96 protein-coding genes (1 of these 96 running past the window's edge) are annotated in these 114,625 nt (G+C 72.7%); 55 read left to right on the forward strand and 41 right to left on the reverse strand.

Annotated features, from left to right (window positions below; genetic code table 11):
• The 4 genes in view from ABZU32_RS19280 to ABZU32_RS19295 are tightly spaced (at most 26 nt apart) and all read right to left on the reverse strand, a layout consistent with a single transcriptional unit that may run on beyond the window.
• Window positions 1–741, reverse strand: the 5' portion of a protein-coding gene (locus tag ABZU32_RS19280; RefSeq protein ID WP_354836390.1) for an SDR family oxidoreductase. Its footprint begins 33 nt before the window's first position; the window shows 741 of its 774 coding nt (coding positions 1–741); the start codon lies at window positions 739–741; the stop codon falls past the left edge of the window.
• Complete coding sequence (locus ABZU32_RS19285) at window positions 734–1,693, reverse strand: aromatase/cyclase (RefSeq protein ID WP_354923890.1); 960 nt, start codon at window positions 1,691–1,693, stop codon at window positions 734–736. Before ABZU32_RS19285 ends, ABZU32_RS19280 begins: the two co-directional genes overlap by 8 nt.
• A gap of 22 nt (window positions 1,694–1,715) precedes the next feature.
• Window positions 1,716–2,501: a 3-oxoacyl-ACP reductase FabG gene (fabG, locus tag ABZU32_RS19290; RefSeq protein ID WP_354836386.1), complete on the reverse strand. Its 786-nt coding sequence runs from the start codon at window positions 2,499–2,501 to the stop codon at window positions 1,716–1,718.
• A gap of 26 nt (window positions 2,502–2,527) precedes the next feature.
• On the reverse strand, window positions 2,528–3,319 hold the full coding sequence (locus tag ABZU32_RS19295) for an NAD-dependent epimerase/dehydratase family protein (protein WP_354923892.1): 792 nt from the start codon (window positions 3,317–3,319) through the stop codon (window positions 2,528–2,530).
• Window positions 3,320–3,510: 191 nt separating this feature from the next.
• Between ABZU32_RS19295 and ABZU32_RS19300 the strand changes: the two genes are divergently transcribed.
• Complete coding sequence (locus ABZU32_RS19300) at window positions 3,511–4,554, forward strand: methyltransferase (RefSeq protein WP_354836382.1); 1,044 nt, start codon at window positions 3,511–3,513, stop codon at window positions 4,552–4,554.
• A 73-nt stretch (window positions 4,555–4,627) separates the two neighbouring features.
• Here the strand turns inward: ABZU32_RS19300 and ABZU32_RS19305 are convergent, their stop codons facing one another.
• The gene (locus ABZU32_RS19305) at window positions 4,628–5,383 is read right to left on the reverse strand and encodes a TetR/AcrR family transcriptional regulator (RefSeq protein WP_354923894.1); all 756 of its coding nucleotides are present in this window, start codon (window positions 5,381–5,383) and stop codon (window positions 4,628–4,630) included.
• Window positions 5,384–5,535: 152 nt separating this feature from the next.
• Here ABZU32_RS19305 and ABZU32_RS19310 point away from each other — a divergent pair, with 152 nt between their 5' ends.
• The 5 genes from ABZU32_RS19310 (at window position 5,536) to ABZU32_RS19330 (ending at window position 9,372) form a co-directional block, all read left to right on the forward strand.
• Entirely contained in the window at window positions 5,536–6,543 is a 1,008-nt protein-coding gene (locus ABZU32_RS19310; protein WP_354836378.1) for an ATP-binding cassette domain-containing protein, read from the forward strand.
• The gene (locus ABZU32_RS19315; RefSeq protein ID WP_354836376.1) at window positions 6,540–7,394 is read left to right on the forward strand and encodes an ABC transporter permease; all 855 of its coding nucleotides are present in this window, start codon (window positions 6,540–6,542) and stop codon (window positions 7,392–7,394) included. The genes ABZU32_RS19310 and ABZU32_RS19315 overlap by 4 nt, the downstream gene beginning before the upstream one ends.
• A gap of 101 nt (window positions 7,395–7,495) precedes the next feature.
• Window positions 7,496–8,257 (forward strand): SDR family NAD(P)-dependent oxidoreductase, encoded by a 762-nt coding sequence (locus ABZU32_RS19320; protein WP_354836374.1) that lies wholly within the window; start codon window positions 7,496–7,498, stop codon window positions 8,255–8,257.
• A gap of 36 nt (window positions 8,258–8,293) precedes the next feature.
• Window positions 8,294–8,641, forward strand: a complete 348-nt coding sequence (locus ABZU32_RS19325; RefSeq protein ID WP_354923896.1) for a hypothetical protein — start codon at window positions 8,294–8,296, stop codon at window positions 8,639–8,641.
• Between the two features lie 68 nt (window positions 8,642–8,709).
• Window positions 8,710–9,372 carry a cyclase family protein gene (locus ABZU32_RS19330; RefSeq protein ID WP_354923897.1) on the forward strand — a complete coding sequence of 221 codons (663 nt, stop codon included), beginning with the start codon at window positions 8,710–8,712 and terminating at the stop codon, window positions 9,370–9,372.
• Between the two features lie 290 nt (window positions 9,373–9,662).
• Here the strand turns inward: ABZU32_RS19330 and ABZU32_RS19335 are convergent, their stop codons facing one another.
• Complete coding sequence (locus ABZU32_RS19335; protein WP_354923899.1) at window positions 9,663–10,640, reverse strand: aldo/keto reductase; 978 nt, start codon at window positions 10,638–10,640, stop codon at window positions 9,663–9,665.
• 42 nt (window positions 10,641–10,682) lie between these two features.
• Window positions 10,683–11,456: a cyclase family protein gene (locus tag ABZU32_RS19340; protein WP_354923901.1), complete on the reverse strand. Its 774-nt coding sequence runs from the start codon at window positions 11,454–11,456 to the stop codon at window positions 10,683–10,685.
• A 155-nt stretch (window positions 11,457–11,611) separates the two neighbouring features.
• Between ABZU32_RS19340 and ABZU32_RS19345 the strand changes: the two genes are divergently transcribed.
• Complete coding sequence (locus ABZU32_RS19345) at window positions 11,612–12,061, forward strand: nuclear transport factor 2 family protein (protein WP_354923902.1); 450 nt, start codon at window positions 11,612–11,614, stop codon at window positions 12,059–12,061.
• A gap of 271 nt (window positions 12,062–12,332) precedes the next feature.
• Entirely contained in the window at window positions 12,333–13,526 is a 1,194-nt protein-coding gene (locus ABZU32_RS19350) for a YncE family protein (protein ID WP_354923904.1), read from the forward strand.
• Window positions 13,527–13,544: 18 nt separating this feature from the next.
• On the opposite strand, the gene ABZU32_RS19355 is transcribed toward ABZU32_RS19350, so the two are convergent.
• The 5 genes from ABZU32_RS19355 to ABZU32_RS19375 all read right to left on the reverse strand — a co-directional run bounded on the left by ABZU32_RS19355 (window position 13,545) and on the right by ABZU32_RS19375 (window position 18,671).
• Window positions 13,545–14,813 carry an ABC transporter substrate-binding protein gene (locus ABZU32_RS19355; RefSeq protein WP_354923906.1) on the reverse strand — a complete coding sequence of 423 codons (1,269 nt, stop codon included), beginning with the start codon at window positions 14,811–14,813 and terminating at the stop codon, window positions 13,545–13,547.
• A gap of 1 nt (window position 14,814) precedes the next feature.
• Window positions 14,815–15,966 (reverse strand): branched-chain amino acid ABC transporter permease, encoded by a 1,152-nt coding sequence (locus tag ABZU32_RS19360; RefSeq protein WP_354923908.1) that lies wholly within the window; start codon window positions 15,964–15,966, stop codon window positions 14,815–14,817.
• On the reverse strand, window positions 15,959–16,849 hold the full coding sequence (locus ABZU32_RS19365) for a branched-chain amino acid ABC transporter permease (RefSeq protein WP_354836356.1): 891 nt from the start codon (window positions 16,847–16,849) through the stop codon (window positions 15,959–15,961). Before ABZU32_RS19365 ends, ABZU32_RS19360 begins: the two co-directional genes overlap by 8 nt.
• The gene (locus tag ABZU32_RS19370) at window positions 16,846–17,655 is read right to left on the reverse strand and encodes an ABC transporter ATP-binding protein (protein WP_354923910.1); all 810 of its coding nucleotides are present in this window, start codon (window positions 17,653–17,655) and stop codon (window positions 16,846–16,848) included. Before ABZU32_RS19370 ends, ABZU32_RS19365 begins: the two co-directional genes overlap by 4 nt.
• A 203-nt stretch (window positions 17,656–17,858) precedes the next feature.
• Entirely contained in the window at window positions 17,859–18,671 is an 813-nt protein-coding gene (locus tag ABZU32_RS19375) for an ABC transporter ATP-binding protein (protein ID WP_354923912.1), read from the reverse strand.
• Between the two features lie 185 nt (window positions 18,672–18,856).
• On the opposite strand from ABZU32_RS19375, the gene ABZU32_RS19380 reads away from it, so the two are divergent.
• Together ABZU32_RS19380 and ABZU32_RS19385 are read left to right on the forward strand one after the other, a co-directional pair.
• Entirely contained in the window at window positions 18,857–20,059 is a 1,203-nt protein-coding gene (locus ABZU32_RS19380) for a helix-turn-helix domain-containing protein (protein ID WP_354836350.1), read from the forward strand.
• Window positions 20,060–20,345: 286 nt separating this feature from the next.
• Window positions 20,346–21,023, forward strand: coding sequence for a phosphatase PAP2 family protein (locus ABZU32_RS19385; RefSeq protein WP_354836348.1), 678 nt, complete (start codon window positions 20,346–20,348; stop codon window positions 21,021–21,023).
• A 110-nt stretch (window positions 21,024–21,133) separates the two neighbouring features.
• Here the strand turns inward: ABZU32_RS19385 and ABZU32_RS19390 are convergent, their stop codons facing one another.
• The gene (locus ABZU32_RS19390; protein ID WP_354923914.1) at window positions 21,134–21,517 is read right to left on the reverse strand and encodes an STAS domain-containing protein; all 384 of its coding nucleotides are present in this window, start codon (window positions 21,515–21,517) and stop codon (window positions 21,134–21,136) included.
• Window positions 21,518–21,712: 195 nt separating this feature from the next.
• Between ABZU32_RS19390 and ppk2 the strand changes: the two genes are divergently transcribed.
• Window positions 21,713–22,693, forward strand: a complete 981-nt coding sequence (ppk2, locus tag ABZU32_RS19395; RefSeq protein WP_354923917.1) for a polyphosphate kinase 2 — start codon at window positions 21,713–21,715, stop codon at window positions 22,691–22,693.
• Between the two features lie 181 nt (window positions 22,694–22,874).
• The gene (locus tag ABZU32_RS19400; RefSeq protein WP_354923919.1) at window positions 22,875–23,339 is read left to right on the forward strand and encodes an ATP-binding protein; all 465 of its coding nucleotides are present in this window, start codon (window positions 22,875–22,877) and stop codon (window positions 23,337–23,339) included.
• 36 nt (window positions 23,340–23,375) lie between these two features.
• Here the strand turns inward: ABZU32_RS19400 and ABZU32_RS19405 are convergent, their stop codons facing one another.
• Window positions 23,376–24,350, reverse strand: a complete 975-nt coding sequence (locus tag ABZU32_RS19405) for a LuxR C-terminal-related transcriptional regulator (RefSeq protein WP_354836340.1) — start codon at window positions 24,348–24,350, stop codon at window positions 23,376–23,378.
• Window positions 24,351–24,479: 129 nt separating this feature from the next.
• On the opposite strand from ABZU32_RS19405, the gene ABZU32_RS19410 reads away from it, so the two are divergent.
• The 8 genes from ABZU32_RS19410 to ABZU32_RS19445 all read left to right on the forward strand — a co-directional run bounded on the left by ABZU32_RS19410 (window position 24,480) and on the right by ABZU32_RS19445 (window position 35,268).
• The gene (locus ABZU32_RS19410; RefSeq protein WP_354836338.1) at window positions 24,480–26,084 is read left to right on the forward strand and encodes an ABC transporter substrate-binding protein; all 1,605 of its coding nucleotides are present in this window, start codon (window positions 24,480–24,482) and stop codon (window positions 26,082–26,084) included.
• Window positions 26,085–26,229: 145 nt separating this feature from the next.
• Window positions 26,230–27,156: an ABC transporter permease gene (locus ABZU32_RS19415; protein WP_354836336.1), complete on the forward strand. Its 927-nt coding sequence runs from the start codon at window positions 26,230–26,232 to the stop codon at window positions 27,154–27,156.
• A complete protein-coding gene (locus ABZU32_RS19420) occupies window positions 27,149–28,057 on the forward strand; it encodes an ABC transporter permease (RefSeq protein WP_354836334.1) in 909 nt (302 codons plus the stop codon). Before ABZU32_RS19415 ends, ABZU32_RS19420 begins: the two co-directional genes overlap by 8 nt.
• A gap of 199 nt (window positions 28,058–28,256) precedes the next feature.
• Complete coding sequence (locus tag ABZU32_RS19425; protein WP_354923921.1) at window positions 28,257–32,078, forward strand: S8 family serine peptidase; 3,822 nt, start codon at window positions 28,257–28,259, stop codon at window positions 32,076–32,078.
• A gap of 133 nt (window positions 32,079–32,211) precedes the next feature.
• Window positions 32,212–32,856, forward strand: a complete 645-nt coding sequence (locus ABZU32_RS19430; RefSeq protein WP_354923923.1) for a DUF4166 domain-containing protein — start codon at window positions 32,212–32,214, stop codon at window positions 32,854–32,856.
• 11 nt (window positions 32,857–32,867) lie between these two features.
• Window positions 32,868–33,602: an alanyl-tRNA editing protein gene (locus ABZU32_RS19435; RefSeq protein WP_354836328.1), complete on the forward strand. Its 735-nt coding sequence runs from the start codon at window positions 32,868–32,870 to the stop codon at window positions 33,600–33,602.
• Window position 33,603: 1 nt separating this feature from the next.
• Window positions 33,604–34,533 carry an aminoglycoside phosphotransferase family protein gene (locus ABZU32_RS19440; protein WP_354923925.1) on the forward strand — a complete coding sequence of 310 codons (930 nt, stop codon included), beginning with the start codon at window positions 33,604–33,606 and terminating at the stop codon, window positions 34,531–34,533.
• Window positions 34,534–34,953: 420 nt separating this feature from the next.
• Entirely contained in the window at window positions 34,954–35,268 is a 315-nt protein-coding gene (locus tag ABZU32_RS19445; protein WP_354923926.1) for a hypothetical protein, read from the forward strand.
• Between the two features lie 129 nt (window positions 35,269–35,397).
• Here the strand turns inward: ABZU32_RS19445 and ABZU32_RS19450 are convergent, their stop codons facing one another.
• Entirely contained in the window at window positions 35,398–36,777 is a 1,380-nt protein-coding gene (locus ABZU32_RS19450) for an acyltransferase (RefSeq protein WP_354923928.1), read from the reverse strand.
• A 123-nt stretch (window positions 36,778–36,900) separates the two neighbouring features.
• Entirely contained in the window at window positions 36,901–37,395 is a 495-nt protein-coding gene (locus ABZU32_RS19455; protein ID WP_354923930.1) for a hypothetical protein, read from the reverse strand.
• An 839-nt stretch (window positions 37,396–38,234) separates the two neighbouring features.
• On the opposite strand from ABZU32_RS19455, the gene ABZU32_RS19460 reads away from it, so the two are divergent.
• Window positions 38,235–38,984 (forward strand): fasciclin domain-containing protein, encoded by a 750-nt coding sequence (locus ABZU32_RS19460; RefSeq protein ID WP_354923931.1) that lies wholly within the window; start codon window positions 38,235–38,237, stop codon window positions 38,982–38,984.
• 162 nt (window positions 38,985–39,146) lie between these two features.
• Here ABZU32_RS19460 and ABZU32_RS19465 read toward each other — a convergent pair whose 3' ends face one another.
• The 6 genes from ABZU32_RS19465 to ABZU32_RS19490 all read right to left on the reverse strand — a co-directional run bounded on the left by ABZU32_RS19465 (window position 39,147) and on the right by ABZU32_RS19490 (window position 46,993).
• Window positions 39,147–39,713: a hypothetical protein gene (locus ABZU32_RS19465; protein WP_354923933.1), complete on the reverse strand. Its 567-nt coding sequence runs from the start codon at window positions 39,711–39,713 to the stop codon at window positions 39,147–39,149.
• A gap of 62 nt (window positions 39,714–39,775) precedes the next feature.
• A complete protein-coding gene (locus tag ABZU32_RS19470) occupies window positions 39,776–41,482 on the reverse strand; it encodes a hypothetical protein (protein WP_354923935.1) in 1,707 nt (568 codons plus the stop codon).
• Between the two features lie 213 nt (window positions 41,483–41,695).
• Entirely contained in the window at window positions 41,696–42,316 is a 621-nt protein-coding gene (locus tag ABZU32_RS19475) for an SgcJ/EcaC family oxidoreductase (protein ID WP_354923937.1), read from the reverse strand.
• A gap of 332 nt (window positions 42,317–42,648) precedes the next feature.
• Window positions 42,649–44,013 (reverse strand): M20/M25/M40 family metallo-hydrolase, encoded by a 1,365-nt coding sequence (locus ABZU32_RS19480; RefSeq protein WP_354923939.1) that lies wholly within the window; start codon window positions 44,011–44,013, stop codon window positions 42,649–42,651.
• Window positions 44,010–45,842 carry a prolyl oligopeptidase family serine peptidase gene (locus tag ABZU32_RS19485; protein ID WP_354923940.1) on the reverse strand — a complete coding sequence of 611 codons (1,833 nt, stop codon included), beginning with the start codon at window positions 45,840–45,842 and terminating at the stop codon, window positions 44,010–44,012. The genes ABZU32_RS19480 and ABZU32_RS19485 overlap by 4 nt, the downstream gene beginning before the upstream one ends.
• Before the next feature lie 35 nt (window positions 45,843–45,877).
• A complete protein-coding gene (locus tag ABZU32_RS19490) occupies window positions 45,878–46,993 on the reverse strand; it encodes a C39 family peptidase (RefSeq protein ID WP_354923942.1) in 1,116 nt (371 codons plus the stop codon).
• 425 nt (window positions 46,994–47,418) lie between these two features.
• Between ABZU32_RS19490 and ABZU32_RS19495 the strand changes: the two genes are divergently transcribed.
• Both ABZU32_RS19495 and merB read left to right on the forward strand, forming a co-directional pair.
• Window positions 47,419–49,146, forward strand: a complete 1,728-nt coding sequence (locus tag ABZU32_RS19495) for a hypothetical protein (protein WP_354923944.1) — start codon at window positions 47,419–47,421, stop codon at window positions 49,144–49,146.
• A gap of 47 nt (window positions 49,147–49,193) precedes the next feature.
• On the forward strand, window positions 49,194–49,856 hold the full coding sequence (gene merB / locus ABZU32_RS19500) for an organomercurial lyase (protein ID WP_354923946.1): 663 nt from the start codon (window positions 49,194–49,196) through the stop codon (window positions 49,854–49,856).
• Window positions 49,857–49,874: 18 nt separating this feature from the next.
• Here merB and ABZU32_RS19505 read toward each other — a convergent pair whose 3' ends face one another.
• Window positions 49,875–50,978: a DUF5925 domain-containing protein gene (locus ABZU32_RS19505; RefSeq protein ID WP_354923948.1), complete on the reverse strand. Its 1,104-nt coding sequence runs from the start codon at window positions 50,976–50,978 to the stop codon at window positions 49,875–49,877.
• Between the two features lie 236 nt (window positions 50,979–51,214).
• Between ABZU32_RS19505 and ABZU32_RS19510 the strand changes: the two genes are divergently transcribed.
• The 6 genes from ABZU32_RS19510 to ABZU32_RS19535 all read left to right on the forward strand — a co-directional run bounded on the left by ABZU32_RS19510 (window position 51,215) and on the right by ABZU32_RS19535 (window position 59,368).
• Window positions 51,215–51,997 carry an N-acetylmuramoyl-L-alanine amidase gene (locus ABZU32_RS19510; RefSeq protein WP_354923950.1) on the forward strand — a complete coding sequence of 261 codons (783 nt, stop codon included), beginning with the start codon at window positions 51,215–51,217 and terminating at the stop codon, window positions 51,995–51,997.
• A gap of 89 nt (window positions 51,998–52,086) precedes the next feature.
• Window positions 52,087–53,904, forward strand: coding sequence for a methylmalonyl-CoA mutase family protein (locus ABZU32_RS19515; RefSeq protein ID WP_354923952.1), 1,818 nt, complete (start codon window positions 52,087–52,089; stop codon window positions 53,902–53,904).
• 98 nt (window positions 53,905–54,002) lie between these two features.
• Complete coding sequence (gene scpA, locus ABZU32_RS19520; RefSeq protein ID WP_354924039.1) at window positions 54,003–56,105, forward strand: methylmalonyl-CoA mutase; 2,103 nt, start codon at window positions 54,003–54,005, stop codon at window positions 56,103–56,105.
• Window positions 56,095–57,099, forward strand: coding sequence for a methylmalonyl Co-A mutase-associated GTPase MeaB (gene meaB, locus ABZU32_RS19525; RefSeq protein ID WP_354923954.1), 1,005 nt, complete (start codon window positions 56,095–56,097; stop codon window positions 57,097–57,099). Before scpA ends, meaB begins: the two co-directional genes overlap by 11 nt.
• Window positions 57,100–57,317: 218 nt before the next feature.
• On the forward strand, window positions 57,318–57,638 hold the full coding sequence (locus ABZU32_RS19530) for a hypothetical protein (protein ID WP_354923956.1): 321 nt from the start codon (window positions 57,318–57,320) through the stop codon (window positions 57,636–57,638).
• Window positions 57,639–57,868: 230 nt separating this feature from the next.
• On the forward strand, window positions 57,869–59,368 hold the full coding sequence (locus tag ABZU32_RS19535; protein ID WP_354923958.1) for a phosphatase PAP2 family protein: 1,500 nt from the start codon (window positions 57,869–57,871) through the stop codon (window positions 59,366–59,368).
• 261 nt (window positions 59,369–59,629) lie between these two features.
• On the opposite strand, the gene ABZU32_RS19540 is transcribed toward ABZU32_RS19535, so the two are convergent.
• Both ABZU32_RS19540 and ABZU32_RS19545 read right to left on the reverse strand, forming a co-directional pair.
• A complete protein-coding gene (locus tag ABZU32_RS19540) occupies window positions 59,630–59,887 on the reverse strand; it encodes a zf-TFIIB domain-containing protein (protein ID WP_354836285.1) in 258 nt (85 codons plus the stop codon).
• Window positions 59,888–59,923: 36 nt separating this feature from the next.
• The gene (locus ABZU32_RS19545; protein WP_354923960.1) at window positions 59,924–61,258 is read right to left on the reverse strand and encodes a hypothetical protein; all 1,335 of its coding nucleotides are present in this window, start codon (window positions 61,256–61,258) and stop codon (window positions 59,924–59,926) included.
• A gap of 37 nt (window positions 61,259–61,295) precedes the next feature.
• Here ABZU32_RS19545 and ABZU32_RS19550 point away from each other — a divergent pair, with 37 nt between their 5' ends.
• The 3 genes from ABZU32_RS19550 to ABZU32_RS19560 all read left to right on the forward strand — a co-directional run bounded on the left by ABZU32_RS19550 (window position 61,296) and on the right by ABZU32_RS19560 (window position 63,880).
• Window positions 61,296–62,198, forward strand: a complete 903-nt coding sequence (locus ABZU32_RS19550) for a TIGR03619 family F420-dependent LLM class oxidoreductase (RefSeq protein WP_354923962.1) — start codon at window positions 61,296–61,298, stop codon at window positions 62,196–62,198.
• Window positions 62,199–62,358: 160 nt separating this feature from the next.
• A complete protein-coding gene (locus ABZU32_RS19555; protein WP_354836279.1) occupies window positions 62,359–63,141 on the forward strand; it encodes an HAD-IIA family hydrolase in 783 nt (260 codons plus the stop codon).
• Window positions 63,142–63,241: 100 nt separating this feature from the next.
• A complete protein-coding gene (locus ABZU32_RS19560; protein WP_354923964.1) occupies window positions 63,242–63,880 on the forward strand; it encodes a hypothetical protein in 639 nt (212 codons plus the stop codon).
• 35 nt (window positions 63,881–63,915) lie between these two features.
• On the opposite strand, the gene arfB is transcribed toward ABZU32_RS19560, so the two are convergent.
• Window positions 63,916–64,341, reverse strand: a complete 426-nt coding sequence (gene arfB / locus ABZU32_RS19565) for an alternative ribosome rescue aminoacyl-tRNA hydrolase ArfB (RefSeq protein WP_354836275.1) — start codon at window positions 64,339–64,341, stop codon at window positions 63,916–63,918.
• A 220-nt stretch (window positions 64,342–64,561) separates the two neighbouring features.
• On the opposite strand from arfB, the gene ABZU32_RS19570 reads away from it, so the two are divergent.
• From ABZU32_RS19570 to ABZU32_RS19585, 4 genes are all read left to right on the forward strand, one after another.
• Entirely contained in the window at window positions 64,562–65,413 is an 852-nt protein-coding gene (locus ABZU32_RS19570; protein WP_354923966.1) for a hypothetical protein, read from the forward strand.
• A gap of 19 nt (window positions 65,414–65,432) precedes the next feature.
• Window positions 65,433–66,029: an HAD family phosphatase gene (locus ABZU32_RS19575; protein WP_354923968.1), complete on the forward strand. Its 597-nt coding sequence runs from the start codon at window positions 65,433–65,435 to the stop codon at window positions 66,027–66,029.
• Window positions 66,030–66,135: 106 nt separating this feature from the next.
• On the forward strand, window positions 66,136–66,408 hold the full coding sequence (locus tag ABZU32_RS19580) for a GlsB/YeaQ/YmgE family stress response membrane protein (protein ID WP_354923970.1): 273 nt from the start codon (window positions 66,136–66,138) through the stop codon (window positions 66,406–66,408).
• Window positions 66,409–66,600: 192 nt separating this feature from the next.
• Complete coding sequence (locus ABZU32_RS19585; RefSeq protein ID WP_354923972.1) at window positions 66,601–68,166, forward strand: alkaline phosphatase D family protein; 1,566 nt, start codon at window positions 66,601–66,603, stop codon at window positions 68,164–68,166.
• Window positions 68,167–68,181: 15 nt separating this feature from the next.
• Here ABZU32_RS19585 and ABZU32_RS19590 read toward each other — a convergent pair whose 3' ends face one another.
• From ABZU32_RS19590 to ABZU32_RS19600, 3 genes are all read right to left on the reverse strand, one after another.
• Window positions 68,182–73,185: a hypothetical protein gene (locus ABZU32_RS19590; protein ID WP_354923974.1), complete on the reverse strand. Its 5,004-nt coding sequence runs from the start codon at window positions 73,183–73,185 to the stop codon at window positions 68,182–68,184.
• 18 nt (window positions 73,186–73,203) lie between these two features.
• On the reverse strand, window positions 73,204–73,533 hold the full coding sequence (locus ABZU32_RS19595; protein ID WP_354923976.1) for a trypco2 family protein: 330 nt from the start codon (window positions 73,531–73,533) through the stop codon (window positions 73,204–73,206).
• 204 nt (window positions 73,534–73,737) lie between these two features.
• The gene (locus ABZU32_RS19600) at window positions 73,738–75,174 is read right to left on the reverse strand and encodes an FG-GAP repeat protein (RefSeq protein ID WP_354923978.1); all 1,437 of its coding nucleotides are present in this window, start codon (window positions 75,172–75,174) and stop codon (window positions 73,738–73,740) included.
• A 235-nt stretch (window positions 75,175–75,409) separates the two neighbouring features.
• Here ABZU32_RS19600 and ABZU32_RS19605 point away from each other — a divergent pair, with 235 nt between their 5' ends.
• Window positions 75,410–78,802 (forward strand): phosphodiester glycosidase family protein, encoded by a 3,393-nt coding sequence (locus ABZU32_RS19605; protein WP_354923981.1) that lies wholly within the window; start codon window positions 75,410–75,412, stop codon window positions 78,800–78,802.
• On the opposite strand, the gene ABZU32_RS19610 is transcribed toward ABZU32_RS19605, so the two are convergent.
• The gene (locus tag ABZU32_RS19610; protein ID WP_354923983.1) at window positions 78,771–79,487 is read right to left on the reverse strand and encodes an ATP-binding protein; all 717 of its coding nucleotides are present in this window, start codon (window positions 79,485–79,487) and stop codon (window positions 78,771–78,773) included. The two genes, ABZU32_RS19605 and ABZU32_RS19610, sit on opposite strands and share 32 nt — an antisense overlap.
• A gap of 251 nt (window positions 79,488–79,738) precedes the next feature.
• Between ABZU32_RS19610 and ABZU32_RS19615 the strand changes: the two genes are divergently transcribed.
• Genes ABZU32_RS19615 through ABZU32_RS19625 form a run of 3 tightly spaced genes read left to right on the forward strand, consistent with a single transcriptional unit; the run spans window position 79,739 to window position 83,318 of the window.
• Entirely contained in the window at window positions 79,739–81,106 is a 1,368-nt protein-coding gene (locus tag ABZU32_RS19615) for a helix-turn-helix transcriptional regulator (protein WP_354923985.1), read from the forward strand.
• Window positions 81,103–82,014 (forward strand): aminoglycoside phosphotransferase family protein, encoded by a 912-nt coding sequence (locus ABZU32_RS19620; protein ID WP_354923987.1) that lies wholly within the window; start codon window positions 81,103–81,105, stop codon window positions 82,012–82,014. The genes ABZU32_RS19615 and ABZU32_RS19620 overlap by 4 nt, the downstream gene beginning before the upstream one ends.
• A gap of 56 nt (window positions 82,015–82,070) precedes the next feature.
• Window positions 82,071–83,318, forward strand: coding sequence for a cytochrome P450 (locus tag ABZU32_RS19625; RefSeq protein ID WP_354923989.1), 1,248 nt, complete (start codon window positions 82,071–82,073; stop codon window positions 83,316–83,318).
• 69 nt (window positions 83,319–83,387) lie between these two features.
• On the opposite strand, the gene ABZU32_RS19630 is transcribed toward ABZU32_RS19625, so the two are convergent.
• Window positions 83,388–84,716: a hypothetical protein gene (locus ABZU32_RS19630; RefSeq protein ID WP_354923991.1), complete on the reverse strand. Its 1,329-nt coding sequence runs from the start codon at window positions 84,714–84,716 to the stop codon at window positions 83,388–83,390.
• 588 nt (window positions 84,717–85,304) lie between these two features.
• Here ABZU32_RS19630 and ABZU32_RS19635 point away from each other — a divergent pair.
• Entirely contained in the window at window positions 85,305–86,441 is a 1,137-nt protein-coding gene (locus ABZU32_RS19635) for an aminotransferase class V-fold PLP-dependent enzyme (RefSeq protein ID WP_354923993.1), read from the forward strand.
• A gap of 37 nt (window positions 86,442–86,478) precedes the next feature.
• Window positions 86,479–87,228: a toll/interleukin-1 receptor domain-containing protein gene (locus ABZU32_RS19640; RefSeq protein WP_354923995.1), complete on the forward strand. Its 750-nt coding sequence runs from the start codon at window positions 86,479–86,481 to the stop codon at window positions 87,226–87,228.
• Window positions 87,229–87,295: 67 nt separating this feature from the next.
• Here ABZU32_RS19640 and ABZU32_RS19645 read toward each other — a convergent pair whose 3' ends face one another.
• The 4 genes from ABZU32_RS19645 to ABZU32_RS19660 all read right to left on the reverse strand — a co-directional run bounded on the left by ABZU32_RS19645 (window position 87,296) and on the right by ABZU32_RS19660 (window position 93,467).
• The gene (locus ABZU32_RS19645) at window positions 87,296–88,171 is read right to left on the reverse strand and encodes a toll/interleukin-1 receptor domain-containing protein (protein WP_354923997.1); all 876 of its coding nucleotides are present in this window, start codon (window positions 88,169–88,171) and stop codon (window positions 87,296–87,298) included.
• Window positions 88,172–88,323: 152 nt separating this feature from the next.
• Entirely contained in the window at window positions 88,324–90,309 is a 1,986-nt protein-coding gene (locus tag ABZU32_RS19650) for a glycoside hydrolase family 44 protein (protein WP_354923999.1), read from the reverse strand.
• Between the two features lie 166 nt (window positions 90,310–90,475).
• Complete coding sequence (locus tag ABZU32_RS19655; RefSeq protein WP_354924001.1) at window positions 90,476–90,850, reverse strand: hypothetical protein; 375 nt, start codon at window positions 90,848–90,850, stop codon at window positions 90,476–90,478.
• A gap of 748 nt (window positions 90,851–91,598) precedes the next feature.
• On the reverse strand, window positions 91,599–93,467 hold the full coding sequence (locus ABZU32_RS19660; RefSeq protein WP_354924003.1) for a hypothetical protein: 1,869 nt from the start codon (window positions 93,465–93,467) through the stop codon (window positions 91,599–91,601).
• A gap of 139 nt (window positions 93,468–93,606) precedes the next feature.
• On the opposite strand from ABZU32_RS19660, the gene ABZU32_RS19665 reads away from it, so the two are divergent.
• Both ABZU32_RS19665 and ABZU32_RS19670 read left to right on the forward strand, forming a co-directional pair.
• Complete coding sequence (locus tag ABZU32_RS19665; protein WP_354924005.1) at window positions 93,607–94,269, forward strand: response regulator transcription factor; 663 nt, start codon at window positions 93,607–93,609, stop codon at window positions 94,267–94,269.
• Window positions 94,266–95,378 carry a HAMP domain-containing sensor histidine kinase gene (locus tag ABZU32_RS19670; protein WP_354924007.1) on the forward strand — a complete coding sequence of 371 codons (1,113 nt, stop codon included), beginning with the start codon at window positions 94,266–94,268 and terminating at the stop codon, window positions 95,376–95,378. Before ABZU32_RS19665 ends, ABZU32_RS19670 begins: the two co-directional genes overlap by 4 nt.
• Before the next feature lie 390 nt (window positions 95,379–95,768).
• Here the strand turns inward: ABZU32_RS19670 and ABZU32_RS19675 are convergent, their stop codons facing one another.
• Window positions 95,769–96,188, reverse strand: coding sequence for an ATP-binding protein (locus ABZU32_RS19675; protein WP_354924009.1), 420 nt, complete (start codon window positions 96,186–96,188; stop codon window positions 95,769–95,771).
• A gap of 245 nt (window positions 96,189–96,433) precedes the next feature.
• Between ABZU32_RS19675 and ABZU32_RS19680 the strand changes: the two genes are divergently transcribed.
• Window positions 96,434–97,282 carry a helix-turn-helix transcriptional regulator gene (locus ABZU32_RS19680; RefSeq protein WP_354924011.1) on the forward strand — a complete coding sequence of 283 codons (849 nt, stop codon included), beginning with the start codon at window positions 96,434–96,436 and terminating at the stop codon, window positions 97,280–97,282.
• The gene (locus ABZU32_RS19685; RefSeq protein WP_354924013.1) at window positions 97,279–97,476 is read left to right on the forward strand and encodes a DUF397 domain-containing protein; all 198 of its coding nucleotides are present in this window, start codon (window positions 97,279–97,281) and stop codon (window positions 97,474–97,476) included. Before ABZU32_RS19680 ends, ABZU32_RS19685 begins: the two co-directional genes overlap by 4 nt.
• Window positions 97,477–97,597: 121 nt before the next feature.
• Here the strand turns inward: ABZU32_RS19685 and ABZU32_RS19690 are convergent, their stop codons facing one another.
• Both ABZU32_RS19690 and ABZU32_RS19695 read right to left on the reverse strand, forming a co-directional pair.
• A complete protein-coding gene (locus ABZU32_RS19690; protein WP_354924015.1) occupies window positions 97,598–98,800 on the reverse strand; it encodes a cysteine desulfurase-like protein in 1,203 nt (400 codons plus the stop codon).
• Window positions 98,801–98,990: 190 nt separating this feature from the next.
• The gene (locus ABZU32_RS19695) at window positions 98,991–99,809 is read right to left on the reverse strand and encodes a hypothetical protein (protein ID WP_354924017.1); all 819 of its coding nucleotides are present in this window, start codon (window positions 99,807–99,809) and stop codon (window positions 98,991–98,993) included.
• A 256-nt stretch (window positions 99,810–100,065) separates the two neighbouring features.
• On the opposite strand from ABZU32_RS19695, the gene ABZU32_RS19700 reads away from it, so the two are divergent.
• The 3 genes from ABZU32_RS19700 (at window position 100,066) to ABZU32_RS19710 (ending at window position 102,565) form a co-directional block, all read left to right on the forward strand.
• Entirely contained in the window at window positions 100,066–100,443 is a 378-nt protein-coding gene (locus ABZU32_RS19700; RefSeq protein ID WP_354836226.1) for a hypothetical protein, read from the forward strand.
• A gap of 42 nt (window positions 100,444–100,485) precedes the next feature.
• Window positions 100,486–101,670, forward strand: a complete 1,185-nt coding sequence (locus tag ABZU32_RS19705) for a serine hydrolase domain-containing protein (RefSeq protein WP_354924019.1) — start codon at window positions 100,486–100,488, stop codon at window positions 101,668–101,670.
• A gap of 265 nt (window positions 101,671–101,935) precedes the next feature.
• On the forward strand, window positions 101,936–102,565 hold the full coding sequence (locus ABZU32_RS19710) for a Uma2 family endonuclease (protein ID WP_354924021.1): 630 nt from the start codon (window positions 101,936–101,938) through the stop codon (window positions 102,563–102,565).
• Between the two features lie 197 nt (window positions 102,566–102,762).
• Here the strand turns inward: ABZU32_RS19710 and ABZU32_RS19715 are convergent, their stop codons facing one another.
• Window positions 102,763–103,782 carry a LacI family DNA-binding transcriptional regulator gene (locus tag ABZU32_RS19715; protein ID WP_354836222.1) on the reverse strand — a complete coding sequence of 340 codons (1,020 nt, stop codon included), beginning with the start codon at window positions 103,780–103,782 and terminating at the stop codon, window positions 102,763–102,765.
• A gap of 251 nt (window positions 103,783–104,033) precedes the next feature.
• Between ABZU32_RS19715 and ABZU32_RS19720 the strand changes: the two genes are divergently transcribed.
• From ABZU32_RS19720 to ABZU32_RS19745, 6 genes are all read left to right on the forward strand, one after another.
• Complete coding sequence (locus ABZU32_RS19720; protein ID WP_354924041.1) at window positions 104,034–105,467, forward strand: alpha-N-arabinofuranosidase; 1,434 nt, start codon at window positions 104,034–104,036, stop codon at window positions 105,465–105,467.
• On the forward strand, window positions 105,464–106,804 hold the full coding sequence (locus ABZU32_RS19725) for an extracellular solute-binding protein (protein WP_354924023.1): 1,341 nt from the start codon (window positions 105,464–105,466) through the stop codon (window positions 106,802–106,804). The genes ABZU32_RS19720 and ABZU32_RS19725 overlap by 4 nt, the downstream gene beginning before the upstream one ends.
• Window positions 106,801–107,733 carry a sugar ABC transporter permease gene (locus ABZU32_RS19730; protein WP_354924025.1) on the forward strand — a complete coding sequence of 311 codons (933 nt, stop codon included), beginning with the start codon at window positions 106,801–106,803 and terminating at the stop codon, window positions 107,731–107,733. Before ABZU32_RS19725 ends, ABZU32_RS19730 begins: the two co-directional genes overlap by 4 nt.
• Window positions 107,730–108,569, forward strand: a complete 840-nt coding sequence (locus ABZU32_RS19735; RefSeq protein ID WP_354924027.1) for a carbohydrate ABC transporter permease — start codon at window positions 107,730–107,732, stop codon at window positions 108,567–108,569. Before ABZU32_RS19730 ends, ABZU32_RS19735 begins: the two co-directional genes overlap by 4 nt.
• 184 nt (window positions 108,570–108,753) lie before the next feature.
• Window positions 108,754–109,158, forward strand: coding sequence for a hypothetical protein (locus ABZU32_RS19740; protein ID WP_354924029.1), 405 nt, complete (start codon window positions 108,754–108,756; stop codon window positions 109,156–109,158).
• Window positions 109,159–109,162: 4 nt separating this feature from the next.
• Window positions 109,163–112,162 carry a caspase family protein gene (locus tag ABZU32_RS19745; RefSeq protein ID WP_354924031.1) on the forward strand — a complete coding sequence of 1,000 codons (3,000 nt, stop codon included), beginning with the start codon at window positions 109,163–109,165 and terminating at the stop codon, window positions 112,160–112,162.
• Here the strand turns inward: ABZU32_RS19745 and ABZU32_RS19750 are convergent.
• Window positions 112,159–113,673 (reverse strand): MFS transporter, encoded by a 1,515-nt coding sequence (locus tag ABZU32_RS19750; RefSeq protein ID WP_354924033.1) that lies wholly within the window; start codon window positions 113,671–113,673, stop codon window positions 112,159–112,161. The two genes, ABZU32_RS19745 and ABZU32_RS19750, sit on opposite strands and share 4 nt — an antisense overlap.
• A 67-nt stretch (window positions 113,674–113,740) precedes the next feature.
• The coding region (locus ABZU32_RS19755; protein ID WP_354924035.1) for an acyltransferase family protein at window positions 113,741–114,625 on the reverse strand (885 nt) is incomplete at its 5' end.

Consider the following 114,625-nt stretch of genomic DNA (forward strand, 5'->3'; position numbering starts at 1 on the left):
GATCACCTGGCCGTTGATCCAGGCGGCCTCGCCCGTGCTGAGCAGGGCGACGACCGCGGCGACGTCCTCCGGCGTGGTCAGCCGCCCGGCGGGCGTGCGCCGCGCCAGGAAGCGGATCGCCTCGGGGTTCGGCGTGTCGGGCCCCTTGTCCAGCTTGGTGGTGGAGACGCCGTTCACGGTGACGCCGTGCGGGCCGAGCTCCACCGCCAGATAGCGCACCAGGCTCTCCAGCGCGGCCTTGGCCACACCGAGGCTGACGTACATGGGGATCACGCTGTGCGCGCCGACGCTGGACACGGCGATGACCCGCCCGTCGTCGCCCATCAGCCCCTCGAAGGCCGGTGCCGCGAACAGCAGCGGATTCAGGGCGGCGGCGACGTCCCCGTGCAGCGCCGCGACGTCGGGCCGGATGGCCGGCATGGGACGCCAGGACGCCGCGTTGTGCACGAACACGTCCAGCCGGCCGAAGCGGCGGCGGATCGCGCCGAGCAGGCGGGCCACCGCGTCGCGGGCCGTCATGTCGGCCCGCATGGTCAGCGCGGTGCCGCGCAGCCCGGCCAGGCCGCGCAGCGCCTCGTCGGCGTCCTTGTCGGAGTGGGCGTAGTTGAGGATCACATCGCAGCCGGAGGCGCAGAGCTTGCGCGCGATGGCCAGCCCGAGGCCGCGGGTGGCCCCGGTGACGAGCGCGACCCTCCCGTCGAGCCGCACGGAGGGGTCGGGCGCGGTGAGCGGGTCACTCACCGCGCGCCCCCGCGCCCGTCCGGGACTCGACGAAGGACTTCGCGTGCCGCAGCGTCGTGGTGCTGTTCGCGCTCAGCGCCTGCCGCACCCGCGTGCGGGCCTCGGCGAGGGTGGCGTCCGGGCCGAGGAGCTCCTTGACCGCCTCGGGGCGGATCACCACCGTGTGGGAGGAGGTCACCTCGACGCCCTCGCCGCTCTCGCGGAACGACCAGCACCCGGTGTGCGCCGTCATGATCGCGGGCACGACGACCTGCTTGTAGACGATGCGCGAGCAGGGCGTGCACACCCGCACCGACGAGGTGGTGTGCGTCGACCCGTCGGGGGACCTGGTGTCCATCTCCATGACCTGCAGGCCCGGCACCTGTTCGGTCAGCTCGACGCGCGCCACGTGCGGCAGCCGGTCCGGCCAGTCCTGGCACCGGTAGATGTAGTCGTAGGCGTCCTTCGCCGGGCCGTCGATGAGCACGGTGTCGTCGAACGACAGCATCAGCTCGCCGAAGGCCAGGCTGCGTTCGGCCGACTCCTTCAACCCGGCCAGCTCCTTGTCGCTGTTGCGGTCGACCGCGCGCCGGATCCACTCGACCTTCTCGGGGTCGTCGCCGACGGCCGCGAAGTCGTGCTTGAGCACGACCTCGGTCCGCCCGCCGGGCAGGGGGCGGATCACCCACTCGCCGCCCATGGACGCGGCCGGCGGGCGCGGGTCACGCTGGCGGAAGGCCACCCGGCGCTCCTCGCGGCGCAGGGACCGGGCGGAGGTCCAGCTCCGCACCTCTCCGTTGGCGGTCGCCCAGATCCTGATCAGCTCCTCGGTGTCGTCGCCCTCGGCCCGCTCGGCGTGGATCGTCGGCCCGAAGTGCAGGGGCCAGGCGCCGACGTCGGCGATCAGCCCGTAGACGGCGTCCGCGGGCGCCGCGATCGTGACGGTGTGTTCGGTGACGTACGTGGTCTCCACAGCTGCTCGCCCTTTCCGCGCCTCAGTAGTTGCCGAGCCCGCCACAGATGTTGATCGCCTGGGCCGTGACCGGGGCCGCCGCGTCGCTGACCAGGTAGGACACCATCGCCGCCACCTCCTCGGGGGTCGTGTAGCGGCCCAGCGGGATCTTGGCCTCGAAGCGGCGCAGCACCTCTTCCTCGGAGATCCCCCAGTGGGCGGCGTACCCCTGCCGGACCCGCTCGGCCATCGGCGTCTCGACGTACCCGGGGCACACCGCGTTGACGGTGACGCCGGTCGGGGCCAGCTCCAGGCCCAGGGCCTTGCTGAAGCCGACGACGCCGTGCTTGGAGGCCGAGTACGGCGCGCCGAGCACGACGCCCTGCTTGCCGCCGGTGGAGGCGATGTTGACGATGCGCCCGAAGGACCGGCCGGCCAGGCCGCCGGCGGACAGGACCTCCCGGGTGACCAGGAAGACCCCGGTGAGGTTGGTGTCGATGACGCTGTGCCACAGCTCGTCGGGGATCTCCGCGGTGACCCCGCCGCCGCTGCGCCCGGCCGCGTTGACCAGGATGTCGACCGGCCCGTACCGGTCGGTCGCGGCGGCGACCAGGGCCCGCACCTCCTGCGCGGACCGCACGTCGCAGCTCGTGCCGTCCACCTCCAGGCCCTCCTCCGCCAGGTCCTTGACGGTGGCGGCCACGTCGGCGGCGGTGCGGGCGCAGATGTACACCCGGATGCCCGAGCGCGCGAGCGCCCGCGCCACGCACAGCCCGATCCCGCTGGTGGCTCCGGTCACCAGTGCGGTCCTCGGCGCTTGGTCTGTCATGGGGGCTCCCTCCGCGTAAGGTCGGCTCACCGGGCCCCGGCCCGGGCGTCCGCCGTGCCGCGCCGTGCCTCGGCGACATAGCCCGGCAGGTACTTCTCGAACACCCCGGCGTAGTAGCCGGGGCCGAATCCGCACAGCTTCACCTCGGGCACCAGCTCGGTGAGCTTGGCGATGGAGATGTCGTGCCTTCCCTCGTCGCGCACCTCGACCAGACGCTTGTCGGCGACCACGCCGAGCCGTTCCTCCAGGTGGGCGACGACGGTCTGCACGGGGATCGCCACGCCCGAGCCGACGTTGACGACCTCCCGCCGCACGCCGAGGGCGAGCAGCCGGTCCAGGCACATCACCACGTCGGCGATGTCGATGAGGTCCCGGCACACTCCGCGGTGGATGTACACGGTGCCGGACAGGATCTGCCGCACGAGCGCCGGCGGGAACTGGTGCGGCCTCTGGTGCGGGCCGACCAGGTGCGTCAGCCGCAGGACCAGGTGGTCCAGCCCCGAGTCGCGCAGTACGGCCTCCATCGCCAGCTTGTGCCGCGCGTACGGCGTGCTGGGGAAGACCGGGCCCCGCTCACGGCCCGGCGGGCCGTGGGTGCCGTACATGCCCTTGGACGCCGTCGACAGGTAGACCAGCCGGCGCCCGCGGGCGCGGCAGCGCTCGACGACCTCGTACAGCATGGTCGCCTCGCGCGCGAAGTCCTCCATCGAGGCGTTCGATCCGCTGGACACCCCCGCCGCGAACACCACGGTCCCGGGGTGCGAGCCGGCGATCGGCTCCAGATTTCGCGCGACGAACCCGCGCCCGACGATCTCCACCGGCTCACTCCTCGCGCTCAACGGTCTCGGTCGAGCATCCGGAGGTCCGTTCGGGCGGGGTTCGACTCCCGCTCGAGCCCGCGCTCCCGTCCGGTCCTCGGCTCTACCTCCAGGAGGGCTCGAGAGCGGCGCCGCACCATGCGGCAGCAGAGACCGAAGGCGAATCCATGGCCCTTCAAGGAGGACGCGGCATGACCGCAGACCAGGCGACAGCCGAGAAGCTCATCGACATGATCATGAACTACTCCCGGGCGCAGCTCGTGCGCAGCGCCGTGGAGCTGAACATCGCCGACCGGCTCGCCGGGGGCCCGCGCACCGCGGGTGAGCTCAACGAGGAGATCGGCGGCCATCTCGACGCGCTGAGCCGCTTCCTCAAGGCGTGCACCGCGATCGGCCTGCTGGAGGAGCCCGAGCCCGAGCGGTTCGCGCTCGCGCCGCTCGGGGAGTTCCTGCGGACCGACACCCACGCCGGCTCGGCGATCTCCAAGGTGGCGCTCGGCGCGGCCGGCCCGGGCATGTACCGGATGGGCGAGTACTTCACCGAGGTGGTGATGACCGGGCAGCCGGTCGCCAAGTCGGCCTTCGGCCTGGACTTCTACGACTACTACGCCGCCAACGCGGTCGAGGGCGCCCGGTTCGGCGAGATGATGGCGCTGATGACCCACGGCTGCGCCGAGGCGCTGGCCACCACCTTCGACTTCGGCCCCTACCGGAAGATCATCGACATCGGCGGCGGCCACGGCATGCTGCTCAGCCGCATCTTGGAGGCCGCGCCGCACACCACGGGGGTGGTGTTCGACATGCCCGAGACGGTGGCCGGGGCACGCAAGTACATGGAGGAGCAGGGCCTGGCCGACCGCGCCGAGTTCGTGGCGGGCGACTTCCACTCCGAGCTGCCCTCCGGCGGCGACCTCTACACGATCAAGACGGTGCTGTGCGACTGGGACGACGAGCACGTCGCGCGCATCCTGGCCAACCTGCACCGGGCGACCACGCCGGGCACCGAGGTGCTGCTCATCGACTGGATCATGCCGGCGGACGCCTACGGCAACAAGGACTTCCTCATCGGCCTGTACCTGGGCAGCTTCAACATGCTCGCCCAGTCGGGCGGCAAGATCCGCACGCTGGCGGAGTGGACGGCGCTGATCGAGGGCGCCGGCTTCCAGATCAGCGACACCCTCACCCTGCCCGACCCGCCCACCCACTGGGACGTGCTCCGGCTCACCCGCCGTTAGACGCGGACCAGGGCCCGCGTCCCCGCAGAGGGCGGCGCGGGCCCTTCGCCGTCCCCGGGCGCCGGCGAGGTGGTCAGGAAGGGCGGGCGGCGGCGCCGTTCAGCCGGGGCAGGAAGCCGTCGAGCAGGCAGTCGAGCCCGTAGGCGAAGTCGAGGTCGGGATCGCTCTCCTCGCCCTCCTGCTCGATGAGGCGGCTGAAGGTGGGGTAGCCGCCGCCGGCCACCACCTCCTCGATGTAGGGCTGCACGGTGGCCGCCCACTGCTCCTCGGTCATCCCGTTGCGCCGTTTGGCCTCCTCGCCGGCCAGTTCCTGCAGGACGAAGCCGGTGACGTAGCTGGTCGTGGCGCCGACCATGCGCGCCATCTCGGGCAGGCGCAGCCCGTGCCCGTCCAGGGCGGCCAGGGTGTACTCCAGGTGGCGCAGCGCGTTCGGGCCGAGCGGCGCCCGCGAGGAGGCGGCCGCGACGAACCACGGGTGGCTGCGCAGCACCGCGCGGGTCTGGGTGGCGATGAGCACCAGCGCCGCGCGCCAGTCTCCCGCCGACCTCTCGGGCAGCTCGATCATGCCGTAGACCTCGTCGACCATCAGGTCGAGCAGGTCGTCCTTGTCGGGGATGTGCCGGTAGAGCGACATGGTGCCCGCGCCGAGCCGCACGGCGATGGCGCGCATCGACAGCGCGCCCAGCCCCTCGGCGTCCGCGATCTCGATCGCCGCGGCCACGATCTGCTCCCTGGTCAGCGCCGGGCGGCGGGCCGAGCCGGAACGCCCGAGGCGCGACCACACCAGCCCCGCGCGCGGCGCGGGCCCCCCGCCTTGTCGCTCGCCCATGCGCATCTCCCTTCACGTGCCCGGACGCCCTGCGGCTCCGGCGAGTTCCCCCACCGTCCATTATCCGGGTTGCGTACACCGCACCCTGGGGCGTACGCTCGTATCATAAAGCGTACTAAGTACGCATGACAATGGCGGAGAGGAGGCAGGCGATGGCGGACACAGAGGCTCCCGTGATCGAGGCGGAGGGCCTGCGCAAGCGATACAAGAAGACCATCGCGCTCGACGGCGTCGATCTGGCCATAAAGCCCGGCACCATCTGCGGCCTGCTCGGGCCGAACGGCGCGGGCAAGACGACCGTGATCCGCATCCTCACCACCCTGCTCCGCCCCGACGGGGGCACCGCGCGGGTGGCGGGCTACGACACCGTCAAGCAGGCCGAGCTCGTGCGCTACCGCGTCGGGCTCGCCGGCCAGTACGCCGCGGTGGACGAGCTGCTCACCGGCCGGGCCAACCTGGAGATGATCGGCCGCCTGTGCCACCTGCCCCGCAAGGAGGCCCAGCGGCGCGCCGACGAGCTGCTGCACCGCTTCGCCCTCACCGACGCGGCCGAGCGGCTGGCCAAGACCTACTCCGGAGGCATGCGCCGCCGCCTGGACCTGGCGGCCAGCCTCACCGTCGAGCCGCCCATCCTGTTCCTGGACGAGCCCACCACCGGCCTCGACCCGCGCAGCCGCGCGGGCATGTGGACGCTGATCGCCGAGCTGGTCGAGGCCGGCACGACGGTCCTGCTCACCACCCAGTACCTGGAGGAGGCCGACCGCCTGGCCGACCAGATCGTCGTCATCGACGCGGGCAAGGTGCTGGCCACCGGCTCGCCGGCCGAGCTGAAGGCCGCCACCGGAGGCGAGCACGTGGACGTCGTCGTCCGCCGCGACGACGAGGTCGAGACCGCCCGCGCCGCCCTGGCCCGCCTGGCCTCGGCGCGCCCCCGGGTCGAGCGCCACCTGCGGCGCATCACCGTCCCGGTGACCGGCGGGCCCGCGGCCCTGGTCGAGGCGGTCCGCGAGCTGGACGCCCGCTCGGTCGGCATCGACGACATCTCCCTGCGGCGCCCCACCCTCGACGACGTCTTCCTGCGCCTGACCGGGCGGCTCGCCGACCGGTCGGGCGACACCCCCACCACCGACGAACTGACCTCGCAGGGAGCGGCACGATGAGCATCCCCGGCACTCTGGTCCTGCCGCTGCCCCCGCGCGGCTGGCGCTCGCGCCTGCGCTGGACGGTGGCCGACTCGCTGACCATCACCCGGCGCAACCTCAGCCACATCAGGCAGGTGCCCGAGCAACTGATCGACGTCACCCTGCAGCCCATCATGCTGGTGCTGCTGTTCGCCTACGTCTTCGCGGGCGCCATCCACATCAGCGGGGGCGACTACCGCGAGTACCTGGTGCCCGGCATCTTCGTGCAGTCCATCTTCTTCACCGCCGGCGGCACGGCGGTGAACGTCTCGCTGGACATGACCCGCGGCATCAACGACCGGTTCCTGTCGCTGCCGATGGCGCGGTCGGCGGTGCTGCTCGGCCGCACGGTGTCCGACCTGTTCGAAAGCGCCATCAGCCTGGTCATCATGGCGCTGTGCGGGCTCATCGTCGGCTGGCGGGTGCACACCGACCTCGGCTCGGCCGCCGCCGGGTTCGCCATGCTGCTCGTGCTGGCCTACGCGGTGAGCTGGGTGGCGACCTACGTCGGCCTGGTCACCCGCGGGCCCGAGGCCGCGACCGGCGTGACCATGGCCGTGCTGCTGCCGCTGACCTTCGTCGCCAACACCTTCGTGCCGACCGAGGGCATGCCCGCGCTCGTGCGCCCCATCGCCGAGTGGAACCCGATCAGCGCCGCCGCGGCCGGCGCGCGCACGCTGTTCGGCAACCCGAGCGTGATGCCGCAGGGCGGCGCCCCCGCCTGGCCGCTGCAACACCCCGTCCTTGCCACCTTCGCCTGGTCGGCGGTGCTGCTGGCGGTGTTCGCCTCGCTGGCGATCCACCGCTTCCGCAACGCCATGGCCCGCTGACCCCGCCCGCCGGCCCCGCCCGCTGACTCCGTCCGCGGGCCTCCGGCGAGGCTCGACCGGCGACCGGCATCGTGACAGGACCCACGACGACAGGAGCGGACATGGATCTGAATCTGCGGGGCCGGTCGGTGCTGGTCACCGGGGCGAGCGGCGGCATCGGGCAGGCCATCGCGCGCGTCTACGCCGCCGAGGGCGCCAAGGTGGCCCTGACCTACCACACCGGTGCGGAACGGGCCGAGAAGCTCGCCGAGGAGCTGACCCGGAGCGGCGCGGCCGACGTCATGACCGTGCGCTACTCGCTGGAGGACCCGGCGACGGTGGCCGCCGCCGTCGCCGCCCTCGAACGCTGGGACGGCCCGGACGTGCTCGTCGCCAACGCGGTCCGCTGGGGCACCCGGCGCGCCCTCGGGCAGCGGCTCTGGGAGGTGCCCGAACACGACTGGGAACCGGTGATCGGCCACAACGTCGCGCCGACCCTGCGCACCGTCCAGCTCGCGGTCCGCGGCATGGCCGCCCGGCGCTTCGGCCGCGTCGTGCTCATCTCCTCCCACGTCGCGCTCAACGGCCACCCCGGCCAGGAGTTCTACGGGGCGGCCAAGGCGGCGCTGCACGGCTTCTGCCGCAGCCTCGCCTGGGAGGCCGGCGGGGAAGGCGTGCTGGCCAACGTCGTGTGCCCGGGTCTGACCCTCACCGAGCGCGCCCGCACCGGCCTGCCCGACCACGTCAGGGAGGCCGAGGCGGCGCGCACACCGACCGGCCGGCTGAGCTCACCCGAAGACGTGGCGCGGACGGTGGCCTTCCTCGGCTCCCCGGCCAACGGCAACATCACCGGTCAGCTCCTCACGGTCGCCGGAGGCCGCTAGCGCCTCCGGCAAGGAAGGACGATCACCATGCGCATCATGCGGTTGCGTACGACGACCCCCATGGCGGCGGGCCTGCTGTTCGTGCTCCTCGCCGCCCCGGGCGGCTGCGGCGCCGGGGCGGCCATCACCGCCGACTCGGTCGCCCGCATCGGCGCCGACGCCTTCGCGGACGCCGGCCACCCCCTGGCCCACGGGCTCGACTGCACGGCCAAGTCCAAGGGCGCGGTCAAGTACGACGTCGACTGCACCGGCCGCACCAAGGACGGCAAGAAGGCCACCCTGACCGCCAAGAACGTGGCCGAGGACTCCCACGACGACGACGGCGTCTTCGTCGGCAAGGTGGACGGCAAGACCATCTTCAGCCGTAAGTGCCTCGCCTGCTGATCCTCGACCGGCTTTCGAGAGGCCGCTGTGAGCATGTGGTTCCCACCGGAACGGCCGAAGGGAAAGCCGTGGAACGCCGAATCGTCGACCTCGCGCACGTGGTGGCCGAGGACATGGTCGTGAGCCCGTTCATGCCCAGGCCCGTCATCGGCGCGATGCTCGACCGCGCCCAGTCGGCCCGCTTCCTCGCCGAGGGGGTGTCGTGCCTGATGTCGAAGATCGAGGTGGTCGGGAACACCGGCACCTACCTCAACGCCCCGTACATGTTCCACCAGGACGGGCCCGACCTGGCCGCCCTCGACCTGGCGCGCCTGGTCGACCTGCCCGTGCGGGTCGTCCGGGTGCCCGAGGGCGTCGTCGCGATCGACCCCGAGGCGCTGGGCGAGCTCGGCGACCTCTCCGGCGCGGCGCTGCTGATCAACACCGGCCACGACCGCCACTACGGCGGCGAGGCCTTCTTCGCCGCCTCGCCCTTCCTGACCGCCGACGCGGTCAAGCACGTGATCGCGGCCGACCCGGTGCTCGTCGGCATCGACTCCCACAACATCGACGACGGGACCGACAACCACAAGCCCGCGCAGAACCTCCTGCTCGGCGCGGGCATGTGCGTCGTGCAGCAGCTCACCCGGCTCGGCGAGCTCCCCGAGCACGGCGCCCGGCTGACCGTGCTCCCCATGCCCGTCAAGGGCATGGCCAACATCCCCGTCCGCCCGATCGCACTGACCGCCTGACCCCGCACCCGCCCGCCGCCGGACCGCCGCCGGGCCGGCACGGCGCGGGCCGGCACCTGAGCCGGGGTTGGGCCGGTACTGACGCGGTGATCACCTACGTTCACCGGGCGCGGCTCTTCACTCCGGTCTCGTGCTGTGGATGATCGGCGCCGGGTCGGCGGGGCGTGGTGCGGCGATGCCGGCGCCGGTTACGCGCCTGAGCCGGTGAACGTTCCTGGACAGCGCGCTGACCGGGTGCGGGGCCGGCCCTGTGGCGGTGCCGGACAGGGCCGGGCCGGGGCCGCGCCCGGTCAGCCCTGGTCGACCATGCGCATCATCGGCGGGGCGTAACGCTCGCCGGCGGCGCAGCCGGGCGGGAACAGCTCCTCGACCCGGCGCAGCTCGGCGGCGGTCACCGGCATCGCGGCCGCCGCCGCGTCGCGCCCAAGGTGGCCCGGGTCCAGCGTCCCGGGAATGACCGCGACGTCGCCGCCCCTGGACAGCAGCCAGGCCAGCGCCAGCTCGGCCGCGCCGTGCCCCAGCTCCGCGGCCAGGGCGGCGAACCGCGCGGCGAGGTCCAGGTTGCGGGCCAGCGCCTCGCCCTGGTGGCGCGGGTCGCGGTGACGCCAGTCGTAGGGCGGCAGCGCGTCCATGTCGGGCCGCTCCCCGGTGAGCATGCCCAGGCCGAGCGGTCGGTAGGCGACGAACCCGATGCCGAGCCGCCGGCACGCGGGCAGGATCTCCCGCTCCACGTGGCGCTCCCACAGGGAGTACTCGGTCTGCACGGCGGTGAGCGGCTGGACGGCGTGCGCCCGCTCGATCGTCGCCGCGGCGGCCTCGCACAGCCCGACGTGGCGCACCTTGCCCTCCGCCACCAGCTCCGACATCGCCCCCATGGAGTCCTCCACGGGCACCGCGGGGTCGACGCGCGCCAGGTAGTACAGGTCGATGACGTCGGTGCCCAGCCGTTTGAGCGACGCCTCGCAGGATCGCCGGACCGCCTCAGGGCGCCCGTCCAGGCCGGGCGGGCCCGCGTCGCGGTGCACGACGCCGGTCTTGGTGGCGACGACGGCCTGCTCGCGCCGGCTGCCGAGCAGCCGTCCGAGGGTCTCCTCGCCCGCGCCCCCGCCGTAGTAGCCGGCGGTGTCGAACATCCGCACTCCGAGGTCCAGGGCGCGTGCCACGGTGGCCGCCGCCCGCTCCCCGCGCCCGGCCGGCGTGGCCAGGCCCATGCAGCCCAGGCCCACCGCCGGCACCGTCAGTCCCTGTCCCAGGGTCGCCTCGCGCATCGCCGTGCCTCCTCGGTCGTCCAGCCCTCGGTCGTTCAGCGCTCAGTCGTTCAGCACGGCGACGGCCCGCGCCCAGCCGGCGCCCGCGCCCGCGATCTTGACGGGGAAGCAGACGACCTGGAAGCCGAACGGCTCGGGTAGCGCGTCCAGGTTCGCCAGCCGCTCGATCTGGCAGTACTCGCGCTGCCTGCCCAGGAAGTGCGCGGGCCACAGCACGCTCGTGTCGCCGGTCTCGTGGTAGGTCCTGATGATGTGCGGGAACGGCGCGTCCAGGCTGAAGGCGTCGGTGCCGATCACTTTCACGCCCATGTCGAGCAGCAGCCGCGTCGCCGGCCCGTCCAGCCCGGTGAAGTCGGTGAAGTAGGCCGGTGTGCCCACCCGGGCCGCCGCACCGGTGTTCAGCAGCACGATGTCGCCCGGGCTCAGGGTGTACCCGATCCTGGCCAGCTCCTTCTCGATCACCGTCGGCCCGGCGGCGCCCGTCCCGAACGAGGTGAGGTCCAGGACCACCCCGGGCGCGAAGAACCACTCCAGCGGCATCGCCTCGATCGTCCTCGGCGTGCCGTAGGAGGCGGCCGAGCCGTAGTGGGCGGGCGCGTCCACGTGGGTGCCAGTGTGCACCGTCAGCGAGAGGGTGTCGTTGTTGAGGAACTCCCCGCCGGGCAGGGCGTCCACGTCGAACTCGATGCCCATGTGGGCGCGCAGCTCCTCGCTCATGTGGCGCGCCCCCTCGGCCGGGGACATGGCCGTGTGGATGACCGGGTCGGGTTCCCAGAAGCGCGCGTCGATGGGCGAGGACAGGTCGATCAGCCGCATTCCAACTCCCGCGTCACAGGTCGGCGGCCGGCTCGGGCGAGCCGGGGCTCACAGCCGTCACCGTCCACCGCGCTGCTCGAAAGGCGCTCGAGGCGGTCTCCAGCCGGCGCGGTCACGCTGGGCGGGTCACGCCACCACCGCGGAAGGGACGGCCCATGGTGTTGCCATCGGTCATCGGCACCCTGTCGATCGACGAGCTGCACGTGCGCGTGCAGCGCTTCTACGCCGAGCAGATGCGCCTCCTCGACACCGGAGCCACCGGCGAGTGGGCCGAGACGTTCACCGAGGACGGCACCTTCAGCGTGCCGACGTTCGCCGAGCCGGTCCGCGGCCGGGCCGCCATCGCCGCGGGGGCGCGGGAGGCGGCCAGGGCCCGGACGGCGGCCGGCGTCGTCCACCGCCACTGGATGGGCATGCTCACCGTCGAGCCGGGCGAGGACGGCACCGTCCGCGCCCGCTCGTACGCCCTGGTCATCGAGACCCCGCTGGGGAAGGCGTCCAGCGTCCACCGCAGCACCGTGTGCGAGGACCTCCTGACCCCCTGCGCCGACACCTGGCAGGTCCGCGAACGCGTCGTCACCCGGGACGACCTGCCTGCCCGCTGACCCCCTCGGCCGCCCCGCCCGGCGGTCCCGCCCGCTACCGGCCCTCGCCCGCCGTTGCGTCCGGTGCGCGGCGGGACGCGGGCGGCGCCGGCCGTGCGGGCGGGCGGCCGGTGAACGCCGACCGTCCGATGACCCGGCGTTGATCGTCGGCTGACCTTCCTCCCCCTAGCGTTTCGATTCGATGGCCGGCCGTAAGCCGGGTGCTCGGAGCGCGAAGGGGAGTCATGCAGCGGCGCACGTTGCCGGTTCGGTCGCCCGGGGGTCGTAGCTGATGCGGGAGGCCCGATGCGGGGCCGCCCGGCCGCTCCTGGCCGCCTGCGCCCTGACCCTGACGACGACCATGTCGGCCTGCGCCGGTGAGGGGCCGCGTCCTGCGGCCCCGCCGTCCGCCCCGGCGCCCACGGCCGCCGCCGCCGCGCCCGTGCCGCACGGCGGCGCGAAGAAGGCGCCGGCCCGGGACGTCTACGCCGGGGATCGGGCCGGGATGCTCAGTCCGGTCGTCGCCTCCTTCCCGTCGCTGGTGTACGTGCCGAACAGCGAGAGCGGCACGGTCAGCGTCATCGATCCAAGGACCTACAAGGTCGTGCGCCATTTCCACGTCGGCCGCCGGCCCCAGCACGTGGTCCCCTCCTGGGACCTGAAGACGCTGTGGGTCAACAACAACGACGGCAACACGCTGACGCCGATCGACCCGGCGACCGGCGAGCCGGGCAAGCCGATCCGGGTCGAGGACCCCTACAACCTGTACTTCACCCCGGACGGCGCATCGGCGCTGGTCATGGCCGAGCGGCTCAACCGGCTGGACTTCCGCGACCCGCACACCTTCGCGTTGCGCGGCTCGCTGCCGATGCCGTGCCGGGGGATCAACCACGCCGACTTCACCGCCGACGGCGAGACGATGCTGGCCAGCTGCGAGTTCTCCGGGCATCTGGTGGCGATCGACCTGGCCCGGCGCAAGGTGCGCGAGGTGGTGGGCCTGCCGCACCGCGGCATGGCCCACCACCCGAACATGCCGCAGGACGTCAAGCTGTCCCCGGACGGCACGACCTTCTACGTCGCCGACATGGCCGCGGGCGGGGTGTGGCTCGTGGACGCCCGGGACTTCAAGGTGGAGGACTTCGTCAGGACCGGCGCCGGCGCCCACGGGCTCTACGTCAGCCGCGACTCGCGGAACCTGTACGTCTCCAACCGGGGCGCGGGCTCGGTGTCGGTGGTGTCCTTCGCCCGCCGCCGCCCGGTGGACACCTGGCGCATCCCCGGCGGGGGCTCGCCGGACATGGGCGGGGTGTCGGCCGACGGACGGAGGCTGTGGCTGGCCGGCCGCTACCACGGCGTCGTCTACGTCTTCGACACCGAGAAGGGCCGGCTGATCCACACCATCCGCGTCGACGCGGGACCCCACGGCCTGGCCGTCTACCCCCAGCCGGGCGCCCACTCCCTCGGCCACACGGGCGTCTTCCGGTAAGGCCCCGCGCCGCGGCGCTCAGCCCACCGGGACCTGGTAGTCCCTGGCGAGGTCGGAGACGGCGGCCTCCTTGAGGATGACCGTGCCGCCGACCGCCGTCTTGTCCGGGACGACGACGTAGGAGGCGCGGGAGGCCGGCTGGTCGACGTGGGAGAAGTCCATCGGCCGGCCGAATCCGCCGTCCCAGGACGGCTGCGACCGGTGCGCCCTGACGATGCCGTCACGGCTGAGGTCCTTGTTCGCGCACGCCTGCTTCAGCGCGTCACCCACGATCATCGCCGCGCCGTAGCCCGCGCCGACGCCGCTGTCGACGGGCTGCCCGGGGTACTTGGCCCGGTAGTCGGCCACCAGCTTCTGGACGGCCGGGATGGGCGCGCTCATGGGCGCCGCGGCGGTCATGACGTAGAAGCTCTTCAGCAGCGCGGGCGCGGCCGGGGTGCCGAGCAGCTGCGGGCTGTAGGCCGAGTTGCTGCCGACGAACGGGATGTCCATGCCCTTGGCGACGGCCACGCCGACCAGGGACGCCGCCTGCCTCGGGCCCACCGACACCATGATCGCCTTGACGCCGGCGTCCTTGAACGCCGACACCTGGGCGCTCATGTCCTGGTCGGTGGCCTTGATCTTCTGCTCGACGACGGTGAGCCCCAGCTTGCCGGCGGCGTACTTGGACCCGTTGAGCGCGCTCGCGCCGTAGTCGCCCTCGAAGTACAGGTGACCGATCTTGTCGCCGGACCTGATGCCCTTGTCCTTGGCGAGGAAGTCCACCCCGTTGATCATGTCGATGTCGTAGGTGGTGCCGGTGACCTGGACGGCCTGCCCGCCGAGCAGGCTGGTGGCCCAGGCCATGGGCAGCGTCAGCATCTTGTCGTCCTCGATGCGCCGCTTGAGCGCCGTGACCATCGGCGAGCCGATGAACTGGGGGACGGCCGCGGACTTCGGCGCGATCTCGGTGTAGGCGGCCACCGCCTTCTGCACGTCGTAGCCGTGGTCGCGGACGATGCCCGCGAGCTTGCGCCCGCACACCCCGCCCGCCGCGTTGGCCTGCTCGAAGTACAGCTGCTGCGCCTGGGTGAGGCTCTTGCCGAAGGAGGCGTAGGGGCCGGTCAGGTCGGTGAGGATGCCGAGGGTGATGGCGTCGGCGCTCACGCCGGGGCCGGTCTTCACCCCGTCTCCGCCGGTGGCGGGCTCGCCGCCCGTGGCCTTGCCGCTCGCGCACGCGCCGGCCGTCAGCGCGAGCGCGAGCGCGGCCAGTGGGACGCCTGCCGTACGCATGCCGGATCTGCCCATGTCAGCTCCTGGTGTCGGGGGAGGGAGAGGGAGTGGGGGAGTGGGGGGCGGGCGCCCGCGGGGCGCGGGCGAGGAGGGTCGCCCGGGCGCCGGCCGCCGCGCGCAGCCGGGCGAGCAGCCCGGCCAGGCCGCCGGGCAGGAAGAGCACCACGGCGACCACGGCGGCGCCGTACAGGATGCGGGCCGCCTCGGCGGGGGAGAGGCCGCCGGAGCCCGGCTCGGCGATGAGCGGCAGGTCGTCGCTGTAGCGGGTGAGGAGCTGGGGCAGCACCGAGACGAACACCGCGCCGAGGACCGCACCGCCGACCGACCCCAGGCCGCCGATGACGATCATGGCGAGGTAGTCCAGGGACAGCAGCACGCCGAAGTAGTCCGGCACGGTCCGCTGGAACACCAGGGCGAGCATCACCCCGGCCAGCCCGCCGTACATGGACGACAGCACGAACACCCCGGCCCGATAGCGGGCGACCGGGACGCCCATGACCCCGGCGGCGATCTCGTGGTCGCGGATGGTGTTCATCGCCCGGCCGGGCCGCCCCCGCAGCACTCCCCGGGCGAACGCCGCGGCGCCGAGCACGAGCAGCAGTCCGAGGAACCACAGCCGCTCCAGCGAGCCGAACGGCACGCCGAACAGCACCAGGGACGGGGTGTCGGCGAAGACCAGCCCGAACAGCTCCATCGGCGGGACGGCCCGCCCGTTGTACCCGCCGGTGAGCGGTTCGGCGTTGAACAGCACGTGCTGGCCGAGGAAGATCAGCGCCAGCGTGGCGATGCCCAGGTAGGCGCCCTTCAGCCGCCCGGCGATAGGGCTGAACAGCCCGCCGGCCACCCCGGCCGTCAGCACCGCGAGCGCCGCGGCGAGCGGGGTGGGCAGCCCGAGACCCGCCGCCGCGTGCGAGGCGCCCGCGGCCGGGGCGTCGGCGAAGTAGACGTAGGAGTAGGCGCCGACGGCGAGGAAGAAGGCGTGGCCCATCGACAGCTGCCCGGTCGAGCCGGTCAGCAGGGCGATGCCGATGGCGCCGACCGCCGCCGACATCGCGAACAGCCCGGTCTGCAGCCAGAACCCCTCCAGGTAGAAGGGGATCGCGATCGCGGCCGCCGCCCCGGCGGCCCACACCAGTGCCCGGCGCGCCCGGGAGCGGCCGTCAGACACGGACGGTCTCCCTGGTGCCGAACAGGCCGGCCGGGCGCAGCAGCAGGATGACGACCATGACCAGGAACGGCGCGACGTCGCCGATGCCGCGCCCGAGGAAGGCGAGCTGGTTCTGGTAGCCGCTCATCAGCGCCTCGGTGACCCCGACGATCAGACCCCCGGCCAGCGCGCCGGTGGTGGAGTCCAGCCCGCCGAGGATGGCCGCGGGGAACGCCTTGATCGCGGCCAGGGAGGTGCCGCGGTCCAGCCCGGGCGTGGGGAACACGCACAGGAACAGCGCGGCCACCGCCGCGAGGGCCCCGGCGACCGCCCACGCGCTCAGCGAGACCCGGCCGAGGCGGATGCCCATCAGGGCGGCGGTCTCGGCGTCCTCGGCGGTCGCGCGCATCGCGATGCCCCAGCCGGTGTACTTGAACGCCAGCAGGAACAGCGTGATCAGCGTCGCGGCCGTGCCGAGCGCGACCAGCCGCGTCTCGGCGACGGTCACCTGGCCGAGGTGGACGACCGCGTCGCCCCAGGGGTCGCCGAGCGCGAGGATCTCGGTGCCGATCTGGCGGGTCAGCTCGGTGGTCAGGACGATGTCGACGCCGATCGTCACGATGGCCAGCACGTTGTGGGACCCGGCGCCGGCCCGCCGGATGATGAGGAACTCGATCAGCGCCCCGACCGCCGCCGCGGCGGCGACGCCCACCAGCAGCGCGGCCCAGAAGCCGGTGACCGGCTGGAGCCGGGCCACCAGGTAGCCGCCGGCCAGCAGCAGCGAGGCGTGGGCGAAGTTCACCACCTCGGTGGCCTTGAAGATGACGACGAAGCCGAGGGCGATGAGCGCGTAGACGGCCCCGATGGAGATCCCGTTGAGCAGGAGCTCCAGGAATGTGATCACTTGTCCTCCTGGTCGGCGCTCGGGCCGAGGTAGGCCCGGATGACCTCGGGGTCGTCCTGTACCTGTCCGGGCGTGCCGTCGGCGATGCGGCGCCCGAAGTCGAGCACGGTGATCCGGTCGGCCAGGCGCATGACCATGCCCATGTCGTGCTCGACCAGCAGGACCGAGATGCCGAGGCCGCGGCGGACCTCGGCGATCAGCCCGGCCATCTCGGCCCGCTCGCCGGCGTTCATCCCGGCCACCGGCTCGTCCAGCAGCAGCAGCCGCGGCTCCATGCACAGGGCGCGGGCCAGTTCCACGCGCTTGCGCACCCCGTAGGGCAGCAGCCCGACCGGCGTGCCGAGCAGGCCGCCGAGGCCCGCGAACTCGGCGATCTCGGCCGCCCGCTCCCGGTGCCGCGCCCATTCGCGGCGGGCGGCGGGCAGTCGCAGGCCGGAGGAGACGAACCCGGCCCGGGTCAGCCGGTGCCGTCCGAGCATCAGGTTGTCGATCACCGGCTGGTGACCGGACAGGGCGATGTTCTGGAACGTCCGCGCGACCCCGAGCGCGGCGATGCGGTGTGGCGCCAGCGCCGTGAGCTCCGCGCCGGCGAAGCGGACGCTGCCCGAGGCCGCCCGGTACACCCCCGACAGCACGTTGAAGCAGGTGGACTTGCCCGCCCCGTTCGGCCCGATGACCGCGTGGACGCTGCCCGGCGCCACGGTGAAGCTCACCTCCGACAGCGCGGTCAGCCCCGCGAACCGCACCGTCACCTCCCGGACCTCCAGCAGCGCCGGGTCACTCGTCCTGTCCCGCGGCCCAGGCATACCGTCCGGTTGGTATGACCCGGTCACGCCGCTTCGGTCAGTGGTGCCGTCCGGTCGGGGCGACGAACTCATGCCGCTTCGGTCGGTCACGTCGTCGGGCAGGGGCGAGGAAGTCATGCCGCTTCGGTCCGTCACGTCGTCCGGTAGGGACGAGGGGGTCATGCCGCTTCGGTCCGGGATACCGTCCGGTTGGTATGACGGGGTCATCCCTGCCACCTCCCGATCGCCCGCCGCCCGGCGGGGCCGTCCAGGGGCCGGCCGTCCGCCGGGTCGCCCATGCCGAGGTAGCGCCGCCGCACCTCGTCGCCCGCGGCCAGTTCGGCGGCCGGGCCCTCCAGGGCCACCTCGCCGACCTCCAGCACATAGGCGTAGGAGGCCAGCGACAGCGCCGGCGCCACGTTCTGCTCGATCAGCAGCACCGAGGTGCCGCGCGCGTTGATCTCCCTGACCGTCTCGGCGATGCGGGCGGCCATCATCGGCGCCAGGCCCAGCGTCGGCTCGTCCAGCAGCAGCATCGACGGGCGCGCCATCAGGGCCCGGCCGATCGCGAGCATCTGCTGCTCGCCGCCCGACAGCAGTCCCGCCCGCTGGTGGGCCCGCTCCGCCAGCACCGGGAACAGGCCGAGGACCTCCTCGCGCGCCGCCGCCGAGCGCCGGCCGCCGCCGAGCCCGCCGGCGCGCAGGTTCTCCTCGACGGTCATCCGGGCGAACACCCGCCGGCCCTCGGGGACCTGCGTCACCCCGCGCGCCACCACGGCGGGGGCCGCGAGCCCCGACAGTCGTGTCCCCGCCCAGCGGACCGTCCCGCCGCCGATCGCGCCCCGGTGGAAGCGCAGCGTCCCGGAGATGGCCCGCAGAAGCGTGCTCTTGCCCGCGCCGTTCGCGCCCAGCACGGCGACGATCGCCCCGGGAGGCACCCTCAAGGACACCCCGCGCAGCGCGGGCACCGCTCCGTAGCTCACCGCCAGTCCGCTGACCGTGAGCCCGGCGTCGGCCGGGGGCGCCGTGGCCGCCATCGCTCCTCCTTCGGGTCGGTGAGCCACATACGAACGCCGCTCGCGCACCGTCGTCCAGATGCGGCGGTGAAGTCGCAACCGGTGCCCACCGCCGCGGGAGGGCCGTTGTGCGCCCGCACAACGGCGCGTCACGAAACGAAACCGAACCTTGTTCCGTACGGGCGGTGGATGGCAATCTACGAAAGATGCCCGCCAAGCGAAACGAGCACGTTGACGACGATGTGCGGCACGTCCTGCGCATCGTCGCCGCCCGGCTGCTCGAACGGCTCCCGGAGCTGGCCGACGAGCTGGTGGCCCGGGTGCGCGAAGGCGACGAGGCCTACCGCAGGCTCGTCTCGCCGGAGGAGCACCGGCAGAGCACGGAAGAGGGCCTGCGCATCGGCATCTCCGCCATCCTGCAACGGCCCCAGAAGCGCCGCGACCTGGAATTCGCCCGGTCCATGGCCCGCCGCCGCGCCGAGCAGGGGCTGCCCATGGACTCCCTCATGCGCATGTACCGCCTGGCGGCGCAGGTCACCTGGGCCGGGTTCGTCGACCTGGTCGAGCGCGAGCACCCCGAACTGCTCGGCGCGCTCGTGCGCACCGCCACCCACGTCTGGCACGCCATCGACCGGCAGGCGCTGACCGCGGCCGAGACCTACCGGCGGCGCGAGAAGGAACTGCTCGGCCGCGGCACCGAGCGGGTGAACGCGCTGCTGGACGACCTGCTGGAGGGCACCGGCGACGCCGCCGTCGCCCGCTCGGCCGCCGCCGCCCTCGACCTGCCCGAGCGGGGGCGTTATGCGGTCGTCACAATCAGGCTGCCGGTCCGCCAGACCCCCTGCGCCGACTCCCACCCCGAGACGCTCGGCGCGATGCGGCTGGTCTGGCGCATGCGCACCCACTACGAGGTCGCCGTCGTGGCGCTCGGCGACGGCACCCTCGACCGCCTGGTCGAGGGCATGGCCCCGGTGGTCTGCGGCCCGGCGGGGGTCAGCCCGGTCGTGGAGGGGCTGGAGGAGCTGGCCTCGGCCAGGAAACTCGCCGAGCTGGCCATGCGCACCTGCGCGGGATGCGGGCCCGAGATCGCCCGGCTGGACCGGCGGCTGCCGGCCGCGCTGGTGGTCGCCCAGCCCGAGCTGTCCGGCCGGCTGACCGGCGAGGTGCTCGGCGCTCTGCTCGCGCTGGACGCGGCCGACCGCGAGGTGCTGCTGGCCACCCTGTCGGCCTGGCTGCGCTGCGAGGGCTCGGCCGTGCGCGCCGCCGGCCAGCTGTACTGCCACCGCAACACGGTCTTCAACCGCATCCGCCGCGTCGAGCGGCTCACCGGGCGCTCGGTGTCGCGTCCCCGCGACATCGTCGAGCTCGCCCTGGCCCTGGAGGCCGTCCGCCTCCTCCCGGCCGGCTGACCGCCCGCCGCCGGGCGCCCGGTCCCTTCTCCCGGGCGGCTGGCCGCCCGCCGCCGGCCGACCGGTCCCCTCCTCCCGGGCGGTTGAGCGCCCGCCGCCGGGTGCCCGGTCCCCTTCTCCCCGGGCGACCGACCCCGGTCGCGGCCCGGCGGCGGGGGTTGGGTGAAGCAGGGCGGCGGGATGACCTTGAATTGGCCGGTGCGTGACCGGTGTCTTCCTAACGTGGCGGTAGCCGGGCGCACCAGGCGTTCCGGGCACGAACACGGCCAGATCGGAAGCACCGCCGGTGATCAGAAGAGCGCTCGACATCCTGGGGCCGCCCCTGCTGCTGCTCGCCGTCGCGCCGGCCCTCGGCCTGGCCGCCCGGACCTCCGAGTGGACCGGCGCCGACCTGCGCCTGGACGAGACGGTGCGCGCGACGCGGTCCGCCCCGCTGACCGAGCTGGCCCACGCCCTGCACGCGGCCTTCACCCCGCCCGCCGGAGTGACCATGATCGCGCTGCTCACGGCGGTGCTGCTGCTGGTCCGGCGGCCCCGCACGGCGGTCGTCACGTTCCTGCTGGTCACCGTCGGATGGACGGTCAACTCGGTGGTCAAGGCGCTCATCGACCGGCCCCGGCCGCCGGTCGCCTTCCAGCTCGTCCCCGAGCTCGGGCACGACAGCTTCCCCAGCGGCCATGTGGCCCTGACCATGTCGCTGGCGTTCGCCGCGGCCTACCTAGCCCACGGCACCCGGTACTTCCCCGTGGTCGCCGCGGCGGGCGTGCTCCTGGTGGTCGCGCAGGCGCTGGCCCGGCTGTACCTGGGCGTCCACTACCCGACGGACGTGGCCGGGTCGATCTTCACCAGCACGGCGGGCGCCTGGGCCGTGCTGCGGCTGAGCGCCGCCCGCGAGAGCCGCCGCGTCCGGGGCCGGCCCGGCGAGAAGGACGACCCCCGCCCGGTCACCGGCCTGCCCATCTGACGAAGCCTCGCGCCCAGCCGGCCACCGAAGCCTCGCGCCCAGCCGGCCACCGAAGCCTCGCGCCCACCCGGCCACCGAGGTCACGGGGAGCCCGGGCCCCGTCCCGGGGTTCAGCTTTGCGAGTCGCGCGGGGAGCCGGGCGCGCCGCCCGCGACGGCGGCGATCGAGGCGGCCACGTCCGGATCGAGGGCGAACGCCGTGTCCAGCCGGGTCAGCGCGAGCAGCCGGCGCAGGAACCCCTCGGCGCCCGCGAGCCGCACCCAGCCCCCCGACGCGGCCACCCGCTGGCGGAGGTCCAGCAGCAGCCACACGCCGCCCGAGTCGCAGAACCGCAGCCCCGCGACGTCCAGGATGACGCGGTCGCACCCCTGCGCCAGCAGACCGTCCAGAGCCTGGCACGTCTTGGCCCGCGTGGTCGCGTCGAGCTCGCCCTCCAGCGTGACCACCGTGCAGGCGGGGTCGCGGTGGGGGACGATCGCCAGCTTCAAAGGCATCCGGCCGCTCCCTTTGCCGAACGTCGAAGACGGCAGCGTCAGCTCACATGGACGGGGTTGTCATCGTTCCTGTCGTTCTCCATCGTCGCATCGGGCCATCGCCTCCGGCTCCCTTAGGCGCGCTATGTACCTGGATCGAGACCTGGTACCGCACCGTACGCCAGAAGGGTCATTTTTATATGTAATGCTGACGATATGGAGTCGGCACCTTCGGAAACCGTCTATCCCCAGTCCATCGAGTCGAGCGAGCTGCTCGACCGCACCCCTGGCCTGTGGGTGGACGCCAGCGACGACGACGATCCGGTCCTGCTGTACGCCGACGGGCGCACCGTGGACACCTGGCGCGAGCATTATCCCTACACCGAGCGGATGTCGCGCTCGGAATACGACCAGACCAAGCGGCTGCTGCAGATCGAGCTGCTGAAACTCCAATATTGGATCAAGGACACCGGCGGCCGCCTGGTGATCCTTTTCGAGGGCCGCGACGCCGCGGGCAAGGGCGGCACGATCAAGCGGTTCATGGAGCACCTGAACCCGCGCGGGGCGACCGTCGTCGCCCTGGAGAAGCCCAGCGAGCGCGAGCGCACGCAGTGGTACTTCCAGCGGTACATCGCCCACCTGCCCGCCGCAGGGGAGATCGCCCTGTTCGACCGGTCGTGGTACAACCGCGCCGGCGTCGAGCGGGTCATGGGCTTCTGCAGCCCCGAGGAGTACCAGGAGTTCATGCTCCAGGCCCCGCTGCTGGAGCGGATGCTCGTGCGTGAGGGCATCAGCCTGGTCAAGCTGTGGTTCTCGGTGTCGCGCCGCGAGCAGCGCACCCGGTTCGTCATCCGCCAGGTCGACCCGGTCCGGCAGTGGAAGCTGTCACCGATGGACCTGCAGTCGCTGGACAAGTGGAACGACTACACCAGGGCCAAGGAGGACATGTTCCTCAACACCGACACCGAGGACGCGCCCTGGACCGTCATCAAGAGCAACGACAAGAAGCGCGGCCGCATCGAGGCCATGCGCCACGTGCTCAGCCTGTTCGAGTACGCCAACAAGGACCACGAGGTCGTCGGCGCCCCCGACCCGCTCATCGTCCGCTCGGCCGCCGACATCGTCGATGAGGACAAGTCGGACCGCGAAGGGGGTCCGCTGGACCTGCCCGCCGCCGAGACCGGGGAAGCGAGATGACCACGCCACGCCATGCCCCCCATGCCCCCCATGCCCCCCATGCCGCCCGCGCCGCCGCGAACGCGGCCCGGTGAGTGGGAGCGACCGCGTTGGAGACGGCATTCCTACCTTTCGGCGACATCTCACAACGCCACCCGGGCGTCCTTAACACGGTGCGGGCAGATGACTACCGGGGGGTCGCATGACTTCATCAGGCTTTGGCAGGGCGCAACCGGACAGCGATCGCGTCCTGCACCTGGCCGGGGACCCTGACGCCGTCGCCCGCGCCCGGCGCCTGGTCTCCTCGGCGCTGGGCAAGGGCCACCCGCTCCACGACGACTGCGTCCTGCTGACCAGCGAGATCGCCACCAACGCAGTGGTGCACTCCGACTCCGGGCACGGGGGCACGTTCACCCTCAGCGTGTCCTACTCCGCCGACTGGGTGCGCATCGCCGTCCAGGACGCCGGCTCCCTCGACCCGCCGTTCGGGTGGCGGCCCTCCTCGCCGCTCGACACCGGCGGCCGGGGCCTGCTCCTGCTGGAGGCGCTCGCCCACCGCTGGGGGTTCATCAGGGAGGCGGGGACCAACAACGTCTGGTTCGAGATGCACGTCGACCTGCTCAACCCCTCGGCGCCCTCCAACGGCTCCCTGCGGGTCGCCCGCTGACCCGGCGGGGACGGGTCAGGGCAGGTCGGGGACGGGTCAGGGCAGGTCGAGGCGGCACAGGCCCTCGGCCAGCACCTTGGTGGTCAGGCGGGTGCGGCTGTCGCAGCCCAGCTTGGCGAAGATGTGCTCCAGGTGCGTGGTCACCGTGCGCACGCTGAGCACCAGCGCCGCGGCGATCTGGGGGTTGGAGTCGCCCAGCGCGACCCGGGTGAGCACCTCCACCTCCCGCGAGGTCAGGTCGTAGGGCAGGGCGCACGGCCGCTCGGCGATGACCGCGCCCTGGATCGCGCCGTGGAAGCCGACGCCCGCGCGGTGCACCCGCACCTCGCGCCACTGGCCGCAGGAGTCCAGCCACAGCCCCCGCCGCGACAGCTCGCGGGAGTCGATGAAGTCCCGGGCCAGCTCGGCCATCGCCGGCTCGTGCTCCAGGGCCCGCGACGGGGGCCATCCGGCGACCGAGCGGCGCCGCCCGCCGCGCTCGAAGGCGACCGCGTGGAAGCCGGGCGGCAGGCCCATCGGGTCGATCACACACCTGGTCAGGTCGGTGACGTGGGCCAGGGTGCCCGAGACCGCGCTGAGCACCGTCGCGGTCTCGGGCGGCAGCGTGTCGCGGCTGCTGACGTGCAGCAGGCCGGTGTAGCGGCCCTCGTTCACGAACAGCGGCGCGGTCAGCCCCGAACGCCAGCCGTACGGCTCCAGGTGCCTGCGGTAGTACAGCTCGGTGCCCGGGGAGCCCATCGACAGCGGGACGCGCGAGCTCATGGCGCGCCGATAGGGATCAAGCCCGGCGTACTCCTCGGCGGCGTCCTCGTCCACCCGCGCGTACCCCGAGGAGACCAGGCTGCGGTGGCGCCCGGTCGCCGGGTCGAACGCGACGAACTCGTACGCCTCCACCGGGATGATCTTCCGCAGCGCCGTCATGGCGCCGTGGGCCCCCGACCCTCCGGCCACCTGGAACCCCACCTCGGTGAACGCGTGGAGGTGACCTGCGCTCAGGGTGATCTGATCCATCAGTCCTCCGCGCTCAGCTTGCCCGACACAGATCTTTTCACGGAATACGTAAACCATCCGATGCAGACCACTGCCTTGCTATTTAGCCTCTCCGGCATCACGCCGGAGCGACGGAGAGGCAGAGGAACAGTGACGGTCCACAACAAGGCGCGAGGTGCCGCCGTCCTCCTCGCGGCGACGCTCGCGCTGAGCGCGTGCGGCGGTTCGGGCGGGAGCACGGGCGGCGACCAGGGCGGACAGGGGCCGAAGCAGTTCTCCGTCGCGCTCAACGAGCCCGACCACCTGACGCCCGGCAACACCTCCAGCAGCTACTCCATCACCGTACTGCAGGCGCTGTTCGACACGCTCGTCGTGATCGACCCCCAGGGCAAGCCGCAGATGCGCGCGGCCGAGTCGGTGACCAGCCAGGACCAGAAGACCTGGACCATCAAGATCAAGACCGGGCAGAAGTTCCACAACGGTGAGGCGGTCACCGCCGAGAGCTTCGCCGACGCGTGGAACGCCGCCGCCTACGCCCCGAACGCGTGGACCAACAACTACTACTTCGCCAACATCGAGGGCTACGACAAGCTCAACCCCGAGGCCGAGGGCGCCAAACCCGAGACCGACAAGCTGAGCGGGCTGAAGGTCGTCGACCCCGCCACCCTCGAGGTCCACCTGACCGCGCCCTTCAGCCAGTTCCCGATCACCCTGGCCTACACCGGCTTCGCGCCGATGCCCAAGGCCGCCTTCACCGACCTGAAGGCCTATGACCAGAAGCCGATCGGCAACGGCCCCTTCGCCCTGGACGGCGACTGGGCGCACAACCAGCAGATCAAGCTGAAGAAGTTCGACGGCTACGCCGGTCCGCGCCCGGCCAAGTCCGGCGCCGTCCTGTTCAAGATCTACGCCAGCCGTGACACCGCGTACACCGACCTGCGGGCCAACAAGGTCGACCTGCTGCAGACCATCCCGCCGGCGAGCGCGTCCGAGGCCAAGAAGCTGCTCGGCGACCGTTTCGTGCCCACGCCCAGCGGCACCATGGACTACCTCGGCTTCCCGACCTTCGACAAGCGGTTCCAGAACGCCGACCTGCGCAAGGCGATCTCGATGGCCATCGACCGGCAGGGCATCGTGGACGCCGTCTACAACGGCGCGTTCAAGCCCATGGCCTCGCTGGTGGCGCCGCTGGTGCCCGGCTACCGCGACAACCCCTGCGGCGAGGCGTGCACCTACGACGCCGCCAAGGCCAAGGCGCTGTTCGACAAGGCCGGCGGGTTCTCCGGCACGCTCAACCTCTACTTCTCCAACGCCGACCCCAGCTACGAGCAGTGGATGCAGGCCGTCGCCAACCAGCTCAAGCAGAACCTCGGCATCACCGACATCCAGTTCAAGAAGATCCCGGCCGCCGACTACCTGTCCACGCTGCGGGAGAAGAAGGAGGACGGTCCCTACCGCAACAACTGGGTCATGGACTACCCGAGCCCGCAGAATTACCTTGAGTCGATGTGGGGCGCGGGCAACCGGATGGGCTGGGACAACAAGCAGTTCAACGACCTGGTCGCCAAGGCCAACGCCGCGCCCAGCATGGAGGCGAGCATCCCGCTCTACCAGCAGGCCGAGGACATCGCGCTCGCCGAGATGCCGATGATCCCGTTGTGGAACTGGCAGGACCAGGCGGGCTTCAGCAACAAGGTCGGCGACGTGCGCATCGACGCCTACAGCCCCAACCTCGACACGATCACCGTCAAGTAAGGCACCGACGAGCAGGCGCGGGTCGGGCAAGGCACCGTCTAGTAAGGCATGGTCGAGCAAGAATGCACGCGATGGGCACTCCGCACCTGGTCATCTCCCGCGGCCGGGCGGGGTGCCCGGCCGCGCGCGAGGGGGAGGGCCGCCGGTGAGGTACGCCGTCCAGCGGCTGCTGCAGGCCGTCCCGGTCTTCGTGGCCACCACCTTCCTCATCTACGCCATGGTGTGGGCCCTGCCGGGCGACCCCATCCTCGCGCTCGCCGGTGACAAGCCGCTGCCCGAGAACGTCCTGCAGACGCTCCGCGACCACTACCACCTCAACGACCCGCTGATCGTCCAGTACGGCCTCTACATGGCGGGGGTGTTCCTGCGCGGCGACCTGGGGGAGACCTTCACCGGCCAGAAGGTCAGCGAGCTGCTCACCGACCGCTGGACGGTGACCGCGCAGCTCGCCGTCACCGCCTGGGTCTTCGAGCTGGTCGTCGGCATCGGGCTCGGCGTGCTGGCGGCGCTGCGGCGCGGCAGGCTCGCCGACACCGCGGTGCTGGCCGGCACGACGTTCGTCATCGCCGTCCCGGTCTTCGTCGTCGGGTACACCGCGCAGATCCTGCTGGGCCTGAACCTCGGCCTGTTCCCGACCGCCGGCACCGACGAGGGCTGGCCGGTCAGCTACCTGCTGCCCGGCATGGTGCTCGGCTCGTTCGGCCTGGCGTACGTCGCGCGGCTGACCCGGGCCAGCGTGGTGGAGAACCTGCGCGCCGACTACGTCCGCACCGCCACGGCCAAGGGGATGCGGCGCTCGCGGGTCATCGGCAGGCACGCCCTGCGCAACTCGCTGATCCCGGTGGTCACCTACCTCGGCGTCGACTTCGGCAACCTCATGGCCGGGGCGGTGGTCACCGAGGGCATCTTCAACCTGCCGGGCATCGGCCAGCAGGTCTTCCAGTCCATCCAGCTCCAGGAGGGACCGGTCGTCGTCGGCGTCACCACCCTGCTGGTGATGATCTTCATTCTGGCCAACCTGCTCGTCGACCTGCTGTACGGCGTGCTCGACCCGAGGATCCGCCGTGGTTGACCTCAAGGCCTCCGTCGAGTCCGCCGCCCCGGGCCCGAAGGCCCGCCGCGGCGAGCGCGGCTCCCTCTGGTACGACGCGTGGCTGGAGCTGCGCGGCCGGGTGGTGTTCTGGATCTCGATGGCCATCCTGCTGCTCGCCTGCGCGATGGCCGCCTTCCCCTCGCTGTTCGCCCGGTTCGGGCCGAACGACGACTGCAACCTGCGGATGTCCAAGAAGGGCCCGGGCGGCGGCGCCCTGTTCGGCTACGACCTGCAAGGCTGCGACTACTGGTCCCAGATCGTGCACGGCACCCGCGCCTCGGTGCTCATCGGCATCGCCGTCACCGTGTTCGCCCTGCTGATCGCCGTCCTGCTCGGCCTGGTCGGCGGCTACTACGGCGGCGCGCTGGACGCGATCATCGCCCGGGTGACCGACGTGTTCTTCGGCATCCCGTTCGTCCTCGGGGCGACCGTCGTCCTGGTCGCCTTCCCCGGGCACGGCATCTGGGCGATGACCGCGGTGCTGGTGCTGCTGGGCTGGACCACCATGACCCGCCTCATGCGCGGCCAGGTCATCGCGGTGCGCGACTCCGACTACGTGCAGGCCGCCCGCGCGCTCGGCGCCGGTGACCTGCGCATCATGGTCAAGCACATCCTGCCCAACGCGATCGCCCCGGTGTTCGTGGTCGCCATGCTCAACATCGGCAACGTGATCTCCGGCGAGGCGACCCTGGACTACCTGGGGGTCGGCCTGCAGTACCCGGACGTGTCCTGGGGCCTGCAGCTCAACGTCGCCCAGTCGTTCTTCGCCGAGTATCCCCACCTGCTGCTGTTCCCGGCCCTGTTCCTCACCGCCACCGTCCTCAGCTTCCTCATGCTCGGCGACGTCGTACGCGACGCGCTCGACCCCAAGCTGCGCTGACGCACCCGACTTGCGCGGCGATCCCCGTCGCCGGTCGCCGGCGTGCTCTACACGCCTGACGGCCGGGGCCGCACCAGGGCGGCTGTCGCAGATGCGACATGTCATATTTCCGACAAGTCGCTCCCGTTGCTGGCGTCACATGCGCTTCGTCACCATTGCAGAGATTTCTGGCGATTTGCCTAATTTTTGGAGTGGCTTCGTGCAGCGCCCCCCTTCCCTACGGCTCGGGTTCACCTCCCTGGCCGCGGGACTCAGCCTCGTCATGGCGGCCTCGCCGCTCACCGGCGGGACCGCCTCCGCCGACGCCCCCGGCTCCCGGCTCGCCACGGCCTCCGGACTCGCCACGGCCTCCCTGGCCGCGACCGGCCCGTCCGCCGGCACGCGGACCGTCACGCTCATCAGCGGTGACAAGGTCACCTACCGGTCCGGCGGCGACACCCCGGCGATCGTCTCCGTCCAGGGACCGCACGGCGGCCGCGCCGCGGCCCGCATCACCACCGTCGGCGACGAGGTGTACGTGGTGCCGGACACGGCCGCCCCGTACGTGACCGCCGGACTGGTCGACCGGTCGCTGTTCGACATCACCAAGCTCGCCGCCTACGGCTACGACGACGCGAGCAGCGACCACATCCCGCTGATCGTCACCTACACCGACGCCGCCGCCCGCAAGCGGGCCGAGCCGGTGCCGGGCGGCGCGGCGAAGGTCCGCACGCTCAGCAGCATCCAGGGCGCGGCGCTGACCGCCGGCCACGACCGGGCCGCGGACTTCTGGAACTCCCTCACCGGCACGGCCGGCGCGGGCGCCTCCTCCCGCCGCGCCGCGCCCGGCACGGCTCTCGCCGGCGGCATCGCCAAGGTGTGGCTGGACGGCAAGGCCAAGGCCGACCTCGCCGACACCGTCGCCCAGGTGCACGCCCCCGAGGTGTGGGCCGCCGGGAACACCGGCACCGGCGTCAAGGTAGCCGTGCTGGACACCGGCGTCGACGCCGCGCACCCCGACCTGAAGGACCGGGTCACCGGCACGGCGACCTTCGTCCCCGGCCAGGACGTGACCGACCGCAACGGCCACGGCACCCACGTCGCCTCCACGATCGCCGGCACCGGCGCCGCGTCCGAGGGCGTGGAGAAGGGCGTCGCCCCCGGCGCCGACCTGCTGATCGGCAAGGTGCTCGACAACGCGGGCAGCGGCCAGGACTCCTGGATCATCGCGGGCATGGAGTGGGCCGCCCGCGACCAGAAGGCCAAGGTCGTCAGCATGAGCCTCGGCGGCGGCCCGTCCGACGGCACCGACCCGCTCAGCCAGGCCGTGAACCGGCTCAGCGAGGAGACCGGCGCGCTGTTCACCATCGCGGCCGGCAACTCCGGCCCCGAGGACGAGACCGTCAGCGCGCCGTCCACGGCCGACGCCGCGCTCTCGGTCGCCGCGGTGAGCGTCGGCGGCAAGGGCACCTCCCTCGCCGCCTTCTCCAGCAGGGGCCCGCGCGTGGGTGACTACGGCCTCAAGCCGGAGATCTCCGCGCCCGGTGTGGACGTGCTGGCGGCCCGCTCGCAGTACGCCCCCGAGGGGGAGGGCGCCTACCAGACGATGAGCGGCACCTCCATGGCCACCCCGCACGTCGCCGGGGTCGCCGCGCTGCTCTCCGCCGCGCACCCGGACTGGACCGGGCAGCGGCTGAAGGACGCGCTGATCAGCAGCAGCAAGGTCCTGTTCCAGTTCGGCCCCTACCAGGCCGGCGGTGGCCTGGTGGACGCGAGCGCCGCCGTCGGCGGCACGGTCTTCGCCACCGGCACCGCCCACATCACCACCCACTGGCCCTACACCTCCGGCCAGAAGGCGACCCGGCAGGTGACCTACACCAACACCGGCGACGCCCCGGTCACCCTGAACCTCAATGTCACCGGCGGCGCCCCCGAGGGCCTGTTCGAGCCGTCGGCCGGCACGGTCACCGTCCCCGCGCACGGCACCGCCACCGCCGAGGTGACGCTGGACGTCGACCGGGCCGAGTTGGACGGCCACCTGGCCGCGCGGCTCGACGCGGTGGACCAGGAGGGCGTGCTGCGCGCCCACACCGTGCTCGGCTACTACAAGGAGGGCGAGCGGGCCCAGCTCACCGTTCACGCCAAGGACCGGTCCGGCAAGCCGCTCGCCGGCGAGATGGTCGTGACCCGTCAGCTTCCCAACGGGCACCAGAGCCTTGACGCTTACGCGATCGACGAGTCCGGCACCCGCACGCTGCGGCTGCCGACCGGCACGTACTCCATCTGGATGTGGGGCGAGGTGCAGGGCGCGAACGGCCCGCACTCGCTCGGCGTGGCCCTGCTCGCCAAGCCCAGCGTCGACCTGAAGGCCGACACCGCCGTCACCCTGGACGCCGGCGGCGCCCGGCAGCTCTCCTCCGTCCTGCCGAAGGGCATGGACCGGCCGCGGACCACGGTCGACACCCGCGTGGACTTCGTCCGCGGCTTCGGCGGCGAGGAGGCCGTCGCCGACAGCCGCCTCCTCGGCGTCCAGCACGACAGCGTGTGGGTGCTGCCGACCGGGGGCAAGGTGACCGGCGGCCGGCTGGACCTCGCCGCGCGCTGGCGCGACGAGCAGCCCCGCCTGGCGGTCTCCTCGAAGGACGACGACTTCGACGACCTGCTGATCCAGTCCCGGTACACCCCGCTGCCGGAGGGCAGCCACTCCTTCGACGCCGTCTTCGCCGGGCAGGGGAGCGCCGCCGAGCTGGCCGCGGCGAAGGTCAAGGGGAAGGTCGCGGTCGTGCGCTGGAGCGACGCCGCCGACCCGGTCGCGATGGCCGAGGCCGCCCGCGCCGCCGGCGCCAGGCTGCTGCTCCTGGTGGGCGACGGCCGCGGCAGGCTCGACGCCTGGGACGCGGTGCAGACCCCCGCCCCGATGCCGGTGGCCTCGGTCACCATGGACGAGGGCGAGCGCCTGATCGGCCGCATCCTCAACAAGGGCAAGGCCCCGCTGCAGGTGACCTCGCACCCCGCCGCCGGCTACCTCTTCGACCTGGTGCACAGGTGGACCGGCGCGGTGCCCGCCGACCCGGTCTACCGGCCCGGCGAGCGCGACCTCGCGCGCGTCGAGATGTCGTTCGCCAACCACAAGCAGGCCACGGCGCGGGACTTCCGCACCGACGTGCTGCCCGACTGGCCCCGCGGATTCAGCGGCTACCTCACCGAAGGGCCGACGCGCGGCACCCGCACCGACTGGGTGTCCGCCGACGGCGGCGTGCGCTGGATGGAGTACGCGCTCGCCCAGGACGGCGGGGCGCAGGAGCAGTCCGACCTGGTGACCTACAAGGCGGGCGCGACCGGCGAGTCCCGCTGGTTCGGCCCGATCGTGCGCCCGCGGATGAACGACGCCAACGGCTGGTTCCCTCTGCGCGGCGGCGACGCCCTGGTCTTCTTCCTGCCCGCCTGGGGAAGCTCCGGCGGCGACCACCAGGGGGAGATGCTGTTCAACGAGCACGTCACCCAGACGGCGTCGCTGTACCAGGGGGACAACCTGGTGGACCGCGTCACCAACGACCGCACCGACCGCTCGGTCGTCCTGGCCCCGATCGTCAGCCCCGACCGGCTGCCCTACCGCCTGGTCAACGAGGCCGCCCGGGACGCGTCGCTGTACCCGTACTCGACGCGCACCCTCACCGAGTGGGGCTTCACCAGCGGATACGTCGAGACCGACCACACGCTGACGCTGCCGATCATCCAGGTGGACTACGACATCGACGTGGACGCTGACGGCCGGGCCCAGCGCAAGGCCGACCTGACGGTCACTCCCCGGCAGCTGCCCTACGCGGTGGACGCCGGGCCGATCAGCGCCGTCACCGTCGAGGTCTCCTACGACGACGGCGCCACCTGGCGGCGCGCCCCCCTCGCCCGCTCCGGCGACGCCTGGAGGACCAGGCTGGACGCGCCCCGCACGGCCCACGCGGTCACCTTGCGCACCCACGCCGAGGACACCAAGGGCAACACCGTCGGCCAGACCATCGTCCGGGCCTTCGGCCTGAGGTGACCCCGAGCCCGGGGCCCGGCCCATCCCGGGCCCCGGGGCGCCCGCGCGGACCCACGGCGCGCACCGGAGACCGCGCGGGCGCCGCCCGGAGTGAGCGGCGTGCCACGATGGGACCAGGACGTGAGGGGGCGCTGTGGGGGAGCCGGACGAGGGGGCGTACGCGTGGATGCTCCGGTTCCACCTGGGTGAGCGGACGGTGCGGGGCACCGGCGTGCTGACGGTGCGCCGGGGGCCGGGCCCACTTGCGCGGCTGGCCTGCGCCCTGCTCGGCCTCCCCCGCACGGGCACGGCCGTCCCGCTGCACGTCACCGTGACCCGCCTGACGGCCGCGCGGACGGCCCCCGCACAACCGCACCGGCCAGAACGGACGGCCCCCGGTCCTCTGGAGCGACCCGTCCCGGACGGGGAGGCGGGCAGGCGGGAAGTGCCCGTGGTGGAGCGCTGGGAGCGCGTCATCGGCGGGCGCAGGCTGCTCAGCCACCAGATCCGCCTCGGCGAGCGAGGGTGGGAGCGGCACGGGCCGCTGGAGGTCCGCACGCGCACCGTGGCCGGCGCCGCGGACGTCGAGGTGGTCCAGCTAGGCGCCGTCCTGCGCGCCGGCCGGCACGAGATCCCCGTCCCCGCGCGCCTGGCGCCCCGCGTCCACGCCCGCGCCTGGACCGGACCGGAGGATCCGGACGGCGGTCCGCCGAGCTTCCGCCTGGAGGTGGAGGTCGCGCTGCCCGTGATCGGCCGGCTGTTGTCGTACCAGGGGCACTGCCGGGAGGAAAGGGCCTAGGCTGTCCGGTCATGAGCGTCGATCTCCACGGGCGAACGCAGCGGCTCGAGATGTCCGACCAGAACCTCCGCGCCTTCGAGGCCGTCGTCCTCGCGGCGACGCCCGAGGGCATCGTGCTGGACAGGTCGGCCTTCTACCCCGGAGGCGGCGGCCAGCCGGCCGACCACGGGGTCCTGGTGTGGCAGGGCGTCGAGACCCGCATCGTGGGCGCCCGCAAGGGTGAGGACCTCTGCCTGATCCCCGCCGAGGGCGACCCGATCCCGCCCGCGGGCACCGAGGTGCGCGCCGCCGTCGCCGACGAGCGACGCTCGGCGCTGATGCGCACCCACTCCGGGCTGCACGTCCTGTGCGGCGTGGTCTTCCGCGACTATGGCTCGCTGGTGACCGGCGGCAACATGGAGCCGTTCAGCGCCCGCATGGACTTCAACCTGCCCGAGGTGCCGCCCGGGTTCAAACAGACCGTCGAGGACGCCTGCAACGCCGAGATCGCCGCCGGCCGCCGCATCGACGTCCGGGTGCTGCCCCGCGCCGAGGCGTTCGCGCTCCCCGACATCATCCGCACGGCCACCAACCTCGTGCCCGAGGACGCCGAGCAGGTCCGCATCGTCGACATCGTGGGCCTGGACACCCAGGCCGACGGCGGCACGCACGTGGCGACGACCGCCCAGATCGGCCGCATCGTGGTCACCAAGATCGAGAGCAAGGGCAAGGGCTTCCGCCGCCTCCGCATCGCCATCTCCGACTAGCGTGGACCTCTTCCCGCACTCGCTGCCGATCATGGAGACGATGGGCAGGAGCGATGACGGGCGCTCGTGGCTGGCGGTGCTTCCGTCGCTGGTGAACGGGTTGCGCGAAGAGTGGTCGCTCCGGCTCGGCGCGCCGTTCCACGGCGGGAGCTGCTCGTGGGCGGCTCCCGCCCGGCTGCCGGACGGCGGCCCCGCGGTCCTCAAGATCAGCTGGCCGCACCGGGAGGCCGCAGGCGAGGCGGAGGCCCTGCGATGGTGGGACGGGCACGGCGCCGTGCGGGTGCACCGCCACGACCACGTCAGGTACGCGCTGCTCCTGGAGCGGTGCGAGCCGGGCGACCCGCTCGGCGACGCCGGCCACCTCGCAGTCGAGGAGCGTCTGCTGCTGGGCGCCGAAGTGCTGAACGAGCTGTGGGCGGTGCCCCCGCCCGCCGAGACGGCGCTGGAGCGCCTCGGCGACGTCACCGCCGAATGGGCCGATCTGGTGGAGGAGCGCATGGAGCGGCTGCGCCCCGGGTTCGACCCCGGCCTGGTGGCGCACGGCGTCCGGCTGCTGCGCGAGCTGCCCGGCAGCGCCGCCCGCCGGGTCGTCCTGCACGGCGACTTCAACCCCGGCAACGTGCTGGCCGCCCGGCGCCGACCCTGGCTGGCCATCGACGCCAAGCCCATGATCGGCGACCCCGGCTACGACCCCTGGCCGCTGGTCGAGCAGATCGACGACCCCTTCGCGCACTCCGACGCGCCTCGGGTGACCGGCGAACGGTTCGCGCTGGTCGCCGGGGCCCTCGGCGAGGACACGCGGCGCCTGCAGGCGTGGGCGGTGGCCCGGCGCGTCGAGACGGCGCTGTGGGCGGTCGAGCACGGCGTCCCGGACGGCGCGAGCCGGGTCATGCGGACGGTCCGGATCCTGGCGGACCTGGCCGGCGTCTGACGGCCCACCGGCGCCCGGGCTCGTAAGCCGGTGCGCCGTCAGGGTCCGCGAGCGGCATCCGCGATCTTCTGTCGTACCGCGCAGGTTTACCGCGCTCTTCAACCCTGCGGTGGACGCCTCCCGGCGCTCGGATGCGCGATGGTGGCCGAGACCGCAGAACAGCGCCGACCGGCCCGTACGCGGGCCGTCGCCGGAACCGACCTTCTGGATCGCTCACGTCGCCCCCGGCCCTACCCGGGAGGAACCCAGGGGTGCCACGTCTCGATCTATGACGGCAGGAAGGAGAACGTGATGGGACAGACAGGCGGCACGGATACCGACAGCATGTGGGCGAAGAGGTTCGGATCCGCCCGGCGTCGAAAGGGCCGGCGCGGGGCGGCGGCCTTGGTGGCCGGCCTGGGTTTGCTGGCCGGAACGGCAATGGCAGCGCCGGCCCAGGCCTCGGCGACGTCCTGCCCCAGACCCGGCCACGGAATCAACGGCGACGGGTCCGGCTACATGAAGATCGCCGCCAATCTCAAGGTGTCGCCCTACGCCGCGTGCGGCAACGTCAGGCATCTCAGCCGGTACACGACGGTCTACTACTGGTGCTTCACCCCCAACTCGTACGGCAACCTATGGTGGTGGGTTCGCGTCGCGGGCACCTCGACCTACGGCTGGATGTCGGCCGACAACCTCCACAGCACCCTCAAGGACGACAACGGAGACGGGAAACGCACCTTCTCCAGGTGCTAGATCATGGTGGTCGGTACCGCTCGGCGCGAAGTGCCGCAGGCGGCGAACTCGGACTCGATCCAGTTCGGCCAAGGGGCCGTAAATCGGCCCGAGGGGAGCAAATGCCTTGGGCCATCCAGCCCATGGTCATCATCTTGAGACGGTCGTGCATCGGGATGCCGGGCGCCGATGTCTCCGGACGAGTTCGAGGAGGGCGGCGCCTGCGAGGTAGGTGGCGAGGACGCCCGCGGGCAGCCCCGCAGGTCCATGGGGGCCGGGGCCGGCCAGCGCGACGCCGAGCAGCCCGGCCACCACGGCGCCGGCCCCCGCGACGGTCAGCGTGGCGGGCAACACTCCCGGGATCGGCTCGACGGGGCGGGACCGCCGGTCCGCGCGGCGTTCGAAGCGTCCGAACACCACGACCAGGACGGCGAGGATCAGCGCCAGGCAGGCGACCCACGGGATCCGCAGGAGCAGCCAGAAGGCCGAGCCGGGCGCGGCGGAGGGCAGCACGCCCGTGCCGTACAGCAGCGCGACGCCGAACACGACGGCGGTCATGTGCCACAGGAACAGCGTCATGATCACCGAGTTGACGGCGACGACGACCGTCCATGGGCCCGGACGCCGCAGCCACCGGTTGCCGAGGCCGCGCAGCGACAACGCGACGCCGGTCTGCGCAACCGCGAGGGCGAGCAGTGCCAGCGTCGGCGGAGCGGTGTTCTGCGTGCGCTCCCCGGTGACCCCCACCATGCTGACCGGGTAGGGGCCGGCCACGGTGAGCAGTACCAGGACGGCCAGCCCTGCGGCGGCAAGCGGCAGCGTCACGCGCCACCGCGACGGCAGCCGCCCGTCCTGCACGGCGAAGCCGAGCTGGTGCACCGCCAGCCATGCCAGCAGGTAGTTCGCCGTCCCGACATACGGCACGCCGAAGCCCAGCCGCGCCACGTCGTCCGCGCCGACCATGGCGGCCAGGACGATGGGCACCGCCAGCCCCGCCCGCCGGTGCAACCCGTACATGAACGGGGTCAGGAACACCACGGCGATGTAGGCCACCAGGAACCACAGCGGGATCGACGCCAGCCACACCGCCGTGCCGACCGTCGCCGGCGGGGCGCCGAGGGACCGGGCCACGAAGGCCCCGGCCGCCAGCCCGCACAGCAGGACCGTCGTCGGTTGGACGAGCCGGGCGGCCCGGTCCAGCGTCCAGCCGGTGCCGTTCCCGCCGCGCGCGAGGTGGGAGGTCAGCGACGCCGCGTTCGCGAACCCGCCGACCAGGAAGAACAGCGGCATGACCTGGAAGATCCAGGTCAGCGGGTGCGTCCACGGCACCAGCTCCAGGATGCTGCGGCCCGTCGGCCCCGAGGGGCCCCAGGTCACGTACACGACCAGCCAGTGCCCGGTGACCACGGCCGCGATCGCGACGGCGCGGATCAGGTCGACATGCCGGTCACGCCCCGCCGGTGTGGAGGCGGCCATCCGCCGCCATCCCGTGACCACCCGGCGGACCCCGTCTCGCGGCCGCGTCGTCATGCCTCCGACGTTAGTTTCCCCGCCCGCCGCCGGCGGGACCGGGCTCCGGCCGTCCGTGGCGGCCGGGGTGCGCGCGGAGCCCGCTCCGGAGGGCGCGGGTCATCTCACAAGGCGGAGGCCGCTTCAGAGGTAGGTCAGTTCAAGGGAGTCGTGGTTGGAGCCCCAGGAGAGGTCCAGGGCCCAGCAGCCCGCCGACGGGACCTCCACGATGGACGGGTAGATCTCCCCGGGCCCGGAGTCGGCAGGCACGCTGACCCGGACGACCGGGGCCCGGGCGCCCTTCGGACGGGCGGTGATCTCCAGCGGGTGGCCGTCGCGGGGCTGCCGGACGTACCAGAGGATCTTGTTGGCCGGGTCGGTGGGCCGCCCGGCCCGCAGCGGATCGGCGAACAGGTAGCCGAGCGCGTCGCCCCGCACGCCCATCCTGACGGGCAGCCCGCCCGGGGCGTTGACGCTCGCCCACGACGGGACCGGCGCCCGCGTCCCGGCCGATGAGCCGGCGGCGCGGTCCTGGCAGGCCCCGTCCGCGGGCGCGGCCCGCCCGGCGCCGCCATCGGCGCAGGCCCCCGCCGTCAGGACCACCACCAGGGCCGCGATGAACATCGAAGGTGTCGTCATGCCCTCACTACCGCCCGGCGGCGGTGGAGGTTCCGAGGAGGAGATCGTCCTCCATGAACCTGCGAAACGGGCGGAACCAGATGGCGACGCCGGCGAGGTTCCCCGCAGCGTGCCGGCTCGGGCGCGGCACGCCGCCGGGGACCGGCCGGGTCAACCGCCGGAAGGTCGTCGGCCCGCTCCGGCCCTCCCGCGAATGGGAGCGGTGGGACCGGCGGTACGCCGGACGACGCCGGTGGCCGGTGATGCGCGGGCGGGCGGCGGGCGACATGGCGGAGCTTTTGTCGGTTCAAGGTCGCCGGCTTGGGTGGAGGGGAAGGCGCTCGGTGATAATGAGAGGGACGCTGATGCGCGGGGCCTGCCGAAACGATCGCGCGCAAGGCGCAGTTGACTGAGCGGGGGCACGCGCGTGCGGCCCTCTCATACAAGCCGTCGCCGCGGGGATTGCGCGAGGGACGGGGCGCCCGCTGACACACCCGGGGCCGCGACGGACGCGGCCGGCGGGCCGTCGAGGGACGAGGCCCGTGAAGGCGCGGGCCGGGAGCGGCGCCCGACCGTCGCGTCGCCGGTGTGAAGGGCCGGCGACCCCCGCCCGTGGCGAGCCGGTGACGATCGCCGGCTCACGATCAGGCCGGCCGAACCCGCGCCGCCCCGATCACCGGCCGGTGAGACCACCGGCCGGGCGCCCGCCGCGGCCACGGCCCCGACACCGTTCCGTTCTGCCGATCTCCCATGCCGCCGTCCAGGCAGCGAAGCCGTGGCCACTGCCCGGTGGCCCGTCCTTCGCAGGGTGGCCACTGCCCGGTGACCGCCCGTCACGAGAGCGCAAAAAGGGGAAACCCATGAACACTCGTCTACTCGTCCTTCCGCTCGCAACGGCACTGTCGTTCACGGCCGCCTCCGTAGCCGGAGCCGGCGCCACCACGAGCGGACGGGACGCGGGAGCCGGCACGCTGGCGCCGGGAGCGGTGCGGACGCCGGTGCCCTCGCCGGTCTCTCCCACCTCGACCTTCTCGACGCCACCGGGCTCGCCGTCGGGGTCTCCCGGGTCGCCGATCCCCTCGGAGTCGCCCTCCGGGTCGCCGAGCGAGGGGTCGCCCTCGCCGACCGCTCCGGCCGCCTCGCCCTCGGGGCCGGGCTGCGCGTCCCTGCCCACCTCGGGCCCAGGCAGCCCGGCGCAGCTGGCCGGCGAGCCGCTGGCGACCGCCGTGTCGCACATCCCGGACCTGTCCACGCTGGCCGACGCCGCGAAGAAGGCGGGCGCGGTGGACACGCTCAACTCGGCCAAGGACATCACGGTCTTCGCCCCGACCAACTCCGCGTTCAACAAGGTGCCGCAGGACCAGCTCAATCGGATCATCGGCAACCGGCAGCAGCTGACCCGGCTGCTCACCTTCCACGTCGTCCAGGGGCGCAAGACCCCGGCCGACCTGGAGAACGGCCCGCTCACGTCGCTGGAGGGCGGCAAGCTCACCGTCGGCAAGTCCGATGACACCTACAAGGTCAACAACGCCAAGGTGACCTGCGGGCCGATCCAGACCCGCAACGCCACGGTCTACATCATCGACTCGGTCCTCAAGCCCGGAGGATGAGCGCGACCGCTCCGGGACGGGCGCCGGCCGCGTGCGGCGGGGCCGGCGCCCGTCCACGCCCGCCGGGCCGGAGCCCCGTCCACGCTCGCAGAGCCGATCTCGCCGGATGGCGCCGGATCGGGCGCCCGCCTCGTGCGCACGCGAGCGCGGGGTGGCGCTCGGTCAGGCGTCGGGCCGGCAGTTGGGCAGGGTCCGGTCGGACGGCGCGCACAGGGTGATGCCGAACGGGATCCGGAAAGTGCCCTCGGCGCCCCCGCTGTCGTAGGTGATGACGAAGCCGGGGCTCCACGCGCTGGTCGCGGTGGGGCGGGAGATCTGCAGCACGACCTCGCTGAACTCCACCCTTGAGTAGTCCTCAGGCAGGCAGACCTGGGTGACCGTGCGGGAGGCGGTGGAGACGCCGCGTTGCCGAAGGCCGACGGGTTCGCCCCAGCCGACGCCGTCCTCGCCGAACCCGCGGTAGAACGGCCGGAGCGCGAATTCCTGGACGGCCAGGCCCCCGCGCGAATTCTCGAAGCGGACCCCGGTGACCTCGACCGCGCCGGCGCGGTCCAGGCAGACGGCGAAGCTCCCGAACAGGTAGGGCATGCCCTGGACGGTGCGCCGCAGCGTCAGGGACTGCCGGCCGCCGTCACCGGGCGGCGCGATCAGCCGGACCGCCTGCGGGTTCCGCGCGGCGCCCGGCCCCGCGCAGGCCGCCACGGACAGCAGCACCAGGCACCGCGCCACGGTGGAGGACCATCGGGGCGAGCCCCTGCCACGGGTCGCCGGCGGTGTTCTCGGAATGGTGTTCAGCCCTTGTGCGCCTCGACGATGGAGGAAAGCCGGACGCCTGCGCCCCTGTTCCCGCAGAGGCGGGTGAGTTTCGTCGGCCGGAACGACAGTTTCGAGCGGACATCGTATCCGCTCTGCGCCGAAGCGGTGAAACCCGCCACGCTGACGCCGCCGCCGATGACGACGTTTCTCGCCTGGTCCTTGTCCCAAACCGAAGAATGCCCATAAAGGGTTATGCACTGCGCTTTCAGCGACGGATGATAAGCGCGGGCGAAACGTTTGATCGGGTCTCCGAGGCTCAGCGGCACCAGGTTCCGCCGGCCGTCGCAGCCGTTGGCGAGGACGCCGTAGTTGACGGTGCCGATGGCCCACGCGTCGGCGACCCGCGAGGCGGTGTGGCTGTCGCCGGCCCGCACCGTCAGCGTGAGCGAGCCGTTGGAGGACCACCGGCCCCCGGCCCGCGCCGCGCCCGTGCTCAGCGTGTGGTCGGCGCCGTTCGCCTGGGTCACCGTCGCCAGCGCCCCCGACCAGGCGTAGACCCCCATGTAGGTCTCCTCGCGCCCGTCGTGGCGCTTCACCACGCGCGGGATGCACGGACCGGGCGACCTGCGCGCCGCGGCCAGCCGCCCGGCGGAGATCTGCGCGGCGGTGACCGCGCCGTCCTTCAGGGCGGCGGCGATGGCGGGGAAGGCGGGCGCGCGGGGCGTGACGAGCGCGCGGCCGATCTCCCGGGCCGCCGCCGCGCCGAACGGCCGCGACGGGGCCGGCGGCGGCGGGGACGGGGCGGAGAGCGGCCGTGAGGGGGTGGAGGCCGGCCGCGAGGGGGCGGGGGTCGGTCGTGACGGGGTGGAGGCCGGCCGCGAGGGGGCGGGGGTCGGTCCTGACGGTGTGGAGGTAGGTTCTGGCGGTGCGGAGGACGGCCGTGACGGGGGAGGGGACGGCGTGCCGGGAGGCGTCCGGCCGCCGGCCTCGCCCTCGGGGGTGACCTCCTCCCCGGCGGGCGCGGACACCCAGGCGGCCGGGTCGTCGTTGGCGTCGGCGGCCGTCGGATCGGCGCCCAGGTCGACGCGGAGCTGCCGGGGGACCGACACCCCGGCCGCCTCGCTGGAGGCGGTGGACCAGACGGGCACCACCGGGCGCCCCTCCGCCGTGGGGACGACCACCACCAGCCGTTCCGACCCGCCGGCGCCGGAGACGACGTAGACGGGGTCGCCGGGGTCGCCGGGATCGCAGCTCCGCCCCACGGCGGCGCCGCACCGCGCGGGCGTCCCGCCGATGGGGCGGGCGTGCGAGGAGCGGACCGCGGTGGTCATCCAGCGCACCTCGCGGGCGCCGTCCGAGATGGCCACCTCCAGGTTGAGCTGCCCCCGTTCGCCGGCGTACGGAGCGGGCAGCGCGGCGGGGTCGATGTTGACCGAGAAGCGCCCCAGGCGGTCGGTGCTCGCCGCCCCGGCGACCAGCGTGCCGACGGCGCGGCCCTCGGGCACGTCCAGCGCGTCGCCGGCCGGGTAGGCGACGGCCAGCACGTCGGCCCCGGGCAGGGCGGCGCCGTCGCGGGTGACCACGCCGCTCACCGCGGACAGGCCGGTCATCTCGGAGGTGGGGAAGACGACGTCGTCCGCCGCCGCCGGGCCGCCGCCCGCGGGAACGGCCGCCGCCGGGACGCCGGCTGCCAGCGCGGCGGCGGCGGCCACCGGCGCCCACCTGCGGGGGTAGGCCCTCACACCTGCTGTCCTCCTGTCCGGTGCCGCCTGGTTCTCTGTCCGGTGCCGCCTGGTTCTTCTGCTCGGCCGCCGCGCGTCGGTGCGCGTACGTGCGCGGTCCGTGCGCGTCGATCCACCGGTCCCGAGGATTGTCCTGTTCGCTCGGGCCGCCGCGTGGCGGCGGCGCGCGTCCGTCCGGGGCGGGGGGAGGGACGCCCGCCCGGTGGCGCGCCGTCAGCCGGAGGGAGGCGGCTTGGCCGGGAACCGCTCTCGCGCGGCCGGGCTGACCAGGGTGTTCTGGAAGGAGGTGATCTGCCATCGGCCGGCCTGCTTGACCGCGACGCTGGTGTTGATCGACAGGGTGTCGGGACGGCAGGCCTTCTCGGCGCCGTAGAGCACGCAGCCCTGGCGGATGATGACGGCCATGGCCGGTGACACGAACCGCACCCGCTCCTGGTTGACGAGCACGCGCGTGTGGCGCAGCGCCCCCTGGAAGTAGCGCTGGAGGGCCACCGCGATGCCCTGGCGGCCGTGCAGGTTCTCGCCGAGGATGTTGATCAGGTCGGCGTCGGGGGCGTAGGGCGCGGCGTACGCCCTGCCGTCGCCGCGCGCCCAGGCGTCCTCCTGGGCGCGCCGGATGCGCGCGAAGGCGGCGAGGTCCGCGGTGTGGAAGGGCACGGCCGCCGCCGGCGCCGGGGCCTGGACCGGGCCCGAGGCGGCCGCCACGGCGCCGGAGGGCGAGGCGGGGCCGGAGGATGAGGTGGTGGCGGGGGAGGCGGCGCCGGTCGAGGCGAAGCCGAGGGCGGCCGCAAGAGCCAGGCGGAGCGACGCCCGCCCATGTCGATGAAGGCCCATCGTGTGCTCCCGTCCGATGTGGATCTGCAGCAAACGTATCCGCGCGTCGTCCGATCAACGGTGAGGACCGCCACGTGTCCCGGTGAGCGCCGGTGCATGCGCGCATGCCGAAGGGTGCGGCGGTGGAAGGGATGGAGGTCTCACGCCGCCCGATCCGCCTGAGAGAAGGGGCGGAGGGCGTTTCCGGCGCGAGTGTGCGAGAGGTTCGGCCTGTTTTCCGAGGGCACGTCGTGCACAGAACGCGCCTTGTTCTACATGTCCGACATTACGGGAAATCTCGCTTGGAGTATTCCCCCGTAATGTCGGGATTAGTCCATTTCGAGCAGGACGGCTCAGGCGGCGGGAGAGGTGAGCAGGCGGTCCAGCACGCGCACGCCGAACTCCAGTCCGGCGACCGGCACCCGCTCGTCCACGCCGTGGAACATGCCGAAGTAGTCCAGCCCCGGGTCCAGCATCAGCGGCGCGAAGCCGTACCCGCGGATGCCGATCGTGGCGAAGGACTTGGCGTCGGTGCCCCCGGTCATGACGTACGGCACCGGCCGCCCCTTGGGGTCCTCGGCCAGCAGCGCCCCGCACAGTTCGTCGAACAGCCCCTCGGTGGGCGAGGCGACTCCGTCGCCGAAGCTGACGAACTCCCGGGTGACCTTGGGCCCGAGCAGCCGGTCGACGGTCTCCAGGAACTCCTCGCGGAACCCGGGCAGGAACCTGCCGTCCACGTGCGCCTCGGCCGTGCCGGGGATCACGTTGACCTTGTAGCCGGCCTCCAGCATGGTGGGGTTCGCCGAGTTGCGGATCACGCCCTTGAACAGGGTGCCGGCCCGGCCGAGCCGCTCGGCCTCCTCGTCCAGCCGGTCGAGGTCGATGCTCGTCCCGAGCGCCTTGCCCAGGTCGCTGATCAGCGTGGCGACGGCCGGGGTGAGGCGCACCGGCCACCGGTGGTCGGCCAGGCGGGCGAGCGCCCGGCACAGCTCGGCCACCGGGTTGTCCACCGGCGGCTTGGAGCCGTGTCCGGCCACGCCGTGCGCGGTGACCTTCATCCACGCCGTGCCGCGTTCGCCGACCGCGACCGGGTAGACCCGCCCTCCGTGGGGGCCGGTCACGCTGAAGCCGCCGGACTCGCTGATGGCCTCGGTGCAGCCCTCGAACAGGTCGCGGTGCCGGGTGACGGCGTACCCGGCGCCGTACTCGCCGGTGGCCTCCTCGTCGGCCAGGAACGCCAGCACGATGTCACGCTTCGGCCGCGCGCCGCGCCGGGCCCACTCGCGCACCAGCGCCAGCGTCATCGACAGCGAGCCCTTCATGTCGACCGCGCCGCGCCCGTTGACGCACCCGTCGGCGATCTCGCCGGAGAACGGGTGCGTGCGCCACTCGGCCGGGTCGGCAGGGACGACGTCCAGATGCCCGTGGATGAGCAGCGCGTCGGGGCTGTCGCCGGGGATGCGCGCCACCACGCTGGTGCGCCGGGGCGCGGACTCGAACACCGTCGGCTCCACGCCGGCCTCCGACAGCAGCCCGGCCACGTACTCGGCGGCCTGGCGCTCGCCCGAGCCGCCGGGCGTGCCGTCGTTGGTGGTGTCGATCCTGAGCAGATCGGAGCAGATGCCCGCGACGCCGGTCGCGCCGTCCGCGCCCGGGCCGGTCGGCCCCGCCCCGTTCGCCCGTGCCCTGTGCGCTCCGGTCGTCCTGGCCTCGCTCACGTTCTTCCTTTCAGTGCCAGCGGCGGCACCTCGTCGGTGGGGAAGCCGAAGATGAGCCCGTAGAACGCCAGCTCGGCCTCCAGCGCCGCGACGATCGTCTCCTCCCGCCGCCAGCCGTGCTGTTCCCCCGGGAAGGTGAGATACGCCCACTGCCCGCCGTGCTCGTCCAGCGCGGCGATGAAGCGCTCGGCCTGGCCGGGGTCGACGATGGCGTCCTCCAGGCCGTGCATGAGCAGGGCGGGCCCGGAGGCGCGGGCGGCGTGCAGGGTGGGGGAGCGGTCGAGGTAGCGCTGCCGGGTCTCGGGCAGCGGGCCGATGAGCCCGTCGAGGTAGCGCGACTCGAAGTCGTGGGTCTCCCGCGCCCAGCCCTCGGGATCGGTGATCGCGTAGTGGGCCACCGCGCCGCGGAAGACGTCGCTGTGCACCAGCGCGGCCACCGACGTCCACCCGCCCGCGCTGCCACCCCTGATCGCCACCCGCCCGGCATCGGCCAGCCCGGCGGCGATCAGGCCGCGGGCGACGCTCTCGCTGTCGCGCACGTCCACGATGCCCCAGTTGTGACGCAGCCGCTCGCGGTAGGCCCGGCCGTACCCGGTGGAGCCGCCGTAGTTGACCTCGGCGACGCCGATACCCCTGCTGGTGAAGTAGGCGATCTCCAGGTCGAACACCATCGGGCTGGACCCGGTGGGGCCGCCGTGGACGAACATCACGTACGGCGAGGCGACGCCCTCCACGGCGCCGGCCGGCGGGTACACATGGGCGTGCACGCCGTCGAACTCCATCGCGCGCGGCACCGGCAGCACCGCCGGGTCGGGCAGCTCCTTGGCACGCGACAGCACCTCGTGGGCCCCGGTGGACAGCTCGACGCGGACCACCTCGAACGGCCTGAGCGGGGACCCGCCGACCGCGACGACGGCGTCGCCGCCGGGGGAGGCAGACAGCGCCGGCGCCCAGTAGGTGTAGGCGCCGCCCACGTCGGCGATCTCGCCGGTGGCCGGGTCCAGCACGCCCAGCCGCTTGCCGTCGGCGGTGCCGTGCACGGTCACGACGCGGTCGCCGGCCAGGGTGAACCACTGGTAGCCGAGCTTCCAGGCCGCGTCGCCGAACTCCTCCGGCCGCGGGGTGAGGTTGCGCGGCGGGGTGCCGTCCAGCGTGACCAGGTGGAGGTTCCACCAGCCGGTCGGGTCGGTCACGGCGTACAGGGCGCCGTCGTCGCGCCACTCGGCCTGCGCCACCGCCTCCTCGGGCCCGCCGGCCACCACGCGGTGGGGCCCGGCGGTGCCGTCCTCCCGCAGCGGGGCCACGCACAGCGAGGTGCCGTCCCAGGGCATGGCGGGGTGGTCGTAGCCGATCCAGGCGATCTGGCCGCCGCCGGGGGAGACCCGCGGGTTGAAGATGAAGTGCTGCGCCTTGACCACCACGCGCGCGGGCCCGCCCTCCAGCGGGACGGCGACCAGGTCGCGCTCGTCCTCGGTCTCGCGCACGCACCACACCTCCTCGCCGTGCACGACAAGGTCGGCGTAGCGCGACGGGCCGGGAGGGGTGAGCGGCACGGGGCCGGCGCCGGGCCGCAGGAGGTACAGCCGCTGGTCCTGCCAGTTGGTGAAGACCAGGCCGCCGCCGGGCAGTGGACGCCAGGAGCGGCCGCCGTACTCGATCACCCGGTTGCGGGCGTTCCAGCCCGGCGGCAGGACGTCGTGGATCTCGCCGTCCGGGCCGCGCCGGACGACGCAGCGCCGCCCGCCCTCGGCCGGGCGCGGCTCGTCCCACCAGACCTCCTCACCGCCGGCGGTGGGCACGATCTCCACCCAGAACGGGCGGGCGTCCACGCGTGCGACGTCAACGGCAGTGATGGGAGACCGGATCACCAGTTGCCCTCCGAGGATGGGAGCGGGATGTCGTGCGGGTGGACGACATGGACGATTCCCCCGCTGCTCGTGGTCCGTAACCACACGTTCTCGAACGCGGCCCGCGGATAGGTTCTCTTGACCGTGTCGTCGGAGGCGCCGGCCGGGTCGTTGGCGATGACGTCACCATCGGCGGTGAACCCGGTGACGACCATCAGGTGGCCGCGCGTGGAGTAGCCCGACCCCGGCAGCTCGTGCTCCTTGAACGACTGGGAGGTGATCACCGGGATGCCGGCCGCGACGAGGCGTTCGACCTCGGTGAGCGAGCGCAGGCGGGTGACGAACCCCGCGAGCCCGTACCGCCCGGCGTAGGCGACGCCGAACGGCCAGTTGCCGGTGCCCTGGTAGCTGTGGTCGTACATGTCGCGCGCCGCGTGGTCCACGGCGGGACACGGGTCGCCGGGATCGACGAACAGCAGGTCGTCGGCGCTGGGCCCGCGTCCCCAGTATTGCAGCACCATCGTCGTCGAGGCCGGGCTGCACCACGCCTCGCCGCCGCCGCCCCACTCGGGGTAGTGGCCGGCGTGCAGGCGCTGCGAGCGCGGCGGCACGCTCAGCTCGACGCCGGCCGCGGGGCCGGGCACGCTGGGCGGGACGCCGGCGCGCGTGGGCAGCGCCGAGGCCATCACCCCGACCGAGCGCACCGCCGCCCCGGGGCCGTGCAGCGTGAGGCGCAGCCGGTAGCTCGAGACGGGCCGCCGGGCGACGAAGGTGTCCACGGCGACGTCGCCGTCCTCGTCGCCCTGGCCGGGCAGCGAGGTGCGGTGGATGTCGCCGCCGCCCTCGGCCCAGCGCCCCATGTCGTACCACTTGGTCAGGCCGCCGGTGACGGTGCGCGCCCGCAGCTCGACGCGCAGCCAGGAGCCCGGCGGCGCGGCGGCCGTCCACGAGGGCACCAGCTCGGTCGCCGGGAAGCCGATCTCGCGCTCCTCGGAGGTCCAGCGGCGGTAGGGCCACGCGGTGGCCGAACCGCCGAAGGGGTCGAGGTAGGACGTGACGCCGCTCTCCGAGGGGACCACGTCGGTCCATCGGTGGAAGGCCACGGGAAGCGTGTCGGCGGACGGCTTGACCACGCTGTCGATTGTGGTTTCGCCCGCAGTGCGGCGCATCGGATGGTTTACGTATCTGACACCTCGCCGCGAGCCCAGCCGCCCGGTGGTGGGCGCCGCTTGGCAACCTCCCTCCGTTCTCGGCCGTCCATTACGGTGTCGCGGCGCGACAGGGGAGGCAAAGGGGACGGTTTATCTGTTTATTTGACTCTTTGGCGCCGTCATTACTTTCAGTCGGTTTGATGTGATTCGGGGGCATGTGATAGGGAGTTCGATTTTGCATGCCATTTTGGTGGACCTGCTGATGGCGGGGGCGGACGATCAGGAGGTGTACGAGGCCGCCTCGCGCCTGCGGGCGCACCTGCTGGAGCTTCCCGTGGACGACGTGGCCTTTCCGGCCGGGCGGGCGCCCGCCGGGGCCAAGGGCGACGGGTCCCTCACGCGCCCAGATGCACCGGTCGCGCTCGCGCCGCATCGTCGTCGCGCTGGACTGCTGTTACTCCGGCGCGTTCCCCTTCGGCACGCGGCACCGCGGCGCGGCCCCGGTGGACGTGGTCGAGCGCCTGTCCGGGCGGGGGCGGGTCGTGCTCACGGCCACCTCCGAGCTGGAGTACGCCTTCGAGGTGGACGACGGCAACAGGCCGGCAGGCGTCACGCGCCTGGCCGGCGGCGCCTCGTCGGTCTTCTCCGAGGCGCTCATCCACGGGCTGCGCAGCGGCGAGGCCGACCGGGACGGCGACGGCTACGTGGACGTCGGGGAGCTGTACGACTACGTCTACGACCGGGTCCGCGCGGGCTTCCCGCAGCAGACGCCCAAGATGCGCGGCGACATCGAGGGCACCCTCCACGTCGCCCGCAGCCCGAGGCCTCACGCGCGAAGGGACGACGGCCCCTCGCGGGCGCCCTGGAGGCCAGGAGAGCCTGAGTCCGGGCGGAAACCGCCCGGGGAGGGCGGGACATCTGGCGAGTCCGGCCGGAACTCGGAGACGCGCACACCCGTGCACGGCGGCCGAGCCGGGGACACCGGCCGGCGCGTCACGGCCCGGCGCGGATTCGGCGTGGCGGCGCTCCTCGCCGGGACGAGACGGGGCCGCCCAGGGCGACGCGTGCCGGTGCTGCTGGCGTCCGGGGGTGCCCTCGCCGCGGTCGCGGTGGCCGCGTGGACGGTGCTGCCCGGAATGCTGTCCACCGTGCTCCCCGGGACTCCCGGCCCGAACGCCACGACCTCGGCCGGCCACCCCTCCTCCACCCCCTCCCCGGGCGGTTCGCCCTCCCACACCTCCGCCTCCGACCTGCCCAAGGGGACCCTCGCGCTGGCGGCCACCACGCAGGCGGGGCGTGACGTGGTGGCCGAGTGGACCGACCCGGCGCTCAGGGCCGCCACGTACTTCGCCTACGCGCCGAGCGTGCGCCCCTATAAGACGGGCCTGGAGGTGGCGCCGCCGCTACGCGACAAGGCGGGCGAGGTGCGGTTCCCGAAAACCCTCGGCAAGGTCTTCTTCCGGGTGGGGGGCGAGCGGCACTGGTGTTCCGCCACCTCGGTGCAATCCAAGTACCACAACGTGGTCGTCATGGCCGCCCACTGCGTCTACGACCCGGCGACCGGGCGCGCGCGCGAGGGCTGGGCATTCGTCCCGGGCTTCTACGAGGGCAGGAAGCCCTACGGCCTCTACGTCGGCAGGGCGGCCTCGGTGGACACGCGTTTCCTGCGTTCGAGGGACCAGGCGCACGACGTCGCCTTCGTGGTCGTGTACAACGGCACGAACGGCGAACGGCTCGGGGACACCGTGGGCGGGCAAGGGCTGGCCTGGAACCTCGACGGCGACGGTTCGGCGTACGCCTTCGGGTACCCGGCAGGGGCGCATCCCGACGGCGACCGCGGCTACACGGGCGTGACGCCCAAGTGGTGTGCCGGCACCATCCGGGCCGCCTCCTCCTCCGGCGGGACCCCGCGGGGAGATGTGCTGTCCTGTCCGTTCACTCCCGGCGCCGACGGCGGACCCCTGCTCATCCGGTACGACAAAGGGAAACATCTCGGGTACGTGGCGGGCGTCGTCGCCGGATACGCCGACGCCGACGGCGACCGGCGGTTCGACCGGATCTACTCGCCGGGGTTCGGTGACGACGTCCACGACGCCTACGAGCGGGCCGCCGCGCTGTGGTCGGGTGGCCTTTAGGGCGGCCGGGTGGCATCGGGGCCGGTCGGAGCGGGTAGGTCGGTTCCATGCGCGATCTTGCCGACGTGCGGATGTTCGTCTACCGGTGGTTCGCCGAGCGGGGGGAGCCGCCGCGCCCGCAGGACGTCGCGGGGGAGTTCGGGGTGGAGGTGCCCGTGGCGCTGGAGGCGCTCGGGGCGCTGCACGACGGCCACCTGATCGTCCTGGACGCCGACCGGCGCGGCATCCTCATGGCCCACCCGTGGTCGGCCGTGTCCCTCGGCTTCGTCGTCACCGACGACCGGGTGAAGTGGTGGGGCGGCTGCGCCTGGGACTCCTTCGCCATCCCCGCGCTGGTCGGCCGCGAGTGCCTGGTGGCGACGCACTGCCCCGGCTGCGGCAGAGCCCTGGCCGTGGACGTGTGCCCCGACGAGCACCCGGCCGTCGACCTCGTCGCCCACTTCCTGGTCCCCATCCCGCGCATGTGGGACGACGTGGTCTACACCTGCGCGCACCAGGCGCTGTTCTGCTCGGAGGAGCACGTCGGGCGGTGGCTGCGCCAGAACCGCCGCCCGCGCGGCGCGATCCTCGACATGCGCACGCTGTGGCTGCTGGCCACCCGCTGGTACGCCGGCCGGCTCACCAGGGAGTACCGCCGGCGCACGCCCGACGAGGCGCGAGCGCTGTTCCAGGAACTCGGCCTCGTCGGGCCCTTCTGGGCGGGCGCCTGAGGCGCCCGCCCAGAAGGGTCACAGGTACAGGCCGGTGGACTCCGCCGCCGGCGCGGCGGGCGCGCGGCCGGAGCGCAGGGCGTACAGCTCGGCCAGCGTCGCCCCCGAGCGCGGCACGCCGTCCGCGGCGCCGAGCCAGGCGGCGGCCTCCTCGGCCGACATGCGGCCGGCCTCCACCTGCGACAGGCGCCGCCCGGGGCGCACGACCGCCGGGTGCAGCCGGGCCAGGTCCTCGTTGGTGGTCACGGCCACCAGCACGTCCCTGCCCTGGCCGAGCAGGCCGTCGGTCAGGTTGAGCAGTCGCGACAGGCCCTGGCCGGTGGCCTCCTTGGCCTCCGCGCGGATCAGCTCGTCGCAGTCCTCCAGCACCAGCAGCCGCCAGCGGTGGTCGTCGTCGTCGGTGTCGTACCCGACGGCGACCTCCATCAGGTAGCCGGGCTCGGCGAACAGCCGCTCGGGGTCCAGCACGCAGTCCACCTGGCACCAGCCGGACCACTGCCTGGCCAGCGCGCGCAGGGCCGTCGTCTTGCCGGTGCCGGGCGGCCCGTGCAGGAGGATGAGCCGGCCGTTGATCTCCGTGGGGGTGACCGCCATCAGGCGCTCCAGCGACTCGCCCGCCCCGCGGGTGTAGTTCTCCTTGATCGACGGCCAGCGCGGCGCGCTGATCGGCCGCTGCGTGCGGCGCGGGCCGTGGGCGCCCGTCCACCAGAACCCCATCTCCACGTGGTCGGTGTCCTGCGGCAGCGGCTCGACGGCGTCCCTGGTGGACTCCTCCAGCACAGAGCGCGCCAGCTCGTCGCTGACGGCGGTGACGGTGAGCACGGCGGTGCGGTTGCGGAACCGCACGACGCGCAGCGTCCAGCCGTCGCCGCACGCCAGCCGCGAGTCGCGGCCGTCGTCCTCCTTGGCGGAGCGGGTGAGCCGGGCGCGTGCGGGCATGAGCGGGGCGTCGGGGCGCACCCTCTCCAGGTTGGCGGTGCGCGCCCACGGCTGGTTCCCCGTGGCGAACGGGGACAGCGCGAGCGCGTCGATGACATCGACCGGCGAGTCGCCGTCGTCGAGCCATACCTTCATCGGCAGGGCTTCGGCGGCGGGGAAACGGACCTCCTCCACAACGGACATATATTCATGATTCCGGCCGCCCATGGGGCGAGTCCACGGATTTTCCCGTACGCCTGTCCGAAACCGCCCACTCCCGATGCGTGATTGGTAAATCACCCCATGTGGTGTTGTGTCGGTAGCTAGGGTGTCCATGCGGATTCGATGCGCTGGGAACCCTTCGGAGACAGTTTGACGTGTCTTCCGGTGGACAGTGGCCCTGAGTCCGCATACACGTCGCACCACCAGGAGAGAACTCTGTGGCAATCGACCTCGTGTCGCGCGAAGCCTGGGGCGCCCGTGCCCCGCGCGGCTCCTATTCGACGGTGACCGAGAATCGTGGCGTCAAGGTGCACTACACCGGCGGCCGGGTCGACCCCGCGATCGTGAACGACCACGCCAAATGCGTCGCCATGGTGAAGTCCATCCAGAACTTCCACATGGACGGCAACGGCTGGCTCGACATCGGATACTCGATGGTGGCCTGCCCCCACCGCAAGGTCTTCGTCGGACGCGGCCCCCACCACCTGCCCGCCGCCAACGGCGCCGGCCTGAACAGCGACCACTACGCCGTCCTCGGCCTGGTGGGCGACAGCGGCCTGGTCCAGCCGCCGGACGCCATGCTCGAGGGCATCGTCGACGCCATCGAATACCTGCGCAAGCAGGGCAAGGCCGGCACCGAGATCAAGGGGCACCGCGACGGCTACTCCACCGACTGCCCCGGCGAGCCGCTGTACGCGTGGGTGCGCAAGGGCGCCCCGCGCCCCGGCGGCGCCGGCGGACCCGGCCCGCAGAACCCCCCGGAGCAGCACCCGCAGTGGCCCGGCAGGCTGCTGAAGTACCCGCCGGTCATGCACGGCGACGACGTGCGCACCTGGCAGGCCCAGATGGACAAGCGCGGCTTCACCATCGACGCCGACGGCGCCTACGGCCCGGCCTCCCGGGAGGTCTGCCTGGACTTCCAGAAGCAGCAGAAGCTCGACGCCGACGGCATCGTCGGCAGGCAGACCTGGAACGCCTCCTTCGAGGCCCCCATCACCTGAGCCCGCCCGGTGGCGCGGGTCCCGGCGGTGTCACGGCGGCCCGCCACCGCCGATTCCCGTCATGACGGGGGCCCATTACGATCCATGTCATGACGGTGGAGCATGAGGAGTTCCGCCCGGGGGCGGGCTTCGCGCCCGGCACCCGGGAGGAGTGGCGGCGCGCGGCCGTCGGAGTGCTGCGCAGGTCCGGCGCGGAGGTCGACTCCCCTGAGGAGGCGCTGGCGCACACGACCTACGACGGGGTGACGCTCAGACCGCTGTACGACGCCTCCGACCTGCCCGGCGATCCCGGCCTGCCGGGGTTCGCCCCCTACGTCCGGGGCGCCCGCCCTCTCGGCGGCGCGCTGTCCGGCTGGGACGTGCGCCAGCGCCACGCCCACCCCGACCCCGCGGTCACCCGCGAGGCCGTGCTCGCCGACCTGGAGAACGGCGTCACCTCGCTGTGGCTGGTCCTCGGCGAGGGCGGCCCGCCCCCCTCCGCGCTGCCCCGGATGCTGGACGGGGTCTACCTCGACCTCGCCCCCGTCGTCCTTTCCGCCGGCGCCGCCACCACGGAGGCCGCCGAGGTCTACCTGCGCCTGGCCGACCAGCGCGGCACCGCCCCGGCGGGCGGCAACCTCGGCGCCGACCCGATCGGCCTGCGGGCCCGCACGGGCACGCCGGCGCCGCTGCCCGAGGCCGTCGCCCTCGCCCGGCGGGCCAAGGACGTCCCCTCGCTGCGCGCGATCACCGTTGACGCCACGCCCTACCACGACGCGGGCGGCTCCGACGCCGAGGAGCTCGGCTGCTCCCTGGCCACCGGCGTCGCCTACCTGCGCGCCCTCACCGACGGCGGCCTGACGCTGGAGGAGGCGCTCGGGCAGCTCGAGTTCCGGTACGCCGCCACCGCCGACCAGTTCCTCACCATCGCCAAGTTCCGCGCCGCGCGCATGCTCTGGGCCCGCGTCGCCGAGGTGTGCGGCGCGCCCGCCCTGGGCGGGCAGCTCCAGCACGCGGTCACCTCCTCGGCGATGATGACCGCACGCGACCCGTGGGTGAACATGCTGCGCACGACCCTCGCCTGCTTCGCCGCCGGCGTCGGCGGCGCGGACGCCGTCACCGTCCAGCCCTTCGACGCCCGCCTCGGCCTGCCCGACGCCTTCGCCCGGCGCATCGCGCGCAACACCCAGTCGCTGCTGGTCGAGGAGGCCGGCGTCGCCCGCGTCGCCGACCCGGCCGGCGGCTCCTGGTACGCCGAGCGGCTCACCGCCGACCTGGCGGGCAAGGCGTGGGAGTGGTTCCAGGAGATCGAGCGCGCCGGAGGCGCCGAGGCGGCGCTCGGACGGCTGATCCCCGAGCGTCTGGCCGCCACCTGGGCCCGCCGCTCCCGTGATGTCGCCCGCCGCGTGCGGCCGATCACCGGCGTCAGCGAGTTCCCCCACCTGGACGAGCGGCGCCCGGTGCGCGAGCCCGCGCCCGAGCCGGCCGGCGGCGGCCTGCCCCGCGTCCACTACGCGCAGGAGTTCGAGGCGCTGCGCGACCGCGCCGACCGCGCCGGCGAGCGGCCGCTGGTGTTCCTCGCCACCATCGGCCCGGTGGCCGCGCACACCGCGCGGGCCTCCTTCGCCGCCAACCTGTTCCGCTCCGGCGGCATCGCCACCCTCACCGGCGGCGCGAGCACCGACCCGGCGGCGATCGCCGGGGAGTTCGCCCGCAGCGGCTCCGCCGTCGCCTGCCTGTGCTCCAGTGACCGGCTGTACGCCGAGCACGCCGAGGCGGTCGCCGCCGCACTGGCCGGGGCGGGGGCGAGGAAGGTGTGGCTGGCGGGGAAGGGCCACTATGAGGGAGTGGACGCCGTCCTGCACGCCGGCTGCGACGTGCTCGACGTGCTCCGCACCACCTTCGACGACCTGGGGGTCGCCCCGTGATTCCCGACTTCACGCAGACGCCGCTGACGCCGGCCGGAGCGCCCGGCGAGCGATCATCGGCGGACCCGCGCGGCGAGGTCGCGCGCTGGGCCGAGGCCGTGCGCGACCAGATCGGCAAAGACCCCGCGGACCTGGTGTGGGACACCCCCGAGGGCATCGGCGTCAAGCCGCTCTACACCGCCGACGATCTCGCCGGCCTGGACTTCCTGTCCACCTACCCCGGCATGGCGCCGTACCTGCGCGGCCCCTACCCGACCATGTACGTCAACCAGCCGTGGACGATCAGGCAGTACGCCGGGTTCTCCACGGCCGAGCAGTCCAACGCCTTCTACCGGCGCAACCTGGCCGCCGGGCAGAAGGGCCTGTCGGTCGCCTTCGACCTGGCCACCCACCGCGGCTACGACTCCGACCACCCGCGAGTGGCCGGCGACGTCGGCATGGCCGGCGTGGCCATCGACTCGATCTACGACATGCGGCAGCTGTTCGACGGCATCCCGCTCGACCGCATGAGCGTGTCCATGACCATGAACGGCGCGGTGCTGCCGGTGCTGGCGCTGTACATCGTCGCGGCCGAGGAGCAGGGCGTGGCCCCCGAGCAGCTCGCCGGGACCATCCAGAACGACATCCTCAAAGAGTTCATGGTCCGCAACACCTACATCTACCCGCCGGGTCCGTCGATGCGGATCATCTCCGACATCTTCGCCTACACCTCCCGGCGGATGCCGAAGTTCAACTCCATCTCGATCTCCGGCTACCACATCCAGGAGGCCGGGGCCACCTGCGACCTGGAGCTGGCCTACACCCTGGCCGACGGGGTGGAGTACCTCCGGGCCGGCGTCGGCGCCGGGCTGGACATCGACGCCTTCGCGCCGCGCCTGTCGTTCTTCTGGTGCATCGGCATGAACTTCTTCATGGAGGTCGCCAAGCTGCGCGCCGCCCGGCTGCTGTGGGCCACCTTGGTCAAGGACTTCGGCGCGCGCGACCCCAAGTCGCTGTCGCTGCGCACCCACTCGCAGACCTCCGGCTGGTCGCTGACCGCCCAGGACGTCTTCAACAACGTCGTGCGCACCTGCGTGGAGGCCATGGCCGCCACCCAGGGCCACACCCAGTCGCTGCACACCAACGCCCTGGACGAGGCGCTGGCGCTGCCCACCGACTTCTCCGCACGCATCGCGCGCAACACCCAGCTGCTCCTGCAGCAGGAGTCGGGCACCTGCCGGGTGATCGACCCGTGGGGCGGAAGCGCGTACGTCGAGCGGCTCACCCACGATCTCGCCCGCGCCGCCTGGGGCCACATCCAGGAGGTCGAGCGGGCCGGCGGCATGGCCAAGGCCATCGACGCCGGCCTGCCCAAGCTGCGCATCGAGGAGGCCGCCGCCCGCACCCAGGCGCGCATCGACGCGGGGCGCCAGCCGGTGATCGGCGTCAACAAGTACCGCACCGGCACCGACGAGGACATCGAGGTGCTGAAGGTCGACAACAGCGCCGTGCGCGCCCAGCAGGTCGACAAGCTGCGCCGCCTGCGCGAGGAGCGCGACGAGCGGGCCTGCCGCGACGCCCTGGACGCCCTCACCCGGGGCGCCGCGGCCGACGGCAACCTGCTCGCCCTGGCCGTCGAGGCCGCGCGCGCCAAGGCCACGGTGGGGGAGATCTCCGACGCCCTGGAGAAGGTCTTCGGGCGGCACGCCGGGCAGGTCCGTACCATCTCAGGGGTGTACCGCGAGGAGGCGGGCGACGCCGCCGGCATCGAGAAGGCCCGTGCGGCCTGCGCCGCGTTCGAGCGCGAGGAGGGCCGCCGGCCGCGCATCCTCGTCGCCAAGATCGGCCAGGACGGGCACGACCGCGGCCAGAAGGTCATCGCCACCGCCTTCGCCGACCTGGGCTTCGACGTCGACGTGGGCCCGCTGTTCCAGACCCCGGCCGAGGTGGCCCGCCAGGCCGTCGAGGCGGACGTGCACGTCGTCGGCGTCTCCTCGCTGGCGGCCGGCCACCTGGCGCTGGTGCCCGAGCTGCGCGAGCGCCTGGCCGACCTGGGCCGCGACGACATCATGATCGTCGTGGGCGGGGTGATCCCCCCGGACGACTTCCCGGCGTTGCGCGAGGCCGGGACGAGCGCGATCTTCCCGCCGGGCACGGTCATCGCCGACGCCGCCGTGGACCTGCTGCGCGAGCTGTCCGGCCGGCTCGGGCATGCCACCTGAGGGCGGCCGGGCGGTGCCGTCCCTGGAGGACTACGTCCAGGGCGTCCGCGCGGGCGCCGTCGGGTGGATCGCCCGCGCCATCACGCTGGTGGAGTCCACCCGGGCCGACCACCGGGCGCTGGCCCAGCGGCTGCTCGTCGAGCTGACGCCGCCGGCCGGCAAGGCCAGGCGCGTCGGGGTGACCGGCGTGCCCGGCGTGGGCAAGTCCACCTTCATCGACGCGCTCGGCGTCCACCTCACCGGCGAGGGGCACCGCGTCGCCGTGCTCGCCGTGGACCCCTCCTCCACCCGCACCGGCGGCAGCATCCTGGGCGACAAGACCCGCATGGCGCGGCTGTCGGCCGACCCGAACGCCTACATCCGGCCCTCGCCGACCTCCGGCACCCTCGGCGGGGTCACCAGAGCCACCCGGGAGGCCATGGTCGTCGTCGAGGCCGCCGGGTTCGACGTGGTGCTGGTCGAGACCGTCGGCGTCGGCCAGTCCGAGACGGCCGTCGCCGAGATGGTGGACACCTTCCTGCTGCTCACCCTCGCCCGCACCGGCGACCAGCTCCAGGGCATCAAGAAGGGGGTTCTGGAGCTGGCCGACGTCATCGCCGTCAACAAGGCCGACGGCCCGCACGAGATGGACGCCCGCAAGGCCGCCCGCGAGCTGTCCGGCGCCCTGCGGCTGCTGCGCGGCGGCGGCGGCACCTGGCAGACCCCGGTGCTCACCTGCAGCGCCCTGGAAGGCACGGGTCTGGGCGAGCTCTGGCGGCACATCGTCGCCCACCAGGACCGGCTGGAGGCATCCGGGGAGCTCGCCGCCAAGCGCCGCCGCCAGCAGGTCGGCTGGACCTGGACGCTCGTGCGCGACCGCCTGCTCTCCCGCCTCACCGAGGACCCCGCCGTGGCCGCCGTCACCGCGGAGGTCGAACGCGAGGTCCTGGAGGGCACCCTCACCCCCTCACTGGCCGCCGACCGCATCCTGTCGGCCTTCGACCACTCCGCCTGACCCGCCCTTGCCGCGGTCGTCCGCGAGGCGCCGGCGGGCAGCGGTCCCGGCGTCGCCGCCGGGCAAAGGTCCGCCGCGCCCCCGCCGTCGTTACTACCAACGGTACGGCGATCACTCTCGGTAGAAGATTTCTCTTCCCTGGGGAGCCATCCGGCGTGCCGATCGGGCCGGAGGTGTCACCATGGCGACACACCGAGTGAACGGGAGGTGCGCGGGCATTGAGCAGTGATCCGCGTGATCCGCGACCGGCCGGGCCACGGTCGCCCCGGGAAGGCCGCGCGCCGGCCGGTCCGCAGGAGCCGCCGCCGCTGTACAGCAGGGTGGTCACCTTGTGCCGCCTGCTCGGCGAGGAGCGGTTCTTCCGCGCGGCGTTCGGCGAGGCGGGCGTCCATCCCCGGGAGGCCGCCGTCGGCGAGCGCACCCGTGTGCTGGAGCTCGACGTCGAGGAGGTCCTGCGCGCCGCACTCGGCACGCGCACTCTGAGCGCCCCCGGCCCCCGAGACCCCGACCCCGAGCCGCGCAAACTCTCCGGCCGCTGACGCCCCGCCCCCGGCTCCGCCGACCACGATGCCCTCCCGGCCCTCGGGGCTGTCCACCGGATACATGTTGGTGGTCGCTGGTGAGCTGAGGACTCGCCCTCGCCGGGGTGTTGTCTTCCCCGGCCCTGGGCGGGTCTTTTCCGGCGCCGGGGCGGCCGGGCGGGGGGACGGCGGGTTCGGCGCCGCCGAGCGGCGGGCGACCGGTGGACGGGGGACTGAGCTGGGCATGTGTGGGCACTAACGAAGGCATGTGGAACGCCAGCTCCAGCGGTACGGGCATCAGGAAGCGGCTCGGCGCCCTCGACCGGCGTCTGTTCAGATCGGTCGCCGACGCGCACCTGCCCGGCTTCGATCACGTCCTGCCGCGCCTGTCGCGCGCCGCGGACAACTCCCTGCTGTGGGCCGCCGTCGCGGGCGGCCTGGCGCTGACCGGCCGCAGGCGCATGCGCCGCGCCGCGACGCGAGGGCTGCTGGCGATCAGCCTGGCCAGCCCCGTCGTCAACCTGCTCGGCAAGCAGGCGTTCGCCCGGGCCCGGCCCTCCATCGTGGACTTCCCGCTGGCCCGCCTCGGCAAGATCCCCTCCTCGCACTCCTTCCCCTCCGGCCACTCCGCCTCCGCGGCGGCCTTCGCCACCGCCGTGGCGCTGGAGGCGCCGGCCAGGGTGGCGGTGCCGGTCGCGGTCGCGGCGGGCGCCGTCTGCTTCTCCCGCGTCTACACCGGCGCCCACTACCCGGGGGACGTGCTCGCCGGGACGGCGCTCGGCGTGACCGCGGCGCTGGTCACCAAGCGCCTGTGGCCCGGCCAGACGGTCATCGGCGAGGCCCGCGGCGCCACCACCGCGCCGCTGCACGACCTCGACCCCGAGGGAGAGGGGGTCGTCGCCGTGGTGAACAACGGGGCCGGGCGCGACCCGTGCACCGCCGCCGCCGTACGCAAGGCCCTGCCACGGGCGGAGGTCGTCGAGACCGAGCCCGGCGAGGACCTGATGGAACGGCTGAAGGACGCCGCCAAGCGGGCCCGGGTGCTGGCCGTCGCCGGTGGGGACGGCACGATGAACTGCGGAGCCCAGGCCGCGATGGAGCACGGCGTCCCGCTGCTCCCGGTGCCGGCCGGCACGTTCGACCACTTCGCCCGCACCCTGGGCATCGAGACCATCGAGGAGGCCGCCGCGGCCTACCGGTCGGGCCAGGTGGTGGCGGTGGACGTCGGCGAGATCGCCGGACGGGTGTTCCTCAACACCGCGAGCATCGGCATCTACCCGTTCGTCGTCGACCGCAGGGAGGAATGGGAGAACAAGATCGGCAAGTGGCCGGCGCTGGTGCTGGCCATGGCCGACGTGCTCATGCACGAACGCCGGCCGCTGGAGCTGGTCGTGGACGGCGTCAGGCGCAGGGTGTGGCTGCTGTTCGCCGGCAACTGCGCCTACGAGTCGCGCGGGGTGGCGCCGACGCGAAGGAACCGGCTGGAGGACGGCGTGCTGGACATCCGCATGCTGACCGCCGCCGGGCGCCTGCCGCGCCTGCGGGCCATGCTGAGCACGATCGGCGGCGGGGCGGGCCTGTCGCGGCACTACACCCAGTGGCGGGCCGACACCCTGCGGGTCGCCGCCCCGGGGGACCCGCGCGGGGAGATCAGGCTGGCCCGCGACGGGGAGACCTTCACCGCGCCCGGGCCCGTGGTGCTTAGCAAACGGCCCCGCACCCTGCTCGTCTTCCGCCCCTCCACCTGATGACTCCGGCGGCCTGACCGCCCCTGCGTTGGACCGCGCGTCCGTTGGACCGCCCCTGCGTTCGACCGCCGGGTCCCGTTGACCGCGGGTCCCGTTGACCGCGGGTCCCGTTGACCGCGGGTCCCGTTGACCGCGGGTCCCGTATGGCCGAGGGCCGCCCGGCTGCGGGTCCCGTCCGGTCGTGCGTTCGTCCGATCGCTATACGCGCGAGCCGCCGTCACGGGCGTGACGGCGGCTCGCGGCGACGGCCGAGGCTGCGGCTCAGCTGGAGAACAGCATGCCGACCCAGCTGCGCTGGTGGTGGCCGTGGCGGCCGTGGTGCGGCGCGCCCCAGGCCGGACCGCCGTGCGGGGGCGGCGGGGCGGCGTACTGCTGCTGGGCCCACTGGCCCTCGACCCGCGACAGGGTCTCGAGCTCGCCGTAGTCGAGGAAGATGCCGCGGCAGTTCTCACACTGCTCGATGTGGACGCCGTTGCGGTCGTAGGTCCGCATGGTACCGCTGCACTTCGGGCAACGCATGGAGTCGGTCTCCTTCGGGGTGGTCTCGGGGCGACCCTACTGCGGGGCCGCGGCGCGCGCGATCCTCCCGCAGGAGGAGACGAGGGCCTGTTCCACTTCGTCCAGAGGACGGCCCTCCGCGCCCGCCGCCGCCACGGCTGTGGCCGCCAACTGGACGGTCAACGCGCGGGCCGGCATGTCGAGTTCCCGCCACGGATCACCGGCAGGCAGGGCCGGCCCGGCCGCGCCGAGGTAGGCCGACAGGAACCGCTCCCACAGGCCGGGGGACAGCAGGCCGCTCGCGTACCAGGCCGCGGGACGGGCCAGGTCCCACGCCGGGTCGCCGGTGCCCAGGTCGTCCACGTCGATCAGCAGCCACTCGCCCTGGTACCGGATGACCTGCCCGAGATGGAAGTCGCCGTGCGCGAGCCTCCCAGAGGCCGATCTCCGGCCGTCCAAGTCCGGCGCGCCCTCGTGGTCGAGTCGTACCGGGACCGGCCCCGTGCCGTCCAGGTCCGGCGCGCCCCTGTGGTCGAGTCCCACGGGGGCCGGCCCCCGGTCGTCCGGGTTCGGTGCGCGCTCGTGGTCGAGTCCCACCGGGGCCGGCCCCCGGTCGTCCGGGTTCGGTGCGCGCTCGTGGTCGAGTCCCACCGGGGCCGATCCCCGGTTGTCCGGGCTCGGCGTGATCTGGGGGAGCAGGCTGCGGTGTGCCGCGAGGACGGTCGCCACGGGGCCGGCGAGCGCGCCGTCCAGGCCGTCGAGCAGGGCGACGGCGCGCGCGAGCCGGGCGGGGCCGCCGGCCGGGGGGAGGGCCGGCGCGTCCGGCGGCGCGGCGTGCAGCCGGGCGAGCAGCACGGCGGCGCTCTCCCACGGCGCGCCCTCGGGGTCGGCCGGGTCGACCGGCTCGCCGGCCGGCCACAGCGTGACCAGGCGCCCGTCCAGGCGCTCGGGACGGGTCGACAGTGGCGGCAGCAGCACCCCGGGCAGCGTGGACGCCGCCCGCAGGCGCGCTGTCAGCGCCGGCTCGTCGGTGCCCGGCGGGTGGGCTTTGGCCACTACGCCGCCGGCCCGGACGACCGTCACGCGGGTGTCCTTCAGCACGGACGTCGCGGGCCCGCCGCCGTGCGCCCGGGCCAGGCGCGCCAGCCCCTCGATCAGGCCCTCTACCGCGGTTTCCCGCTCTCCGGCCGAACCGCGCGTTCCGATGTGCGGTCCGTTCGGGGTGGTCTCCTGTCGTTGAGCGAGGCCGGGTGCGGCGGCGTCCGGGGCGTCCGCGGTGGTGTCCCGCCCTCCGGCGAAGCCGCGCGCGGGGGCATCCCGGCCGCCGGGCGCCGTGTCCTCCCGTTGCGCGCCCGCCGGTGTCGCTCGCCCATCCTCGTCGCGCACGGTCACCGGACCAATGTAGAGGCGTGCTGCGTAGGGTGGGACCATGAGGATCGGTTTCGGAGTGCCCGTCTCGGGCTCGTGGGCGACGCCCGCCAACATGCTCCGCGTGGCGCGGCGCGCCGAGGAGCTCGGCTACGACTCGCTGTGGACCTTCCAGCGGCTGCTCTACCCGGTCGGTCACCCCATGGGGTCGGTGTACCGCAGCGTCCAGGATCCCCTGATCACCCTGGCTTACCTCGCCGGGGTCACCGAGCGCGCGCGCCTCGGGGTCGCCGTGCTCAACATGCCGTTCTTCTCGCCCGCCCTGCTGGCCAAGCAGCTCGCCACGCTGCAGCAGGTGTCGGGCGGGCGGCTGGAGGCCGGGCTCGGCCTGGGCTGGCTCCCCGAGGAGTTCGTCGCCTCGGGGGTGCCGATGCGGGCCCGGGGGCGGCGCGCCGTGGAGTACCTCCAGGTGCTGCGGCGCTTCTGGCAGGACGACATCGTCTCCCACAAGGGGGAGTTCTACGAGGTGGCGCCGTCCCATCAGGATCCGAAGCCCTCGCCGGTGCCGGTGCTGCTCGGCGGCACGGCCGAGGTGGCGCTGCGGCGGGCGGGCGAGCTGGCCGACGGGTGGATCAGCTCCAGCCGAGCCGATCTGGCCGCGATCGATGACCAGATCTACATTGTAAAGGACGCGGCCCGGGCCGCCGGGCGCGACCCCGAGGCGCTGCGGTTCGTCTGCCGCGGCGTCACCAGGGTCCGCCAGGCGGGGCAGGACGATCGCGCGCCCCTGACCGGGTCCCTGGAGGAGATCCGCGCGGACGTCGCCGCGCTGGCCGCCACCGGGGTCACCGAGCTCTTCCACGACCTCAACTTCGACCCGGAGATCGGCGACCCGGAGGCCGATCCGGCCGCCTCGATGCGCCGCGCCGAGGAGGCCCTGGAGGCCCTGGCCCCCGGCGCCTGAATCACGTCTCACGACACGCCCTCGTAGGGGTCCCGAAGCGTCCGCATGACTCCCGGGCCGGGGGCGACGCCACCTGTTCAGCGCCCGTCAGGTGAAGGAGGGGCCGGCACCTGTCATCCTGGGGGCGTACGCACAGAAGACGCCCGAACGCGGGGGAACGGTGAACGAGCGCAAGCCGATCGAATGCTGGCTGTCGGACATGGACGGCGTCCTCGTCCATGAGGGGAGCCCCGTGCCCGGGGCGGACGAGTTCATCCGCAAACTGCGCGACTCGGGCAAGCGGTTCCTCGTGCTGACCAACAACTCCATCTACACCCCGCGCGACCTGTCGGTGCGGCTGCGCGGCGCCGGGCTGGAGGTGCCGGCCGAGTCGATCTGGACTTCCGCGCTGGCCACGGCCCGCTTCCTTTCCGACCAGCGGCCCGGCGGGACGGCGTACGTGATCGGCGAGGCGGGCCTGACCACGGCCCTGCACGAGGTCGGGTACATCCTCACCGACACCGCGCCCGACTACGTGGTGCTCGGCGAGACCCGCACCTACAGCTTCACGGCGATCACCAAGGCCATCCGGCTCATCGACGCGGGCGCCCGCTTCATCGCCACCAACCCCGACGCGGTCGGCCCGTCCAACGAGGGCTCGCTGCCCGCCTGCGGGGCGGTGGCCGCGATGATCACCAAGGCGACGGGCGTCGAGCCGTACTTCGTGGGCAAGCCGAACCCGATGATGATGCGCAGCGCCATCAACGCCATCGACGGGCACAGCGAGAGCACCGCCATGATCGGCGACCGGATGGACACCGACATCGTGTCGGGCATGGAGGCCGGGCTGCACACCATCCTCGTCCTCACCGGCGTGACCGCCAAGGACCAGGTGGACCGCTACCCGTTCCGCCCCTCGCGCGTGGTGAACTCCGTCGCCGACCTGATCGAGCTGGTCGACTGACTCCGTTCCCGGTGCGCCGTCCCGATGGCGGCGCACCGGGTTCGCCGGAATGCCGGAATGACTGCCATGTCCTGTCAGGCTCAGGGGGCAGGATGACGGCATGACCGACGTCTATCTTGAGATCGGCCCCAAAAGGGTTTTCGCGTGTGCCTGCGACTGGCCGGGGTGGTGCCGCGTCGCCAAGGGCGAGGAGGCCGCCCTGGAGGCGCTGGCCGAGTACATACCGCGCTACCGGGTGATCGCCGATCGGGCCGGGCTGCCGTTCGAGCCTGACGCCTTCACCGTCGTCGAGCGGGCGCCCGGCGGCACCACGACCGACTTCGGCGCGCCCGAGGCCATCCCCGCGATCGACGCCCGGCCGGTCGACGCCGCGACGGCCGAGCGCGACGCGGCGCTGCTGCGGGCCGCCTGGTCGGTGTTCGACGAGGTCGCCGCGGCCTCGCCGGAGGAGCTGCGCAAGGGGCCGCGCGGCGGCGGGCGCGACCGCGACAAGATGGTCGCGCACGTCGTGGAGGCCGAACGGTCCTACGCGCGCAAGATCGGCGTGCGGCACAAGCCGTTTCCGATGGCCGACCTCGCCGCGCGCGACGCGCTGCGCGAGGACATCGCCGCGGTGCTGGCCGAGCCGTCCGGCGGCTGGTCCCGCGAGGCCGGCGGCTGGCCCGCCCGGTACGCGGCCCGGCGGATGGCCTGGCACGTCATCGACCACATCTGGGAGATGGAGGACCGCCGGCTCTGACGGAGCCACCGGCACCCCCGGCGCGTCCGGGGGGATCAGTGGTCGTCGGTGCGGCGCAGGCGCTTGATGTCGGAGCGGTGCTTCTTGGCCGTGATGCGCCGCTCGACGGCGCCGCGCGAGGGCTTGGTGGCCCGCCGCTTGGCGGGCGGGGGCGCGACGGCCTGCTCCAGCAGGTGGGTCAGGCGCACCCTCGCGGCCTCGCGGTTGCGCAGCTGCGAGCGGTACTCCGAGGCCGTGATGGTGATGACGCCGTCCACCAGGCGCGGGGCCAGCCGTTCCAGCGCGCGCGCCTTGAGCGGCGGCGCCAAGGCTTCGGTGGCTCCGAGGTCGAAGCTCAGCTCGACCCGGCTGTCGGTGGTGTTGACGCCCTGCCCGCCGGGCCCCGAGGAACGCGAGAAACGCCAGGAGAGCTCGGCCTCGGGGATGACGACCGAGCCGCGGACGTGAAGGGGACCGGGCATACTCCCAGCGTAGCCGCCGGCCCCTGCCGAGGATCAACTGGTTTGTGGCCTGCTTTCCGGTTGGTCAGTGTGTTGTGGCGTCGCGGGAGTCGCTTGCGAAGATCGCAGGGCTGGAGCACAGTGTCCCTGTACTGCGGGGGATCGCGGGGGCCGGCGCGATCGGGCCCCTTTCCAGGGACGACGCGGCCGGGCCGTGCGTCGTGACAGGGGAGGCCGTCCGGTGGCGGGCATCGTGGGGGTTCACGGCATCGGCAAGTACCGCTACTTCCTTGAGGCCGGTTCGGCGCAGGGGGCGGCCGAGACGATGCGGGCCAAGTGGAACCGTTACCTGCACCAGGGGCTGCACGGCGGCGTGCCGTACGCGGGCCAGTCCTACGTCGGCGAGGTGGCCTACTACGCCCATCTGCTGCGCGAGGAGGCGCCGCCCGCGACCAAGCGCGACCTGCGCAAGATGGACCCGGCCTCCCAGCTCGTGCTCGCCGGGTGGATGGAGCAGATGGGCGGGGTCGGCACGCGGGCGGGGGAGACGCTCACCGGAGTGATCCACCGCTTCGCCGAGTGGCTGCTGATGCGGCTCGGGCCCAAGGCCAAGGACTTCGCCGAGGACTTCTGCCCCGAGGTCGCCGCCTACCTCGCCGGGGCGGACGCCGCGGCCCGGGTGCGCTCGCGCGACGCCGTGGCCGACGCGGTCCGCCGCAACCGGCCCAAGGTGCTCATCGCCCACTCGCTGGGCAGCGTGGTCGCCTACGAGGCGCTGTGCGCCCACCCCGAGCTGTCGGTGGAGCTGTTCATCACGCTCGGCAGCCCGCTGGCCATGCGCAACGTGGTGTTCGAACGGCTGCAGCCGCTGCCGTCGGCCGGGCGGGGCCGGCGCCCGGCCGGGGTGACCCGGTGGGTCAACATCGCCGACAAGGACGACATCGCCGCCATCCCGGGCCGGCTGAAGAAGTTCTTCGACGGGGTCACCAGCGACGAGACCGTCAACATAAACTGGGCCGACTTCCACACCGTGCGCAACTATCTGGCCTGCGGCGCGGTCAACGAGCACGTGCGCCCTTACGTCGCGTCCTGATTTGGGTAGGATCGCGATCATGAAGTGGGTGCTCTTCGACTACGGGGAAGTGCTGTGCCACGCGCAGCCCGCGGCCGACCGCGAGCGGATGGTGCGGACGGCGGGCGTCGACGCCGACCTGTTCTGGCGCGGCTACTGGGAGCACCGGCTGGAGTTCGACCGGGGCACCCTGACGCCGGGCGCCTACTGGTCGGAGGTGCTGGACCGCCGCGCGCGCGACGCCGAGGTCGAGCGGCTGGTGGAGCTGGACGTCCAGAGCTGGACCCACGCCAACCAGGACGCCGTCGCGCTGCTGGAGGAGTTCCGCGCGTCCGGGCGGCCGGTGGCGCTGCTGTCCAACGCCCCCGCGTGCCTGGCCGAGGGCGTCGAGCGGCTGCCCTGGATCGCTTCCATGGACGCCCGCTTCTACAGCGGCCACATGGGTCTGGTGAAGCCGGACGCCGAGATCTACCTGAGGGTGGCCGTGGCGCTCGGGGTCCGTCCTGAAGACGTGGTCTTCGTGGACGACCGGCTGGTGAACGTCAACGGGGCCGAGTCCGCCGGCATGACGGCCATCCACTTCCACGACGCCGAGACGCTGCGCGCCGACCTCAAGGTGGCCCTCAGCGGGTCCTGACCCACATGTCCGTAACACGCCGCTGTTCCATGCCCTGACCTGCGCCGACGTATCGGAGGTTCCGTATACGGGAATAAGTGTGACAACCGAATAACGGAGGGTGAAGATGCATGTAGGCGGCATAATCAGCGCCATCGTCGTCGGCCTGGTGATAGGCGCGCTCGCGCGGCTTCTCATCCCCGGACGGCAGAACATCCCGATCTGGCTGACCATCGTCATCGGCATCATCGCGGCCCTCATCGGCACCGCGATCGCCGGCGGCCTGGGAGTCGCCAACACCCGAGGCATCGACTGGATCGAACTGATCCTGCAGATCATCCTCGCCGTCATCGGCGTCCTGATCGCCAGCGCCCTGTGGAGCAGACGCAAAGTGACCTGATCCGCCGGGCCTCCCCCCTCGCCCGATTCGGGGGCGAACCCGGAGACTTCGCCTGGAATGCCGGAACCGGTCGCCTGGTCGTCGGCGGGTGTTCAATCACGGTGGGTAATCCGCCCACCTGGCCCGAAGGTGTTCACGCGGGCGACATCCGGCACTCGCCTGCAGGTCAGCCGAGCCGTCTGCACTTGCGGCGTGGACCACAAGCCGTCACGCAGAGCGTTCCTGATCGCCGCCACCGCCGCGGGAGCCGGTGGCCTGCTGTCATCCGCGTCCGCCGTCGCCGCGAGCGCGGCGCCCGCCGGCCGCGCCGCACGGGACCCGTTCACCCTGGGCATCGCCTCCGGCGACCCGGCGGCCGACGGGTTCGTGCTGTGGACCCGCCTCGCCCCCGAGCCCCTCGCCCCCGACGGGCACGGCGGCATGCCGTCCCGCGACGTCGAGGTCGGCTGGCAGGTCGCCGCCGACGAGCGCTTCCGCCAGGTGGTGCGCACGGGGACGGCGACCGCCCGCCCCGGCTCGGCCCATTCGGTGCACGTCGAGTTGCAGGGACTGCAGCCGGGCCGCGAGTACTTTTACCGCTTCCGCTCCGGCGGTCACCTGTCGGAGGCCGGGCGCACCCTCACCGCGCCGGCCCCCGGCACCGCGGAGACGTCCTTCACCTTCGCGGCCGTCTCCTGCGCCCAGTACGAGCACGGCTACTACACCGCCTACCGGCGGATGGCCGAGCAGCACCCCGACCTGGTCGTCCACCTCGGCGACTACATCTACGAGTACTCCGGCGGCATCTACACCGCCGCGCAGGGCAACGTGCGCGAGCACGCCGGAGGCAAGCTGCAGACCCTGGCCGACTACCGGCTTCGGCACGCGCAGTACAAGACCGACCCGGACCTGCGGCTGGCCCACCTCAACAGCCCGTGGCTGGTGATCTTCGACGACCACGAGGTGGAGAACAACTGGGCCGGCGACAACCCCGGCACGCTCGTCCCGGACTTCGCCACCCGCAAGGCGGCCGGATTCCAGGCGTACTACGAGAACATGCCGCTGCGCAGGTCCGCGGTGGCGCGCGGGCCGCGCATCAAGATCAACCGTACGGTGGCGTGGGGTTCCCTGGCGACCTTCCACCTGCTCGACAGCCGCCAGTTCCGCGACGACCAGCCCTGCGACGACGGCATGCGCTCCGGTTGCGACGAGCGCCTCGGCCAGGAGCGGGTCATGCTCGGGGACGAGCAGATGAAGTGGCTGGCCGGCGGGCTGCGCTCGGCCCCGGCCGCCTGGAACCTCATCGCCCAGCAGGTCATCGTCGGCCAGCGCGACTACCACCTCGGCCCCGGCCGCGAGCTCAACGTGGACGCCTGGGACGGCTACCCCGCCGAGCGCGACCGCCTGCTGCGCACCCTGACGGGCGCCGCGACCGGCAACCCGGTCGTGCTCACCGGCGACGCCCACGTGGCCTCGGCCTCCGACCTGCTGGCCGACTTCGACGATCCCGACTCCGAGCGGGTCGGCGTCGAACTGGTCGCCACCTCCATCTCCAGCGACGGCGACGGCTACCACGACGCCGCCAGGGACGCCGCGCTGCTGGAGGAGAACCCGCACCTGAGGTTCGTCAACGAGCGCCGCGGCTACATCATGTGCCAGGCCACGCCGCAGGAGCTCAGGGCCGACTTCCGCACCCTCGACTACATCAGCCGCAAGGGCGCCCCGGCCCGCACCGCCGCCACCTTCACCATCCCCGCCGGCGAGCGCGCCCTCACCTGAGGCCGTTCGTGTCGCTCACGCCAGGTGGAGCAGCGCGGCGACCGCCGACACCACAGGCAGGGGGACCAGGACGCCCATGACGGCACCGAGGAGAAGTACTCCGCGCCGGTGCAGCATGGGGAGGTGGCCGAGGAACACACGCGATATCAGCAGCCCGATGATGCCACTGAGGACCGGCAACAGCGCTCCGGTGCACAACACGTCCCAGCCGAGCGCGGCGAGGAGCGAGGCGAGGAAGCCACCGAGCCAAGGGCGGTCCTGTGCTTCCGTCGAATGCAGGCGGGGGAAGCGGAATGCGTTCACCATGGCGTTTCCCCACGCCAGCGGCGAGCCTCGCCGGACTAGCGGGTGACCCTGCGGTGCGTGCGTCTCGACGGAGAGCATGCCGATCACGACCACGGCGGTCGGCGCCGCGATCGCGGCGCGGATGAGCGGCTCCCAATCGGTGTTCAGGGCACAGGCAGCGGTCAGGAGAGCCCCGAGGACCGTCCAGTGCCGGAGCCAGACGTCTCGCAGGCGGTACGGGGTGAACACGTCCGACCACATTACGTATGCCGCGTACGACCCCGCGGGCATCAGCCAGGTGATGCCCGTGGCAAGACAGGCCAGGGCGAGACAGGCGGCGGCCGCCACCCACGGCAGCCAAGAGAGAGCGGCCCGTGGTGCTCGGTCTTCCTCACCGGCGGGCGGCAACGGATGGTCGTCGAGCACGCTGGTCCACTCGGTGGGCAGGTCGCCCGGCGCATCCTCGGCGCTGGACGCCGGCCGGTATGGCGGCAAGCCGGGCAACTCCATGGCGACCACACCGGCTCCGGTCCCGATGAGCAGGGTCGTGTCGTGCTGCATGAGACCTGAGACCGGTGCTCCGAGCATGACGGTGAAGGGGCGGGGAGGGTCGGCTTCGGCGATGCCGAAGAGGCTCAGACGTCCCTCGCGGCCGCCCACGACCACGCCGGCGCCGGACTGGCCACGCACGAGCAGCATGTCCGTCACCCGCTCGTCGAAACGGCCGATCATCAACGGCGGTCGGCGGGTGCTCACCCAGCCGACCCATATCGCACCGGTCTGATCATCGGCGCTGATGGCCAGCACCTCGCCGTCCAACTCCGCCAGGCGCACGCTGTGGGGTGTGCCGCGGTCATGCGCGAGGACCACCCGGGGGGAGCTGTCATCTTGCCGCAGCACGCTGACCAACCGTCCGCTGGAGCCGGTCACCAGCAGGACGTTCCTCGAATGGAGGCGCAACATGAGGAAACGGCTGATCGGTTCGTCATGCGAGTACAGCACGGCCGGCGGCCTGGGAGGACCGTCGAGCCGGGTCAGGTACAGGTTGTGCTCCTCCACGGTGATCTCGAACTCCCGGCCTCCCTCCCACATGAAGCAGTTCACGCCTGCCAGGGTGAGACGCACATCGTGGTGCGCGCGCACGGTGTGCGGCAGCTTCCGCAGCGCCCGGCGGGTCAGTGGTCTGATGCTCGAGGCGAAGCGATCCCAGTGGTAGTCGATGCCCTCGATGAAGTCCTCGGGCTGGGGGGATCCCCGCAGCCGCCAAGCGGTCATCATGACTGCTCCCCGGGGATCGCTCTCGGGTTGGTAGCGCAGCAGCAGCACTGCGATACCGTCACCGGTCTGACCGAGCATCATGCTCCATACGTGCCGGTACATCGACATGCCCGGCGACCGAGACGTGCCGCCCAGGCGGTGCACCAGCACACTGGCGGCATGGGTCCGTGTGTGAGCGCTGGCCAGGACGACCTGACCGTCGGACACGACGTGGGCCAGGGCCGTCAGCTGCGCCTCGTGGCGCGCCGGTCGCAAGACATGGTCCGCTGGAGCCTCGATCGGCACGAGCCGGATGTCATTTCCTGACCAGCTGACGCAGATCGCCGACGCGTCGCCGTCCAGCTTCTGCACGGCGGCAAGCTCCCAGTCGCCATGACCGAGGGAATGGACGTCGGATACGTCCAGGTCGGTGTCCCGGTCCAGGTACACGGTGCGGAGGACACCCTCCCCGGACACGTACAGAAGTGCCGGCCGCTCCCCGATCACGGTCAAGGTGAGATCACTGACCCCATCGTCGGCGGTGAGCGACGGCCGCGCCCTTGGACCGCATCGGTCGTCGGCGAGCACGAAGATGTGACCCGCAAGGTCCGCCGCGACCGTGCGCACCTCCGGGTGGACGCTGATCGCCACGGCCACGATGCGCCGCCTCAGGCACGCATGGCGTTCATGGTCGGTGAGAGGTCTGCCCAATTGGGCGGCATAGGCGCGCACTTGATCGGTGTCATCGTCCTTGTCGTCGTCCAGCAGCAACCGGGGTGGGGGAGTGTGCGGCGGTCCCGGGCGGTCCTGCGTCGCCGGTATGTCCGAGCGGTACACCGTGCCGGTCTCGCAACCGCTCAGCACCATGATGTGTCCGTCCGCGATGGCATGGGCCATGGCCGTGACGCGACCGGGATGCCGTACGAGCAACCGGGGAGCCGGGAGATCCGAGTCGGCGTCGAGCCGCGTCACCCACACCTCCTGGCCCCAGGCGGCGACCAGGACCGCCCCGTCTTCAGTCGGCGCGACGAACGACAGGATTCGCATCTCCTGCCAGACGAAGTACGCGGAAGGGGGCAACTGAACCGCACGAGATGGCCCAGCGCCGCTGAGCGCCGTCACGCGGACACCTCCCGTGGGGTCAATGCTGACGACGTGCGTTTCGCCGGCCAGCTGGACGGCTCGCAGATATTCCACCCGCCGGCCATGGCGGTGCAGCGAACGCGGCCGCGGGCGCCCCTCCGCGCTGATCGCCAGCACCTGGCCCTTCTCGTCACCGGCCAGCAGTACCAATGAGCCCTCCACGTGCGCCATGGCGAGGGCGCTGATGGGCGCCGAGTCCGTGAGCACCCGCTGACTCATGTCGGGAGTGTGCCAGAACGTCCATCGCGTCCGCGGTCTCCGGCGTGGAGACGCCTCCGCGAAGCGGGCGGCGAGCCGGTGGTCACCGTTCTGGTGGGCCGTCAGCTCCATCTGGCTGAGCCGCTCCTCGGGGGCCATGGCGTGGAGTGCGCCCGATTGAGTCCGGAGGATGCCGAAAAGCCTGCGGGCATCTTCGTCCGGTATCGAACGCAGCGCGTCGGCCATGATGTAAGGGTCCACGTGACTCAGGACACCGGGGTGCAGCAGCTGTGAGTGACGGAGCACCAGGTCGGTGAGATAGCCGTCGAGGCGTCCGCCGAAGGAAGGGTGGTGGGCGACGCGAGCGCAGACGGTGAACAGGTGGCCGATCTGCCGCGGGGTCGCCGCAGTGAGCAGTTCGTCGCCGAGCAGGTCAGGGGTTATGAGCAGGTGGCCGCCTATGAACCTCTCCGCCAGTCGGTCAGGTTCCAGGCCGCCCCAGGCGCGGCCGTCGGAGGGGGGATACAGCGCCCTGACCCAGTTCCGTATGTCGCGCGGATCGCCGGACCGCCCTCTCAGCGCGGGTACATGCCGCAGAAGCAGGTCGGCGGTGGCCTCATCGTCGGCACCGAACAACAGCGCGATGGCCAGCACGTCCTCCAGATCGGTCCCGCTGAGTGGCGGACGCAGTTCCCGTGCGGACCGGGACCAGTAGTGGCGTTCATGGCGCAGCAGCCGATCCTCCTCCACGGTCTCGATGGCGGTGGTAGCGGGCTCGGCGGGCGGTTTGCACTTGTCGAGCAGGTCGGCCAGGGCGTTGACATGCAGCGTCAGCGCTGTGACAGGCCCAGAATGCTCCTGGTCGGCGGCGGAGAGCCGATCGGCGACAGGCCGCCAATCATAGGTCCGGTAGTCCGGCATGGTGGCCAGGGCACGGGCGTAGTCGGAGACGGCCTGCCGGTAGGCGTCGGCCCGGCCGGCCGGGCTCTCGTCCACCTCGGTCAGTTCCTCGGCGAGAGCGCCGAGCGTGAGGTGCTCGAATTCGCGGCCGAGGTTGTCCCACCACGGTCCGGCGCCGCGGGCGAGCAACAGCATGCGTACCGGTACGTCGCCACGGTGCTGCGCCAGGGCGCGTATGGCCGCTGTGAGTTGTTCGCTGCGGGTTTCGGCGTAGTCGATGATCAGCAGGAGCGGGACGGCGACGTCGCCCAGCACGTCGAAGCTCTCGGCGGGGACGTCGTGACGCAGCCACAGCGTGACCCAACGCCGGTCGGCCAGGCGCCGGCCGAGTTCATGCGCGACGCGCGTCTTGCCCTGGCCTCCACGACCGTGCAAGAGCCATGCGGCGGTCCCGGCCTGCCGGCTCCAGTCGAGTAATCGGCCCATGAGCCGCTCTCGGCCGCGAAAGTCCGCCACATGCGCACGGGCTCGCAACAACGCCGTCGGCGACTCGCCCACTGGCGGTTCCAGGTCGGCGAGGTGGTACATCTCAGCCGGTTCCAGGTCGAAGTCCGCTCGGCCGTGGTCGGCGAGCACCCGGCGGAAGTCCCGGTCCTGGTGCAGCACGTACATCGGTACGGCCTCCAGGTGCGCATGGCGGCCGCCCGCCAGGTCCGCGGTGATCACACCCGTCAGCAGGCGGCCGCAGAACATCGCCGCCCCGGACAGACCGGACCACGGCGACTCGGCGGCGTCCGTGGGTGCGGGCGGCACCGTGGCCAGGCTCATCACGTATCGATCGGCCACGTAACGGTCCCCCGGATTCAGCGTCCCGGCCGGCTGCGCGGTCTCCGCGGGACGGCCCGGCCGCTGCACCCAGGCGGGGAACCCCCACGCCGTACAGGCGATGCCGGGCCGGTCGGTGACCACCCGTCCCCACCGCGGCGGCGATCCGGCCGGGGAGGACCAGGCTGTGGCGTCCACCCGGATCAGTGCCGCGTCGTCACGCCCGCCCGCCGTGCCACGCCACACCACCACTCCTCGGCATTCGGGCTGCGCGGCGACGGCCGCCACGGTCACGTGCCCGTCGATCGGCGGAGTGACGTGCGCGGAGGTCAGCACCAGCCGCGGTGCCACGAGATAGCCCGAGCCACGGCGTCCCTGGTACCGCACCGCCACGATCCGGCCGGCCTGCATCCCGGCTCCTGATCGGCGTCAGCGGCCGAGGTGACCGGCGGCGCCGTCCGCGTCCGGCCACTCCCTGGTCGCGGCGGAGATCTGCAGGTCTCCACCGTCGGGGCGCTTCGGGGTGAGCGTGACCTTCACGCGGTGAGTCCTGGCTCGCGCCACCCCTATCTGTGTGTCGGCGGAGAGCACCCAAGCCTTGAAGCCCGCCTTGGCCTGGGCGTCAGCGCGCAACTCGAGCATGAACTCCATCTCGATCGGACCAACGACGAACGCGAGCTCCTCGCGGGTGCCTCGTGTGGCGGCATCCAGCAGTTCCTCACGAACCGCGGCCACCGCGTCGGCCAACTCGATGTCCATACGCCCTGCCCACCTTCCACCGCGACGGTGCTCCCCACACCGTCCATCTGCTTTCAGGGTTGCCGACACAGGTCCGCCCGGCAATGCGATGGGCGTACAAACCCTCCGACCATTTTCGACCGGGCGGTCAGGACGGGGTTCAGCATCCGGGTCGCACGTTTCGCGACGAGGTCCGGCCGCCTTCCGCAGCGCCTCACCTGGGGGTCACGGGCTCACGGCGAAGCCGAACAGGCCGGCTGGGTGGCCGGTGAGGGTGCGGGCGGCGCCGGTGCGCAGGCCGGTGTAGGAGCCCTTGCGGACCGAGGAGGGGACCAGGGTGACGCGCCCGCTTCCTGGAGAGCCGACGGCGAGGCCGGCGCCGGTGACGGCCACCGAGGAGCCGTACAGGTCGCCCGGGTGCCCCGCGCGGCCCGTCAGGACCACCGCGTGCTTGGCGGTGAGGCCGCCGGTGCGGGTGCCGGGCAGGACCAGGACGCGGTCGCCGCCGGGCAGGCCGATGGCCAGTTCGGCGTCGCCGTCCCCGTTGAGGTCGCCGGCGGCCAGGGCCGAGCCGAGCCGGTCGGTGTTGAGGCTCCTGCCCCGGATGCCCTTGGTCTTGCGCGACCAGAACTCGCCGCCGACCGCGCTGAGGCCCCGCCGCGTCCCGTACAGGACGTGCACGCCGCCGTTGCCGTACATCGGCCCGTCCTGGAAGGCGTCCAGGCCCTCGCCGGGCACGCCGATGGCCAGGTCGTCGCGGCCGTCGCGGTCGAAGTCGCCGGCGGCGAGCGCCGCGCCGAAGTCGTCCCACTTCTCGGCCTCGCCGGGCACTCCCGGGCTGTTCTGGGTGTACATGCCGGTCTGGCGGGCGCGCAGGTCGACGATGGTGACCGACCCGCCACCGGAGGTGGTGGTGCCGACGGTGTCGGCAGGGGCGCCGACCGCGAGCTCCGCCCTGCCGTCGCCGTCGAAGTCGCCGGCCGCGACGGCGGCGCCGAACTGGTCGCTCTCGAGGTGGTCCTGCGCGACCCACGACGTGGCCTGGGTGAGGAGCGTCCCCCTGCCCTTGGGGTCGCGTCCCTTGAGGCCGAACACCCCCACTCCGCCGCCCTCCGACAGGCCGGGGATGCCGACGACCAGCTCGTCGTCCCCGTCGCCGTCCAGGTCGCCGGCGGTCAGCGCGGCGCCGAACCGGTCGGTGTCGCGGTCGCGGCCGAGGCGGGTCACGTCCAGCGTCCCGGCCGGCTTCAGGCCGCCCGCGGAGCCGTAGAGCAACTGGACCACGCCGTTGCCGTCGGCGCCGTCGGGGACGGGGGTGCCGGCGAACTCCTCCGACGCGCCGATCGCCAGGTCGGCGCACCCGTCGCCGTCGAAGTCGCCGGAGGCCACCGCCGAACCGAAGGAGTCGCCGCGCTCGGGCTCGCCCGGGATGCCGTGCCTGCCCTGGGCGAGGACGGCGGTGCGGTCGGCGCCGCGGTACAGCGTCACCGTGCCCGCCCGGCGCCGCCCGTCCACGGTGTCGTACGGCGCCGCCACGACCAGGTCGGCGGCGGCGGCGCACGCGGCGCGGGAGGCGGCGGCCTCGGCGGCGGGCTGGTGCATGACGGGGACGACCACGAGGGTCGCGGCGGTGAGCAGGCGGAACGCGCGCGAGGCACTCATGCTCCGGATGGTCCCCGCCTGCCAGGACATCCGCCCTACCGCAGCGTGAAGTCCCCGCGTCGGTCGTCTGAACGGCGTGTCCACTGATCCGGAAGCCCATTGTCAGGACCGCGGGGAACCTCTACAACTTGATCGTCACGAAGTTCGTCGAGACGTCATCGGTATGTCATGACATGGACCCGAGATCAGCTCCGTGCCTGTCTACCTTCATGCCCGTTCGTACTTGGAGGTAGTAATGCGTAGTTTGGCGCGCGCCGTCGTCGTGGCGCTGGCCATCGGCCTTCCCGGGCTGGTCCAGGCGACCGCGTACGCGGGAGACCACGGAGCCGGGGGGACGCGGCCCGACTACCACACGACCGTGCCGGGGGAGTCGGTCGAGGCCGGCCGCACCGACCGCACCATCGCGCCCGGGGTCGTGCTGACGAGTTTCGACACCTTCGGCCGCGACGGCTGGACCCGGGCGCACGTCCTCAACGCCGACCTGTCGGGCCCCGGCGTGGACGTCGGGCTCGTGGGCGGCAGGCTCACCGAGACCCGGCCGCTGTCGGAGTCGGCCGACGCCCGCGGCGCCGTGGCCGCCGTCAACGGCGACTACTACGAGATCAACAACACCGACGCGGTCATCGGGCCAGAGGTCAGGGACGGCGAGCTGCGCAAGGCCACCGCCGACGCCCGCACGGTCGCCGCCGTCGGCGAGGACAAGGTGGCCCGGCTGGCGAGCGCGCTGCTGGAGGGCGACGTCACCGTCGCCGGCACCTCGCACCCCGTCGCGAACCTCAACTCGCCGTCCTTGCCGGCGAACGCCGTGTCGGTCTTCACCGACCAGTGGGGCCCGGCCGCGCGCACCCTGATCGGCCACTCGGGGGCCATCACCGAACTGGTCGTCGCCGCGGGCGCCGTCGCCGCGGTCGCCGACACGGTCACGGCCACCCCCGTCCCGGACGGCGGGCTGGTCGTCGTCGGCCAGGGCACCGCCGCGGTCGCGCTCGCCGCCGCCAAGCCCGGCGACCCGGTCACGCTGGACGTCGCCCTGCGCACCGACTCCCCGGCCAAGCTGCGCACGGCGCTCGGCAGCGGCGAGGTGCTCGCGCGTGACGGCCAGGCCATCGACTTCCCGCCCTCCACCGGCAACGACGCGCCCAAGCCCCGCACCGCCATCGGCTGGTCGCAGGGCGGCAGGCGGCTGCTGCTGGTGACGGTGGACGGCTCGGCCAACTTCTCGGCCGGCCTGAGCTTCGACGAGACCGCCAGGCTGCTGGTGCGGCTCGGCGCCCGCGAGGCGTTCATGCTCGACGGCGGCGGCTCCTCCGACCTGGTCGCCCGCACCCCCGGCGGCGGCCGCGTCAGCGTGGTCAACACCCCCTCCGACGGCGGCGAGCGCTCCATCCCGAGCGGCGTCGGCCTGTTCACCGCCAAGGGCTCCGGCAGGCTCACCGGCCTGTCGGTGCGCACCCCCGCGGACCGGGTGTTCCCCGGCCTCACCCTGAAGGTGTCGGCCGCCGGGTACGACGAGACCTACGCACCCGCCGGCCTCGGCCGCGAGCGGGTCGCCTGGGAGGCGGGCCGGCTCGGCGCGGTGCGCGGCGGCCTGCTGCGCGCCGCGCGGCCCGGGCAGGGCGAGGTGAGCGCCCACGCCGGCCGGGCCCGCGGCCGGGCGCGGGTGCGCGTGCTCGGCGAGCTGGCCACGGCCGGGTTCACCGTCCCGAGCCTGACCCTGGAGAGCGGCGACTCGGCCGTGGCCGGGGTGCGCGGGTACGACGCCGACGGCTTCGGCGCGCCGGTCGCCGTCCGCGACCTCACCCTCGACTACGACAAGGCCGTGGTGAAGGTCGAGCCCCGGGACGACGGCTCGTTCACCATCACAGGACTGGACGCGCCTGGGGGGACGGCCACCGTCGTCACCGCCACCGTCCAGGGCAAGTCGGCGCGGCTGCCCGTCGTGGTCGGGCTCAAGCGCGCGTCGCTCGCCGAGTTCGAGCCCGCAGAGAGCTGGGGGGTCTCCACCGCCAAGGCCACCGCCACCGTGGCGTCCGTGGACGCCGCCGACCGGCCGGGCGCGCCCGCGGGCAACCAGGCTCTCGCGCTGCGTTACGACTTCGCCGGCACCTCGGGCACCTCCGCCGCCTACGCCGTCGCCAAGCCCGCGGCCCTCACCCTGCCGCACGGCACCCGGCGCATCGGCGTGTGGGCCTACGGCGACGGAAAGCGGCACTGGCTGCGCGCCACGCTGCGCTCGCAGGGCACCACGAACGTGCCGTTCACCTTCGCCCAGGTCGTCGACTGGACCGGCTGGAAGTGGGTCGAGGGCACGCTGCCCGCGGGCTTCTCCGAGCCGCTCACCCTCACCAACGTGTACGTCGTGGAGACCTCCAACCTCGCCAAGGACGCGGGCGAGATCAGGTTCGACGGGCTCACCGCCCTGGTCGGCCAGGAGGTCACGCCCGAGACGGCCATCGGGTCCGACCCGTTCGTCCTTGAGCAGAAGGGCGTCGGCGCGGGCCGCTGGCGCTTCGCCGTCATGTCCGACCTGCACGTCAGCGCCGCCGCCGGGCCGTCCTCGTTCCCGGCGCGGCAGGCCGCGGCGGCGCTGAGGCAGGCGGTCGCCGCCGAGCCCGACTTCATCGTCGTCAACGGCGACTTCGTGGACAACAACGCGCCGGCCGACATCGCCTTCGCCGAGCAGGTGCTCAAGGACAACGTCCCCGCCGGCGTCCCGGTGTACTGGACGCCGGGAAACCACGAGTCGGGGGCCACCGCCACCGGCACCCTGGACGCCTTCCTGGCCACCGGCCGCCCCGCCCATCAGGTCTTCGACCACAAGGGCACCCGCTTCGTGCTGATGAACACCACGCTCGGCGGGCTGCGCGCCTCCGACTGGACGCAGGTCCCCGCGCTCCAGCAGGAGCTGGCCAGGGCCGCGAAGGACCGCTCGGTGAAGTCGCTCGCGGTCCTCTTCCACCACCCGTTGCACGACCCCTCCGGCGCCGGCGGCTCGCAGTTCGCCGACCAGCTCGAGGCCGGGCTGATCGAACGGTGGCTGGCCGGGTTCCGCGAGAGCGCGGGCAAGCCGGTGGCGCTGTTCACCGGGCACGCCCACACCGCGGCCGTCACCCGGGTGGACGGCGTGGCCGAGGTCACCACCCCGGCCGTCGGCAAGACCCCCTACAGCTCGCCCGACAAGGGCGGCTTCCTCGGCTGGATGCTGGTCGGCGTGGACGCCACGCCGGGCAGGGTCGAGGCGGGCCTGCCCAGCCCCGGCACCCGTGACTGGCTGACCGCGCGGGTCAACCCGCTGTTCGACGAGCTCACTCTGACCGCGCCCGGCACGCTCGCCGCCGGCGCGAGCGCCGAGGTGTCGGCCACCGGCGCCAACACCGGCTTCGGCCTGACCTTCCCGCTGCGCTACCCGGCCAGCGTCACCTGGAGCGGCGACCGGGCCCTCGCGGTGGCCGGCTCCGCCGAGGACGCGCGGGACGCGGCCCGCGACCACCGCGTGGTCGCGGTGCTCGACCTGTCCAGCGGCCGGCTCACCGCCGTCCGGGCCGGACGCGCCACGCTCACCGTCGCCTCCGCCGACCGGTCGGCCTCGGCCACCGTCACGGTGACGGGGGCGCCGAAGCCCCGCTGACCGCGACGGCGGGGGCGGGCAGGGCGAAGGCCACGGCCTTGCCCGCCCCGCCGCCGGCGGACATCGTCGTCGGGTAGGCGTAGCAGTGCCCGTTGGACAGCCGGTGGGCCAGCAGCAGCCCGCGGCCGCTCTCGGAGAACGGCGCGAGGTCCACGACCTCCGGCCCAGGGCCGGCGGCCCGTCCGGGGCCCTCGTCCTCCCCGTGGCCCGCGGCCCGTCCGGGGTCGTCGTCCTCCCCGAGGCCGAGGGCCCGTCCGGGGTCGTCGGCCTCTCCGGGGGCGTCGTCGTCCTGCTGCAACCCGGCCAGGACGGCGGCGACGTGGCCGAGGTCGCGCCCGCCGTCCACCACCTCGCACCACATCGGGATGCCGCTCAGGCAGTGGACGCGCACCTCGTACGGCCCGCGCGCGTGGGTCTCGGAGTTGGCGGCGAGCTCGGCCACGATGATCTCGGCGTCGCCGATGTCGTCGCCGTGCACTCCCGCCGCGGCCAGCACCTCGCGCACGGCCGCCCGGGCGCAGCGCGAGGCCGACCCCGCCCGCAGCGTCGTGACCACGACCTGGAAGGCGTCCTCGGCGGGCGAGGGGGCATAAGGCGCGCACGGGTGGTCACCCGGCCGCCGCTCCCGCGCCAGGACCCCGGTGCGGTGGTGAGCCTCCTGTGGGACGGGCTGCTCGGCGCGCATGAGCTGATCACTCCTTGGCATGTCGACCGTTGTGCCGGCGGAGGAAGCGCGCGGTGATCCCCCCGAGGTTGGCCTCCATGCTGCGGGAGCGGCGCGGGAGACGGGGAGCCGCCCCACCGATACCCATCCCGGGTCTGCCGCGATCGCCCGAGCCGATCAGCCCGGGCGATCGGTCCGACCGTTATCCCCACCGAAACCCATGGTCACCTGGTTACCTGAGAGGCCAGCGCAGCCCACCGTGGAAGGTTTGCATGAACGTCACTCAGCCGAGTGAGCAGGCGATCAGCTTCGCCGTCTGGGAACGTCCCCAAATGCGGCAGGCGCTGGCGGGGCGCGACATCGCCACCGTCTACCTGCTCCTGCAGCGCGTCGGCATCTCCCAGCGGCGCATCGCGGCGCTGACCGGGCAGTCCCAGTCCGAGATCTCCGAGATCCTCAACGGCCGCCAGGTCATGGCCTACGACGTGCTCGTCCGCATCGCCGACGGGCTCGGCGTGCCGCGCGGCTACATGGGCCTGGCCTACGACGACGGCACCCATCTCGTGGCCGTGCCGGCGCCCGGCGGGCACGACGACGACCTGGACGAGGACGAGCAGGTCCGCCGGCTGCTGGCCCACGCCGCGCAGGTGACCATCGGCGCCGCGGTGGCCTGCGCCGACGACTGGCGCCGGCCGCTGGCCCGCGTCGACACCCCCACCCCGGGGCGCATCGGCGACGCCGAGGTCGACCAGGTCGAGAGCGTCACCCGGTCGCTGCGCGCGCTGGACTACCGCTACGGCGGAGGCGTGTGCAGGGACGCGGTGGTCGCCCAGCTCACCTGGTCGCAGGCCCTGCTGCGCGCCTCCTGCTCCGAGCGGGTCGGGCGCCGTCTGCACCGCGCCCTGGCCGACCAGCACAACCTCGCGGGGTGGACCTCCTTCGACGTCGGCCTGCACGGCGCCGCCCGCCGCCACCTGGCCCGGGCCCTGGAACAGGCCAAGCACGCCGGCGACTCCTCCCTGGCCGCGAACATCCTGTACCGGATGGGGCGGGTCCACCTGCACCTGCGGCGGGTGGAGGACGCGCTGCGGTTCTTCCAGCTCGGCCAGATCTGCGCCCAGGACGCCAGCTGCGAGCTGACCGTCGCCCTGCTGTGCGCCAACGAGGCGTGGGCCTACGCGCTGCTCGGCGACGAGCGGCTGGCGACCAAGTCCATCAGCCGGGCCCGTGACGAGTTCAACCGCGCCAGCACCGACGAGGCGCCCGGCTGGGTGCGGTTCTTCACCGAGGCCGACCTGATGGCCGCGAGCGGCATGACCTACCTGGGCCTGGCCGAGGCCGACGCCCGCCACCTGCCCAGAGCCGCCGAGCTGCTGTCGGGCAGCGTGCGGCGGCGCGAGCCCGAGATGGCGCGCAGCAAGGTGTTCGAGCTCATCGGCCTGGCCACCGTGCGGCTGCTGCTCGGCGAAATGGACGACGGCCTGGCCGACGGGCGCGAGGCGGTCGAGTTGATCACCCAGATCAGGTCCGTGCGCACGATCGACCGTCTCGCGCCCCTGGAGGCCGCCGCGGCGGCCCGGCCGGACAGCTCGGACGCCCGCGACCTGCGCCGGCGCATCGCGGAGCTGCGCGCCGTATGAGCCTCACCACAGTCGACGCCTCCGGCGGGCTCACCAGGGACAACCTCCACTTCCTGCTCGGCGCCCTGCACGCCGAGACGGGCCTGGACCCCGCGGGGGCCCAGCTGATCAAGTTCACCAACAACGCCGTCTTCCGGCTGCGCACGGCTCCGGTCGTGGTGCGCGTGGCCGGGTCCACCGCCGCGCGCGACCGGGTCCCGCTGGTCGTGCGGGTGGCCCGCTGGCTGCGGGACCACGACTACCCGGCGGTGCGCCTGCTGTCCGGGCTCGAGCAGCCGCTGCGGCTGCACGGCCAGATGATCACGCTGTGGGAGGACGTCCCCGAGGTCGGCCCCCGCCCGGACGGCGCCGCCCTGGCCGTCCTGCTCAGGCGCCTGCACCGGCTCCCCGGCCCGCCCGCCGGCCTGCCGCCCTGGCGGCCGATGCGCGAGGTGCGCCAGCGGCTGGCCGAGCCCGAGGACCTCGGCGCCGCCGACCACGCGTTCCTGCTGCGCGAGTGCGACGAGGTGGAGGAGCAGCTCGCCGGGTTGCGCTTCGCGCTGCCGCCCGGCGTGATCCACGGCGACGCCTTCCTCGGCAACGTCATCGCCGGACCTCGCGGCCCGGTGCTGTGCGACTTCGACGGCACCGGCGTCGGCCCGCGCGAGTGGGACCTGGCGCCGGTGGCCGTCGGGCGGCTGCGGCTGGACTACGCCACCGACGACCACGCCCTGCTGGCCGAGCACTACGGCGTGGACGTCACCGCCTGGGAGGGCTTCCCGGTGCTGCGCCGGCTGCGCGAGCTGAAGCTGGTCACCAGCGTGCTGCCGATCCTGCGCAGCAACCCGGCGATCCGCATCCAGTGGGAGCACCGCATGCGCACCTTCCGCGCCCGCGACCTGACCACCCGGTGGCAGCCCTACCGCTGAGGCGGGACGATCCCCGCGCGGCGGCGCCGCCGCCGCGCGCGTGCCAGGATAGGACCGTGACAACGGCGGTGGACACGGGCATCGACCTGGCGGACCTGGCGTTCTGGCGCCGGCCGCCGCACGAGCGCGAGCGCGACTTCTCCCGGCTGCGGAGCCTTCCCCACCCGGTGTTCTTCCCCGAGCGCCGGGTGCCCCTGCTCCGCTCCGGCAAGGGGTTCCACGCCCTGGTGCGGCACGCCGAGGTGGTGGAGGCCAGCCGCAACGCCAAGGTGTTCTCCAGTGAGCCGGCCGTCACCAACCCCGAGCCGCCCGGCTGGGTCAAGCACGTCTTCGGCGACTCGATGGTCAACCTCGACGACCCCCGCCACGCCCGCCTGCGCCGCATCGTGTCCCGCGCGTTCTCGCCGAAGATGCTCAGCGGCCTGAACGACGGCATCGCCAGGGCCGCCGAGCGCATCGTCGACGACGTCGTCGAGCAGGGGCCGCGCGACTTCGTCTCGCAGGTCGCCGCCCGGCTGCCCATCCACGTCATCTGCGACATGATGGGCATCCCCGACGGCATCCGCGCCAAGGTGCACCAGCACGTGGACGTCTCCACCGCCTACACCGGCGTCCGCATGAGCCTGCCGCGCACGGTCGCCATGGCCGGGCGCAACATGGCGGCGCTGTTCGCCCTGCAGCGCATGGTGATCGACCTCGGCCGCGAGCGTGAGCGCGAGCCCGCGGGCGACCTGGTGTCGGCGCTGGTCACGGCCAACGTCGACGGCGAGCGCCTGACGCCGAGGGAGCTCGGCTCGTTCTTCACGCTGCTGCTGGTGGCCGGCAACGAGACCGCGCGCAACACCATGGCGCACGGCCTGAAGCTGCTCACCGACAACCCCGCCGAACGCGAGCGGCTGACCGGCGACTTCGAGGCCCACATCGGCGGCGCCATCGAGGAGACCGTCCGCTACGTCTCGCCCATCATGCAGTTCCGGCGCACCGTCACCGAGGAGTACGAGATGCGCGGGGTCAGGCTCGTCCCCGGCGACAAGGTGGTGCTGTTCTACGGCTCCGCCAACCGCGACGAGGAGGCCTTCGACGACCCCGGCCGCTACGACATCACGCGCAAGCCGAACCCGCACGTCGGCTTCGGCGGTCCCGGCCCGCACTTCTGCCTGGGCGCCAACCTGGCCCGCCAGGAGATCAAGATCATGTACCGGGAGCTGTTCACCCGCCTGCCCGGCATCCGCGCCACCGGCGAGCCCGGCCTGCTGCTGTCCAACTTCGACAACGGCGTCACCTCCCAGCCCTTCACCTTCTGACCTCCCGCGTGGCCGCGACGCGAACCCGCCCGGCCGCTGGGTGCGGCCAGGCGGGCGTGGGGGCGAGGTTCAGCTGTTGCCGACGCGGCAGCCGTCGCTGGTCTTGCCGTTGTTGCACTGGTTGAGCTGCAGGCCGTCCAGCACGTAGGCGAAGTTCTGCCCGGAGGGGCTGACCACCGACAGTTGCGCGGTGGCCGTCCCGCTCGGCGCGACCGCCGACACCGAGTACTCCTGCCAGCCGGTCGTCAGCGCGGTGACCGGGCCGTCGCTGTTGGAGATCAGCGTGCCCGAGGAGTTGTACCAGCCCAGCCGCAGCTTCACGTTGCCCGAGGTGCCGGTGGTCAGCTTGGCGAAGAACTTGTAGCGCTGCCCGGCGGTGACCGCCGGCTTACGGGTCACCGACACCGATCCCTCGGCGTAGGACTGGACGTTCATGGTCAGCGACCGCCGCCCGTCGTAGTACCGCGCGGAGACCTGGCTGTCGGACCCCGGCGGGGTGACCTGCATCCAGCCCCCGCCCGAGACGCTGAAGCCCGCGGGCGTCGCGTAGGGCGCCTGCGCCTCGACGGTGCGCTCCTGCGCGGTCAGCAGGTCGTTGCTGTACCCGACGTCGCAGCAGGTCGCCGTGGTGAAGTACGGCCAGCTCGCCGCGTTGGCCTTGCGGGTGTCGGGATAGTTGCCCTGGTAGAAGGTGGCCGAGGTCTCGCTGGGGTCGTAGTAGTTGTTGAAGTCGTGGTCCAGCGTCCAGTCGTAGTACGGGTTGGCCATCAGGTCGGGGTAGCTCAGGATCTCCGAGCCCTCGGTGACCTTGGGGTGGTCGACGTAGAAGCCGTCCGCGGCGAGGTGGACCAGCTCGTGCAGCACGGTGCCGCTGGCCCAGGCGTCGGCGGTCGCCGCGCACGCGGGCTCGCACCAGGCGTTGGCCGTGCCGTTGAAGTCCTCGAACACCACGTACTTGCGGTTGTCGACGTCGTAGCCGGAGTCCGCCAGATCGTGGGTGATGGTCTGGACCGGGGTCTCGCCGCCGATGACGCCGGACTCGATCTTCTCAGGCACGACCAGGGCGTGGGCGTACCCGGAGTAGGTGCTGGTGCTGTACCCGGTCCTGCAGCTCAGGTTGATGTGCTGGTCGTAGTTGGTGGACTCGTCCAGCGACCAGTCCATCCGGTCGACGATCTTGGCGATCTTCTCGACCTGCTGCTCGTACCTGTTCCCGATGCCGTCGTGCCAGGCGTAGATGACCTGGACCGCCGGGATGCTCCCGCTGGCGTTCTTCGGGTCCGCGAGCGTCGCGGCGCAGCCCCGCTGGGGGACGCTCGCGTCCGCCGGCTGCGCGTAGGGAGAGATGGGTTCGGGGTCGTAGGGGGCATCGAAAGCGCCTGCCGGACTCGCCGTCACCAGGACAGCGAGACCCCCCGCGGCGATCACCGAAACAAGGCGCCTCAACCGTAACGACAAAGCTGCTCCTCCTGTGGGTGACATTCCGGAGGGAGCCTAACTGTCAGTGGGGGCCCAAAAAAATACGTTGACATGAAATTTCACCAGAAATCCGGAATGGAGGTGAATTGTTCTGGGGAAACGTTGGCTTCCCTGCCTCTCTATGGATGATCATCCTGGTTGTCTCCAGAGTTGCCCTTGTCGTGATCAATGCGTTCCCTGTCCCGCCGACCGGGTTGTCCTGCTGCTTTGTCCCTATTCGCGAGCTTTATCGGCGTGATTCGTGCTGTTTTGTGAGCTTTATCGGCTGGGGGCCCAAAGGGCTCCCGGCCGTGGCCGATTTGTTCCATATGGCGAGACGATCCGCGCCGCCGGGTTCCTGAGGAGCAGGTGAATGCGTGAAACCCGATGAGCGGCGAACCCGCGCATTACCGCCGCCCGGCCGTGCACAGGCGCCCTTTCGGACATGGACGACGCCGGAGCGGGCTCGCGGGATGGAACGGTGGGGCGGCGAAGGAGCGTACGGGCGACGGCGGTTAGTGTCCGGTTGTGGATATCGAAGACTTCAGCCTGGACCCCGCCGTCGTGCACCTGAACCACGGATCGTTCGGGGCGGTGCCGCGCCGGGTGCAGGAGAGGCAGGACGAGCTGCGCCGGGAGGCCGAGCGGGCTCCCGACGCGTTCTTCGCCACGGTGACCGAGCGCGTCGCCAAGGCGCGCGAGGAGGTGGCGGCCTTCCTCGGCGCCGAGTCCGGCGGCGTCGCGTTCGTCTCCAACGTGACCGAGGGCGTCGCCGTCGCGCTGAACAGCCTGACGCTGCGGCCCGGCGACCAGATCGTGATCAGCGACCACACCTACGGCGCCGTCGAGATCGCCGTTCGGCGCACGGCCGAGCGGACCGGCGCCGAGGTGGTCGTGGTGGACCTTCCCGGGCGCGACGACGGCGAATGGTCGGGGGAGGACGCCGCGCGGGCCTACCTCGGCGCGGTGACGCCGCGCACCAAGGCGGCCGTCTTCGACCACATCACCTCCCACACCGCCCGCCTGCTGCCGGTGGGCGAGCTGGTGGCGGGGTTCCGCGCCCTGGGCGTGACGACGATCGTGGACGCCGCGCACGCCCCCGGCATGCTGGAGGTGGACCTCGGCGAGCTGGACGCCGACTTCTGGACCGGCAACCTGCACAAATGGGCGTTCGGGCCCCGGCCCGCGGGCGTGCTGGCCGTCGCCCCCGCCTGGCGCGAGCGGGTCGAGCCGCTGATCCCCTCCTTCTACCAGCCGGACGGCTTCCCCCGCAGTCTGGAATTCCAGGGCACCCGCGACTACACGGCCTGGCTGGCCGCGCCCGAGGGCCTTCGGGTGCTGGAGGAGCTCGGGCCGAGCGCCGTCCGGGCCGGCAACGCCGAGCTGGCGGCGACCGGCCGCCGTATCGTCGCCGACACCGCCGGCCTGCGGCCCTGGCGCGCGGACCCGGAGCTGGCCATGTGCGTCCTGCGGCTGCCGGACGGGGTCGCCGAGACCCAGCCGCGCGCCGAGGCGCTGTCGGCCGAGATCCTGCGCAGGCACGGCGTGCGAGCCGGGATCAAGGGATGGCCCGGCGCCGGCCTGCTGCGCCTGTCCGCCCAGGTCTACAACCGCGAACAGGACTACGAACGCCTCGCCGCAGCCCTGCGCGACCTGTTCGCCTGAGGCCGGTGCGGGGAGCCCGCGCGTTAGGATCTGCGGCATGGAAGCGGTGGCGCTGGCGTTGACGGCGGTCGGCACCGTGGCGGGCGTCGTGGCCGCCTACTACGCCTGGGTGGCGGTGCGGCCCGGCCGTCGCGCGGCCCCGCGCCCGGCCGCCTCCGCACCCGCGCCCGAGGCCCTGCCGTCCGAGGAGACGGCGGGAACGTCACCGTCCGAGCAGACGGCGCCGGCGGCGGGAACGGCACCGTCCGAGCAGACGGAGCCGGCGGCGGGAACGGGACCGTCTGAGGAGAGCGGACCTTCGGCGGCGGGAACGGGACAGCTCCGGCGGACGCGGTCGTCCCCGCGACGGTCCGGGCGGGTCGCCTACGACGCCTTCGTCGCCTACTCCCATGAGGACGGCGAGTGGGTGGAGGCGTTCACCCGGCGCCTGGAGGCCAGGGGGCTGCGCATCGCGCGCGACCAGGTCGTCCTCGTGCCCGGCGACGTGCTCGTGCACGCGGTGGAGCAGGCCATCCGCGACTCGGCCGCCGGCATCCTGGTCTGCAGCCCGGCGTCGATGGCCAGCGGGTGGGCGCGGCAGGAGTACGCGGCGCTGGTACAGCGGGCCATCGAGAACGGGTCGCGCTTCATCCCCGTCGTGATCAAGGACGTCGAGCTGCCGGCGTTCGCGAAGACGCGCTACTACGCCGACTTCAGGGACGCCGCGCCGCCGGAGTACGACCGGCGGATCGACGACATCGCGAGCGCTCTGCGCGTCTCCCGGCCCGAAGCCCGGCCCGCGACCTGAGCCGGGACACCGCGCGGCGTCCGGAGCGGATGTCCCGCGGGGAAGGCCGCCGGTCCCGCGCCGTGGGTCACGGGCGCTCCATCCTGGTGGCGATCGCGGCGTGCACGGAGGCCTCGAAGTCGCCCTCCAGATCGTTCAGGATGGCGAGCATCCGCGCGCAGACCTCCACGACCTCGCGGATCCGCCGGCTCGACTCCCCCCGGTCGCCGGGATCCCTGGAGCCCCGCACCACGGCCTTCTTGGCCGGCTCTATGCAGTCTCGCAGCGCCCGCAGCCGCTGGTCGCCGTCCGCCACCGGGGCCAGCAGCTCCTCCAGCCGGTCCATGGCCGAGAAGAACGGCGGGTCGTCGTCGCTGGCGGCGTACTTGACCGACCAGTGCCAGCTGTCGAACCACTGGAAGTAACCGGTGGCGGTGTCGGTGCGGGTGTGCAGCACCGACACGGCGTGCTTGACGAACTTCAGCGTGTCGAGGTTGTCCAGGTACCAGAGGATCTGCCGCTGTCCGATCAGCACCGGAGCGCCGCCCAGGGATTGGAGCAGCTCCAGCACCGTCTTGCGGTAGGACGTGGCGTCCCGCCAGTCCCGGAAGTCGGCGTACTTGATGTGGCTGACGCTCGGCGGAAGCGTGACGTCGTCGAGCAGGAGCGGCAGGATGCCGAACCCCTTGCCCTCCATCGCGCGGATCTTGGCGACGCCGAGCTCCTCGCGCACCCAGGGCGAGCGCACCGAGGCGCGGGAGACGACGTAGATCAGGCTGGTGGCGGCGGCGATCTCCCCGAAGATCCGCTCCGGGATCGAGTCGCCCACCTTCAGATCGCGCTCGGCCAGGAAGGTGGCGACACCGGCGGCGGCCAGCGAGCCGTCCAGGAACCGGGCGAACTCGCGGTCCGCGCTCGAATAGGAGATGAACACCCTGGCCTGTGAAGCCCCGTCGTCGCCCATCGGTGCCCTCCCCACGCGATCCTCTCGGACCCGGCAGGGCACCCGGACGGGGCGCCGGGCGTCGCACCGCGAGCGTGTGCGCGCGGGCCGGCGGCCGGGTGGAACGCAGCGAGCATACTGCGCGCCGCCCGGCCGCCGGGCCCTGCGGAGCGTCAGCGCGGGGGAGTGGTCACCTGGACGGACTGCGACTTCGGTCCGAGGTTGCCGGCCAGGTCGCGGGCGCGCACCCAGAACGTGTAGCGCCGGCCGGGCGCCAGGTCGGTCACGACGGCCCGGGTGGCGGTGAGGTCCTGCGTTCTGACCGGCTCGCCGGGCGCCTGCCGGGAGAGCTGGTAGCCCTTGACCGCGACGTTGTCCCTGGCCGGGGACCAGGTGAGCGTGACCGCGTGCGCCGTGGGACGGCCCGCCTTCAGCCCGGCCGGAGCGGTGGGCGGCACCGAGTCCGGCACAACCAGCGTGGTGATGGAGTTGGCCGGGAAGGTGGTGGAGGCCGTGGCCGAGGTGGCCGTCGTGGTGAGCGGCAGGTCCGCGGCGCGGGCGATCGCGGTGAGGTCGGCGCCGCTGTACCGGTAGACCTGCGCCGAGGTGCCCGGGGCGCCGCCCTTGACGGTGAGCGGGCTGGTGAGGTCCGCGCCGGTCTTGTTCACGACCACCAGCGTCAGCGCGCCGTCCGCGCCGCGCCTGGCCCCGTAGACGGCGAGCCGGCCCTGGTCCTCGCTGGTGGACAGCACCGAGGTGTCGCCGAAGCGGCCCCCCTGGCCGTCGTAGTTGAGGAACATGCGGAAGGCGTAGGCGCCGGGTTCGGCCGAGGTGGGCGGCGACCACAGGGTCGCCAGGTCCGCGCCCTCCCGGCCGAAGATGCCCAGCACGTCGGCCTGCGCGAGCGCGCCGTTCAGCGAGCCGAGGGCGCCGAAGTTGTACTCGGTGACGGCCACCTTGGTGCCCGGGTAGTTGCGGGCGACCATGTCCTTCATCCGCGGGATGAGGTAGACCGGCTGGCCGATCCAGCTCTCGTCGGTGTAGGCGCGGTCCCACAGCGTGCGGGTCTGGCGCAGCCGCAGCGCCTGCTTGGCCGCGTCGCCCGCGTCGCTCGGGTCGCCGCCGAAGACCCCGGCCTGCGGGTACCAGTGGTTGTCGTAGTAGTCCAGGATGCGCACGCCGTGCGCCTGCTCGTAGGCGCGCATCTGCTGCAGGTACCACTCCCCGAACGGCACGCCGCCGTGCGCGGCCTGGTCCGGCGGGTTGCTCCAGCAGCCCTCGATGGAGCATCGCTGCTGGTCGGAGCCGGACAGGGTGATCGACGACCATCCCCAGCCGACCGGGCCGAGGGTCTGGGCCTTGGCATCGGCGGCCTTGACCGCGCCCGCGATCGCGTAGGTCTTGTCGCGCATCTCGTCATAGGAGGCGCCGGCCGGGTGCACGTCGCGGTGCGTCGAATGCCAGATGTCGGGCTCGTTGTCCAGGTTGTAGAAGCGCACGCCGCCGTGCGAGGCGTCGCCGTACCGGCCGCGCAGGTGGGCCATCCAGTCGGTGACGTACTCGGGCCCGACCTCCACGCTGGTGTCGTGCGGGTCGTTGCCGGTGATGTTCGTGCCGTCCGGCCGGACGCCGTTGCCGCAGTCGGGCGCCCACTGGTCGGTCGACTGCTGCGGGCCGTACTTCTCCACGCTGAACCCGCACGCCTTGGCCCGCTCCTTCGGTGCCCAGCCGATCAGCGGGAGCGTGATGACGCTGTCGGTGCCGGTGCGCTTGTCCTGGTCGACGAACCGGTCGGTCTCCGAGCCGTCCGGCAGCGCGGCGGGGTCGGCGTTGTCGCCGGCGATGTTCTCGAAGTACCAGTCCGCGGCCCGGTTGGTGGTGTCCAGCCGGAAGTTGTACCGGGTGGTGGCGTTGCCGCCCCAGCGCCGCACCGGGAGGCGCAGCTCCTTGGCCAGCGCCTCCTCGGTGAAGTTCATCCCGTACACATACGGGCTGATGGGATGGGTCGGCGCGCTCAGATCCACGGCCAGCGCCGGCCCGGCCTCGGCGGCGGAACCCGTGCCCGCCGCGCCGCCGGCTGCTCGCGCGGGCAGGGCTGTTCCGGCGGTCGCCAGCAGGGCCGTCGCGGCCAGGGTGAACCAGGTCCGGTGCGGTGGCATGGCGGGAGGCCTCCTCGAAGCGGATACGTGCCTCCGGCGGAGCCGGTGGCGGCTATCCGTCAGATGCTGCTGCTCCCGCCTTAACCGGTCCAGTGGCCGCACGTGGACCTTTCGCGCATCCCCTGGTCAACCTCGATGAGCTACTGAAATTTTCAGTCGGCGGTTGTTAGACCCTGGGTGTCAGGCGGTACCCGCGATACCCGGGACAGCTTCCCGACGGCGCCCACTTCCCGGGGTTCAGCGTGATGATGACGGTCACGCCCTCGCAGTAGACGTAGAGCGTGCTCAGTTCCTTGATGTCGCAGTAGAAGGTCATCTTCACGCCGGGCCCGGCCACGGGAATGCAGTAACTTGTCTCCGCCCCCAGTGCCGACCTGGTCGCGGCGACGCCCTTGGGCAGTTCCTGCCAGGCGGCGACGCCGAACCCGCCGGGCGTCGTCCCGGCAGCCGGTGAAGCCCACGCGGCGCCCGCGGCGAGCGGCGTCACCAGCAGCGCGGCAACCGCCAGCACGGTGAGCGCGCATCGATGAGCAAGCCTCATCTCTTTTCCCTTCTGTCGCGATTACGCGTCGACCCCGTCGGCGCCGCGCGTGATTTCCGTCCGGCCGGATTCCGGTGATTTCCGACGGATCGGCCCATCGATTGACCATTGATTTCCGGTGATTGTCAACAGCGCCCTGAATACGGGCACCCGAAACGCGGCGCCGTCATTATCGGTCGAACTGGAATTTCCATTGTCGTCCGCACCCGGCTGATGTCGTGACCTCCGACTGGTGCCGTGCCGCCTGGATTTCGCGGACTCCGGTGGCCGCTACTCCCGGAAGACGATCCGGAACCAGGCGGTACGGCGGGCACCGTCGCGGTAGGTGCCTCAGCGTCTGGTCGGATCGCATACGATCGCCGGCCCGCGCCCGTTCTCATCCGCCGCGCCGGCGGTGCGGGGACGGGGACCGCGCACGGCGAACCGTCGTCGACGACGACCACGTGCACCCTGCGGCCGGGCGGTTCGCCGATGGTGAGCTTGACGATTACGCCGTCCAGGCGGGAGTCGGAGTAAGCTCTCCTATCGCATATTCTGCGGCTTTCGTGATTCGCGCTGTGGCCGATCCGCTGATTCCTTGAGCCGTGCGCACAGGATGCCTCCGCACCAGGCGGTGCCGAAGTGAATCCAAACGGTGGATCGCGATATCACCTGGCGCTTGCAACAACGTTCCCGAAGCGTTGAGGGACGCAATGACCGGGCACCTGTGGGCTTACGCCCGCACTCCTGCCGCCCCGGGATCGCGCCTTCAGGAGAGGGGAGTCCGGCGTGAGGTCTTCCTGTGGTGTGCGGCTATCGCCGCGCCGAGGGTGAGGGCGGCGTAGGCGCAGGTCACGGCCAGGCCGGCCCATGGGGGGAGGGGGTAGTAGCCGACGAGCAGTGACGGGTCCACGTCCACGTGCGCGAACGTGGGGACGCTCTGCATGATCGCGAAGCCGGCGGCGGGGGTGACGACCAGCAGCCAGGTCGCCAGGCCCGCCGTTCCCAGCAGGTAGGGGACGACGAGCAGCGCGACGGCCAGCGCGACCGCCACGATCGCGCGCCTGACGAGCGCGGCGAGGCCCAGAGCCAGTACGGCGGCGAGCGCGGTCAGCGCGGCATAGCCGACGATCATCCGCAGTTCGGTGCCGAGGGTTATCGGCTGGATCGGGTTCTGGTGCGCACGCAACAGCGCCAGGCCGGCGGGGATCACGACGCCCGAGGCCACCAGCCCCGTCACGAACCCGGCCGCGCCGACCACCGCGCCCTTCGCCGCGAGCGCCCGCGTCGGATCCGGCGCGCCCGAGGAGCGGGTATCGCGCGGCGAACCGGTCCCGATCGCCGGGCCGGTCCTGATCGCCGGGCTGGTTCCGATGGCCGGGCTGGTCCCCGGCGGGGAGTCGGTGCTGTTCGACGGGTTGGTGCTGGTCGGGGAGCCGGCGTTGGTCGGCGGGACGGGTCTGGTCGGGTGGCTGATTGCGGTTGGAGAACTGGTGTCGCTCGGCGGGATGGTGCTGGTCCTGGCCGGGGAGCTGGTTCTGGTCGGCGGGCCGGGTCTGGGCGGGAGGTCGGGTTCGGTCTGGGGGTTGGGTTCGGTCTGGGGGTTGGGTTCGGTCAGGAAACTGGTCCTGGGCGGTCTGCGTCGGTGCTCTGTCGTGATGAACGTGGCGGCCATCACGAGTATCGGGATCAGGCCCAGGGCTCCGCCGAGTAGGAGGAGGTCGGCGCGGATGCCGCCTTCGGCCGTGGCGGGGCCGATGTCGCCGCCTCCGGTCACGATGAGCTTGTCCCCGGACTCGACGACCCCGCCCGGGTGGTGCGGTGTCTTCCCGTCGGACTCCATGACGACGCCGACGTCGTCGTGGCGCCAGGAACCGTTCGCGCCCTCCAGCCTGATCTGGTCGAAGGTGGCGGTGGCCTGGGCGAAGGCCATCGCCCTCTCCCACTGGGCCCCTGGTGAGGTGACGAACAGCCCGATCTCGGCCGTCTCCGGCAGCCCGGTCAGCCTGACCGTGCTGATCTTGCTCCACGTCGTGCCGTCGTCCGACTCGTACCCGGTGATGGTGTCGCCCGACCTGGTCAGCCGCAGCCACTGCGGGCCGTTGTGAGGGCCGCCGGGCACGTCGTGGGTGAAGTCGTCCTGCATCCGCACGCCGTGGTCCCCGGTCAGCATGACGGCGGCGTACGGGGTGCCCTGCTTGAGGCTCTGCCTGACGAGGAGCCCGGCCTTCGCCCACGGCACCACCCCCTGCTTCACGTTGCGCACCCCGGGTACGGCGTCCGGCATCCGCATCTGGCCGGTCAGATCCGACACACGGGCGGTGATGCCGCCGTCCCCCTTGAGCGGCTGGTGCACGAAGTAGTACTTGTCCCGCACCGCCGTGCCGTCGGGTCCCACCAGAGGCGCGGGGCAGGGGCCCTCGCCCTTCCCGGTCACGCAGGTGCTGCGGGTACCCCCGGCGATCAGCAGTCCGAGCGACACGGTGACCAGTACGGAGGCCGCCATGGCGAGCGCCCGGCCGCGTCCGGTGCGGAACCTGACCCACTCCTCGCGCAGCGCCCGGCCCGCCACGGTCGCCCCATATCGCTCGCGCAGGCCGGTGACGGTCCGGCTCGTCGGGTTGGAAGATGGATTCATGTCGACGGTTGTACGCGGCTCCCGGTCTCGGCCGGGTCGCACGGGCTGCGACCTGGCTGAGACCGGGGACCTGGCATCGTTGAGCCATGGCACCTCGACCCGGCCGCCCCGTCCGCACGATGACCGGCGGTGAACGGCGGTGAGGGTCCTGGTCGTGGAGGACTTCGAGATCCTCGCCCGCTCCATCGGGACCGGGCTGCGCCGCGAGGGCATGGCCGTCGACGTGGTCCTGGACGGGACCGCCGCCCTCGACCGCCTGGCCGCCACCCGCTACGACGTGGTGGTGCTCGACCGCGACCTGCCCGGCGTCCATGGGGACGAGATCTGCCGGCGCCTCGCCCAGGGCCGCTGCACGACCCGCGTCCTGATGCTCACCGCCTCGGGCACGATCGAGGACCGCGTCGCCGGGCTCGGCCTCGGCGCCGACGACTACCTGCCCAAGCCTTTCGGCTTCGCCGAACTGGTGGCCCGCGTCCGCGCCCTGGCCCGCCGCGCCACCCCGCCGCTGCCGCCGATCCTCGCATGCGGGGACATCACCCTCGATCCGGCCCGCCGTACCGCGTCCCGGGCCGGCCGGAGCCTTGACCTGAGCCCCCGGGAGTTCGCCCTGCTCGAATGCCTGCTCGCCGTGCCCGGCGTGGTCATCTCCGCGGAAGACCTGCTCGAACGCGTCTGGGACGAGGCCGCCGACCCCTTCAGCAGCGCGGTCAAGCACACCATGCACCGGTTGCGGGCCAAGCTGGGCGACCCGCCCGTGATCGAGACCATCCGCGAGGGCGGCTACCGCATCGGACCGTCATGACCGCTCACGCACTCCCCAGAAGGTCCCTGCAGACACGGCTCGCGCTCGCCTACGCGGCGGGCATCTACGCCGCCGGGGTCCTGGTGCTGGTCCTGGCCGCCGTCCCGCTGGCCCGCATCGACGCGGCCATCCCCGCAGGGCGCCCGTCGAGCGCGATCGCCGAGACCGGGCCCGGGGTCGGCCTGCCCCAGCTCCTCACGGGCTCCGCCGTCGCCCTGGTCGTCCTGATCCCCATCGCCCTGGCTCTCGGGTGGTTCGTCGCCGGACGGTTCCTGCGCCCGCTGCGCGCCATCACCGCCACCGCCAGGAGCATCTCCGCCGGAGACCTCCACCGGCGACTCGCCCTCGGCGGGCCCGCGGACGAGCTGACCGAACTCGGTCACACCCTGGACGACCTGTTCGCCCGCCTTCAGGCATCCTTCGACGCTCAGCGCCACTTCGTCGCCAACGCCTCCCACGAGCTGCGCACCCCCCTGGCCGGCCTGCGCACCCTTCTCGAAGTCGCCCTCGGCGACCCCGACGCCGACGCCGCCACCCTGCGCTCGGTCTGCCAGGAGGCACTGGCTCTCGGCGAACACCAGGAACGGCTCGTCCAGGCACTGCTGGCTCTGGCCACCGGCGAGGGCGGCGTCACCCGCTGGGACGCCGTCGACCTTGCCCACCTCGTCCAAGGAGTGCTCGCCTCTCGCCGCGACCTGGCCAAGGAGAAGGCCGTCGATCTCGGCGAACGCCTGTCGCCCGCGTTGACGGCCGGAGACCCTGGACTCATCGAGAGCCTCGTCGCCAACCTCGTCGACAACGCCATCCGCCACAATCGCGCAGGCGGGAACGTCCAGATCGCCACCCAGACCACCGGCACGCAGGTCGCCCTGACGGTCACCAACACCGGGCCGGCCATCCCGGACGATCAGATCGCCCGCCTCTTCCAGCCTTTCCAGAGACTGGCGCCCGAACGTCACGGCCGTCACGACGGCCACGGGCTCGGCCTCGCCATCGTCAACGCCGTCGCCCACGCCCACCACGCCACCCTCACCACCAGTGCACCCCCCGAAGGCGGCCTGTCCATCACGGTGCGCTTCCCCTGCGTCCCTGATCCGGATGGCTTGTGACCTGTCCGGCCTGCACCTTGGCTGGCACGGCCTGTGCAGCACGGTGTGCTTCGCCCGCGACCCGATCCGGACCGTTTGTGACCTGTCCGGCCTGCACATTGGCTGGCACGGCCTGTGCAGCACGGTGTGCTTCGCCCGCGACCCGATCCGGACCGTTTGTGACCTGTCCGGCCTGCGCATTGGACGGCACGGTCTGTGTCCACCGTCATCGGCGTGGAGTCCTCGTTCGCCGAGGAAGGCTCTGGTTGTAGTGACCACGAGCGTTCACCGGGCGCGGCTTTCCGCTCCGGCCATGTGCTGGAGATGATCGGCGCCGGGTCGGCGGGTTGTGGTACGGCGATGTCGGCGCCGGCTACGGACCCGAGCCGGTCAACGTTGCCGGACAGCGCACTAACCGTGCGCGCCCTGCTCGCGGAAGTCGACTTGGAACCAGACGACGCGGCGGGTGCCGTCCCGGTAGGTGCCCCAGCGTTTGGCGAGCGACTGCAGTATCGCCAGTCCGCGCCCGTTCTCGTCCACCGGCTTCGCGGTCCTGGGGCGAGGGATCGCGTACGGCGAGCCGTCGTCGACCACGACGACGTGAAGTCTCCTGCCGGGTAGTTCTCCGATGCCTACCCGGATGATCCCGCCGTCCAGTCCAGAGCCCGAGTGGGCCAGCGCGTTGGTGACCAGTTCTGAGACGAGCAGCGTCACGTCGTCCAAGACGGGGTGCCCGGCCCCCAGAGTGTCCCGGACGAACCGCCGCGCGACGCCCACGCTCCGCGGCGTGCCCTCCAGCTCCGTCTCATCCAAGAGAATTCCCACGGTCATGCCGTCCCCTTTCTCTGCCGTCTATTCCGGTGACTTGTCATGTTTCGCTCGGTGACCGACCGGCAGAATCGCCTTACCGTGCGCAAAGAATGCCCGCACGGACCGCCGTTCCGAAGTAAATTCACACGGCAGGGAACGGCGATGAACGGCGGTGTACGGCCGACGACGACACGCCTGTCGTAAAGCGTCGTAAATTGACGTCCATCGCCGTTCTAGCTGCACTTAACCCCATGATTGGAGCGGTCATGAACGGTGAACCCGGCGCCGGGTCATGCTCTCCGCTGGAGCGCTTCGGCGCTGACCTGCGGGCGTACAGAATGGAGGCGGGCCTGTCGCAGGCGCGCATAGGAGAACGTCTTGGCTGTTCACAGGATCTCGTGTCGCAGATCGAACTGGCCAAGCGAAGGCCGTCCCGTGATTACGCAGAAAGGCTCGATCAGATCTTCGGTCTATCTGCTAAATCGCACTTTGTCGCGCTATACAGGCTGATGCTTTCCCCTGACGGAGGACCGCGCTACCACCTGGCCTGGGTGGAGGAGATCGAACCCCGGGCCGGGGTGCTGCGCACCTGGGATCCACTGCTGGCCCCCGGTTTGCTCCAGGTCGAGTCCTACGCTCGGTACATATTCCGGCGTGCTCCCATGATCACGGCAGCCGAGGTGGATCGGCGGCTGGTCAGCCGGATACGGCGCAAACTGGTCCTAGACCGGCAGAACCCTCCATTCACCCTATGGGCGTTACTGGATGAGGGGATACTTCATCGGCCGGTGGGTGACCCGAAGACCATGTGCGAGCAACTGGACTATCTGCTGGAAACCGCGGAGCGTCCCAATGCGGCCATTCAGGTCGTGCCTTTGACCGCCGGTTGCACGCCAGGACTGATGTCACAGTTCGCTATAGCGGAGCTCTTGCCGGGCGGGCAGCCCGATACGGTGTACGCGGAATCCGCGGCGGAGGGGCTCGTCACGACGGACGAGAGCATCGTGACCCAGGTCCGCGGCAGGTACGACGCCATACGGGCGGACGCACACTCGCAGCAGGCATCGCTCATCTTGATCAAGGACGCGCGGGACCGATGGAAGAAGCAGATATGAGCAAGGCCGACTGGCACAAGGCCACGGCGAGCGGAGACCAGGTGGGCTCGGGGTGCGTTGAGGTGGCGACGAATATGCCGGGAGTGGTGGTGGTGCGGGATTCCAAGGATCCGGGCGGGCCGGTGCTGGTGTTCACCCCGCACGAATGGGCCTGCTTTCTTGACGGGGCCACCAAGGGCGAGTTCGACCTCTGACATCCGAGCCGCCGCCGCGCCTGATCGGACGCGGCAGGTCGCGGTCCGGCCGGTTCGAGCCGGGGGCCGCCGACCGGTCCGCCCGCGCGGATGGGCGCGGGAGGGGGAGAGGCGGGCGAGGTCAGGCGGTCAGGGCGTCGAGGCCGCTGAGGAGGCGGTCGACGTCGGATTCGTCGGTGTAGGGGGCGATGCCGGCGCGGACCGCTCCGGCATCGCCGAGTCCCAGCCATCGGCTGCACTCGAGGGCGTAGAAGCTGCCGGCCGGCGCGTTCACGCCACGCGCCGCGAGGAAGGAGTAGATCTCGGCGGAGTCCACGCCGTCCACCGAGAACAGCGTCGTGGGGGTGCGCCTGCGTCCGGGGGCGCCGTACATGCGCATGCCGGGGATGCGGGCCAGCCCCTTTTCCAGCCGCTCCAGCATGACCTGCTCGTGGTCCTCCAGCGCGGTCAGCGAGCGCACCAGCCGCTCGCGACGGGTGCCCTCGCCGGGGACGAGGCCGGCCAGGAAGTCGACGGCGGCCGTCGTGCCGGCGAGCAGCTCGTAGGGCAGCGTGCCGAGTTCGAAGCGCTCGGGAACGGCGCCCGTCTGCGGCAGGAGCTTGTCGGAGTGGACGCCCTCCAGCAGCCCCGGGTCGGCGGCCAGGACGCCGAGGTGCGGGCCGAGGAACTTGTACGGCGAGCAGGCGTAGAAGTCGGCGCCTAGCGCCCCGATGTCGACCACGCTGTGCGGGGTCAGGTGCACCCCGTCCACGAAGAGCAGCGCCCCGGCGGCGTGCGTGCGCTCGGCGATCGCGGGGACGTCCGGCCGGGTGCCCAGCAGGTTGGACGCGCCGGTGACGGCGACGAGCCTGGTGCGCGGGCCGAGCAGCCCGGCGACCGCCTCCACGTCCAGCTCGCCGCTCTCGCGGTCGAACTCGGCCCACCGCACCGTGACCCCGCGCGCCTCGGCGGCGTGCACCCAGGGCCGGATGTCGGCGTCGTGGTCGAGCCGGCTGACCACGACCTCGTCGCCGGGGTTCCAGTCCTTGGCCAGCGCGCGGGCCAGGTCGTAGGTGAGCTGGGTCATGCTGCGGCCGAACACGATGCCCGCCGGCACGCCCGCGAGCAGGTCGGCCATCGCGCTCCGCGCGTCCAGGACGATCTGGTCGGCGCGGACCTCGGCGGCGGTCACCGACCCCCGGTTGGCCACGGCGGCCGTCAGCGCGCCGGCCACCGCGTCGGCCACGGCGTCGGGCACCTGCGTGCCGCCAGGCCCGTCGAAGTGCGCCGCCCCTTCCTTCAGTGCCGGGAACCGCTCTCGCACCGCCGCGACGTCGTACGTCACCAGACCTCCACTGTCGTCATTGAAACGACCTTTTCGCAGCGTGCGGCGTTTGCCAAGTTCGTGACGGCGGGCGTCCGGCGCGTGACGCAAAGCCGCCCGTGCGTGACGCAAAGCCGCCGGTGCGTGACGGGAAGCCGCCCGCACGGAAGCGAGACGGGAGCGGGGGCGGAGCCGGGGAGGAAGGGGCCGGTCAGGCGACGAGCTTGGAGGCGGCCGTCCAGGTGTTGCAGGAACGCGGGTCGCGGGAGGCGTGCCCCCTGTCGAGCCAGCGGGCGATGCTCGCGCCCCTGCCCTGCCGTCCCGGCTTCTTGCCCTCGTCGCCGTTGTCCTTCATCAGCTCCAGCAGGGCCCGCCAGCTCTCGGCCTCGCGCGCCGCGGTCTTCCAGGTGGCGCCGAGGAAGATCCCGGCCAGGCATTTCGACTGCAGTGAGTACCGGCGGAACTGTTCGTTCAGCTCGGTCTTGGAGGAGTACGGGATCGCCTCGAACGCCTTGCCGATGCCGGTGAGCCGCTGCAGGTGGTAGGCGTACACGCCGGCGACGAGCTGGAAGTGGAAGATCTCGCGGGTGCGCAGGTAGTCCTTGTCCGCGAGCACCGCGCCGGTCGAGGTCTCGTCGCAGTACGACCCGGCCTGGTCCTTGCCCCAGGCGTCGCCGCAGAAGCGGGCGCCCTTGGTGAGCACGACCAGCTTGGCGGGGGTGAAGGGCAGCCCCGCCTTGCGGAAGTAGCCCTCCCACGCCGTGTTCATGCACCCCCACAACGCCTGGAGCGTCTTCGCGGCGGCCTTGGCGTCGGCCGTGCTGAGCGCGCCCTTCCGGCACCCGAAGACGGGCAGGGCGCCGCTCTTGTACAGCTTGTTGGCCGTCAGCGCCGGCGCGTTCTTGACGGGATAAGCGGCGGAGGCCCGCGCGGCGGACAGGACGACGGCGGCGGAGGCCGGCGCGGCGGGCAACGGGACGACCGCGGCCACAAGTGCCGTGACGACCGTCGCGACCAGAGGTCTCCCCATGACCACCAGACGCTAGCCCAGCGAGTGACCTCGATCAATGCGCATGCCAAAGCGTGATGAAGCTCGCTCGCCCGGCCACGCGGCGACTCGGCCGACGGTGAAACCTTGTCTTCCTCGTTGACGAGGTTGGTCCGTCTCCACTAGCTTCGTCTCTGCCAGAGACGATGTTCTGCCGGTCACCGCCCGGGCGAAGATCCCGCCGCGGCATGGTAGTAATGAGACCCCGAAGGAGGCCGGACGGACGAGTTGGTGCGCCATGACCGAGCGATTCCTCGGCGTCGTGGGCATCGGCGAGGCGCTGGGAGTGAGCCGGCACGCGGTGCACAAGTGGCGCTCCCGCTATCCCGGCGATTCCACCCATCCTTTCCCCGAGCCCGACGTCGAGGTCGACGGGGCTCCCGGCTGGCGTCCTGACCGGCTCGCGGAGATCGTGCGGTGGCGCGACGGCCTGCCCGGCCGCGGTGCGGGCGGAGGCCGCCCGTCCGCCGCGCGCCAGGAGTACTTCAGGGCGGCGGCGGCGCACGGCCTGGACCGCGACGAGGCGACGCGCGCGCTCGTCACCTTCACCGAAGAGTTCCCCGAGATGACCGAGCCGGAGATCTGCGCCTGGCTCATCGAGAAGTGGCGCAGGTAACCACTCCCCGGCCACCCCCAGCGAGACGGAAGGCGATGACGCATGCCCGAAATGAGCGGACAGACCGCACCGGGATTCGAAGGAGTGCGCGAGGCGTTCGCGGCCAACCTGGCCGGCGGGCAGGAGGTGGGCGCGGCGGTCGGCGTCTACCTGCACGGCCGCAAGGTCGTCGACCTGTGGGGCGGCGTCGCCGACCCCGAGACCGGCCGCCGCTGGGAGCGCGACACCCTCCAGGTGGTGTTCTCCACCACCAAGGGGATCACCGCCGCCTGCGCGCACCTACTGGCCCAGCGTGGCGAACTGGACCTGGACGCGCCCGTCGCCGAGTACTGGCCGGAGTTCGCGGCGAACGGCAAAGAGCGCATCCCCGTCCGATGGCTGCTCACCCACCAGGCCGGGCTACCTGCGCTCGACCGCCCGATCACCCCGGCCGAGGCGATCGCCTGGGAGCCGATGGTGACCGCCCTGGCCGCCCAGCGCCCGTTCTGGGAGCCGGGAACCGACCACGGCTACCACGGGCACACCTACGGCTGGCTGGTCGGCGAGGTCGTCCGCCGGGTGACCGGCCGCAGCATCGGCACGTTCCTCGCCGAGGAGATCGCCGCGCCGCTCGGCCTGGACCTGTGGATCGGGCTGCCGGAGTCCGAGCGGCGCCGGGTGAGCCGGATCATCGCCCCCTCCTACGACCTGGACGCGCTGGCCGCCGTCGATCTGGACTCCCTGCCGGAGTCCGCGCGCGAGGTGATGAGGGCCTACACCGACCCCACGTCGCTGACCATGCGGGCGATGACCGTCATCACGCCGATGCCGAACCACGACGAGCCCGCCGAGCAGGCCGCCGAGATGCCCTCGACCAACGGCATCTGCACCGCCCGCGCGCTGGCCCGCTTCTACGCCGCGCTCATCGGCGAGGTCGACGGGCACCGCATCCTCTCGCCCGAGACCCTGGCCGCGGCGACCAAGGAACAGGCCGATGGCCTCGACCGCGTCCTGCGCGTGCCCGTCCGCCTCGGCACCGGTTTCGGCCTGCCGACGCCCGACGCCTTCTGGTACAGCCCGACCGCCTTCGGGTTCCCCGGCTACGGCGGGTCGCTGGGCTTCGCCGACCCGGCGACCGGCCTGGCCTTCGGCTACGTCATGAACCACATCCAGGAAGGCGTGCCGGACCTGAGAGCCGCCACCCTCCTCGACGCCGTCCGAACCGCCATCAAGGCACAGGCCGGATAGCCCCGGAGCGCTCGCGGGCTCCGCGCGGCGCCGAGGCCATGAGGCGGGGATCATGCTCTCCCCGACCATCAGACGGTAGGAGGCGCGGACCTTCTGGACGGGATGGTCGAGGGGCCGTCGAGGCATCTGGGGGACCGGTTCCGAAGTCGGTCCACGATGACCTGGTCGTGACGCTACGATTACCGAGGGTCATGCCGGAACCTGGTGTGCCGGTTGGCCCGTGCCCTGTGGGCGGTGCACACTGGACGGTGTGGAAGGAGATCCGATGAGCGCGCTCCCCTTGGCCGAGGGATGGCCGGGGCCATCGGCAGAGCGGGCTCATCTGGTGATGCTTCCCGACCACCCCGGCCCGTACACCGTCGACGACTGGCTCGCGCTTCCGCAGACCGAGGAGCGCATCGAGCTCATCGACGGGAGTTTCGTGGTGAGTCCTGCCCCCGCGGCCGACCACGCGCTGTGCGCCCAGCGGCTGGTGCGCGTCCTCCTCGACGCCGCGCCGCATGACGTGGAGGTGGTCGAGAGTCCGAACGTGCAGGTCGGCAAAGAGGGGTTCATCCCCGACGTGGTGGTCGCCCGGGCGGAGCCGATCGTCGCCGGGGCCGTGGTGCTCGACTGTGACGATGTGCTGATGGTCGTCGAGATCGTCAGCCCCGGCAACAGGAAGCGCGACTACGTCGTCAAGCCGCCCTCCTACGCCGAGGCCGGGGTGCCGGTCTTCCTGCGCGTCGAGCTCCACGCGGAGGGGCCCATGCCGCTGGTCGAGGCGTTCGCCGAGCGTGGCGGAGAGTACGAACCCCTCGCCACCGCCCGCGCCGGGCAGACCCTGGTGCTGACCGACCCGTTCGAGGTGCGCCTGGACCCGGCCGAGCTCACAGGCCCCCGGCGTCCCCGCTAGCGATGACCGGATTCGCCGGGTCTCCGCCGCAAACGGCGCCGGCGTTCGCCGTACACCGTCCCGCCGACGCGGCGCCGTCAGGAGGGGGGCCGTCGGACGGACGAAGCTTCGCTCATCAGATGATCAACTCAAGGGGCGAACTTCCGGCTTCGCTTATCGGCTGATCAACTCAAGGGGCGGACTTCCGGCCCGGGGGGTCAGGGCCTCGCGGGGGAGGTGCTTTCTCTGATCATGAGGTGGTAGGAGGCGCGGACCTCCTGGACGGGGTGGTCGAGGGGGCCGTCGAGGCGGCGTTTGAGCAGGTCGACGGCCACGCGGGCCAGCTCGTCCTTGTCGGGGGCGACCGTGGTGAGGGTCGGGGTGCTGAACCGGCCGTCCTCGATGTCGTCCACCCCGGCGACCGCGATGTCCTGCGGGACGCGCAGGCCGGCCGACAGGATGGCCCGCATCGCGCCGAGGGCCAGCAGGTCGTTGAAGCAGAACACCGCGTCCGGCCGGTCGGGGGAGTCCAGCAGCGTCTCCATCGCGGCGGCGCCTTCCGCCCGGCCGAACCGCTCGACCTCGACGACCGTCTCGGGCAGGCCGTGCGCCGCCATCGCCTCCCGGTAGCCCTCCAGGCGGACCGAGGAGGTGCCGCTCGGGGCGTTCTCCTGGGCGCCGAGCGCGGCGACGCGGGTGCGGCCGAGGCCGATCAGGTGCTCGGTGACCTCGCGCGCCGCGCGCACGTTGTCGATCGCCACGTGGTCGGCGGGGCCGTCGTGGATGCGCTCGCCGAGCAGCACCAGCGCGGTGTCGTCGCTGCGGGCGGCGAGTTCCTCCTTGCCGATGGCGACCGGGCTCAGGATGAGCCCGTCGATGCGGTGGTCGCGCACGCCGTCCAGCACCTGGCGCTCGCGCCCGAGGTCGCCGTCGGTCTGCTCGATGACCACGATCCACCGGTGCTCGGCGGCGGCGGCGATGACGAACCGGGACAGCTCGGCGAAGTACGGCTTGTCGATCTCGGGGAGGCCGAGCGCGATCACCCCGGTGCGGCCCTGGCGCAGGTTGCGGGCGGAGAGGTTCGGGCGGTAGTCCAGCTCCGACAGCGCCCGGTCGACCTTCTCCCGCGTGGCGGCGGAGACGTGCGCGTACCCGTTGACCACGTTGGAGACGGTCTTCACCGACACCCCGGCCAGGCGCGCGACGTCGCGCAGGCTCACTCCCACGGTGCCTCCCACGTGGCCATCCTTCCCCGTCCCCGCTTCGATCTCCGCCTACGACGGTACCGGTCCTATCGCACGTAACAGCACGGTATCGGGGTGTTTGTGCCTGTTTACAACGTTGAAACAACGTTGTACAAATCCACGTACCACTGAACGCGCGATGACAGAGAGGTCGTGCCTTGGCTGCGGCTGCTCATATCTCCCTTGACCCCTCCTTCCGGATCGCCCCGGTGGAGCCGCGGCTGTTCGGCTCGTTCGTCGAGCACATGGGCCGCACGGTCTACTCCGGCGTCTTCGAGCCGGGCCATCCGCTGGCCGACGCCGACGGCGTGCGCACCGACGTGCTGGAGTTGACCCGCGAGCTCGGCGTGACCCTGGTGCGCTACCCCGGGGGCAACTTCGTCTCCAACTACCGGTGGGAGGACGGCGTCGGCCCCGTGGAGGACCGGCCGGCCCGCCTGGACCTCGCCTGGCGCAGCCTGGAGGACAACAGCTTCGGGCTCAACGAGTTCATGGCCTGGGCGGCTAAGGCGGGCGTCGAGCCGATGATGGCGCTCAACCTCGGCACCCGCGGCGTGGCCGAGGCGCTGGAGCTGGTCGAGTACGCCAACTACCCCGGCGGCACCCGCCTGTCGGAGCTGCGCCGCTCGCACGGCGTCGACAAGCCGCACGACGTGCGCCTGTGGTGCCTGGGCAACGAGCTGGACGGGCCGTGGCAGATGGGCCACAAGACCGCCGGCGAGTACGGCCGGCTCGCCGCCGAGACCGCGAGGGCGCTCAAGCGCTTCGACCCCAACCTGTCCCTGGTCGCCTGCGGCAGCTCCAACAGCGGGATGGCGACCTTCGGCTCGTGGGAGGCCGAGGTGCTGGAGGCGACCTACGACATGGTCGACTACATCTCGCTGCACGCCTACTACGACCCGAGTGACGGCGACGCCGACTCCTTCCTGGCCAGCGCGGCCGACATGGACCACATGATCAGATCGATCGCCGCGACCGCCGACCACGTGGGCGCCAAGCTGCGCAGCCGCAAGAAGATCAAGCTGTCGTTCGACGAGTGGAACGTCTGGTACCAGAGCCGCTTCAAGGGAGAGTCGTCCCTGGAGTGGGCCGCCCACCCCCGGCTCATCGAGGACGTCTACGACGTCACCGACGCGGTCGTCGTCGGCAGCCTGCTCATCACGCTGCTGCGCAACGCCGACCGGGTGGGCGTCGCCTGCCAGGCCCAGCTCGCCAACGTCATCGCACCGATCATGACCGAGCCGGGCGGCGCGGCGTGGCGGCAGACGATCTTCCACCCGTTCGCGCTCACCGCCCGGTACGCCCGGGGCGAGGTGCTTCGGGTCGAGCCGGACTCCCCGCTCATCGAGACCGCCAAGTACGGCGAGGTGCCCGCCATCTGGGCGACCGCCACCCACGACCCGGAGACCGGCGAGATCACGCTGTTCGCGGTCAACCGCGACCGCCACGGCGCGCTGCCGCTCGAGATCGCGCTGCCGGGGGACATGCGCGTGGCCGAGCACCTCGAACTGGCCGACGACGACCCCTCCGCGCGCAACACCGCGGCCGCCCCCGAGCGCGTCGTCCCACGTCAAGGCACGGGTGCCGCCCTGGACGGCCGGCGCGCCACGCTTACGCTTCCGCCCGTTTCTTGGACTATTGTCCGCTTTGCTCCCCTCACCGCCAGGAGTGCACGATGACCTCTCCTCTGTCCCGCCGTTCCTTCCTCGGACTGTCCGGCGCCGTCGGGCTGACCGCGACGCTGGCCGCCTGCGGCGGCGGCACCAAGATCGGCGCCGGCGGCGGCGCGCCCGCCTCGGCCGCGCCCACCTTCTCCGGCGGCGAGTACAACGGCCCGAAGGTCACCCTGGAGTTCTGGAACGGCTTCACCGGCGGCGACGGCCCGCACTTCCGGGCCATGCTGGAGGAGTTCAACAAGCAGTACGCCGGCCGCATCGAGGTCCGCAACGTGACCCGGCGCTGGGAGGACCTCTACCCCGCGCTGCCCACCGCCATCGCCGCGAACAAGGGCCCGGACGTGGCGGTCATCCACATCGACTGGATCGGCACCTTCGCCGCCCGCTCGGTGCTCACCCCGCTCGACGACGTCGTGTCCGCCCTCAAGATCAGCGACGCCGACTTCATCCCCGCCATCTGGAACGCCGGCGTCTACGACGGCAAGCGCTACGCCGTCCCGCTGGACGTCCACTGCCTGGGCGACTACTGGAACGCCGGGCACCTGGACAAGATCGGCCTGAAGGACGCGCCCAAGGACAAGGCCTCCTACGAGGACGCACTGGCCGAGCTGGCCAAGGCAGGCGTGGCGCAGCCGTTCTGGATGCCGAACAAGTGGCCGGCCCACCTGATGTTCATGTCGCTTCTGTGGCAGAACGGCGGCGAGCTGTACAGCCAGGACGGCGCCAAGGCCCTGTGGGGCGGCGCCGAGGGCGAGCAGGCGCTGGCCTGGATGATCGAGCAGATCGACAAGGGCCGCAGCCCGGCCAAGGTCGCCATCGACAGCCAGTACGCCGCCTTCAAGAACGACAAGACCAGCTTCACCTGGGACGGCATCTGGCAGATCAACGACCTGAAGACCAACGCCCCGAGCCTGAAGTGGGGCCTGTCCTCGGTGCCCGCCATCGGCGCCACCCCCGCGGTGTGGAGCTCCTCGCACAACTTCGTCATGACCGCGCAGGCGGCGAAGGACGCCAACAAGGTGCAGGCGGCCAAGTTCTTCATCGACCACATCAGCCGCCAGTCCACCGAGTGGGCCAAGGCCGGCATGATCCCCGCCCGCAACTCCGTCCGGCAGGACCCCTCGATCGCCGACCTGCCGCAGATCAAGCTGGCCGAGAACCCCGACGTCTTCCGCTTCCTGCCCGCGCTGCCCGGCGTCGGCGACGTGCAGTCCAAGGCCCTTGAGCTGGCCGTGGCCAAGGCGGTGCTGAAGCAGTCCTCGCCGGCGGACGCGCTGAAGGAGGGCGTGAAGACCGCCGACCAGCTGCTGGCCGACAACAAGCGGAAGTACGGCCGGTGAGCGTGCTCACCCGCTCGCGCGACCTCGCGGGGGCGGCCGCCGCCCCCGCCGGGGCCGCGCGCCGCATGCGCTGGTGGACCCCTTACGCCTTCCTGGCCCCCTACCTGCTGCTGTTCGTGGTCTTCATGGTGCTGCCGATCGGCTTCGGCCTCTACACCAGCCTCCACGAGTGGGACATCAGCCTGCCGGCCAAGCCGTTCGTCGGCCTGGCCAACTACGCCGAGCTGTTCGACCCCGCAAGCGTCGACGGCTCGCGCTTCTGGACGGCGATGCGGGCCACCGGCGTCTTCACCCTGTTCTCGGTGCCCCTGCTCATCCTGCTGCCGCTGTTCGCGGCGCTGCTGATGAACGGGCGCTTCCGCGGGCGCAACCTCTACCGCGCCGTCTACTTCGCCCCCTACGTCCTCGGGGTGGCCGTGGTCGGATTCGTCTGGCGGTACCTGCTGGACGGCAACATCGGCCTGATCAACCACTACCTGGGCCTGGACGTGCAGTGGACCACCGACGTGCCGCCCGCCTGGATCGCCCTCGTCGGGGTCACCGTGTGGTGGACGCTCGGCCTGAACGCCGTCATCTTCCTGGCCGGGCTGCAGGACATCCCGCGTGAGCTGTACGAGGCCGCGATGGTGGACGGCGCGGGGCCGGCGGCCCGCTTCCGGTCGGTGACGCTGCCGGGGCTGCGGCCGGTCATGGTCTTCGTGGTCAACGCCACGATCCTCGCCTCGGCCAACATGTTCGGCCAGTCGTACCTGATCACGGCGGGCGCGCCCGCCGACCAGACCAAGACGGCGATCTACCTCATCGCCGAGACCGGCCTGCGGCGCTTCGACATGGGCAGCGCCTCGGCGATGAGCTTCATCCTCGCCGGGTTCCTCATGTGCGCCAGCGCCCTGGTCTTCGGCGCCTTCCGCGACAGGAGGACCTCGTGACCGCGCCTGCTCCGCGCCGGGTGCGCCGGGCCCTGCTCCACCTGGTGCTGGCCGTCGTCGCCGCGCTCTACATCAGCCCGCTGGTGTACATGGTGCTCACCTCGTTCAAGACCCGCGGGGCCGCGGGGTCCACCGAGCCCCAGTGGATACCGAGTCCGGCGACCCTGGACGCCTACCGGGAGATCCTGAACAGCCCCGACAGCCCGATCTTGACCTGGTTCGCCAACAGCCTGATCGCGGCCGTCGGCCACGCCGCCCTGGTGCTGCTCACCGCGACCCCCGCCGCCTACGCCCTCGCCCGGCTGCGCTTCCGCGGGCGGTCGACGATCTTCGCGGTGATCGTCGCGACGCTGTTCGTGCCGCCGGTGGTGCTGCTCATCCCGAACTTCCTCATCGTCAACGAGCTGTCGTGGGTGGACAGCCTGCCCGCGGTGATCGTGCCCGCGGCGGCGGGCGGCTTCGGGGTGTTCTTCCTGCGGCAGTTCTTCATCACGCTCCCGGCGGAGCTGGAGGAGGCGGCCGAGCTGGACGGGGCCGACCGCTGGCGGATCTTCACCTCGATCGCGCTGCCACTGGCCAAGCCGGCGCTGGTCACGCTGTTCCTGCTGTCGTTCCTGACCAACTGGAACGACTTCCTGTGGCCCATCTACGTGCTGCTCAGCCCCGACTCGCTGACCCTGCCCGCCGGGCTCGGCAACTTCCAGAGCGCCAACACCATCCGCTACGACCTGCTGATGGCCGGCGCGGTGATCGCCAGCCTCCCGGTGATCCTGCTCTACCTGGTCGCCCAGCGCTGGGTCATCGAGGGCATCTCCCGCTCCGGCCTCAAGGGCTGAGCCCCGTCCGGACCTCAGGGCCGGCGCGCGGCCGGGCCTCGATGGCCGAGGCGCGGCCGTCCCCGCCCGTCAAGGGACGCCGCTCCCCGGTCACCTCAAGCGAGGAGGCGCCCACCCCTTGTCAGCGCCGGACGTCCGAGAGGATGATCGTGCCGGGACTGCGGGCTCGGCGGGCGGAGCGCACATGGGCGGCGGCAGCGGGCGGGATGGCGACCTGAGCCTGGCCGTGTTCGTGCTGCCCGACCCCGACGCCGACCCCGAACAGGCGGAACGGCTCGCCCGGCGGCTGCGCGCCGAGATCGCCGAGCTGGACGTCGAGTCGGCCGGCTGGGCTCCCGGCGCGGCGCCCCCGCCCGGCGCGAAGGGCGCCGACCCGGTCGCCATCGGGGCCATCGTGGTGGCGCTGAGCGCGTCCGGCGGCGTCTTCGCCTCCGTCGTGGACACCGTGCGCGACTGGCTCGGCCGCCAGACGGGCCGCCACCGCGTCGTGCTCACCGTCGAGGGCGACACCATCGAGCTGGAGCGCGCGACGGCCGACCAGCAGCGCGACCTCGTCGAGGCATTCCTGCGCCGCCACCCGGACCGTTAGACCCATGAGCCGGCGGCTGGCGCTCGTGATCGCCTGCTACGCGTACCAGGACCCGGGGCTGCGGCGTCTCACCACGCCGGCGCAGGACGCGGAGGCGCTGGCCGCCGTGCTGCGCGATCCGCGGATCGCCGGCTTCGAGGTGACGACGCTGGTCAACGAGCCGCACCACCGGGTGGGCGAGGCCATCGCCGGCCTCTACCGGGACCGGCGGCGGGACGACCTGACGTTGCTGTACTTCACCGGCCACGGGCTCAAGGACGACGCCGGGCGGTTGTTCCTGGCCATGGAGAACACCCGCCGCGACAGCCTGGTCTTCACCGCCCTGTCGGCCGAGCAGGTCGACCAGGCGATGGAGGGGTGTGCCTCGCGGCAGAAGATCCTCATCCTCGACTGCTGCTACAGCGGTGCCTTCCCTCCGGGACGCCTGGCGAAAGGCGACCCGGAGGTGCACTCGCTGGAGCGCTTCAGCGGCCGGGGACGCGCCGTCCTGACCGCCTCCGACGCCACCCAGTACTCCTTCGAGGGCGACCGGCTGCGGGGCGAGGCCGCGCAGTCGGTGTTCACCCGTCACCTGGTGGAGGGCCTGCGAGAGGGCTACGCCGATCTGGACGGGGACGGGGACATCACCGTCGACGAGCTGTACGCCTACGTCCACGAGCGCGTGGTCGAGGAGATGCCCCAGCAGCGGCCCAAGAAGCAGGACGACGTCGAGGGCCGCATCGTCATCGCCCGCAACGTCCACTGGACCCTGCCGCCCCAGCTGGGCGCCGCCCTTCGCAGCCCCATCGCAGCCGACCGGCTCGCCGCGCTCGACGGGCTCGCCCACCTCCATCGCATCGGCAACGACGTCGTCCGGGCCGCCGTCCGGGCCGATGTGGAACGGCTGACGGACGACGACAGCAGGCTCGTCTCCGGCGCGGCGCGGGAGCGGCTGGCGGCGCTCGCCGCACAGCCGCCCGGTCCCGTGGCCCTCGCCGCCGCACCGCGCGGCGCCCCGCCGGTGGCCGGTCCCGCGGCGGGCGCCGCCCAGCCGTCGGGCGGCCCGGCGAAGCGCGGCGGGCGCGCCGGATCACGGTGGGCGCTGCGCCGGTGGCCGGTGGACGCCGTGCGGGGGGTGTGGCGGCACATCGGCGTGGTGGCGGGGGTCCTGGCGGCCGTGGCGGGGGCGGCGCTCGCGGCGGGGGAGGTGGCCTGGCACGGCGGACGCGCGGCGAAGGCCGCGTCCTCCCTGCTCGGTAACGGCTCGTTCTTCTCCGCCGGGCCGGGCCCGGGAGCCGTCCTCGCGTGGTACACCGCCGGCATCGCCCTGGTGGCGACGGCCGGAGCCGTGCTGGCGCTCCTGCCGCGCACCCGGTCGCTCACCGGGCCGGGCGTGCTGGTCGGCGGCGGCGCCGCCGCTCCCTTCGGCCTGGCGTTCTTCGCCGGCGACTTCCGCTGGGCCAACGACTTCGGCGGCCGCCCGTGGGTCGAGATCGTGGGCCACGCGGCCCTGGCGCTGGCGGCGGTGTGCGCGGGACTCGCGCTGTGGCGGCACCCCGAGGCGCGCCTGCGGCTCGGCGCGCCCGGCGACCGGGTCCGGCGGTCGGCGCTCGTGCTGGCGGTGCTCGGGACGCTGGCGCTGCTCGGCCAGCTCGCGGCCGTGGCGGCGGCGCGGCGGGTGGAGGGCGACCTTGAGGTCTGGCTCGCCCCGCTCTGCGCGGCGGTGCCGGCCGCGCTCCTGGTGCCGGCCGGCGCGGTGGCCGCCACCTCGCGCCGGCTCGCGCGGTCCCTGCTCGCGGGGTGGGCGGCGGGCGGCGCGGCCATCCTCGCGAGTGTCTTCGCGCTCGCCTTCGGCCGGGACTCGATCGCGCCGGCTCCGGCCGTCGCCTTCGCCTGCACGCTGGCGCTCCTCGCCTCGGCGGCCCGCTCGTGGCCGGTCGCGGCGGCCGGGCCGGTGCCGCCTCCGCGACGGCACGCACGCGCCCTCCTGCTCATCGTGCCGCTGTTCGCCGTGCTGACCGCGGCGGCGGGGACGGCCGTCGTCGTGCGTTACGACCAGGTGCCCATCCTGATGAGCTCGGTCGCCGTCAGCCCGGACGGCGCACGCCTGTACGCCGTCGGGGACATCACGTTCACCGGCGGGACGCGGATGTGGACGATCGACGCGGCCACCGGGCGCGTCATCGGCGGGCCGGTCGCGCTCGGGAACGGCTACCAGGCCTTCTACCAGGTGGCGCTCACCGTCGACGGCCGCCGCGCCTACGTCACCCGTCAGGACACCGACACCGTCCGGACTGTCGACACCGCGACCGGCGCGGTCGCCGGCCGGCCGATCAGCGTGGGGAAGTGGCCGGCGGGCATCGCCATGGCCGCCGACGGCCGCCGCGCCTACGTCACCAACAGGGCGTCCGACAGCGTCTCGGTGATCGACACCGCCACCGGCGGGACCGTCGGCGACCCCATCCCCGTCGGCGACGAGCCCCTCGGCATCGTCGCCGCTCCCGACGGGCGGCGCGTCTACGTCGCCGACAGCGGGTCCGACCAGGTGTCGGTGATCGACACGGCGACCGGCCGCGCGGGTGCGCCCATCCCCACCGGCGACCGTCCCGGGGGCCTGGCCATCAGCCGGGACGGCGGGCACCTGTACGTCAGCACGGGCGGCATCTGGAATCTCACCGACGAGGGCTTCGAGGTGATCGAGACCGCGACCGGGAAGACGGTGGGGAGGCGGCTGGACGTTGGCCTGCCCACCATGAGCAAGGGCGGTCTGTTCACCGGCTGGTCAGGCGTCGCCGTGAGCCCGAACGGGGGTGAGGTGTACCTCACCGACGGCTGGTCGAACGCGGTCGTCACCGTCGATCTGGCCTACCACCGGGTCCTGCCCGACGCCATCAAGGTCGGCGAGCACGCCACCGCGATCGTGGCGAGCCCGGACGGCCGGTATCTCTATGTCGCGACCGCCGACGGCATCTCGATCGTGGACCTGTCGACCAGGACGAGCGAACTCGTCACCGTCTTCGGCTAGCGCGAGCGCGGACGGGGCGAGGTGCCGGGGCGGTCGCGGGTCTCCTCGATCGGGGTGCAGGGCTGCAGCGGAGGGGCGTCGAGGTTGCACGCGGCCTTGCGGTCGGGGGCGCGCAGCACGTTGGTCCGGATGGTGAGGAAGGTCAGCACGGCGGCGCAGGCCATCATCGCGGCGCTGATCAAGATCGCGGTGCGGAACCCCGCGGTGAAGGCGGTCGCCGAGGTGTAGGCGGCGCCGGTCAGCCCGACCAGCGGGGGGATGGCCGCGACGGCCAGCAGGCCGCCGGTGCGCGCCACCGCGTTGTTGACGCCGCTGGCCACGCCCGCGAACCGCTCCTCGGCCGTGGCCAGCACGGTCGCGGTCAGCGGCGCGACCGCCGCGGACGTGCCGAGGCCGAACAGCACGACCGGCGGCAGCACGTCCAGCAGGTAGGAGGCGCCCGGCCCGATGCGGCTCATCAGGACCAGCCCGCCCGTGCAGAGCAGGATGCCCACCGTCATCGGCAGCCTGGGCCCGATGCGCTTGGCCAGGTCGCCCGCGCGGGGGGACAGAACGAGCATCAGCAGCATGACCGGGAGCATCGCCGTCCCGGAGGCCAGCGGCGAGAACCCGGCGGCGACCTGGAGTTCGACGACCAGCAGGAAGAACACCACGCCCATCGCCGCGTACATGATGAGCGTGACCACGTTGACGGCGGTGAACTCGCGGGAGGCGAACACGCGGACGGGCACCAGCGCCGACACCGCCGCCCCGGCCCGCGAACGGCGGATCTCCAGCACGACGAAGGCGGCGCCCAGCGCGACGCCGGCCAGCGCCGACACCAGCGGGATCGCCGTCCCGCGCTCGATCAGCCCGTAGGTGATCCCGGCCAGGGCCAGCGCGGCGAGCATGGCGCCCAGGATGTCGAAGCGGCCCGCCGACGCCTCGTCCCTGGTCTCGGGCACGTGCCGGACGGCGGTGGCCACGGTGAGAGCGGCGAGCGGCAGGTTGATCAGGAAGACCCAGCGCCAGCCCGCCGTCTCCACCAGCCACCCGCCGAGCAGGGGGCCGACGGCGCCGGCGACGCCGCCCAGGCCCGACCAGGCGCCGACGGCGCGCGGGCGGTCGTCGCGGGCGAAGGACGACTGGATGATGGCCAGTGAGCCCGGGGTGAGGAGCGCCCCGCCGATGCCCTGGAGGCCGCGGGCCAGCACCAGCGTCTGGATGTTGGGCGCCAGCCCGCACAGCGCGGAGGCCAGCGCGAACCAGATGACGCCGATGACGAAGATCTTGCGCCTGCCGTACCGGTCGCCGAGGGAGCCGCCGAGCAGGATCAGCCCGGCCAGGGTGAGGGTGTAGGCGTTCACCGTCCACTGGAGGCCGGAGATCGACGCGCCGAGGTCGTTGCCGAGCCGGGGCAGCGCGACGTTGACCACCGTGCCGTCGAGGAAGGCCATCCCCGAACCCAGCACGGTGGCGAACAGAACCCACCGGCCACTTGGGGATTTGATCCGGATTCCACCCTTTTCCATGGTGCCCATCATGCTCTGCTCTTCAGCGTGCTCCGAACATCCGTCCTGCCCCACCCTGCCCGGGGGCCTAGGTGGTGCGCTTCTGTCGCGAACGCCGGTCCCGGCGCAGGAGCAGTGCGCAGAGCAGAGCGACCAGGACGGCGGGCAGCGGCAGCCAGGACATCCGCTCCAGCAGCCAGCCCGGTGAGTCAGGCGCCACGAGAAGGCCGGGGACGGCGGTGCCGAAGGGCAGCGCGGCCAGCAGGACCACGGTCAGCGCCGTCTGGTGCCACAGGAAGACCGTCATCGCGGACAGGTTGGCCAGGACGACCGCCGCCCACACGCGCGGACGCCGCATGAGGGAGGTCAGCGGCCGGTGCAGCAGCATGGCCAGGCCCACCTGGGCGATCCCGAAGCACACCGCGGCCAGAGTGGGCGGGCTCAGGTTGGACACCCGCGCCCCGGTGACTCCGATCATGCTCGCCGGGTAGCCGAACCCGGTGACCAGGATCACCGTCCCCACCGCCCCGCCCGCCAGCATCGCCGCCGCTCCCCACCCTCCGCCGAGCCCCGGCGCGTCACCGGCCCCGCGGGCGAGGCCGAGGGCGTACGGGACGAGCCAACCGGCGAGCACGTTGGTCCAGGCCGGCCACACGGGGCCGCCCAGGCCGAAGCGGACCACGTCCGTGACCAGCACCAGCACCACCGCCGCGACGGCCACACGGGCGGGCCGCACCCGGACCAGTAACGGAGTGACCGCGGTGAGCAGGCCGTACACGCCGAGGAACCACAGCGGGCCGAGGGCCGGCACGGCCAGAGAGCGCAGCGACCCCGGCGGCACGCCGGCCGCCGCCAGCAGGACCAGCAGCCCGGCCCATACCGCGAGCAGCGGCCCGGCCGGGACGAGCAGCCGGCGCAGGCGCAGGCGGACCCACTCCCCGGCGGGGGGGGGCGCGCGCGCCCCCCCCCCCCC

It is taken from the genome of Sphaerisporangium sp. NPDC005288, assembly GCF_040607475.1.
Taxonomy (GTDB): domain Bacteria; phylum Actinomycetota; class Actinomycetes; order Streptosporangiales; family Streptosporangiaceae; genus Sphaerisporangium; species Sphaerisporangium rhizosphaerae.

Bases quoted from the DNA above. Each gene is read 5' to 3' on its own strand.
- fabG (WP_354836386.1), bottom strand. From the start codon at position 2,501: ATGACAGACCAAGCGCCGAGGACCGCACTGGTGACCGGAGCCACCAGC.
- ABZU32_RS19300 (WP_354836382.1), top strand. From the start codon at position 3,511: ATGACCGCAGACCAGGCGACAGCCGAGAAGCTCATCGACATGATCATG.
- ABZU32_RS19305 (WP_354923894.1), bottom strand. From the start codon at position 5,383: ATGGGCGAGCGACAAGGCGGGGGGCCCGCGCCGCGCGCGGGGCTGGTG.
- ABZU32_RS19310 (WP_354836378.1), top strand. From the start codon at position 5,536: ATGGCGGACACAGAGGCTCCCGTGATCGAGGCGGAGGGCCTGCGCAAG.
- ABZU32_RS19315 (WP_354836376.1), top strand. From the start codon at position 6,540: ATGAGCATCCCCGGCACTCTGGTCCTGCCGCTGCCCCCGCGCGGCTGG.
- ABZU32_RS19320 (WP_354836374.1), top strand. From the start codon at position 7,496: ATGGATCTGAATCTGCGGGGCCGGTCGGTGCTGGTCACCGGGGCGAGC.
- ABZU32_RS19325 (WP_354923896.1), top strand. From the start codon at position 8,294: ATGCGGTTGCGTACGACGACCCCCATGGCGGCGGGCCTGCTGTTCGTG.
- ABZU32_RS19335 (WP_354923899.1), bottom strand. From the start codon at position 10,640: ATGCGCGAGGCGACCCTGGGACAGGGACTGACGGTGCCGGCGGTGGGC.
- ABZU32_RS19340 (WP_354923901.1), bottom strand. From the start codon at position 11,456: ATGCGGCTGATCGACCTGTCCTCGCCCATCGACGCGCGCTTCTGGGAA.
- ABZU32_RS19345 (WP_354923902.1), top strand. From the start codon at position 11,612: ATGGTGTTGCCATCGGTCATCGGCACCCTGTCGATCGACGAGCTGCAC.
- ABZU32_RS19350 (WP_354923904.1), top strand. From the start codon at position 12,333: ATGCGGGAGGCCCGATGCGGGGCCGCCCGGCCGCTCCTGGCCGCCTGC.
- ABZU32_RS19355 (WP_354923906.1), bottom strand. From the start codon at position 14,813: ATGGGCAGATCCGGCATGCGTACGGCAGGCGTCCCACTGGCCGCGCTC.
- ABZU32_RS19370 (WP_354923910.1), bottom strand. From the start codon at position 17,655: ATGCCTGGGCCGCGGGACAGGACGAGTGACCCGGCGCTGCTGGAGGTC.
- ABZU32_RS19375 (WP_354923912.1), bottom strand. From the start codon at position 18,671: ATGGCGGCCACGGCGCCCCCGGCCGACGCCGGGCTCACGGTCAGCGGA.
- ABZU32_RS19380 (WP_354836350.1), top strand. From the start codon at position 18,857: ATGCCCGCCAAGCGAAACGAGCACGTTGACGACGATGTGCGGCACGTC.
- ABZU32_RS19390 (WP_354923914.1), bottom strand. From the start codon at position 21,517: ATGCCTTTGAAGCTGGCGATCGTCCCCCACCGCGACCCCGCCTGCACG.
- ppk2 (WP_354923917.1), top strand. From the start codon at position 21,713: ATGGAGTCGGCACCTTCGGAAACCGTCTATCCCCAGTCCATCGAGTCG.
- ABZU32_RS19400 (WP_354923919.1), top strand. From the start codon at position 22,875: ATGACTTCATCAGGCTTTGGCAGGGCGCAACCGGACAGCGATCGCGTC.
- ABZU32_RS19405 (WP_354836340.1), bottom strand. From the start codon at position 24,350: ATGGATCAGATCACCCTGAGCGCAGGTCACCTCCACGCGTTCACCGAG.
- ABZU32_RS19435 (WP_354836328.1), top strand. From the start codon at position 32,868: ATGAGCGTCGATCTCCACGGGCGAACGCAGCGGCTCGAGATGTCCGAC.
- ABZU32_RS19445 (WP_354923926.1), top strand. From the start codon at position 34,954: ATGGCAGCGCCGGCCCAGGCCTCGGCGACGTCCTGCCCCAGACCCGGC.
- ABZU32_RS19450 (WP_354923928.1), bottom strand. From the start codon at position 36,777: ATGACGACGCGGCCGCGAGACGGGGTCCGCCGGGTGGTCACGGGATGG.
- ABZU32_RS19455 (WP_354923930.1), bottom strand. From the start codon at position 37,395: ATGACGACACCTTCGATGTTCATCGCGGCCCTGGTGGTGGTCCTGACG.
- ABZU32_RS19460 (WP_354923931.1), top strand. From the start codon at position 38,235: ATGAACACTCGTCTACTCGTCCTTCCGCTCGCAACGGCACTGTCGTTC.
- ABZU32_RS19475 (WP_354923937.1), bottom strand. From the start codon at position 42,316: ATGGGCCTTCATCGACATGGGCGGGCGTCGCTCCGCCTGGCTCTTGCG.
- ABZU32_RS19495 (WP_354923944.1), top strand. From the start codon at position 47,419: ATGCACCGGTCGCGCTCGCGCCGCATCGTCGTCGCGCTGGACTGCTGT.
- merB (WP_354923946.1), top strand. From the start codon at position 49,194: ATGCGCGATCTTGCCGACGTGCGGATGTTCGTCTACCGGTGGTTCGCC.
- ABZU32_RS19505 (WP_354923948.1), bottom strand. From the start codon at position 50,978: ATGTCCGTTGTGGAGGAGGTCCGTTTCCCCGCCGCCGAAGCCCTGCCG.
- ABZU32_RS19515 (WP_354923952.1), top strand. From the start codon at position 52,087: ATGACGGTGGAGCATGAGGAGTTCCGCCCGGGGGCGGGCTTCGCGCCC.
- meaB (WP_354923954.1), top strand. From the start codon at position 56,095: ATGCCACCTGAGGGCGGCCGGGCGGTGCCGTCCCTGGAGGACTACGTC.
- ABZU32_RS19540 (WP_354836285.1), bottom strand. From the start codon at position 59,887: ATGCGTTGCCCGAAGTGCAGCGGTACCATGCGGACCTACGACCGCAAC.
- ABZU32_RS19550 (WP_354923962.1), top strand. From the start codon at position 61,296: ATGAGGATCGGTTTCGGAGTGCCCGTCTCGGGCTCGTGGGCGACGCCC.
- ABZU32_RS19560 (WP_354923964.1), top strand. From the start codon at position 63,242: ATGACCGACGTCTATCTTGAGATCGGCCCCAAAAGGGTTTTCGCGTGT.
- arfB (WP_354836275.1), bottom strand. From the start codon at position 64,341: ATGCCCGGTCCCCTTCACGTCCGCGGCTCGGTCGTCATCCCCGAGGCC.
- ABZU32_RS19575 (WP_354923968.1), top strand. From the start codon at position 65,433: ATGAAGTGGGTGCTCTTCGACTACGGGGAAGTGCTGTGCCACGCGCAG.
- ABZU32_RS19580 (WP_354923970.1), top strand. From the start codon at position 66,136: ATGCATGTAGGCGGCATAATCAGCGCCATCGTCGTCGGCCTGGTGATA.
- ABZU32_RS19590 (WP_354923974.1), bottom strand. From the start codon at position 73,185: ATGCAGGCCGGCCGGATCGTGGCGGTGCGGTACCAGGGACGCCGTGGC.
- ABZU32_RS19595 (WP_354923976.1), bottom strand. From the start codon at position 73,533: ATGGACATCGAGTTGGCCGACGCGGTGGCCGCGGTTCGTGAGGAACTG.
- ABZU32_RS19600 (WP_354923978.1), bottom strand. From the start codon at position 75,174: ATGAGTGCCTCGCGCGCGTTCCGCCTGCTCACCGCCGCGACCCTCGTG.
- ABZU32_RS19605 (WP_354923981.1), top strand. From the start codon at position 75,410: ATGCGTAGTTTGGCGCGCGCCGTCGTCGTGGCGCTGGCCATCGGCCTT.
- ABZU32_RS19610 (WP_354923983.1), bottom strand. From the start codon at position 79,487: ATGCGCGCCGAGCAGCCCGTCCCACAGGAGGCTCACCACCGCACCGGG.
- ABZU32_RS19615 (WP_354923985.1), top strand. From the start codon at position 79,739: ATGAACGTCACTCAGCCGAGTGAGCAGGCGATCAGCTTCGCCGTCTGG.
- ABZU32_RS19620 (WP_354923987.1), top strand. From the start codon at position 81,103: ATGAGCCTCACCACAGTCGACGCCTCCGGCGGGCTCACCAGGGACAAC.
- ABZU32_RS19640 (WP_354923995.1), top strand. From the start codon at position 86,479: ATGGAAGCGGTGGCGCTGGCGTTGACGGCGGTCGGCACCGTGGCGGGC.
- ABZU32_RS19645 (WP_354923997.1), bottom strand. From the start codon at position 88,171: ATGGGCGACGACGGGGCTTCACAGGCCAGGGTGTTCATCTCCTATTCG.
- ABZU32_RS19650 (WP_354923999.1), bottom strand. From the start codon at position 90,309: ATGCCACCGCACCGGACCTGGTTCACCCTGGCCGCGACGGCCCTGCTG.
- ABZU32_RS19655 (WP_354924001.1), bottom strand. From the start codon at position 90,850: ATGAGGCTTGCTCATCGATGCGCGCTCACCGTGCTGGCGGTTGCCGCG.
- ABZU32_RS19660 (WP_354924003.1), bottom strand. From the start codon at position 93,467: ATGAATCCATCTTCCAACCCGACGAGCCGGACCGTCACCGGCCTGCGC.
- ABZU32_RS19670 (WP_354924007.1), top strand. From the start codon at position 94,266: ATGACCGCTCACGCACTCCCCAGAAGGTCCCTGCAGACACGGCTCGCG.
- ABZU32_RS19675 (WP_354924009.1), bottom strand. From the start codon at position 96,188: ATGACCGTGGGAATTCTCTTGGATGAGACGGAGCTGGAGGGCACGCCG.
- ABZU32_RS19680 (WP_354924011.1), top strand. From the start codon at position 96,434: ATGAACGGTGAACCCGGCGCCGGGTCATGCTCTCCGCTGGAGCGCTTC.
- ABZU32_RS19685 (WP_354924013.1), top strand. From the start codon at position 97,279: ATGAGCAAGGCCGACTGGCACAAGGCCACGGCGAGCGGAGACCAGGTG.
- ABZU32_RS19695 (WP_354924017.1), bottom strand. From the start codon at position 99,809: ATGGGGAGACCTCTGGTCGCGACGGTCGTCACGGCACTTGTGGCCGCG.
- ABZU32_RS19700 (WP_354836226.1), top strand. From the start codon at position 100,066: ATGACCGAGCGATTCCTCGGCGTCGTGGGCATCGGCGAGGCGCTGGGA.
- ABZU32_RS19705 (WP_354924019.1), top strand. From the start codon at position 100,486: ATGCCCGAAATGAGCGGACAGACCGCACCGGGATTCGAAGGAGTGCGC.
- ABZU32_RS19710 (WP_354924021.1), top strand. From the start codon at position 101,936: ATGAGCGCGCTCCCCTTGGCCGAGGGATGGCCGGGGCCATCGGCAGAG.
- ABZU32_RS19720 (WP_354924041.1), top strand. From the start codon at position 104,034: ATGGGCCGCACGGTCTACTCCGGCGTCTTCGAGCCGGGCCATCCGCTG.
- ABZU32_RS19725 (WP_354924023.1), top strand. From the start codon at position 105,464: ATGACCTCTCCTCTGTCCCGCCGTTCCTTCCTCGGACTGTCCGGCGCC.
- ABZU32_RS19740 (WP_354924029.1), top strand. From the start codon at position 108,754: ATGGGCGGCGGCAGCGGGCGGGATGGCGACCTGAGCCTGGCCGTGTTC.
- ABZU32_RS19745 (WP_354924031.1), top strand. From the start codon at position 109,163: ATGAGCCGGCGGCTGGCGCTCGTGATCGCCTGCTACGCGTACCAGGAC.
- ABZU32_RS19750 (WP_354924033.1), bottom strand. From the start codon at position 113,673: ATGGAAAAGGGTGGAATCCGGATCAAATCCCCAAGTGGCCGGTGGGTT.